The sequence below is a fragment of the Acinetobacter sp. ANC_7503 genome, from assembly GCF_056780035.1.
Map to the genome: position 1 here is coordinate 346,029 of NZ_JBWYJA010000001.1, position 115,343 is coordinate 461,371.

The 115,343-nt window shown below is 38.7% G+C and carries 112 protein-coding genes, 3 tRNA genes and 1 pseudogene (2 of these 116 cut by a window edge); 52 read left to right on the top strand and 64 right to left on the bottom strand.

Annotation, left to right across the window (positions count from 1 at the left end):
* From AC1M9M_RS01810 to AC1M9M_RS01850, 9 genes are all read right to left on the bottom strand, one after another.
* Window positions 1-344 carry the beginning of a DNA polymerase III subunit delta' gene (locus tag AC1M9M_RS01810; protein ID WP_481591156.1) on the bottom strand. It extends 634 nt beyond the left edge of the window, so the window shows 344 of its 978 coding nt (coding positions 1-344); the start codon lies at window positions 342-344; its stop codon lies beyond the left edge, outside the window.
* Between the two features lie 13 nt (window positions 345-357).
* Window positions 358-1,119 carry a 3-deoxy-manno-octulosonate cytidylyltransferase gene (gene kdsB, locus AC1M9M_RS01815; protein ID WP_481591157.1) on the bottom strand — a complete coding sequence of 254 codons (762 nt, stop codon included), beginning with the start codon at window positions 1,117-1,119 and terminating at the stop codon, window positions 358-360.
* 9 nt (window positions 1,120-1,128) lie between these two features.
* A complete protein-coding gene (gene lpxK / locus AC1M9M_RS01820; RefSeq protein WP_481595446.1) occupies window positions 1,129-2,139 on the bottom strand; it encodes a tetraacyldisaccharide 4'-kinase in 1,011 nt (336 codons plus the stop codon).
* Between the two features lie 3 nt (window positions 2,140-2,142).
* Window positions 2,143-3,867: a lipid A export permease/ATP-binding protein MsbA gene (msbA, locus tag AC1M9M_RS01825; protein ID WP_035264595.1), complete on the bottom strand. Its 1,725-nt coding sequence runs from the start codon at window positions 3,865-3,867 to the stop codon at window positions 2,143-2,145.
* A 233-nt stretch (window positions 3,868-4,100) separates the two neighbouring features.
* Window positions 4,101-4,991: a ParB/RepB/Spo0J family partition protein gene (locus tag AC1M9M_RS01830; protein ID WP_035264597.1), complete on the bottom strand. Its 891-nt coding sequence runs from the start codon at window positions 4,989-4,991 to the stop codon at window positions 4,101-4,103.
* Complete coding sequence (locus AC1M9M_RS01835) at window positions 4,988-5,770, bottom strand: ParA family protein (protein ID WP_035264598.1); 783 nt, start codon at window positions 5,768-5,770, stop codon at window positions 4,988-4,990. Before AC1M9M_RS01835 ends, AC1M9M_RS01830 begins: the two co-directional genes overlap by 4 nt.
* Before the next feature lie 23 nt (window positions 5,771-5,793).
* Window positions 5,794-6,426 carry a 16S rRNA (guanine(527)-N(7))-methyltransferase RsmG gene (rsmG, locus tag AC1M9M_RS01840; RefSeq protein ID WP_481595447.1) on the bottom strand — a complete coding sequence of 211 codons (633 nt, stop codon included), beginning with the start codon at window positions 6,424-6,426 and terminating at the stop codon, window positions 5,794-5,796.
* A gap of 85 nt (window positions 6,427-6,511) precedes the next feature.
* A complete protein-coding gene (gene murU, locus AC1M9M_RS01845) occupies window positions 6,512-7,201 on the bottom strand; it encodes an N-acetylmuramate alpha-1-phosphate uridylyltransferase MurU (RefSeq protein ID WP_092766212.1) in 690 nt (229 codons plus the stop codon).
* The gene (locus tag AC1M9M_RS01850; protein WP_481595448.1) at window positions 7,198-8,214 is read right to left on the bottom strand and encodes an aminoglycoside phosphotransferase family protein; all 1,017 of its coding nucleotides are present in this window, start codon (window positions 8,212-8,214) and stop codon (window positions 7,198-7,200) included. Before AC1M9M_RS01850 ends, murU begins: the two co-directional genes overlap by 4 nt.
* Before the next feature lie 119 nt (window positions 8,215-8,333).
* Between AC1M9M_RS01850 and AC1M9M_RS01855 the strand changes: the two genes are divergently transcribed.
* Together AC1M9M_RS01855 and AC1M9M_RS01860 are read left to right on the top strand one after the other, a co-directional pair.
* Window positions 8,334-10,808 carry an LPS-assembly protein LptD gene (locus tag AC1M9M_RS01855; protein ID WP_481595449.1) on the top strand — a complete coding sequence of 825 codons (2,475 nt, stop codon included), beginning with the start codon at window positions 8,334-8,336 and terminating at the stop codon, window positions 10,806-10,808.
* The gene (locus AC1M9M_RS01860; RefSeq protein ID WP_481588360.1) at window positions 10,808-12,106 is read left to right on the top strand and encodes a peptidylprolyl isomerase; all 1,299 of its coding nucleotides are present in this window, start codon (window positions 10,808-10,810) and stop codon (window positions 12,104-12,106) included. The genes AC1M9M_RS01855 and AC1M9M_RS01860 overlap by 1 nt, the downstream gene beginning before the upstream one ends.
* Before the next feature lie 99 nt (window positions 12,107-12,205).
* On the opposite strand, the gene hfq is transcribed toward AC1M9M_RS01860, so the two are convergent.
* The 4 genes from hfq to tsaE form a co-directional block, all read right to left on the bottom strand.
* The gene (gene hfq / locus AC1M9M_RS01865; RefSeq protein WP_481588361.1) at window positions 12,206-12,718 is read right to left on the bottom strand and encodes an RNA chaperone Hfq; all 513 of its coding nucleotides are present in this window, start codon (window positions 12,716-12,718) and stop codon (window positions 12,206-12,208) included.
* Window positions 12,719-12,807: 89 nt separating this feature from the next.
* Window positions 12,808-13,752, bottom strand: a complete 945-nt coding sequence (gene miaA, locus AC1M9M_RS01870; RefSeq protein ID WP_481588362.1) for a tRNA (adenosine(37)-N6)-dimethylallyltransferase MiaA — start codon at window positions 13,750-13,752, stop codon at window positions 12,808-12,810.
* A 6-nt stretch (window positions 13,753-13,758) separates the two neighbouring features.
* Complete coding sequence (mutL, locus tag AC1M9M_RS01875; RefSeq protein WP_481595450.1) at window positions 13,759-15,711, bottom strand: DNA mismatch repair endonuclease MutL; 1,953 nt, start codon at window positions 15,709-15,711, stop codon at window positions 13,759-13,761.
* A gap of 8 nt (window positions 15,712-15,719) precedes the next feature.
* On the bottom strand, window positions 15,720-16,187 hold the full coding sequence (gene tsaE / locus AC1M9M_RS01880) for a tRNA (adenosine(37)-N6)-threonylcarbamoyltransferase complex ATPase subunit type 1 TsaE (RefSeq protein ID WP_481595451.1): 468 nt from the start codon (window positions 16,185-16,187) through the stop codon (window positions 15,720-15,722).
* A 116-nt stretch (window positions 16,188-16,303) separates the two neighbouring features.
* Here tsaE and AC1M9M_RS01885 point away from each other — a divergent pair, with 116 nt between their 5' ends.
* The 3 genes from AC1M9M_RS01885 (at window position 16,304) to AC1M9M_RS01895 (ending at window position 18,201) form a co-directional block, all read left to right on the top strand.
* Window positions 16,304-17,227, top strand: coding sequence for an RluA family pseudouridine synthase (locus tag AC1M9M_RS01885; protein WP_481595452.1), 924 nt, complete (start codon window positions 16,304-16,306; stop codon window positions 17,225-17,227).
* Between the two features lie 106 nt (window positions 17,228-17,333).
* Window positions 17,334-17,636, top strand: coding sequence for a type II toxin-antitoxin system RelB/DinJ family antitoxin (locus AC1M9M_RS01890; RefSeq protein ID WP_092766206.1), 303 nt, complete (start codon window positions 17,334-17,336; stop codon window positions 17,634-17,636).
* A gap of 121 nt (window positions 17,637-17,757) precedes the next feature.
* Window positions 17,758-18,201, top strand: a complete 444-nt coding sequence (locus AC1M9M_RS01895; protein WP_481595453.1) for a GNAT family N-acetyltransferase — start codon at window positions 17,758-17,760, stop codon at window positions 18,199-18,201.
* Between the two features lie 50 nt (window positions 18,202-18,251).
* On the opposite strand, the gene AC1M9M_RS01900 is transcribed toward AC1M9M_RS01895, so the two are convergent.
* Window positions 18,252-18,980 (bottom strand): pseudouridine synthase, encoded by a 729-nt coding sequence (locus AC1M9M_RS01900; RefSeq protein ID WP_481595454.1) that lies wholly within the window; start codon window positions 18,978-18,980, stop codon window positions 18,252-18,254.
* A 123-nt stretch (window positions 18,981-19,103) separates the two neighbouring features.
* Between AC1M9M_RS01900 and AC1M9M_RS01905 the strand changes: the two genes are divergently transcribed.
* Together AC1M9M_RS01905 and AC1M9M_RS01910 are read left to right on the top strand one after the other, a co-directional pair.
* Window positions 19,104-19,556 carry a DUF441 domain-containing protein gene (locus tag AC1M9M_RS01905; protein ID WP_092766204.1) on the top strand — a complete coding sequence of 151 codons (453 nt, stop codon included), beginning with the start codon at window positions 19,104-19,106 and terminating at the stop codon, window positions 19,554-19,556.
* A 120-nt stretch (window positions 19,557-19,676) separates the two neighbouring features.
* Window positions 19,677-20,528, top strand: a complete 852-nt coding sequence (locus AC1M9M_RS01910; protein WP_481595455.1) for an alpha/beta hydrolase family protein — start codon at window positions 19,677-19,679, stop codon at window positions 20,526-20,528.
* A gap of 49 nt (window positions 20,529-20,577) precedes the next feature.
* Here the strand turns inward: AC1M9M_RS01910 and gltS are convergent, their stop codons facing one another.
* The 10 genes from gltS to AC1M9M_RS01960 all read right to left on the bottom strand — a co-directional run bounded on the left by gltS (window position 20,578) and on the right by AC1M9M_RS01960 (window position 35,342).
* A complete protein-coding gene (gene gltS / locus AC1M9M_RS01915) occupies window positions 20,578-21,801 on the bottom strand; it encodes a sodium/glutamate symporter (protein WP_481587009.1) in 1,224 nt (407 codons plus the stop codon).
* 51 nt (window positions 21,802-21,852) lie between these two features.
* On the bottom strand, window positions 21,853-22,164 hold the full coding sequence (locus AC1M9M_RS01920) for a hypothetical protein (protein ID WP_481595456.1): 312 nt from the start codon (window positions 22,162-22,164) through the stop codon (window positions 21,853-21,855).
* Between the two features lie 220 nt (window positions 22,165-22,384).
* Complete coding sequence (locus AC1M9M_RS01925) at window positions 22,385-22,651, bottom strand: hypothetical protein (RefSeq protein ID WP_481595457.1); 267 nt, start codon at window positions 22,649-22,651, stop codon at window positions 22,385-22,387.
* Window positions 22,652-22,724: 73 nt separating this feature from the next.
* Window positions 22,725-23,513 (bottom strand): hypothetical protein, encoded by a 789-nt coding sequence (locus AC1M9M_RS01930; protein ID WP_481595458.1) that lies wholly within the window; start codon window positions 23,511-23,513, stop codon window positions 22,725-22,727.
* A 158-nt stretch (window positions 23,514-23,671) separates the two neighbouring features.
* Window positions 23,672-26,311 carry a bifunctional aconitate hydratase 2/2-methylisocitrate dehydratase gene (locus AC1M9M_RS01935; protein ID WP_481595459.1) on the bottom strand — a complete coding sequence of 880 codons (2,640 nt, stop codon included), beginning with the start codon at window positions 26,309-26,311 and terminating at the stop codon, window positions 23,672-23,674.
* A gap of 290 nt (window positions 26,312-26,601) precedes the next feature.
* The gene (locus AC1M9M_RS01940; protein WP_481595460.1) at window positions 26,602-26,871 is read right to left on the bottom strand and encodes a hypothetical protein; all 270 of its coding nucleotides are present in this window, start codon (window positions 26,869-26,871) and stop codon (window positions 26,602-26,604) included.
* 143 nt (window positions 26,872-27,014) lie between these two features.
* Window positions 27,015-27,392 carry a hypothetical protein gene (locus AC1M9M_RS01945; RefSeq protein ID WP_035267099.1) on the bottom strand — a complete coding sequence of 126 codons (378 nt, stop codon included), beginning with the start codon at window positions 27,390-27,392 and terminating at the stop codon, window positions 27,015-27,017.
* Between the two features lie 73 nt (window positions 27,393-27,465).
* Window positions 27,466-27,900: an I78 family peptidase inhibitor gene (locus AC1M9M_RS01950; protein WP_481595461.1), complete on the bottom strand. Its 435-nt coding sequence runs from the start codon at window positions 27,898-27,900 to the stop codon at window positions 27,466-27,468.
* Between the two features lie 118 nt (window positions 27,901-28,018).
* Window positions 28,019-32,542 carry a translocation/assembly module TamB domain-containing protein gene (locus tag AC1M9M_RS01955; protein ID WP_481595462.1) on the bottom strand — a complete coding sequence of 1,508 codons (4,524 nt, stop codon included), beginning with the start codon at window positions 32,540-32,542 and terminating at the stop codon, window positions 28,019-28,021.
* Between the two features lie 43 nt (window positions 32,543-32,585).
* A complete protein-coding gene (locus tag AC1M9M_RS01960; protein WP_481595463.1) occupies window positions 32,586-35,342 on the bottom strand; it encodes an autotransporter assembly complex protein TamA in 2,757 nt (918 codons plus the stop codon).
* A gap of 176 nt (window positions 35,343-35,518) precedes the next feature.
* On the opposite strand from AC1M9M_RS01960, the gene AC1M9M_RS01965 reads away from it, so the two are divergent.
* A complete protein-coding gene (locus AC1M9M_RS01965) occupies window positions 35,519-36,838 on the top strand; it encodes an MFS transporter (protein WP_481595464.1) in 1,320 nt (439 codons plus the stop codon).
* Between the two features lie 4 nt (window positions 36,839-36,842).
* Window positions 36,843-37,478, top strand: a complete 636-nt coding sequence (gene coq7, locus AC1M9M_RS01970; RefSeq protein ID WP_481591178.1) for a 2-polyprenyl-3-methyl-6-methoxy-1,4-benzoquinone monooxygenase — start codon at window positions 36,843-36,845, stop codon at window positions 37,476-37,478.
* A gap of 28 nt (window positions 37,479-37,506) precedes the next feature.
* Here the strand turns inward: coq7 and AC1M9M_RS01975 are convergent, their stop codons facing one another.
* The 5 genes from AC1M9M_RS01975 to AC1M9M_RS01995 all read right to left on the bottom strand — a co-directional run bounded on the left by AC1M9M_RS01975 (window position 37,507) and on the right by AC1M9M_RS01995 (window position 41,231).
* On the bottom strand, window positions 37,507-38,055 hold the full coding sequence (locus tag AC1M9M_RS01975; protein ID WP_481595465.1) for a DUF2799 domain-containing protein: 549 nt from the start codon (window positions 38,053-38,055) through the stop codon (window positions 37,507-37,509).
* 146 nt (window positions 38,056-38,201) lie between these two features.
* On the bottom strand, window positions 38,202-38,657 hold the full coding sequence (locus tag AC1M9M_RS01980; RefSeq protein WP_373683270.1) for a 2-amino-4-hydroxy-6-hydroxymethyldihydropteridine diphosphokinase: 456 nt from the start codon (window positions 38,655-38,657) through the stop codon (window positions 38,202-38,204).
* Window positions 38,614-38,994 carry a dihydroneopterin aldolase gene (gene folB, locus AC1M9M_RS01985; RefSeq protein ID WP_180027650.1) on the bottom strand — a complete coding sequence of 127 codons (381 nt, stop codon included), beginning with the start codon at window positions 38,992-38,994 and terminating at the stop codon, window positions 38,614-38,616. Before folB ends, AC1M9M_RS01980 begins: the two co-directional genes overlap by 44 nt.
* A gap of 119 nt (window positions 38,995-39,113) precedes the next feature.
* Complete coding sequence (locus AC1M9M_RS01990) at window positions 39,114-40,412, bottom strand: ABC1 kinase family protein (RefSeq protein ID WP_481586997.1); 1,299 nt, start codon at window positions 40,410-40,412, stop codon at window positions 39,114-39,116.
* Between the two features lie 39 nt (window positions 40,413-40,451).
* Complete coding sequence (locus AC1M9M_RS01995; RefSeq protein ID WP_481588381.1) at window positions 40,452-41,231, bottom strand: HesA/MoeB/ThiF family protein; 780 nt, start codon at window positions 41,229-41,231, stop codon at window positions 40,452-40,454.
* A 240-nt stretch (window positions 41,232-41,471) separates the two neighbouring features.
* Here AC1M9M_RS01995 and AC1M9M_RS02000 point away from each other — a divergent pair, with 240 nt between their 5' ends.
* Window positions 41,472-42,398, top strand: a complete 927-nt coding sequence (locus tag AC1M9M_RS02000; RefSeq protein WP_481595466.1) for an N-acetylmuramoyl-L-alanine amidase — start codon at window positions 41,472-41,474, stop codon at window positions 42,396-42,398.
* A gap of 58 nt (window positions 42,399-42,456) precedes the next feature.
* On the opposite strand, the gene AC1M9M_RS02005 is transcribed toward AC1M9M_RS02000, so the two are convergent.
* Window positions 42,457-43,221 (bottom strand): 3-hydroxyacyl-CoA dehydrogenase, encoded by a 765-nt coding sequence (locus AC1M9M_RS02005; RefSeq protein ID WP_481595467.1) that lies wholly within the window; start codon window positions 43,219-43,221, stop codon window positions 42,457-42,459.
* Window positions 43,222-43,503: 282 nt separating this feature from the next.
* Between AC1M9M_RS02005 and AC1M9M_RS02010 the strand changes: the two genes are divergently transcribed.
* The 3 genes and pseudogenes from AC1M9M_RS02010 to AC1M9M_RS02020 all read left to right on the top strand — a co-directional run.
* Complete coding sequence (locus AC1M9M_RS02010) at window positions 43,504-43,857, top strand: hypothetical protein (protein ID WP_481595468.1); 354 nt, start codon at window positions 43,504-43,506, stop codon at window positions 43,855-43,857.
* A gap of 314 nt (window positions 43,858-44,171) precedes the next feature.
* Window positions 44,172-45,122, top strand: a complete 951-nt coding sequence (locus tag AC1M9M_RS02015) for an aliphatic sulfonate ABC transporter substrate-binding protein (protein ID WP_481595667.1) — start codon at window positions 44,172-44,174, stop codon at window positions 45,120-45,122.
* A 116-nt stretch (window positions 45,123-45,238) separates the two neighbouring features.
* Window positions 45,239-45,940: pseudogene (locus AC1M9M_RS02020) on the top strand (ABC transporter permease); the annotation flags it as partial.
* Between the two features lie 37 nt (window positions 45,941-45,977).
* Here the strand turns inward: AC1M9M_RS02020 and prmC are convergent.
* On the bottom strand, window positions 45,978-46,796 hold the full coding sequence (prmC, locus tag AC1M9M_RS02025) for a peptide chain release factor N(5)-glutamine methyltransferase (RefSeq protein ID WP_481595469.1): 819 nt from the start codon (window positions 46,794-46,796) through the stop codon (window positions 45,978-45,980).
* Window positions 46,796-47,884, bottom strand: coding sequence for a peptide chain release factor 1 (gene prfA, locus AC1M9M_RS02030; protein WP_481595470.1), 1,089 nt, complete (start codon window positions 47,882-47,884; stop codon window positions 46,796-46,798). Before prfA ends, prmC begins: the two co-directional genes overlap by 1 nt.
* Window positions 47,885-48,286: 402 nt before the next feature.
* Between prfA and AC1M9M_RS02035 the strand changes: the two genes are divergently transcribed.
* The 5 genes from AC1M9M_RS02035 to AC1M9M_RS02055 all read left to right on the top strand — a co-directional run bounded on the left by AC1M9M_RS02035 (window position 48,287) and on the right by AC1M9M_RS02055 (window position 52,357).
* Complete coding sequence (locus tag AC1M9M_RS02035; protein WP_092766183.1) at window positions 48,287-48,715, top strand: glycine zipper domain-containing protein; 429 nt, start codon at window positions 48,287-48,289, stop codon at window positions 48,713-48,715.
* Window positions 48,716-48,917: 202 nt separating this feature from the next.
* Entirely contained in the window at window positions 48,918-49,424 is a 507-nt protein-coding gene (locus tag AC1M9M_RS02040; RefSeq protein ID WP_481595471.1) for a hypothetical protein, read from the top strand.
* Window positions 49,425-49,555: 131 nt separating this feature from the next.
* Window positions 49,556-50,560: an LLM class flavin-dependent oxidoreductase gene (locus AC1M9M_RS02045; protein WP_481595472.1), complete on the top strand. Its 1,005-nt coding sequence runs from the start codon at window positions 49,556-49,558 to the stop codon at window positions 50,558-50,560.
* A 289-nt stretch (window positions 50,561-50,849) separates the two neighbouring features.
* The gene (locus AC1M9M_RS02050) at window positions 50,850-51,779 is read left to right on the top strand and encodes a hypothetical protein (protein WP_035267073.1); all 930 of its coding nucleotides are present in this window, start codon (window positions 50,850-50,852) and stop codon (window positions 51,777-51,779) included.
* Between the two features lie 20 nt (window positions 51,780-51,799).
* Entirely contained in the window at window positions 51,800-52,357 is a 558-nt protein-coding gene (locus AC1M9M_RS02055) for an NAD(P)/FAD-dependent oxidoreductase (protein WP_481595473.1), read from the top strand.
* Window positions 52,358-52,523: 166 nt separating this feature from the next.
* On the opposite strand, the gene ppsR is transcribed toward AC1M9M_RS02055, so the two are convergent.
* On the bottom strand, window positions 52,524-53,360 hold the full coding sequence (gene ppsR / locus AC1M9M_RS02060; protein WP_035267069.1) for a posphoenolpyruvate synthetase regulatory kinase/phosphorylase PpsR: 837 nt from the start codon (window positions 53,358-53,360) through the stop codon (window positions 52,524-52,526).
* Between the two features lie 155 nt (window positions 53,361-53,515).
* Between ppsR and ppsA the strand changes: the two genes are divergently transcribed.
* From ppsA to cyoE, 7 genes are all read left to right on the top strand, one after another.
* Window positions 53,516-55,894 (top strand): phosphoenolpyruvate synthase, encoded by a 2,379-nt coding sequence (gene ppsA, locus AC1M9M_RS02065; protein WP_035267067.1) that lies wholly within the window; start codon window positions 53,516-53,518, stop codon window positions 55,892-55,894.
* An 81-nt stretch (window positions 55,895-55,975) separates the two neighbouring features.
* Window positions 55,976-56,737, top strand: a complete 762-nt coding sequence (locus tag AC1M9M_RS02070) for an RDD family protein (RefSeq protein WP_481595474.1) — start codon at window positions 55,976-55,978, stop codon at window positions 56,735-56,737.
* A gap of 289 nt (window positions 56,738-57,026) precedes the next feature.
* Window positions 57,027-58,091, top strand: coding sequence for a ubiquinol oxidase subunit II (gene cyoA / locus AC1M9M_RS02075; protein WP_481595475.1), 1,065 nt, complete (start codon window positions 57,027-57,029; stop codon window positions 58,089-58,091).
* Window positions 58,092-58,094: 3 nt separating this feature from the next.
* A complete protein-coding gene (cyoB, locus tag AC1M9M_RS02080; protein WP_035267062.1) occupies window positions 58,095-60,083 on the top strand; it encodes a cytochrome o ubiquinol oxidase subunit I in 1,989 nt (662 codons plus the stop codon).
* Between the two features lie 4 nt (window positions 60,084-60,087).
* Complete coding sequence (cyoC, locus tag AC1M9M_RS02085) at window positions 60,088-60,705, top strand: cytochrome o ubiquinol oxidase subunit III (protein WP_035267060.1); 618 nt, start codon at window positions 60,088-60,090, stop codon at window positions 60,703-60,705.
* Window positions 60,702-61,034: a cytochrome o ubiquinol oxidase subunit IV gene (gene cyoD / locus AC1M9M_RS02090; RefSeq protein ID WP_171076771.1), complete on the top strand. Its 333-nt coding sequence runs from the start codon at window positions 60,702-60,704 to the stop codon at window positions 61,032-61,034. Before cyoC ends, cyoD begins: the two co-directional genes overlap by 4 nt.
* A 10-nt stretch (window positions 61,035-61,044) precedes the next feature.
* Window positions 61,045-61,923: a heme o synthase gene (gene cyoE, locus AC1M9M_RS02095; RefSeq protein WP_035267056.1), complete on the top strand. Its 879-nt coding sequence runs from the start codon at window positions 61,045-61,047 to the stop codon at window positions 61,921-61,923.
* Window positions 61,924-62,061: 138 nt separating this feature from the next.
* Here cyoE and AC1M9M_RS02100 read toward each other — a convergent pair whose 3' ends face one another.
* Together AC1M9M_RS02100 and AC1M9M_RS02105 are read right to left on the bottom strand one after the other, a co-directional pair.
* A complete protein-coding gene (locus AC1M9M_RS02100) occupies window positions 62,062-63,441 on the bottom strand; it encodes a prolyl oligopeptidase family serine peptidase (RefSeq protein ID WP_481595476.1) in 1,380 nt (459 codons plus the stop codon).
* Window positions 63,442-63,479: 38 nt separating this feature from the next.
* Window positions 63,480-64,079 (bottom strand): hypothetical protein, encoded by a 600-nt coding sequence (locus AC1M9M_RS02105; protein WP_481595477.1) that lies wholly within the window; start codon window positions 64,077-64,079, stop codon window positions 63,480-63,482.
* A 253-nt stretch (window positions 64,080-64,332) separates the two neighbouring features.
* Between AC1M9M_RS02105 and rpsF the strand changes: the two genes are divergently transcribed.
* The 5 genes from rpsF (at window position 64,333) to alr (ending at window position 68,245) form a co-directional block, all read left to right on the top strand.
* A complete protein-coding gene (gene rpsF / locus AC1M9M_RS02110; RefSeq protein ID WP_035267614.1) occupies window positions 64,333-64,719 on the top strand; it encodes a 30S ribosomal protein S6 in 387 nt (128 codons plus the stop codon).
* An 11-nt stretch (window positions 64,720-64,730) separates the two neighbouring features.
* On the top strand, window positions 64,731-64,958 hold the full coding sequence (rpsR, locus tag AC1M9M_RS02115) for a 30S ribosomal protein S18 (protein ID WP_004719336.1): 228 nt from the start codon (window positions 64,731-64,733) through the stop codon (window positions 64,956-64,958).
* A 9-nt stretch (window positions 64,959-64,967) separates the two neighbouring features.
* Window positions 64,968-65,414 (top strand): 50S ribosomal protein L9, encoded by a 447-nt coding sequence (rplI, locus tag AC1M9M_RS02120; protein ID WP_035267617.1) that lies wholly within the window; start codon window positions 64,968-64,970, stop codon window positions 65,412-65,414.
* A 203-nt stretch (window positions 65,415-65,617) separates the two neighbouring features.
* Complete coding sequence (gene dnaB, locus AC1M9M_RS02125; RefSeq protein WP_035267619.1) at window positions 65,618-67,063, top strand: replicative DNA helicase; 1,446 nt, start codon at window positions 65,618-65,620, stop codon at window positions 67,061-67,063.
* A 111-nt stretch (window positions 67,064-67,174) separates the two neighbouring features.
* Complete coding sequence (alr, locus tag AC1M9M_RS02130) at window positions 67,175-68,245, top strand: alanine racemase (protein ID WP_481595478.1); 1,071 nt, start codon at window positions 67,175-67,177, stop codon at window positions 68,243-68,245.
* Window positions 68,246-68,269: 24 nt separating this feature from the next.
* Here the strand turns inward: alr and AC1M9M_RS02135 are convergent, their stop codons facing one another.
* The 5 genes from AC1M9M_RS02135 to AC1M9M_RS02155 all read right to left on the bottom strand — a co-directional run bounded on the left by AC1M9M_RS02135 (window position 68,270) and on the right by AC1M9M_RS02155 (window position 72,502).
* Window positions 68,270-68,713, bottom strand: coding sequence for a BLUF domain-containing protein (locus AC1M9M_RS02135; protein WP_180027635.1), 444 nt, complete (start codon window positions 68,711-68,713; stop codon window positions 68,270-68,272).
* A 78-nt stretch (window positions 68,714-68,791) separates the two neighbouring features.
* Complete coding sequence (locus AC1M9M_RS02140) at window positions 68,792-69,526, bottom strand: proteasome-type protease (RefSeq protein WP_035267625.1); 735 nt, start codon at window positions 69,524-69,526, stop codon at window positions 68,792-68,794.
* A 25-nt stretch (window positions 69,527-69,551) separates the two neighbouring features.
* On the bottom strand, window positions 69,552-70,331 hold the full coding sequence (locus AC1M9M_RS02145; RefSeq protein WP_180027633.1) for a transglutaminase family protein: 780 nt from the start codon (window positions 70,329-70,331) through the stop codon (window positions 69,552-69,554).
* The gene (locus AC1M9M_RS02150; protein ID WP_481588393.1) at window positions 70,328-70,930 is read right to left on the bottom strand and encodes a hypothetical protein; all 603 of its coding nucleotides are present in this window, start codon (window positions 70,928-70,930) and stop codon (window positions 70,328-70,330) included. Before AC1M9M_RS02150 ends, AC1M9M_RS02145 begins: the two co-directional genes overlap by 4 nt.
* A gap of 21 nt (window positions 70,931-70,951) precedes the next feature.
* Window positions 70,952-72,502: a circularly permuted type 2 ATP-grasp protein gene (locus AC1M9M_RS02155; protein ID WP_481595479.1), complete on the bottom strand. Its 1,551-nt coding sequence runs from the start codon at window positions 72,500-72,502 to the stop codon at window positions 70,952-70,954.
* Window positions 72,503-72,728: 226 nt separating this feature from the next.
* On the opposite strand from AC1M9M_RS02155, the gene AC1M9M_RS02160 reads away from it, so the two are divergent.
* Window positions 72,729-73,727, top strand: coding sequence for a helix-turn-helix transcriptional regulator (locus AC1M9M_RS02160; protein WP_179998271.1), 999 nt, complete (start codon window positions 72,729-72,731; stop codon window positions 73,725-73,727).
* A 391-nt stretch (window positions 73,728-74,118) separates the two neighbouring features.
* Here AC1M9M_RS02160 and mnmG read toward each other — a convergent pair whose 3' ends face one another.
* Complete coding sequence (gene mnmG, locus AC1M9M_RS02165) at window positions 74,119-75,999, bottom strand: tRNA uridine-5-carboxymethylaminomethyl(34) synthesis enzyme MnmG (RefSeq protein WP_481595480.1); 1,881 nt, start codon at window positions 75,997-75,999, stop codon at window positions 74,119-74,121.
* 258 nt (window positions 76,000-76,257) lie between these two features.
* On the opposite strand from mnmG, the gene AC1M9M_RS02170 reads away from it, so the two are divergent.
* The 8 genes from AC1M9M_RS02170 to AC1M9M_RS02205 all read left to right on the top strand — a co-directional run bounded on the left by AC1M9M_RS02170 (window position 76,258) and on the right by AC1M9M_RS02205 (window position 84,017).
* Entirely contained in the window at window positions 76,258-76,614 is a 357-nt protein-coding gene (locus AC1M9M_RS02170) for a hypothetical protein (protein WP_035267631.1), read from the top strand.
* A gap of 131 nt (window positions 76,615-76,745) precedes the next feature.
* Window positions 76,746-77,645 carry a bile acid:sodium symporter family protein gene (locus AC1M9M_RS02175; RefSeq protein ID WP_481588396.1) on the top strand — a complete coding sequence of 300 codons (900 nt, stop codon included), beginning with the start codon at window positions 76,746-76,748 and terminating at the stop codon, window positions 77,643-77,645.
* 135 nt (window positions 77,646-77,780) lie between these two features.
* Window positions 77,781-78,680, top strand: coding sequence for a 50S ribosomal protein L11 methyltransferase (gene prmA / locus AC1M9M_RS02180; protein ID WP_481595668.1), 900 nt, complete (start codon window positions 77,781-77,783; stop codon window positions 78,678-78,680).
* Window positions 78,681-78,708: 28 nt separating this feature from the next.
* Window positions 78,709-79,563, top strand: a complete 855-nt coding sequence (locus AC1M9M_RS02185) for a DUF3426 domain-containing protein (RefSeq protein WP_481594298.1) — start codon at window positions 78,709-78,711, stop codon at window positions 79,561-79,563.
* A 373-nt stretch (window positions 79,564-79,936) separates the two neighbouring features.
* Window positions 79,937-80,206 (top strand): DNA-binding transcriptional regulator Fis, encoded by a 270-nt coding sequence (fis, locus tag AC1M9M_RS02190; RefSeq protein WP_001086304.1) that lies wholly within the window; start codon window positions 79,937-79,939, stop codon window positions 80,204-80,206.
* Window positions 80,207-80,294: 88 nt separating this feature from the next.
* A complete protein-coding gene (gene purH / locus AC1M9M_RS02195) occupies window positions 80,295-81,869 on the top strand; it encodes a bifunctional phosphoribosylaminoimidazolecarboxamide formyltransferase/IMP cyclohydrolase (RefSeq protein WP_481595481.1) in 1,575 nt (524 codons plus the stop codon).
* A 129-nt stretch (window positions 81,870-81,998) separates the two neighbouring features.
* Complete coding sequence (gene purD / locus AC1M9M_RS02200) at window positions 81,999-83,282, top strand: phosphoribosylamine--glycine ligase (RefSeq protein ID WP_481595482.1); 1,284 nt, start codon at window positions 81,999-82,001, stop codon at window positions 83,280-83,282.
* Between the two features lie 87 nt (window positions 83,283-83,369).
* Window positions 83,370-84,017 carry a hypothetical protein gene (locus tag AC1M9M_RS02205; protein WP_481595483.1) on the top strand — a complete coding sequence of 216 codons (648 nt, stop codon included), beginning with the start codon at window positions 83,370-83,372 and terminating at the stop codon, window positions 84,015-84,017.
* Between the two features lie 377 nt (window positions 84,018-84,394).
* Here AC1M9M_RS02205 and AC1M9M_RS02210 read toward each other — a convergent pair whose 3' ends face one another.
* Window positions 84,395-85,810, bottom strand: a complete 1,416-nt coding sequence (locus AC1M9M_RS02210; protein WP_481595484.1) for a cytochrome P450 — start codon at window positions 85,808-85,810, stop codon at window positions 84,395-84,397.
* 216 nt (window positions 85,811-86,026) lie between these two features.
* Between AC1M9M_RS02210 and AC1M9M_RS02215 the strand changes: the two genes are divergently transcribed.
* The 4 genes from AC1M9M_RS02215 to AC1M9M_RS02230 all read left to right on the top strand — a co-directional run bounded on the left by AC1M9M_RS02215 (window position 86,027) and on the right by AC1M9M_RS02230 (window position 90,134).
* Window positions 86,027-87,112: an AraC family transcriptional regulator gene (locus tag AC1M9M_RS02215; RefSeq protein WP_481595485.1), complete on the top strand. Its 1,086-nt coding sequence runs from the start codon at window positions 86,027-86,029 to the stop codon at window positions 87,110-87,112.
* A 363-nt stretch (window positions 87,113-87,475) separates the two neighbouring features.
* Complete coding sequence (locus AC1M9M_RS02220) at window positions 87,476-88,345, top strand: MetQ/NlpA family ABC transporter substrate-binding protein (protein ID WP_035267639.1); 870 nt, start codon at window positions 87,476-87,478, stop codon at window positions 88,343-88,345.
* A 71-nt stretch (window positions 88,346-88,416) separates the two neighbouring features.
* Window positions 88,417-89,442, top strand: a complete 1,026-nt coding sequence (locus tag AC1M9M_RS02225; RefSeq protein WP_179998301.1) for a methionine ABC transporter ATP-binding protein — start codon at window positions 88,417-88,419, stop codon at window positions 89,440-89,442.
* Entirely contained in the window at window positions 89,439-90,134 is a 696-nt protein-coding gene (locus AC1M9M_RS02230; protein WP_035267644.1) for a methionine ABC transporter permease, read from the top strand. The genes AC1M9M_RS02225 and AC1M9M_RS02230 overlap by 4 nt, the downstream gene beginning before the upstream one ends.
* 39 nt (window positions 90,135-90,173) lie before the next feature.
* Here AC1M9M_RS02230 and AC1M9M_RS02235 read toward each other — a convergent pair whose 3' ends face one another.
* Window positions 90,174-90,560, bottom strand: a complete 387-nt coding sequence (locus AC1M9M_RS02235) for a DUF4951 domain-containing protein (protein ID WP_481595486.1) — start codon at window positions 90,558-90,560, stop codon at window positions 90,174-90,176.
* Window positions 90,561-90,785: 225 nt separating this feature from the next.
* On the opposite strand from AC1M9M_RS02235, the gene gloB reads away from it, so the two are divergent.
* Both gloB and AC1M9M_RS02245 read left to right on the top strand, forming a co-directional pair.
* The gene (gloB, locus tag AC1M9M_RS02240; protein ID WP_481591199.1) at window positions 90,786-91,517 is read left to right on the top strand and encodes a hydroxyacylglutathione hydrolase; all 732 of its coding nucleotides are present in this window, start codon (window positions 90,786-90,788) and stop codon (window positions 91,515-91,517) included.
* A gap of 252 nt (window positions 91,518-91,769) precedes the next feature.
* Window positions 91,770-91,973: a hypothetical protein gene (locus AC1M9M_RS02245; protein ID WP_035267651.1), complete on the top strand. Its 204-nt coding sequence runs from the start codon at window positions 91,770-91,772 to the stop codon at window positions 91,971-91,973.
* 154 nt (window positions 91,974-92,127) lie between these two features.
* Here the strand turns inward: AC1M9M_RS02245 and AC1M9M_RS02250 are convergent.
* The 5 genes from AC1M9M_RS02250 to AC1M9M_RS02270 all read right to left on the bottom strand — a co-directional run bounded on the left by AC1M9M_RS02250 (window position 92,128) and on the right by AC1M9M_RS02270 (window position 94,893).
* Window positions 92,128-92,212, bottom strand: a tRNA-Leu gene (locus AC1M9M_RS02250).
* A gap of 38 nt (window positions 92,213-92,250) precedes the next feature.
* A tRNA-Trp gene (locus AC1M9M_RS02255) sits at window positions 92,251-92,324 on the bottom strand.
* A 38-nt stretch (window positions 92,325-92,362) separates the two neighbouring features.
* Window positions 92,363-92,447: transfer RNA gene (locus AC1M9M_RS02260), tRNA-Leu, on the bottom strand.
* Window positions 92,448-92,555: 108 nt separating this feature from the next.
* Window positions 92,556-93,413 (bottom strand): protein kinase domain-containing protein, encoded by an 858-nt coding sequence (locus tag AC1M9M_RS02265; protein WP_481595487.1) that lies wholly within the window; start codon window positions 93,411-93,413, stop codon window positions 92,556-92,558.
* Window positions 93,349-94,893, bottom strand: a complete 1,545-nt coding sequence (locus tag AC1M9M_RS02270) for a DUF3336 domain-containing protein (protein ID WP_481595488.1) — start codon at window positions 94,891-94,893, stop codon at window positions 93,349-93,351. Before AC1M9M_RS02270 ends, AC1M9M_RS02265 begins: the two co-directional genes overlap by 65 nt.
* Window positions 94,894-95,098: 205 nt before the next feature.
* Here AC1M9M_RS02270 and AC1M9M_RS02275 point away from each other — a divergent pair, with 205 nt between their 5' ends.
* Both AC1M9M_RS02275 and AC1M9M_RS02280 read left to right on the top strand, forming a co-directional pair.
* Window positions 95,099-95,971: an ATP-binding protein gene (locus AC1M9M_RS02275; protein WP_481591202.1), complete on the top strand. Its 873-nt coding sequence runs from the start codon at window positions 95,099-95,101 to the stop codon at window positions 95,969-95,971.
* 391 nt (window positions 95,972-96,362) lie between these two features.
* Window positions 96,363-97,127, top strand: coding sequence for a hypothetical protein (locus AC1M9M_RS02280; protein WP_481595489.1), 765 nt, complete (start codon window positions 96,363-96,365; stop codon window positions 97,125-97,127).
* Here AC1M9M_RS02280 and AC1M9M_RS02285 read toward each other — a convergent pair.
* Window positions 97,056-97,934, bottom strand: a complete 879-nt coding sequence (locus AC1M9M_RS02285; RefSeq protein WP_481595490.1) for a LysO family transporter — start codon at window positions 97,932-97,934, stop codon at window positions 97,056-97,058. The genes AC1M9M_RS02280 and AC1M9M_RS02285 overlap by 72 nt on opposite strands.
* A gap of 330 nt (window positions 97,935-98,264) precedes the next feature.
* Here AC1M9M_RS02285 and AC1M9M_RS02290 point away from each other — a divergent pair, with 330 nt between their 5' ends.
* The 3 genes from AC1M9M_RS02290 (at window position 98,265) to AC1M9M_RS02300 (ending at window position 100,600) form a co-directional block, all read left to right on the top strand.
* Entirely contained in the window at window positions 98,265-98,819 is a 555-nt protein-coding gene (locus AC1M9M_RS02290; RefSeq protein WP_481595491.1) for a DUF4385 domain-containing protein, read from the top strand.
* A 152-nt stretch (window positions 98,820-98,971) separates the two neighbouring features.
* Complete coding sequence (locus AC1M9M_RS02295; protein WP_092766154.1) at window positions 98,972-99,499, top strand: Ail/Lom family outer membrane beta-barrel protein; 528 nt, start codon at window positions 98,972-98,974, stop codon at window positions 99,497-99,499.
* Between the two features lie 153 nt (window positions 99,500-99,652).
* Complete coding sequence (locus tag AC1M9M_RS02300) at window positions 99,653-100,600, top strand: aldo/keto reductase (RefSeq protein ID WP_481595492.1); 948 nt, start codon at window positions 99,653-99,655, stop codon at window positions 100,598-100,600.
* Between the two features lie 47 nt (window positions 100,601-100,647).
* On the opposite strand, the gene tsaD is transcribed toward AC1M9M_RS02300, so the two are convergent.
* On the bottom strand, window positions 100,648-101,664 hold the full coding sequence (gene tsaD, locus AC1M9M_RS02305; RefSeq protein ID WP_481595493.1) for a tRNA (adenosine(37)-N6)-threonylcarbamoyltransferase complex transferase subunit TsaD: 1,017 nt from the start codon (window positions 101,662-101,664) through the stop codon (window positions 100,648-100,650).
* Between the two features lie 144 nt (window positions 101,665-101,808).
* On the opposite strand from tsaD, the gene rpsU reads away from it, so the two are divergent.
* Window positions 101,809-102,024, top strand: coding sequence for a 30S ribosomal protein S21 (rpsU, locus tag AC1M9M_RS02310; RefSeq protein ID WP_001136722.1), 216 nt, complete (start codon window positions 101,809-101,811; stop codon window positions 102,022-102,024).
* Between the two features lie 33 nt (window positions 102,025-102,057).
* Window positions 102,058-102,504, top strand: coding sequence for a GatB/YqeY domain-containing protein (locus tag AC1M9M_RS02315; protein ID WP_481595494.1), 447 nt, complete (start codon window positions 102,058-102,060; stop codon window positions 102,502-102,504).
* 112 nt (window positions 102,505-102,616) lie between these two features.
* Here the strand turns inward: AC1M9M_RS02315 and AC1M9M_RS02320 are convergent, their stop codons facing one another.
* From AC1M9M_RS02320 to AC1M9M_RS02385, 14 genes are all read right to left on the bottom strand, one after another.
* On the bottom strand, window positions 102,617-102,979 hold the full coding sequence (locus tag AC1M9M_RS02320; protein WP_481591206.1) for a hypothetical protein: 363 nt from the start codon (window positions 102,977-102,979) through the stop codon (window positions 102,617-102,619).
* 63 nt (window positions 102,980-103,042) lie between these two features.
* Window positions 103,043-103,414: a GFA family protein gene (locus AC1M9M_RS02325; RefSeq protein WP_180027612.1), complete on the bottom strand. Its 372-nt coding sequence runs from the start codon at window positions 103,412-103,414 to the stop codon at window positions 103,043-103,045.
* 9 nt (window positions 103,415-103,423) lie between these two features.
* Window positions 103,424-104,863 carry a M48 family metalloprotease gene (locus AC1M9M_RS02330; protein ID WP_481595495.1) on the bottom strand — a complete coding sequence of 480 codons (1,440 nt, stop codon included), beginning with the start codon at window positions 104,861-104,863 and terminating at the stop codon, window positions 103,424-103,426.
* 96 nt (window positions 104,864-104,959) lie between these two features.
* Window positions 104,960-105,919: a 2-hydroxyacid dehydrogenase gene (locus AC1M9M_RS02335; RefSeq protein ID WP_481595496.1), complete on the bottom strand. Its 960-nt coding sequence runs from the start codon at window positions 105,917-105,919 to the stop codon at window positions 104,960-104,962.
* A gap of 29 nt (window positions 105,920-105,948) precedes the next feature.
* Entirely contained in the window at window positions 105,949-106,677 is a 729-nt protein-coding gene (locus tag AC1M9M_RS02340; protein ID WP_481595497.1) for a hypothetical protein, read from the bottom strand.
* A 106-nt stretch (window positions 106,678-106,783) separates the two neighbouring features.
* Window positions 106,784-108,673, bottom strand: a complete 1,890-nt coding sequence (locus tag AC1M9M_RS02345; RefSeq protein WP_481595498.1) for a M48 family metalloprotease — start codon at window positions 108,671-108,673, stop codon at window positions 106,784-106,786.
* Window positions 108,674-108,757: 84 nt separating this feature from the next.
* Window positions 108,758-110,296, bottom strand: coding sequence for an amidophosphoribosyltransferase (gene purF / locus AC1M9M_RS02350; protein WP_035268762.1), 1,539 nt, complete (start codon window positions 110,294-110,296; stop codon window positions 108,758-108,760).
* 24 nt (window positions 110,297-110,320) lie between these two features.
* Complete coding sequence (locus AC1M9M_RS02355) at window positions 110,321-110,905, bottom strand: CvpA family protein (RefSeq protein ID WP_179998321.1); 585 nt, start codon at window positions 110,903-110,905, stop codon at window positions 110,321-110,323.
* 3 nt (window positions 110,906-110,908) lie between these two features.
* Window positions 110,909-111,913 carry a quinone-dependent dihydroorotate dehydrogenase gene (locus AC1M9M_RS02360; protein ID WP_035268767.1) on the bottom strand — a complete coding sequence of 335 codons (1,005 nt, stop codon included), beginning with the start codon at window positions 111,911-111,913 and terminating at the stop codon, window positions 110,909-110,911.
* A gap of 88 nt (window positions 111,914-112,001) precedes the next feature.
* Entirely contained in the window at window positions 112,002-112,481 is a 480-nt protein-coding gene (gene gspM / locus AC1M9M_RS02365) for a type II secretion system protein GspM (protein ID WP_035268769.1), read from the bottom strand.
* Window positions 112,481-113,623, bottom strand: coding sequence for a type II secretion system protein GspL (gspL, locus tag AC1M9M_RS02370; RefSeq protein ID WP_481595499.1), 1,143 nt, complete (start codon window positions 113,621-113,623; stop codon window positions 112,481-112,483). The genes gspM and gspL overlap by 1 nt, the downstream gene beginning before the upstream one ends.
* A gap of 42 nt (window positions 113,624-113,665) precedes the next feature.
* Window positions 113,666-114,121 (bottom strand): SixA phosphatase family protein, encoded by a 456-nt coding sequence (locus AC1M9M_RS02375; RefSeq protein ID WP_092766142.1) that lies wholly within the window; start codon window positions 114,119-114,121, stop codon window positions 113,666-113,668.
* A 73-nt stretch (window positions 114,122-114,194) separates the two neighbouring features.
* Window positions 114,195-115,268 (bottom strand): NAD(P)H-dependent glycerol-3-phosphate dehydrogenase, encoded by a 1,074-nt coding sequence (locus AC1M9M_RS02380; protein WP_092766141.1) that lies wholly within the window; start codon window positions 115,266-115,268, stop codon window positions 114,195-114,197.
* A 53-nt stretch (window positions 115,269-115,321) separates the two neighbouring features.
* On the bottom strand, window positions 115,322-115,343 hold the final stretch of the coding sequence (locus AC1M9M_RS02385; protein ID WP_481586680.1) for a nitroreductase family protein. The gene runs 554 nt beyond the window's last position; 22 of the gene's 576 nt are visible here — the last part of the coding sequence; its start codon lies off the right edge, out of view — the gene reads right to left on this strand; it ends in the stop codon at window positions 115,322-115,324.

A 115,343-nucleotide genomic window follows, 5' to 3' on the forward strand; every position in this document is an offset into this window, starting at 1 on the left:
ACCCGCCAACCATCGACGGTTTGTTGCACGAATGGCTGTAATTCACGAATTTTCTCAATTTTAATTTTAGCGTTTTGTTTCTTATTGTCCTCATCCGTCGTGACGTAAACATAATTTGGATGAGTATCTGATTTTAGCCACAAACAACTTGAACACTGACCACAAGGTTGATTTGGCTGCTTATCTAAACATAGCAGCCAAGTAACAAATTGCTGGGTAAAAGCTTCTTTACCACAGCCTTTTTTGCCATAAAAAAGTAATCCATGACCTACTTGAGGAAACCGCTGAGTCAGTGTGCTCCATACGTTAAGTTGCCAAGGATAAACATGCTGAGTCTGAGTCATTGACTAATCTGTACTATTGGAAATGAGAAATAGGCATTGCATTAAGACGGTCTAAATCTTGTTGCGTATCCACACCTGGTGGTAAGCTCACCTCTGCCACATCAATTGCGATTCGATGACCATTTTCTAAAACACGCAGTTGCTCAAGGCTTTCTAAAACCTCGAGATCTCCCTGATCCCATGTCACGTACTCTTGTAGCAACTTCACTCGATAGGCATATAAACCAAGATGTCGGTAGGCTTTTCGATGTAGTATCTGAGGTTGTTGCTTTGATCCATCACGATCATATGGAATGGTTGCACGACTGAAATAAAGCGCTTCATTGAACTTACTCATGACGACTTTGACAATACTATCGCGTTTAAACTCTTCTAATTCTTGGATCACTTCACACAAAGTGGACATTGAACATTCAGGCTTTTGCTCTAACAAAGAAGCAACCTGTTGGACTAAAGATGCAGGCAATAATGGTTCATCACCTTGCACATTTACAATAATATCTTCACTCGCCCAACCTTTGATTCGTGCAACTTCACTCAATCGGTCGGTTCCAGAAGGGTGTTCTGCACTGGTCAACACAACATCAATTTGTTCTGCCTTACAAAGATCAACAATTCTTTGATCGTCAGTAGCAACACATAAATCATCAAACCCAGTCACTTTTCGCGCCTGATCTACCACACGTAAAATCATTTCACGCCCGTGTATTTTAAGGAGTGGTTTTCCAGGTAACCGCGAACTTGCAAAGCGAGCAGGTATTACAATATGTTTCATGGATATTCCTTATGTGTTTACGATACCAAGTTTTGCAAGCTGTTGATCCAGCAAATCATAACAAGCTGATGATAAAGCTGCTTCAACAGGAACCACCCAAATTTCACGACTAAATTCTGGATGTTGTTTTAACAAAGGGAGGAGTTTCACAGCATCTTTTTCAGTGGTGATGATTGGGTTTGAATCTTCAAATTGTAAATCATCAATCTGATAATCATAATGATCAGGAAATTCATGACACTGAAAATGCTTTAAGCCCATACTTTCAAGGGTTTTATAAAACCGTTGCGGGAACCCAATACCTACGACCGCATAATAATTCAAATCAGTGGCAAAATATTCAACTTGATCTTCGACTGGATTTAACAAGTACGGCGCTGCGACTTGTAATTGCATATACAGATCTGAACTTGGTTGTTCAGCATGCTCAATTACTGTACCACTGCATAACCGTGCTACTGGCTCACGCAAAAAGCCTTCTGGCAACAGTTTCTGATTGCCCAAACCACGATTGTTATCCAGCACAATCCATTCTAATTGACGATCAAGTGCCCAATGTTGCAAACCATCATCACTTATGATCAAATCAAGTTGATGCTGAGAGAGAAGTAACTCTATACTTTTCTGTCGTTGCCCACCTACGACCATCGGCACGCCAGTAGATTGCACAATTAAACAGGGCTCATCACCCACTTCATTTGGCTCAGAATCGAGATTCACGCTTGCAGGAAAAGGACCTTTACCACCATAGCCTCGACTAATTACTCCAACTCGAATATTTTTTTGTTGAAGATATTTAACCAATTGAATTAATAACGGTGTTTTACCACTGCCACCTACCGTTATATTGCCAATGACCATGACAGGAACTGGTGCAGTATAAATAGGTTTTATACCACATTGATACAAGGCTTTGTTTAGGAAAAATCCTAATCGATAAAGCAATGACAGGGGTCGCAATACAATCAACCACTTGGATTGCTTATTCCAAGCGTTTTGAATGACCTGCGCAATAGACATAACTTATTCCTCAAAATTACGTTGATGCAGTTGGAAATATGCACCACGCAAATCGAGTAATTCCTGATGGGTTCCCTGCTCTAATATCCGACCTTTATCCATTACCACAATAAGATCTGCATTCTCAATCGTTGATAATCGATGTGCAATGACAATCGTTGTCCGATCCTGCATAGCTGCATCAAAAGCACGCTGAATAAAGTATTCAGACTCATTGTCTAATGCGCTTGTCGCTTCATCAAGAATTAAAATTGGAGCATTTTTTAAGATTGCGCGAGCAATTGCAATACGCTGTCTTTGTCCGCCAGATAAATTTAAACCTTGAGCACCTAATGGTGTGTCATAGCCTTGAGGCAGTGCCATAATAAAGTCATGGGCATAAGCAGCTTTCGCAGCAGCAATAATCTGCTCTTCCGAAGCATCTTGTAACTGACCATAAGCAATATTCTCACGAACAGTTCGGTTAAACAGCACGACTTGCTGATTGACCATAGCCACTTGTGAGCGTAACGCTGTTACTTCGATATCTTGAATATCATGGCCATCGAATTTGATTGACCCTGAACTTAATTCTTGAAAACGAACCAATAAGTTAACTAAAGAAGACTTACCAGCCCCCGAACGCCCCACCAACGCTACAGTCTGCCCAGCTTTAACATTTAAATTGAAATCATGAATGGCATGAAAACCATCGCTATATGTTAAATTTGCCTGATTAAATTCAATATTGCCTTTGAGTTGTGGTTTTAACTGCCCTTCATTTTTTTCTTCAGGCATATCCAATAATTCAAATACTGAATGTGCTGCAGCCATTCCTCGCTGTAATTTTTCATTGATATCGGTTAAAGCTTTAATCGGCTTACTCAACATACCGGCTGCAGTAATATACGCAACAAACTGACCCGCTGAAGTATCCTGTAATATCTCAGGTCTTAAAGCAATCCAAATCACAATACTTAAAGCGATCGCCATAATAAGTTGTACAACAGGACTATTTAATTGTTGTACTGCAACCATTTTTAAACCACGACGCAAGTTTTCGAGTGAGGTTTCTTTAAAACGAGTTTGCTCGTATGCCTGTCCACCAAACCCTTTAACAACCAGATTACCATTCACGGTTTCTTGCACTACATGGTTTACATCACCCATCGTATCTTGCACTTGAGTAGACAGCTTACGCATACGTTTAGCAGCTTTTCTAATCAACAAACCGATTAATGGCGCAAAAATCAAAATACATAAAGTCAAGCGCCAGTTGGAATAGAACAAATATCCTAACAGCGCAATGGTGATCAAACCTTGTTGTAATAAGGTTCTTAATGACTCCGTTGAGGCAGCAGTCAGCTGTTCAACGTTGTACATAATTTTGGCAGTAATATGACCACTAGTGTTATCTAAATAATATTGCGACGGCAATCGCATTAATTTAGCAAAAACTTCTTGGCGAATATTAAAAATTAGATTTCGAGAAATCACCGAAGTGTAGTATCCACCTAGAAATAGCCCCACTCCTCGTACAAACATCAAAACCACAACCAAAAATGGGAATAAGTTCGTGAAACTTCGATCCTGTTCTTGAATGGCATTGATAATATGCTCTAATAATTTCGCAACAGAAACTTCAGTCGCGGCATTCAGCACAAAACCAAATACAACAATCAATGCAATCGTCCAGTACTGTTTTAAGTAACTCAACAAACGCATATAAACTTTAAAATCTTGCTTCACTCACAACCTCTAATTGGTACGGTATCCTTAAACACCTAAACAGATTCAGCACGTATGCAATTTAATCATACATAATTCGAACATCGAATGCTAAAGTCTGCCCCACTCTAAAATCAATGACCTGATTGTATGGAATGATCAAAGTAAACCTTAGCTCAATTGGAGTATTGAGACCTAAATGACTTAAATCTCAAACTCATCTAAATAAATCACATTTACTGCTTTTAAATTAATTATTTTTCATCTAAACAGATATTTAGAATACCATCTAACTCATCAAGTGAATGGTAATGAATCACAAGCTTACCTTTACCTTGCTTATTGTGATCAATTTTAACATCTGCACTGAAACGTTCAGAAAGACGCTGAGTCAGTTGCTCTAAATCAGCTGAAATTGATGGTTTTGGCTTATCCTGTTTTGGTGCATTAAAATCACGCACTAACTGTTCTGTTTGACGAACAGAAAGGTTTTTTTCAATGACAATTTTTGCAATTTCAATTTGGTCTTTTGCACGCAAAGTCAATATTGCACGCGCATGCCCCATATCTAATTGACCTTGTTGGATATGGTCTTTAATCGGATCCGCTAAGCTTAATAAGCGCAATAAATTACTTACTGTAGTACGTGCCTTGCCCACCGTTTCAGCAATTTCTTGGTGACTTAATCCAAACTCTTCATGAAAACGCTGCAATGCCATAGCTTGATCAATTGGATTTAAATCTTGGCGTTGAATGTTTTCAATTAATGCCAACGCAATTGCAACTTGATCTGACAAATCACGAACAATTGCAGGAACTTCATTTAGTCCAGCGATTTGAGCTGCTCGCCAACGGCGCTCCCCTGCAATAATTTCATATTGATGTACATCATCCTCAATTGGACGAATGACAATCGGCTGCATGATGCCATGCTTTTTGATAGAAGATGCTAATTCCTGAAGGTCTTCTTCATGAATAAAGCGTCGCGGCTGATAATTACCACGTTTAAGAAGTTTGACATCTACCTGTTTGAGCTGACCATGATCTAATGACTGTGCTTCTAATTGTAATTTTTCTTTTTGAATAGAGCCCAATAACGCATCTAAGCCACGACCCTTTGCTAAGCCTCTTTTCTTCACGGTCATGCTTTACTTCCTTTTTTCACTTTGGTTTTTTTTAACATTTCAGCAGCAAGATTCAAATAAGCCACTGCACCCTTAGAACTTTTTTCAAAATAAATAATCGGCAACCCATGTGCTGGCGCTTCCGCTAAACGCACATTTCGAGGAATAACCGTTTCGTATAATTTTTTACCAAAATACTGCTCCAACTCATCCGACACATCACGTGTCAGCGCATTTCGAGCATCGTACATGGTACGCAATACACCAATGATTTCTAAATCAGGATTTAACGCTTGTTGAATACGATCAATCGTTTGTGTTAAATCCGCCAAACCTTCCAAGGCATAATATTCACACTGCATTGGAATGATCACGCTTTTAACAGCAGCCAATGCATTTACCGTGATCAAACTTAAGCTTGGTGCACAATCCACAATGATGTAATCAAACTTATCTTCAATTTGTTGGATCGCATCACGCAGAATAAATTCACGACCGTCTTGCTCAGCAATGGCTAATTCAACACCTGCTAAATCACGATTGGAGCCAAGTACGCGATATCCAACTTCAGCTTTAGTGATGGCTGTTTCAATTGGCACTTCACCCAGTAAAACATCAGTTACTGAGTATAAGAGATCATTCTTTTGAATACCTGAACCCATAGTGGCATTGCCTTGAGAGTCCATATCAATCAACAATACTCGCTTTTTAAGCACTGCTAATGATGCAGCCAAATTTACAGCAGTCGTGGTTTTACCTACGCCACCTTTTTGGTTCGCAATAGCAATAATTTGAGCCATGGTAACCCCAATCCCTAGAATTTTTAAATTTGTTTAAGTAGCAATAAATGACGTTGTTCATCTAAACGAGGAACGTGAAGCTCAATAATTTCGCAACTCAACTCATCTTTATGGTTTTCAATTTCCTCAGCAGGAATTAAACCTTTCATAGAAGCAATAACACTGTTTTTATGCATAAAAGGACGAGAAGCAGTAATAAAATCTGTCAGTGAGGCGAAAGCACGACTGGTAATTACATCGAATTTACCCAGTTCATTAATACTCTCTTCTTTCTCTACTCGAGTTTGAACTGCCACAACATTTTTTAGTTTTAGATCAGCAATAAACTGCTTGAGAAAACGAATTTTTTTTCCATTCGAATCCAGAAGCACACAGCTTCGCGCAGGTTGACATAGCGCGATGATCATCCCCGGCATACCACCACCGGTACCGATATCAAGCAATCGCCCTTCAGGCAAGTCTTTCAAGATACTGAGGCTATCCAACAAATGTTTAACTAACATTTCTTTAGGATCACGAATTGCGGTCAAGTTGTACGCCTTATTCCACAATACAAGCGCATCTTGATATTTTAATAATAAATTCAACGCTTCATCACTGAGTGATAAACCTAGTTTTTGACTACCTTGTTGTAACTCATGAAAAAAAGGATGCATAAACAGTAAACATCTCAATAAAATTAATCAAAGTATACCGTTTTATGCATCGTGGAACACTATTTAACGCTTAGTGAATACTCAGTTAGTTAAATTGTCCTTCTCGAATTTGCTGATCCAACTGCATCAACCTTTCTGGAGTACCCACATCCACCCACGTTTCTGCCATTTTTGCAGCAGAAATTCTGTGGTTGTGCATAGCATCTTTAAGCAAAGGTGCTAAAGGACGCTTGCCCCATTCTAGACCTTCAAATAAACGAGGATGAATCACCGCAATACCACTATAAGTCAGATTTTCGCCCTCTTTTTCTTGCTCAAAAGTATAAGCACGACCATCTAATAGTGTGAAATCACCTTGAGGATGTTGTAGTGGATTTGGTACAAGTACCAAGTGCGCTAGATCTTCTTGTAAATCAAGCTCAAGCAACTGAGCAAAATCAAACTGAGTCCACACATCCCCATTGACGAGGATAAATGGTTCTTCACCCAACAAGGGCAAAGCATTGATGATTCCACCAGCTGTTTCCAAACCCTCATCTTCACGCGTCCAGCGAATGTTCACACCAAACTGAGAACCATCGCCTAAAGCACCGATCAATTTGTCTGCTAGCCATGCCGAATTAATAATAATTTCACTAACACCAATCGACTTTAGTTTTTCAATATGCCATACAATTAAAGGCTTCCCACCCACTTCCAACAGTGGCTTTGGTTTATAAAGCGTCAAGGGACGCATACGGTTACCCAGACCGGCTGCTAAAATCATGGCTTTCATGCAGCTACTACCTCATAGTGACCATACTTGGCTTCAAATGCATGAAGCACTTTATCTTCAACCCATTGAATAAATGGAGTGAGTTCAGCGTAAGGCTTCGACTCTTCGAGTAAATACCACATGACACGAGGCAGGTCTTTTAAATAGCCCGACTTTCCATCACGTTCAAACAATCGCACAAAAATACCTAAAATCTTTAAATGGCGTTGAATCGCCATGAAGTCAGCATCTTTAATAAAGCGCTCTAAATCACGATCAATTTTTGAATCATCTGGTAATAATTCATAAAAGGTTTTAAACCATTGTTTTACACGTGCTGGAGGCCATTGCACGTATGCATCACGTGTAATTGAAATCAAGTCGTAGGTATCCGCACCGATTACCGCATCTTGAAAATCAATTACGCCTTGTTCTTGTTCATTATTCAACAACATGAGATTACGACTGTGAAAGTCTCGATGAACAATCACTTGTGGTTGAGCTAAAGCCGCATTTGCCAATATCGCAAAAGTACGCTTAATCAAACCTTGTTCATCAGCATTTAATCGAATATTTAGTGATGGAAGCAACCAATCTGTGAATAACTCCATTTCACTGATTAATTTTTCGTAACTATATTCTGGAAACTGATCCACACCATGAATAGACTGTAATTGAATGAGTTGTTTAAAACTCTGTAAATAATGCTGATCTACCGTGTCATTGTTTAAATGGTTCGCTAAAAGCTCATCCCCAAAATCTTCAAGAAGCAACAACCCTTGCTCTAAATCCTTTGCAACAATATGTGGAACACGAACACCATGACGATCAAAGAATTCATCAATCGTCACAAAAGGTACACAATCTTCTTTTTCTGGAGGTGCATCCATTAACATAAATGATTTATTATTCAAGGTGATTCGCGCATAGCGACGGAAACTGGCATCGCCTGCTAAATATTTTATTTCGAACTGCTCTGATTGAAGTACAGATTGCACCCACGTATGTATCAATTGTTCACGTTGTGTATTCATTTGCTATAAATTCTAGTACAGGCTGAATATTTAAAGTGCTAAGTGTAGCCACTAATCCGTTTTTTCTCTATGATGCGACAATAATTAATTGCAATTTGCATACTTGGTTAATGATATAAATGAAGCATCAGTTTACTTTCAGCCCTTTGGCGACTGCTATTTTAACCTTATTGTGTGGTAGCACAGTCTCAAGTTATGCCGACTCTAAAGACAGTACAACTGAGGTGGACAATCAAGCACTTCAAACTGCAATTAAAGAAAGCTACCCTGGTCAGCGCTTCTTTGATCAATATTATGTCAATAAAAATTCAGCCGAAGCGCAACAACGTAGCACGTTGTCCCCAAGCTCGAAATTTTGTGCTCAAACTTGGTTGACACCTATCAGCCCTGATACTAAAGCAGTTGATCCTGAGCAAGCAACATCGATCATCACCGCTGATCGTGCATATTACAATCCAAATGGTGATTCAGAATTAGAAGGCAATGTCATCATCGATCAGCAAGGTCGTATGGTTCGTGCAGATAAGATTAAAATTGACAATACTCAAACCCATGCCAAAGCTTCTGGCAATGTACAGTTAGCACAAGCGGGTTTATTGGCTCAAAGTGATCAAATTGACTACAATTTAAAAACCCAAACGGGACGCCTCAATAACAACTTTTATATTTCAGAAGCGACACATGGGCATGGTCGTGCAGAAAATATTGAGCGCACCTCACCCAATATTTTACTCCTTCAGAATGCAACTTATAGCACGTGTCCACCTGAGCAAAGCCCAACATGGAAGATTCAAGCCAATTCGATTGAGTTAAATCAAGACACTGGGCGTGGCGTGACCAAAGGCACTAAACTATATATTAAAAACACACCAGTGCTGGCTGTGCCATATTTCAATTTCCCTATTGATGATCGTCGTACCACTGGCTTATTAAACCCAGGTTTTGGTTATACAAACGATGGTGGTTTAGAACTTGAAGCGCCAATTTATCTCAATTTAGCACCCAATTATGATGCGACTATCACTCCACGCTTCATTGGCGGTCGTGGATTGATGGCTGAGGGTGAGTTCAGATATCTGACTGAACAATATGGTGGCGGTCGTATTTGGGGTGGTTATTTAGCACAAGATCGTAAATATGATGATGAAGATCGTAAAGATTTACACCTCTTGCACAATTGGAAAATCAATGACCAATGGACGACCAACCTAGAATATAACTATGTTTCTGATAAAGACTTCTTTGCAGATCTAGACAGCAATCCGAATACAAGAACAGAGTTAAACCAACGCCGCGCTTGGGATCTTAATTACGCGAATGGAATTCCAGGGTTACGCGCGCAACTCAAAGTTGAAGACTTCCAGACGCTAGACCCTGATGTTGATGATGTTGATCGCCCCTATGCACGACTACCGCAATTGCTCGTCAATTATATCACTGGTAATCCGCAAGGACTGGAATATGAATTTAATAACGATACAGCATATTTCCAAAAAGATATTAATGACTTAAATGCTTCAGACAACTCAAATATGGACACCATTTATCAACCAAGTGGTACACGTCTTTATAATGAGTTTTCTGCTCGATATAATTTCCGCAATCAATGGTCATTCTTTATACCTCAAGCATCAGTTCGCTCTATAAATACCTTCTTTGATCAAAATACGATTGATCGTATCACCGAAGAACAAAGAAAAAATACCAAAGACAATGCAGTTATAGTTCCAGAGTTTACTTTAGATGCTGGTCTTATCTTTGAAAAAGATGGAAAATTCTTACAAACCATCACACCACGTGCATTCTATGCTTATGCACCACATAGAAATCAAAACAGTTCACCAAACTTTGACTCAACCGCAGCGTCCCTGAATTACGATCAACTCTTTAATCCACGTCGCTTTTACGGTCATGACCGCCTAGAAGATAATAACTTCTTATCACTCGGGGTAAGTTACAGCCTCTTTGATACTATCGGATTAGAACGTTTACGTGCCAGCATCGGACAAAGTTACTATTTTGAAGACCGTAAGGTGACTTTGAATAATAGTCAAAATGACCCATTTAATACTGAGCGTCAAACTGGTCCTGTGATCAGCATTGCCAGCCAGCTTTCACAGAACTTTACTGTGAATGCAAACTCAATGTGGATGTCTAACGGAGATAATGCTCAACGTGATCTACAAGTGTATTACACAGGTGATCAAGGTAACCTATACAACTTTGGTTATTTTAATCGTAAGCGACTTGAAGATCGTCAAGACCACTATGACCAAGTTACAGCATCCTTTATACAACCTGTGAAAGGTAATTGGAATTTGATGGGTCATATGCAATATGATCTAGACAACAGTGTTGCACGCGAGTACCTTTTAGGTATTAATTATGAGTCGTGCTGCTGGGGTGTTTCGGTCTATGGTCGCTCTTATTACAATGACTTAGATGATGTTAATGCACCAGACACCAAACAAAAACGTGCTGTAATGGCAGAGTTTACACTTAAAGGACTTGGTGGCTTAAACAGTAAGTTAAGCTCTTTACTGGAAAATCGAATCTTGGGTTTCGATAAAGTTAAACAAAATTGGACAAATTAATGAAGATGCAAAATTTAAAACAACTCTTTAAAGCTTCAGCGTTAGCACTTGTTATTTCTGCATCAGTGTCAAGTTATGCAAACCCATCAGATCAAATCGTTGCTATTGTTGGCAAAAGTGCCATTTTAAAAAGTGACATTGCACAAGGTGTCGCTGAGCTACAACATCAGCTTAAAGCTCAAAAACAGGATGTACCACCACTTCAGGTACTTGAAAATCAAGCTCTGAATAAACTCATCATCCAAAATGCACAACTTGAACAAGTAAAACGCTATGGCATTCAAGTTGATGAAAAAACTTTAAATGATGCTGTGCTTAATGTTGCTCGCCAGTCGAACAGTAATAGCCTTGAAGACTTCCAGCAAAAGCTTGACCGTATGGCTCCGGGCACTTATGAAAACCTACGTGCTAAAGTCGCTGATGATCTTGCTATTCAGCGCTTACGTCAACAACAAGTGATGTCACGCATCAAAATCAGCGACCAAGATGTTGAAAACTTCCTCAAATCACCGGAAGGTCAAGCTGCTGTGGGTACTCAAGCTCACGTGATTCACTTCAGAATTTCTGGTGAAGCCTCTCAACAAGAACTCACTCAAGTCGCGCAACAAGTTCAAGATGCACTTCAAGCTTCGAATGATGTAGATGCGATACAGAAACAATTTTCTACATCTACAATTAAAGTTGAAGGTGCAGATATGGGCTCGCGCTCAATCGCAGATATTCCAGAAGAACTTGCATCGAGTATCGCTTTAGTTTCACCAGGCAATACTACTGATTTAATTCAGGCTCGAGATGGCATCCACTTGTTGAAACTCTTAGAGCGCAAGTCAAATGAGAAAAAGACAATTGTGCCACAATACCAAACTCGCCATATTCTGATTAAGACTTCTGAAGTGGTGAGCCCTGAAAATGCCAAACACACTATTGACAGTATCTATAGCCGTGTAAAGGCAGGTGATGATTTTGCAGTTCTTGCTGCAACTTATTCTAATGATCCAGGCTCTGCACGTGATGGTGGTAGCTTAGGTTGGGTGTCACCAGGTATGATGGTGCCAGAGTTTGATCAAAAAATGCAGACTGCGAGAATTGGCGAAGTCAGTGAACCTTTTGAAACACAGTTTGGTTGGCATATTTTGCAAGTTACTGATGCACGTCAGCAAGACATGACTCAGGAACAGCAAAAACGCATAGCGCGCCAAATTCTTGGTGACCGTCAATTTGATGCAGAGTTAGATGGCTGGTTAAGAGAGCTTCGCGCAAGTACATACGTTGAAATTAAACAACCCAACCAAAACTAATTTTTGTTAATTAAGAGCCTCCACTATGGGGGCTTTAATTTTTTGGCTGTTCACATAAAAAAGGCACCTTCATCAGGTGCCTTTTTGATTACTCAAAAATTAACGATTGTTTTCGTCTTCTTGAGCATCATCAAATTTTGTTTCGCCATCAAAGTTTGGTGTAGAAGTCGCACCAAAGCCACCTTGACCACCGAAGCCACCTTGACCACCGAAGCCACCTTGACTGCCAAAACCTTGACCGCCACCGAAGCCACCTTGACCGCCAAAGCCACCTTGACCGCCAAAGCCACCTTGACCACCGAAGCCGCCTTGACCACCGAAGCCACCTTGACCACCGAAGCCACCTTGTTGACCACCGAAGCCGCCTTGAGCACCAGCAGGAGCGCCTGCAGGAGCACCAGCAGGACGTGGATTACGTGCAGGTACAACTGTTGAAATAGCGTGTTTGTAAACCATTTGGCTTACCGTGTTTTTTAATAATACAACGTATTGGTCAAATGATTCGATATGACCTTGTAATTTAATACCGTTGACTAAAAAGATTGAAACTGGAATACGTTCCTTACGGAGAGAGTTTAAGAACGGATCTTGTAAAGTTTGACCTTTAGACATGTTATACTCCAAAAAATAAAATCAGCGCAAAAAAACTATCTTTATTTTTCAATTAAAATTTATAAAAAAGATAGTGAGTAAATTTTGCTTTATCCATATAAGTTTCGCAAGTCTTCTTGAGCTTGCTTTATCGTCAAAAAAGTTTGAAAACTGTGCGCTTCTTGCAAAGAACGTAACCAAGTGTATTGACGTTTAGCAAGTTGTCGTGTTGCAAACAAACACTTGTCTTCCATATCTTGCTTAGATTTGAGACTTCTATCACTATTTTTAAGAAAATCTAAAGCTTGGCGATATCCAACAGATCTCGCCGATGGCAAATTATCGTTTAAATCGTATTTTTCAATCAGATACTCCACCTCATTTAAAAAACCGATATCCCACATTATTTTTAGGCGCAGTTCAATTCTTTTGTGCAATTCTACACGATCAGGTAATAGCGCATAATTATGAAAATTGTAACGATATGGCTGTTTTTTAGGCTGTTCAGCTTGAAGCTCAGTGATAGGTCGACCTGTCAGACGATAGACCTCTAGCGCGCGTATAATGCGCTGACGATCACTCATTTTAAACTTCTCACCTGCCATAGGATCGACACGTTTTAACTCTTCGTAGACGCCCTCCCAACCCAATGCCATGGCTTCATTTTCAATTTGTTGACGTACCTTTTCATCAGCATTAGGGAGATTCGTTGCCAAGCCTTCCAACAGTGCTTTGTAGTACAACATCGTCCCACCCACCAAAATTGGGGTCTTACCGCGTGAATGTATTTCATCAATCAGCAGCGATGCATCTTCAACGAATTGAGCTGCCGAATAAACCTCGAGCGGTGTAATAATATCAATCAAGTGATGTGGATATCGTTCCTGCTCTTCTTTTGATGGCTTTGCCGAACCGATATCCATGTCCTTATAGATTAACGCAGAATCCACTGAAACAATTTCAAAATTACCGCGCTCATATAGCTCGCATGCCAAAGCAGTTTTCCCACTCGCAGTCGGCCCCATTAAGTTGATGACTGGCATTTGATTTGACATGTACAATTACTCTCCTCGAGCAAATAATTTATCTAATTGACTAAGTGGAAAAGCTCTCCAAGTCGGTCGTCCATGATTACATTGACTTGCAAACTCAGTTTGTTCCATCTGCCTCAACAGTGCATTCATTTCAGAAATACTTAACATTCGATGCGCACGCACTGCGCCATGACATGCCATCCCTGCCAAGATATGGTCTCTTTTTTGTTGTAAAGCACTGGCCTCATTATTGGGATCAAGATCATTCAAAAGTTCTGGGATTAATGCATTAAAATCAGCTTTGTGCAAAATAGCAGGCACACCTCGCACTATCACTTGCTCATCGCCATATTGATCAATTTCTAAACCAAGCCGCGCCAACTGAGGCTTAAGGTCTTCGATACGCGTGGCTTGCATACGTGTAATTGAAATCACTTTTGGAATAAGCAACTGCTGTGATGTCCAAAATTCAGGTTTATCCCAAGCAGATTTCATTTGCTGCAACAAGATTCGCTCATGCGCAGCATGCATATCCACAATGATCAAACCTTCAGAATTTTGCGCCAGAATATAAATTCCATGAAGTTGTGCAATTGCAATCCCCAAGGGGAACTCATCAACTCTAGACGATGTTGATTCCATCTCAGCATCATGAGGAACTTCAAAATTAGATGACGTATCTTTCAAAGGTGCCAAATAAGATTTGAGTGCATTACTGATATTAGAATTTGAATAAGGCTGGCTCGGCGCACTATATTGAACTGATTGAGGCTGTTTAACACTAAAATCTGTTAAATACCCCTCATGACTCGATTCCTGCAACGTCTGGGACATAGGGGGCGATGCTTGAGCATTTTGATGCAAATTAAATTGCTCTTGATAACGTGGTAGCTGAACTGATGGTGCGATGACATCTTGATCAAGCTTTAAAGCTTGGGCTAAATCCGCAGTCGCAGTCTGAAATTGCGACAATGTTTCTTTGGCAAAATGACGTACAAATTCGTGTACTTCACGTTGATTCAAAAAACGAATTTCATGCTTAGTCGGATGCACATTCACATCAATAAATTCAGGATCAACTTCTAAGAACAACAAATAAGCTGCATGTTGATGCCCATGTAAGATGCCATCATAGGCCATTCGCAAAGCATGAGAGATTGTTTTATCTTTTACGATACGACCATTGACGTACACATACTGCAAATCACTTTGTGCTCGAGCATCAGAAGGATGACCTAACCATCCTGATAAGCGCATATTGACACTATCAGCATCGATCCAATACGCATTTTCCGTAAATTGTCGGCCTAAAAGCTGCTGTACACGTTGAAATCTGAGTTGACCACTGTCTGCGACAGGCAAATTTAAACGGATAGTACCATTATGTTCCAGCACAATCCGAATATCGAAATGCGTTAAGGCTAAGCGCCGTACGATTTCTTCAATGTGACCAAATTCCGTATTTGGCTTTTTTAAAAACTTTCGTCTTGCTGGCACATTAAAAAATAAATCTTGTACACGTATGTGTGTGCCTTGCTGAGTAGCAACAGCTTGAATCTCTTGATGATCAAAGGCCGTGCCGTTTACTTCGACCTGATAACCAATTCCTGAATCATCACGACTACTGGTCAAGGTCAAGCGCGAAACAGCAGCAATGGAAGCCAAGGCTTCTCCGCGAAAACCTAAGCTCATAATTGCATGTAAATCTTCAGCAGTTTGAATTTTACTGGTCGCATGACGCATGACCGCAAGCGGCAGATCCTCAGGATGAATTCCTTTGCCATTATCGATAATCTCAATCAGCGTACTACCGCCTTGTTCGACTCGAATGATTAATTCAGTCGCACCTGCATCAATGGAGTTTTCTAGAAGTTCCTTCACCACTGATGCAGGACGTTCAATTACCTCTCCCGCAGCAATTTGGTTTGCTAATGCAGGAGATAAGGTTTGAATTCGATTCAAGCTAAGATCATACGCCATAGAATTATTTAAAACTGTGTCTTTAATTTTGCGAGTAAAGCTTCATCATTTGAAGAAATCGTGACATGACGTACTGATTCATCATCAGATTTCTCAATATTCAAGATAACATCTGCATTTGGAATTTCGTCACCACCTTTAGAGGGCCATTCAAACAAGAATAGCGCATCAGCAATATCCAGATAATCACGAAGACCCATCAACTCAAGTTCATAAGGATCATTCAAACGATACAAATCAAAATGAAAGACATCCTGCTGATTGATTTTATAGGGTTCAACCAGTGTATAAGTCGGGCTTTTAACCGCACCACGATGACCTAAATTTTGTAGCCAATAACGCGTCAGGGTGGTTTTACCCGCACCCAAATCTCCAATGAGGTATATGACACCCTTTTCAATACACTGCCCTAAACATGCAGCTAATTTTTGAGTATCTGCTTCATCATTTAAGTTGAGTTGAAAAGAATATTGCATCTGGATCACATTAGACATCTGTTGAAGAGGTATAATAGCATGCTCCTGAACAGTGCCTATCTAGACTTGTTCAAAAACTCATTCATCTGATCATTTTTTTATGCTGTTGTCTTGTTATGCCAAAATCAAATTCAGAAAGTGCCCCAAGTTTTACGCCACCGATGATCAATGGCGTAACAGCCAGCAAAGTATTTCTTCCAAATCAACAAATCTCTCCGATCACGATTTATGATTTTCTCATTCAAGCCTTTTCTCATATAGACGCACTGGAATGGCAACAACGTTTTAAAGATGGGCTTATTTATAATGCAGATGGCAATCCACTTTCAATCAACTCGGCGTATCAACCCAATTCTCATATTTTTTATTATCGTTTTTTAGCAGACGAAATTCATGTTCCATTTAAGGAAAAAATTTTATACGAAAACGATGATCTGCTCGTGGTGGATAAACCTCATTTTTTAACCATGAGTCCGACAGGTCAATATGTTCAAGAAACCTTATTGGTGAGATTAAAGCAATTCACTGATAATCCTCATCTCACTCCCATTCATCGTTTAGACCGCGAAACAGCAGGTGTTGTTTTATTTTCAAAAAAAGTCGAAAGTCGCGGAGTCTATCAACAACTTTTTGCAGATCGAAAGGTATCCAAAACATATCAAGCCATCGCACCTTACTCAAAAGATTTAGTCTTTCCACAAACAGTAGAATTGCGCATGGAAAAGGGAAATCCATTTTATATAATGAAAGTATGTGAAGGCGTCACCAATTCTGTCACTGAAATTGACCTGATAGAACACAATTCACAGTGGGGACGATATATTTTGAAACCACTGACCGGTAAGCAACATCAACTCCGCGTTCACCTCAATGCGCTCAACATTCCAATCAAAAATGATCCTTTTTATCCGCTAATCGCGCATAAAGCTGAGGATGATTTCAGTGCTCCGTTGCAATTACTTGCTGATGAGCTTCAATTTATTGATCCGATATTAAATATTGAAATGCACTTTAAAAGCACGCAAACACTGACATTGTAGATTCATTGTAATGACAAATTTATATAATTTTCACGTTCAGACATTGAAATTACATTTACTTAGATTAAAATAAGCACTTAAATTTAGAGTCGTTTGGTTTTAATTCATGAGAAAAACAGAAGTTTATCAAGTCCGACTTGACTCACAAGAAAAAAAACAAGCCTTTGCAGTTTTTAAGCAATTGGGGATTACACCAGCGCAAGCAGTGCGTTTATTTTTCAAACAAGTTGTACTGACAAAGTCCATTCCTTTTGCAATCGAAAATCAAACGATCAACATGGATCAATTGTTGAAACTCAAAAAGCTTAAGCAAGAACAACAAGATTCCAATACTACAACTTCGAGTTTAGATGACGACGATTTTTTTGCAGAATTGAATGCACTTTTGGGTGAAAGCGATAAAGATTAATTTTTGACATAAGTTAACTTTGTCGTATTTCTAAACAATTTAATTTACAGCGCCCTGCGCAAATATGTTTAGCTCTTCATCATAACAAGATTAAAAATAATGATCTGAGGAGAGCTCAACAGTGATAGTACGGAAAGCCACAACAGAAGATCTCAATCAACTCGCTGTACTTTTTGATGAATACCGACAGTTTTATGGCGCATCATCCAATATTCAACAATCCTATGATTTTCTAAAACAGCGATTCGAAAACCAACAAAGTGTTATTTTTATTCTCATCAAAAATGATGTAATCACTGGCTTCGTGATTCTTTATTTAGGTTTTTCATCCCATGCTTGTTCAAGCTACTACATTCTAGATGATGTATATGTCACTCCAATTTATAGAAGACAAGGTTCAGCTCAACAACTCATTGACACTGCAATTTTGTTTGCACAATCCGAAAAAGCCAGTCGAATTTCATTAGAGACACAACGAAGTAACTTTCAATCTCACCAACTTTACGAAAAGATGGGCTTCGTCAAAGACAATGAATTCCAAACCTATCATTGCTTTCTATCTTAAGGCATTACATAACATATCGTCTTGAGAATAGAGTCTTTAGCATTGATGATTTAAATCTCAAGGAGTTGAGCATCAGGACTTTGATTTTTTGCGGCGAGTATTTGCTGTTCAGTGAGATAGCAATATTCACCTTCAGCAAGCTGATCTAATTTTAATTGTCCAATTTGCAGTCGATGCAATGATTCAACACGATTTCCCACAGCAGCAACCATACGTTTAACTTGATGATAAACGCCTTGATGCACTGTAAATTGTAGGTGTTGTTCGCTTATGAGTTGAATGTCTGTTGCTTGAAACAATCCTGTTTCATTGCGAAGCTCTACACCTTGACCCAATTGAATGATTTGCTGCTCAGTGACTGGATCTGCTGTATGCATTTGATAAACTTTAGGAACATGTTTTTTAGGATGAGTCTGCGCTTGCAGAAATTGTCCATCATCTGTAATAAGCAATATACCAGTCGTGTCTTGATCTAAACGTCCGACTGTTTGCACTCCCCTTTGCAACAATATGTCATCGATTAATTCAAACACGCTGAAGTGATGCGTCGCTTGATGCGAGCATTCATAGCCTACAGGTTTATTGAGTGCTATATAAACTTTTTCACGATAAGTATATTCATCGTTATACACGTGGAAGCTAAGACCTTGAAGCTTCAGTTTATATTTCGGGTCCGTGATCACAGTACCATCAATGACCACTGCACCAGCTTTAATTAATTGTTGACAATATTTTCGTGATCCAAAGCCTTGAGACTGTAACATTTTTTCCAGAACCATGAATCACTTCCATTACTTACAATATTCGTTGAAATTTAAAGGATGCCATCTGAATGCAGACTTTAAATCAGTTAAACTATTATAACTTTCAAGTACTGTCCTGATAAGCACTGGATCTTCTTTATGTCTCAATTAGACCTCAATTTAATCGTTCTAATCATTTTATTGGCATGTGGAATATTCAGTCAAAATACAGCTGTCACAATTGCAGTCGCAGTACTTATTGTTTTTCGTATCACCCCTTTAAACGAGTATTTTCCATTGCTTCAACAGCATGGTTTAAATATCGGCATTATTATCCTCACCATTGGCGTACTCACGCCAATTGCCAGTGGCACCATTCCGGGTAAAGATATCCTCAAATCATTCTTGAGCTTAAACTCAATTTTAGCAATTGGAATCGGGTTACTGGTGGCATGGTTAGGTGGTCGTGGCGTAACGCTTATGGCGAATCAGCCAAATATTGTCGCTGGACTTCTGATTGGTACTGTAGCAGGTGTGGCTATTTTACGTGGCGTCCCTGTTGGACCTTTAATTGCAGCAGGAATACTTTCCATTATTATTGGCACTTCTTGAAACAGGTTGCTTTCACGACTGAACAGTCATTTCACAAACGCAACAGTCATTATTTGTTGGTTTGATCTTTTAGAACTGCAGTAAAGTATTTTGATTACGGATACGTGCACAGTTTAAATTATGCAAAAAATTAAAATTATTCGTCAGGATCAATACGAACTCGCTGCTACCTTTTTTCCTGCCGAGCATTCAAAGCGTCTTCCCGTCTTGGTGTGCCCTGCCACTGGAATTACTCAAAAGTTTTATCATCGATTTTGCGAATGGCTTAACCAACAAGGCTATGCCGTAATGGTGTTTGATTTTAGTGGTATTGGTGCTTCTCTTTATGGCCCATTGAAGCAATCCAAAGCAAGTATTGTGCAATGGGGACAGTTAGATATTCCCGCTGCGATTGATCAACTCTTACAACTTACCCATGCCAAGCAAGTTATTCTTGTTGGTCACAGCGCCGGCGGACAACTCATTGGGATTACCCCAAATCATAATAAAGTTGCAAAAGTCGTTGCAATTGCAGGTTCGACTGGGCATGTAAAACGGCTCAAAGGTCGTACGAAACTACTTGCCCCTGTGATGTTTAAAGGTATTTTTCCTCTCGCACGTATGATGCTCGGTTACGGCCCTACCCAAGCCATTGGTATGGGGGAAAATCTACCGAAAGATGTTGCACGTGACTGGGCTCAATTTTGCAGTCAACCAGGCTATGTTATTAATGCGATTGGCAAAACGGTTACCCTAGATCAAGATTATCACAAAGAGATACGAATTCCTGTCACGGCCATTTGGGCAAGTGATGATGAGATTGCAACCGAAGCAAATGTTCAGGATTTACTTCGTTTGTATCCTAATGCACCTACTGAAGCGATCGAACTCAAACCTAAAGAGCTTGGACATAAAGCGATCGGACACATGATGATGTTCAAACAGTCGCATCAAAATATTTGGCCGATGATCGAATCTCAACTGCATATTTAACTCTCCATAAGTAAAAAAACCGCCTTAAAGGCGGTTTTTTAAACTTGCTCTATCCCAATATACCAATGGAAAGCTGGATCACTATCGCATTTACAATATCAATGAAAAAAGCACCTGTCAGTGGAATGAGTAAGAATGCTTTATGTGAAGGACCATAGGTATTGGTTACTGCTTGAATATTGGCAATAGCCGTTGGCGTCGCACCCATACCAAAACCACAATGACCTGCTGATAAAACCGCAGCATCGTAGTTGCTCCCCATCACCTTAAATGTCACAAAAGCAGTGTATAAAATCAATACCAGCATTTGCACAATCAGAATCGTGACTAACGGACCTGCCAAATCTGCTAATAACCACAGTTGTAGTGATAACAATGCCATAGATAAATAAAGTGATAAAGATGCATTTCCAAACACGTCAATCGCACGATCAAAGATATTTACTTTGAATACATGTTCAAGCAGATTTCTCAAAATCACACCTGAACCTAGCGCCCAAACAAAGGTTGGAAGCTCAAACCATTTACCCTGACTAAAATCTGTCATTAAGTTTGCCGTGAATATACAAAGTGCAAACATACCAAGGGTCGAAACCGCATTACTTGCAGTAATTAAGCGTGTCTTTTTTGGATATTCAAATGGTGCAGATTTTAACTGATCATCCAATTGTGATTCGTTTTGATCATTGTCAATTTTGTTAGCCAGTTGATGACGTTTAATTAAAAATTTAGCAACTGGACCACCAACGATACCACCAATGATCAGACCAAAGGTCGCACTTGCCATACCCAATACAATAGCACCTTGAATGCCATGCTGGGTTTCAAGCACTTGGCCCCATGCACCTGCCGTGCCATGACCACCCGTTAAGGTGATTGAACCTACAATTAAACCGATGAGCGGATCTAAACCTAATACCGTCGCTAAACTCACCCCAACAATATTTTGAACGATCACAAATCCGATCACACAGAACAAAAATATAAATAGGGCTTTCCCGCCATCTTTTAATTTAACAAAATCTGCACCTAAGCCCACAGAGGTAAAGAACATCAGCATTAAAATGCTTTGAATTTGCGCATCAAATGTGGCACTGATATTAAAGAATTTAAATAAGATGAATGCTGTAATTGCTGCGACCAAACCGCCAATCACAGGTTCAGGTAAATTGTAGTTTTTAAAGAATTGGACGCGGTTGACTAGATAGCGCCCAATAAATAGAAAAAATACGGCAATCACGATGGTGCCAAAGGCATCAACTTCAAAATTCATTGTATTTCCCTAATGTTTTAATTTTAATCAATTTTCACAAAGAATTTTGCTTTATTCAGCTACTGAAATGTAATTTTTCAATGATTTATAGGCAGTACATTTATTTGTACTGCACTGTTGGTTTATTGCGATTGTTTTCTTCTTTGTTCTCGAATATTCGCGAACTCGATCTGGCTCGACTACACCTAGGTGGTGCTGATTGTAATAGCGCTGTTTATCGTATTCAGACATGTTTACTGTTTCATCTTTATATCTCTGATAACGTGCGTCTTCTTCTGAATCAGAATTTTTAATCTCCACGCTTGAACATGCAATGAGCGATAGACTGATTAAACTTAATGTAAGTAGGCTTTTCATATTCATGCTGTGTTCATTTTTTGCTTATTCTATTTATTTCACCTTTCTAGATTGTTGCTGTCTGTTTTATTTATGGTTACGTGCTTGTAAGATTTTCGCAGTAGTCGATTTGAATTTATATTCGATTCAGCATGACGAATCTATTTGAATGTGTTTTAATGCAGGCAGTATGAGATGAGCCTTATATGAGTATCACGTGAGTGGTACGACTAGCCCCGTTAATTTTTTAATTACGTGGCTTTTTCATGGGCTTTCTTTTTCGGTAGATGACGGTTTCTCCATATTTTTGAAACACCCACTCTTTGGCTTGTTGATCAGTGATGTTTTCAAACACATAGTAGTCATGATCCCATGCTTCTTGATGGAAAATGACCTTCTTCGTATAAGTTTCATTCTTTCCATTGGTCATACAAACAAAGCTGTCGCCTTGGTCTTTAACTTGGGTTCCGTGGAGGAATCCACCGATACAGAGGAAACGGGATGGTTTTGCCATTTTTACATCAATTAATAAATCATTTTCAAGGTAGGATTAAACGATTTATTGAAATCGGTGTAAAGTAAATTATTTACACACCTATAGAATTAACTACGTTTTTACCTTTAGCTGTCAATTCATAAACCACCCCTTCATTATTAAGATCCTTTAATAAACCATATTGAACTAGTACATTTATAGCTTCTAAATACCTTAAATACAATTGCTTATCTGAAATATCTGAGATTACATTCTTTGATACCTTAACAAATTGACTCCCACCTATTTCTCTCCTTTCAATACAACCATCGTCACTTTGAAAAATCTCTATTAATACTTCCTTTTGAAAATTAGATAATCCTTTTGAATCAAAAATTTCTAGATTATTTTTATAATGAACTAAATCATTTCTTTTTTTTCTTAATTCATCAATTTCACGCTTTAAGCTTTCTTTAACACTATCATCTTCTATTTTTTCAATATCTACATCACGCTTTGCTTGTGCAATTAATTCATTTTCTTTATTCGCTAATGCTCTTGTTCGTTCTTGTTCTAATAAATTTTTTTCAGCCAAATACTTATGTTCCCTTACAAGTTTTTGGGAATTTAATTTTTCATAAGCTAATCGAGACACCGATCCAAATAGAACTTTTAGCCATGGTGTTATTAATAAAATAATTAATGATGTAGCTATAGGAAAAAAGATCAAGCTCCAAAATGTTGTAACAGCATCAAATAAATCTATTTTTTCTTGTGCCGTTCCTGTTGCAAAACAAAGTAAAAACAAACCACGCCAATTGAAAGCTAGAAATGACAATACAAAGAACCCCCAATAAGGTTCTTTAACACGTGTATTGATAGCTTCAAATAATTCTTTCATTGAACACCATAATTATAATTTTCAAGTGAACTTTATTCCCTTATAAAAATAAGGGCTGATTTCTCAGCCCTTATTTTAAACTACTTTTTGCTCAAGAAAATCATAGATTTTCTCTTGCGCTAGGGAAAAGCCTTTCGGCTTTTCTTTATCCTAGCTCATTAAGACAATTGAGCAGCAGCAATTTTCTTCGTATCAACGTCTTTAGCAGCATCTGTATAGTCGTTCATTTGATCGAAGTTCAAGTACTTGTAGATATCCGCAGACATGCTGTCGATTTGAGCAGCATACTGTTGGTATTCTTCAGGAGTTGGCAACTTACCAAGTACCGCAGCAACAGATGCAAGCTCAGCAGAAGCCAAGTAAACGTTCGCACCTTGACCTAAACGGTTCGGGAAGTTACGAGTAGAAGTAGATACAACAGTTGTATTTGGAGCTACACGTGCTTGGTTACCCATACATAATGAACAACCTGGCATTTCTGTACGCGCGCCAGCTTTACCATAAGTATTGTAGAAACCTTCTTCCATCAATTGGCGTTCGTCCATACGAGTTGGAGGGGCTAACCAAAGACGAGTAGATAAAGAACCACCAGGTACTTTGTCTAAAAGTTTACCAGCTGCACGGAAATGACCGATGTTCGTCATACAAGAACCGATGAATACTTCATCAATTTTGTCGCCTTGAACGTCAGAAAGAAGTTTTGCATCATCTGGATCGTTCGGGCAGCAAAGGATAGGTTCTTTGATGTCAGCAAGGTCGATTTCATACACTTTCGTGTATTCAGCGTCAGCATCAGCTTTAAGAAGTGATGGATTAGCTAACCATTTTTCCATGTTCTCAACACGGCGCGCCATAGTACGAGCATCGCCATAACCTTCAGAAATCATCCACTTCAACATTGTGATGTTTGAACGAAGGTATTCAGCAACTTTCTCTTCAGAAAGTGTGATCGCACAACCAGCAGCAGAACGTTCAGCAGAAGCATCAGATAGTTCGAACGCTTGCTCAACAGTTAAGTCAGTTTCCATTTCTGATAAGTCGATCTCTAAGATACGACCAGAGAAGATGTTTTTCTTACCTTTCTTCTCTACAGTTAAGTCACCTTCTTTAATTGCGTAGTAAGGAATCGCATGTACTAGGTCACGTAAAGTGATACCAGGTTGCATTTTACCTTTGAACTTCACAAGAACTGATTCAGGCATATCAAGTGGCATAACACCAGTTGCTGCAGCGAACGCTACAAGACCAGAACCCGCTGGGAAAGAAATACCGATTGGGAAACGTGTATGTGAGTCACCACCAGTACCAACTGTATCTGGAAGAAGCATACGGTTTAACCAAGAGTGGATAATACCGTCACCTGGACGTAAAGAAACACCACCACGGTTCATGATGAAATCAGGAAGCGTGTGTTGCATTTGAACGTCAACTGGTTTTGGATACGCAGCAGTATGACAGAAAGATTGCATTACGAGGTCAGCAGAGAAACCTAAGCAAGCTAAGTCTTTCAATTCGTCACGCGTCATTGGACCTGTTGTATCTTGAGAACCAACAGTTGTCATCTTAGGTTCGCAGTAAGTACCTGGAAGTACACCTTGACCTTCTGGAAGACCACAAGCACGACCAACCATCTTCTGAGCAAGCGTGAAGCCTTTGCCAGTTGCAGCTGGTTGAACTGGAGTACGGAACAAGTCAGAAGCAGGAAGACCCAATTCTTCACGTGCTTTAGTAGTCAAGCCACGACCAATGATCAAGTTAATACGACCACCCGCACGTACTTCGTCTAGAAGTACTGGAGTTTTTAACTCAGCTTCAGCAATTTGAGCGCCATCTTTGAACGCTGTAACTTTTGCAGTCGCTTTGTCAATCTTTAACGTGATTTCGTCGCCCATGTTCATGTTTGCAACGTCGATCTCAACAGGTAACGCACCTGCGTCTTCCATAGTGTTGAAGAAAATCGGAGCAATCTTAGAACCTAAGCAGTAACCGCCTTCTTTCTTGTTTGGAATGTGAGCGATTTCGTCACCAAAGAACCAAAGTACAGAGTTAGTTGCAGATTTACGAGAAGAACCTGTACCAACAACGTCACCCACGTAAGCAACTTGGTTACCTTTCGCGATTAATTCTTTGATTTGGCTTAATGGACCAACTTCACCAGGAACTTCTGGGTTAATACCATCACGTACGTTTTTAAGCATCGCATTCGCGTGTAACGGAATGTCTGGACGGCTCCAAGCGTCTTGTGCAGGTGACAAGTCGTCAGTGTTAGTTTCACCAGTAACTTTGAAAACTGTAAGTTTGATTTCTTCTGGAACGTCTTTACGGCTAGTGAACCATTCAGCGTCAGCCCAAGATTGAAGAACAGCTTTCGCGTTTTCGTTACCTGCTTTTGCTTTATCAGCAACGTCATGGAACGCATCGAAAACAAGAAGTGTTTTCTTAAGCGCTTCAGCAGCTAAAGCACCAAGCGCTGCGTCTTCTAATAATTCAACTAAAGGAGCAACGTTGTAACCACCAAGCATAGTACCTAGTAAGTAAACCGCACGCTCTTTAGAAACTAATGGAGAAGTCGCTTCACCTTTCGCCAAAGCAGCCAAGAAAGCAGCTTTTACGTAAGCAGCTTGGTCAACACCTGCTGGAACACGGTTTTCAAGCAAATCAACTAAGAATGCTTCTTCGCCAGCTGGTGGATTTTTTAATAATTCAACTAATGCAGCTGTTTGAGCGTCATCAAGTGGCTTCGGTGGGACTCCGAGTGCGGCACGTTCTTCAACGTGTTGGCGGTAAGCTTCTAGCACGGTGTTATTCCTCTTCTTTAAAAAATTACTTGCAATATCCTGCTTATAAAGCCTGCAAATAATATGGACTGCTAAATTTTACTAAAATTCCGGTTAAAAGTTAATGCAAGAAGAGTGTTTCTTTGTGATGACCATTATTTTCTTACTAAATGATCTCTCTTCTGATTACTCATTGCTCAATATGTTGTTTTATCGAACAATTCTGACATTAACATGAAGCTTTTACGGATCTGAAATAAATAAAAGGCAACAAGATGTTGCCTTTTAAATCCTTTTTTGACTATTCAACCTTAGTGGACAGTCGTGCGATCTAAATATTGTTGCAGACTTTCTCGTGTTCCTTCGAATCTGACCAGAATTTCATCATCATGTAACATGCGGTGTTCGGCACAGGCAAAACTAATGTGTACCTGATAAATTTTGGCATGTTCATTGATCATATTTTTAAGATAGACTCGATCCCCTACACTTAGGACGTAATGGCTGCCATTAATTACAGCAACACCATTGGCATCTTCAAGCAGAAGATCGGCATTATTCAGGTATGCGACCACTTCCATTGTTTCGCTCCTTTTGTTTTATTTATCTTATTTTTATATAAGCTTTTCTATTTTAATGCTAATCAAAATTTGTAATTAATTTCGACAAAAAAAAGGGAAACTTACGCTTCCCTCTTTTTTATGATCGATCTTATTGTGGCGCCTTAAAACTGTTTGTAGTCAGGCAGATTATCTTTATCGTAAGGAGTGGCTAAACACTCATCCGTTGCTTCTTTTTTGAATTTAGCCATTAGTGCATCACGATCCACTTCTAATTGATTCGCAGGATAAGCATAGACCTTCTCAATTTGAGCATCTACAAATTTCTTCGTCGTCGGATCGGTCAGTTTAGAAGCATGTTCGACCGCCGCAGTTTTCTCGATACCATTTTGACGGTCTAGCAAAATAGATCGTGCAGCATTACCAATACTGGTACAGTAACCATGCCAGACTTCTTCAGGGGTTAGTGGTTTTTTTTCTTCACAAGCACTGAGCAAAACGGCTGAACCAAGTACAGCACCCAGAATCACGAATTTGTTCATACATCTCTCCTGTTGCGGCTATGATAATCGAGTTAAACCGAATAGGAAATCGTGTAATGACATTTCTCGTTCATTAGCCACAGCTTGAGCGAATAATTTTATTCTGATCATCCACGGTTACTGTAATACGATCATTTCGATAATCCATAGTAACCAGATCATTTGGTCCGACACGGCGAATAATTTTGGCTTTGGTTTTATTCAAAATCTGTTGATCATCAAGATTATGCATACCGACTAATTTTTTCGCTTCTTCAGGCTTGCAAATATTTTGATGATGTCTAAATAGTTCCCATTCCTCTACCACAACACCATCTGGCAACTGGCAATAACCCACTTGACCATTTGCCTCATCACGTATTTCTAATTTTCCACCTTGTTGAACACAAAATTTGCTTGCAGGATTAGCCATTCCAATTTTTGGAGTAAGTTGCTCAGTTTGAGTGGTTTGACAGCCCGCCATGAGTGTTGCTGCTATCATCGCGATGAATATTGCAATTGTTTTCATTTTTTAAATCTTTCTTGTCCGATAAATTTTAAGTCTAGCATTTTAACAATAGGGCTTAAATTTAATTTCGGTTTATACAGTGAATTAAAAAGGGCTTCGATTGAAGCCCTTTTACCTTTTAGAATCTCCAATTGTAGAAAATATCAATGGCTTTTTCTAAAGACTGACTTGCTTCCAGATAGAGTCTTTGGTTCATCTGATATCGTAGCGTCAATTTATTGACTGGCGTAAAGACACCAACACCATAACGGATATATAAATCAGGGGTCAGATAACCTGTCACACTCACTTGAGTGTCATCGCCTGTTCCTTGCGCATCAAGAGCAAGACCACTTAACCCAAATGTCTGTCCAATTTGATTGGTTAAAGCACGTGTACCACCAAGCCCTAAGCTAATCCCCGCTGCAGCAATGGTATTGTTCACATCTGACTTAAAGCCTTCTGCTTGACTCAAGCTACTTGAACCTTCATTGATTCGACCTGTAATTAAGGCATTCATTGCTTCTTGTTCAGACAACCCGGCATCATTAAAGACTTGGATATTTGGACTGCTTGCAGTTCCAGTAACACGCACACCAACTGTACTGCCTGAAATGAGTTTACTTGCTTCAACCTCAAGGGTTGGGTTGGACAATGCGCCATTGAAACGTGCAATTGCACGACTTAATTCTAAAGACTGCCCATAAGCTTCAATGGTAACGCGTTTACTTACACCAATCGCACCATTGGCACGCATGGCAGTTTCTAATCCGCGTTGCGTTAAATAAATTCGCCCAAGTAATGGAATACGACTATTAAAGCCTTGGAAAATTACTTGGTTTCCTAAATTTAATTCTAAGTCAGCGCGGATATCCCATGGCTTTGCAGCCTTAAGTACCGCGAGTTGGTTATCACCTTCACGTACCACTCGAACATCGGCTGATAAAGGCACTACGGACGCGCTCGATTCTGGCATTGAAATCAGCGCACGCGGAACTTCAACTTTACCATTCAAAGTTAACTGCTTACTGATAGGACGTGCATCTAAATCCATTTCAGTGTTCAGAACAGCTGTGATTAATGGTGCTTGGCGAATAAATAAATTATCACCTTTGAGTTTTAAACGAATTCTAGGATCATTTTTCCAATCGATATCACCCGTTAACTTGCCCACACCTCGACCACTATTGAAAGCGCCATCGATCGTCGCTTGGTTTTGACGAATAGATGAATACAGCTGAATATTCGTGAGATTAACAGGTAACGAAATCATGCTGATTGAACCATTTTTAAGTCGCATTTCGCCGTTAAATAACGGTTGAGTCAATGTCCCACTGATTTTACCCGCAAGGGATAAATTACCATCGATTTTACGCACATCCGAAATGAATGGTTTTAAAATTTTCAGTTGTACTTGACTCAGAGCAACTTCACCACGCATTGGTTTCGAATCAACAAATGGATTCACCACAACATTTGCATATCCAGTCCCAATATTCGGAGCTTTCAAATCAGCACGAAGTAATAATCCTTCACGAATACTTCGTGCAATAAGACTTACTTCATCGTAGTTCATCGTGGTGCTGATATCATCTGGATCGGCAGCTGCTAGACCGACAACACCATTACGCGTAACAAGTTTGGCATCGATTTTTGGTTGAATGCCTTGCCCCCAAGACGCTTTAGCATAACCATCCATTTTACCCGTAATTGCGAAACCTTCAGGCATAAATGCGGCAAAGTCACCAAGATCTAAATTCCGACTCACAAATGAGGCGCTACCTTTGGTCTTACTCACACGTAAGGGCTGATCGAAGCAAAGTTGGCTTTGATTACTGGTCCAGCAATGAGCACCCACAAATAATTCTGTTTTCGCAGTATTATAAATCACAGGTGCAGGTTGGGCCTGTTTTAAATGCGCGCGTGCTGAGTCAAAGTCACCTTTTTGAATTTGACCTAACCAATCATTCGCAGGATTAAATCCACCTGCCAGTTGTACATAAAATTTAGACAGCTTGTTCGCGGCTTGGACTTTCAATAAATGTGCTTTTCGCGTGCCAGCAATCGAGACTTCAGCGTTTTGAATCTCACGATTGCCACTTCTTAAACTGTCCATTCTTGCAGTTAATGCAGTAGGCACTGTATCTGAAGTTGGTAATTCCCCTTGGATGTTGAGTGATTTGATACTGACAAGATCATTGAAACCAAAGTTATTCACCTTCACATTCGCAGTTGCTGACAATCTCGGTTGAGACTGCACATTAACAAAACCTTGCGCACGACCACGTAAACCAGGATAAAGCTCAAATAATGCAGGCGCGTCAATCTTAACGCGAAGATTCTGAGCATTCCCTTCGGCTTGAATCTGATTCTGCGCATACACCAAATACAAATTATTGGCTTCAAACTGTTGTGGCAAGAAACCTGTCTGATTCGAATTAAGAATTACAGCAAGATTACCTTTTGCTCTCAGCGGTTTTTTATTGATCATGCCAGCGAGATTGAGTCGATCAATATTAATTTTTTTCAAACGATCTGACCAAACACCATCCGTTTTGACATTACCTGAAATTTCCCCTTTAACACTTGAAACAAAATAATGAGGCTTAAAGCGTATTAAAGAAGCATTAATGTCCCATCCGATTCCATTGGCTAAATTGACTAAACCATTGGCATTGATCTGACCCGCAGCACCATGATGTTTAAATTCGGAAATATTGATGCGCTGAGGTGTGCCTGCTACACGTATTTTAAGCTGACCATCCCCTTGTGGCAGTTGGCTTGCATGTAATGCACCATCATAATTGACTGCGAAGCCTTTAAAGCCACCACCCGACTTTTCATCATGTAGAAGAATGGCTGCTGTACTTGAGCCAGTCAGCTTAATTGTTTCCGGTGGATTTTGATTGGCAAGTTGACCTGAAAGATTGATCTGATTTAACTGAATAATTTGCTGGTTAGGTCGAGCAAAGCCACTCGCTTGAATTTGTCCATTTAATAAATTTACAGGAGCAGCAGAACTGATGGTTTGCGGATTAAAGTCTTTTGCATTAAGCACCGCATTCCACTTCAACTGTCTTTGATCAGATGGTAATTCAACCTTGGCATTTGCTTGTAAAGATCCTTTTCCATCTGCTTGATAGATAAATGAAGGAACATGAAGATCATTACCTTTAAGGTCTAATTGGGCATTGTATTTGCCAGCAGGTAAAGTTCCTTTTTCATTTGCACCAACTACGGTTGCCACATGAATATTTTGTTGACCTTCAACTAAAGCAAGTTTTACATCCCCAGATTCACTACTTAACCAACCAATGTACGGAACAGCACGATCAATATTTTTCCAAGCGACATCTAGCAACATTGGATTCGGTTTATTATTTTTTTGTTCAGCTTGATTAAGATTTAAATTCCATGTTTCATATTGGTCAAAATCAATAAGTGCTGTGAGAGCTAATCCCTCCTCTAACGACCCAGCTGAGGCAATTTTGGCATCCAAACGTTCTGGCAGAAAATCTTGCACCACCTGTGGAATCACTTTATCTTTAGGATTGATTTTATCTAAGCGACCTTGCACATCCCAAGTGACTTTATCCTTCCATCCTAAGACACCCGCAAGATTCAGCGCCCCATTCATCAATTGACCATTCAGGTTTGAAATATTCAATTCATTGACGAGATCTGTATGCGCCAGCGCAGTATATTGTCCTTGAGGAATATTTTTACCAGAAATATCGGTATTAATATCCAAATTCAAACGTTGGATATCTCCAGAAAACTTAGCAACTCCTTGTTTAGATAAGAGCTCCTGTTCTAGCATTAAAGGCCAGTGATAATCTTTAAAGTTTAAAGCACCTTGCATCGGTACATTTTTGCGAACTGGATGTACCACTGCCCAACCTGTTAATAAATCAGGGGTACGCGTGGCAATGCCCGCTTGAATGGTATCTAAAGAGCCTTTTGCATGGAGATAAATATCCTCAACGTTGATCGACTTTAAAGATGGGAGTCTTACAACTGCTTGCGCATCTAACGGATATTTACCTTTAAAATCCATCTGACCTGTTGCTTTTTTTACAGACAAATAACCCATATCAAACTGTGAATCTTCAAACTTAAGCTCAGTACCTGACCATAGTGCTTCGTTTAGGATAATGTCATTAAATTGTACTTTAGAACTTGAAGTCTGAATGACCAATTGATCGATATCGGCTTGATCAACACGTAAAACAAAAGGGAGTTTAATTTCACTAAACTTAAATGGCTCATCACTTGGCGGTGACTTGTTAATGACACGCAAATTTCGGACATCGGCACGATTCAAATGAATTTCTTTATCTAATATGGCACGCCAACCCAAAGTGACATCAGCTCTATCAATTTTCACATCAACTGATTTCAGCGTCACCAATACATTTTTTAGAATGATGCCTTGAAGTAAATTTCCACCTTCATATTCATACTGAATAATCTGTTGAGTGGACAAAGCACGGTCAAGTAAGAATTTACTGCCTTTGTCTGTTGAAAACATTACGGCAAGCGAAGCCACAAAAAAGATCAGAATAAATAAAATGATCAGCAATACACGGCGTAATAAACTTCGCTGTGGCGTCACGTTTTGATCAGGTTGTTGCTCTGGTTGCTGCTCGATGTCTTCAGCCATACTTATTCCAAAAAATGTTTGAGTACTTTTATTATCTTAAATATTAAAGTTGCGGCCCGATAAAGAAATGTAGACGAATAGGTTTACCAGGATCAGATATCCCCGATGCCACATCTAGACGAATTGGACCAATTGGAGAGTTCCAGCGGATTCCTGCTCCTATGCTATATTCAGTATCATTGGTAAATTTTTCATCATAAGCATTACCAAAATCACTAAATAACGCGGCGCGCCAGCCTTCTTTAAATTGGTAATTGTACTCTAAAGTCCCAATCGCACGCGCTTGACCTCCGACTTTATATCCAAATTCCACAGGGGACAAACTCTTATAGTCAAAGCCTCGTAGACTTTGGTCACCCCCTTCAAAGAATCTCAAGTTATAGGGCACTTTTTGAAAATCTTCTGTGATGATATAACCGAGGTTTGCCCCACCAATGAATTGATGATCATTGTTACTGCCTAATGAATATAAAAATTTCCAGTTCGCATTTACAATCGCCATATCAGCATCGGATAGCAGGCTCTCACTCCCCAATTGGATTTTGTAGTTTTGTTTAAATCCTTTAGTCGGATTCAATCGATTATCACTGGTGACTTTAGTGGCTTCATAACCAAGTAATAAAGATTGCTGCTCATCATTACCCGTTGCAACGACAAACTCTGGGATTTCATCCCAATTGGTATCTGGGTCAAGTGTCTCAGGAATATCACCTTCAATCGTCATACGATCTAGACGATAACGCACACCAAAAATATGCTGCCAATCACGACGCGCTCCTTTAATAATTCTGTCAGCTCCGGCAACAGCGGATTCCACGATGAGATTTAATCCATTCCCAATTTCATCACGATCTTCACGCTCGTAACCACCAACTAGACTGACATAATCATTTAATGGGTGTTTATATGGAATATTATAACGACCATCAATTGATTGTCTGACTTGTGACAACTCTAAGTTTGCATCAAACGAATGACCACGATCATTCACAATAGAACGGCGGTACTGACTTCGTAAGCGTACACCTGTATCAGTACCATAACCAATACCCGCTTCAACACTATTTAATTTATCCGCATTCAATGTCACGATGACAGGGATTTTTTTCTCTTCACGTGCTAAGGCTTGTAAACGCTCAGTTTCTTCCTGCTTGGCTTGCGCTTGATTATCAGCATCATTACGCTCTTGCAAAGTACGACGTTCATTTCCACCCGCAAATTGAGTTTCATCTGCCACATTCTGCGTGACTTCTTCTGATGAACTTGCCTGTTGTTCAGCCTTTTCTTGACCTGTTAATAAACTTCTATCAATTTTTTGCTCATCCACTAAAGCCTGCAAATCAGGTGCGAGTTCAAGCGGCTTAATAATTGGATCAGGTTTAACAGCGTCAACAAGGCTATAGTTAAAATAACGTGAATTGGTTAAGTTGTTGGCTAATACATTTACACGCCATGCGGTAAAGTCTGCACCTTCTTGCCAAGGAGCTAAGGTTCTTAAAATATCTTCACGAATCGGTAATTTTTTTGATGGATCACTCATTCTAAACTGCACATCATCCAGCTTATAACGTTCACCTGTTTCCATCTTCAAATTTATATCTGCTTGATTTTGAGGGCGGGCCAACATGACATCGTGCATTCGCCAATAATAATCAAAGAAACCATTGTTATTCGCCGCTTCAATGATTCGAGCTTTTGTCGCTTCATATTTACCATGATCGAAAATATCACCCACCTCCAAATCAGGAAGCACTCGAATCACTTGCAATTGAGCAAGATTCTGCCCAGGCCCAGTAAATTCAATATTTTGTTCTCGCACCACTACTGGATTATGAGGTGTGACATTGACACTTACTCGGTTATCACTGACTTTTTCAAACTTAAATTCAGCATCGTAATAACCTACGGCTTGTGCAGCTTGGACAGTCATATTACGGAGTTGCGGGACGGCAGCATTGAAATCTGAAAATGACTCAACAGTGAATGATGATAACTTTGCTTTGATATTGTCCGCGAGTGGTTTTGGTGCGCCCGTAACATCTGCGGTAATACGTGGCACAGCAGCGGGCTGATTAAGACGTGGAGGACGTATTTTGTAGAAAATGCGTTTAAACACATTTACTTTTTCTGGTTCTTTATTTTCAGGTTCTTGGGTTTGAACGGATAATGAACGTCCTTCCACATTTTCAGACACCTCAATCTGACGATCAGACTGAATATTTTGCATCAACTGATCAATGTTGACTGGCGCTTTTGTTAACTCAGCCTCTGAAATGTCAATCGCAGGTAGATCTTGTACTTGAATGGCTGGAGTCGTCAATCCCGATCTGAAATTTTGCGCTTCCTGCTTGGCTTCTTCAGCGACTGATAAAATTTCATTGGCAAGTCGAGGGTCCACACTCTCCTCAGGCAGCAACTCCAAATCATCAAATTCTATCGGCTTGAATTGCTCTTGTGGACTCAATTGCTCTTGCTGCTGAAGCATTTCATAACTATTAAAATCATCTTGCCCACTCAACTGATCTATTTTTTGATCAATACTTTCAATTTTCTCTTTTGACAATCCCTGTTGCTGCGCAACGTTTTCAATTTTTTGTTTATTATTTTCGATGGCTTGTACGGATGTCGCAGGCTCAAGCTCCTGACTTGATACCACTGTGTCAGCTGCAAATAACACAGGTGAAGAAAGCGCACCTAAAAAAACACTTGCATATAACCATTTATTGATATCATTTGATATCCATGTGTGCTGTACACATTGGGAAAGTAATGATTTTTTAAATTGTGTTTTCGATGGCATACTGCGCTCTGAATACTTTATATTTTAAATAGAAAATACGGATTTTTCACTCAAGCTAACTGAATCAAATTTCTAGTATTTTCGAAATTTTTAGGATGAAAATATGATACATGATTTTCCGATATTGTTACTAAATCATCACATTTCTTAATAATTTTTAAAAAAGCTGAATTGTCATGCAAAAACAAGAGCATCTACTGAGTTCGCGCCGTTTTTTACCTATGTTTTTGACTCAATTTTTTGGGGCCTTAAACGATAATGTCTTTAAACAATCCTTATTGCTCGTCATTACCTATGGTTGGATTCAACAACAGACCGCAAGCGTAAGCACACTGAATAATCTAGCAGCACTTCTCTTTATTCTACCTTACTTCATTTTTTCAGCGACTGCAGGACAAATTGCAGACAAATACGAACGCTCTTTCTTGATTCGTAATATCAAATTGCTTGAAATCTTGATTATGCTGATTGGTACTGCTGGATTTTTACTCGGCAATTTATGGCTATTGTTATTTGCATTGTTCCTCATGGGTACACACAGTACCTTCTTCGGACCGATTAAATACGCCATTCTCCCTGAAATATTAAAACCGAATGAATTGATGTCAGGTAATGCTTTATTCCAGTCAGGTACTTCCATTGCAATATTGATGGGGATGATCTTGGGTGGTGTAGTGATTTCAAACTCTGAAGGCAACTTAGTTTGGATCAGCCTGACGGTCGTGACCATCGCGATACTTGGTTATATTTGTAGTCGCTTCATTCTCAAACAAAAAGTCCGTGAAAATCATATCAATGTCGATTGGAATTTCTTTCGAACCAGTTTCCAAACCATACGTTATGCAAAAAGCTTACCCCTCATCTTTACCATTTTATTGGGTAATTCTTGGTATTGGTTTTATGGCGCTACTTATTTAACCCAAATTCCTCAAATGACTCAGCAAAATCTGCATGCCAATGAAAATGTGGTTAGCCTCCTCCTTACCTTTTTTTCTGTAGGTATTGGTGTAGGTTCATTGTTATGCCGAAAAATTGGTGGCTCAGAGGTCAATATTAAAATGGTGCCTATTGGTGCAGTAGGCTTAACCGTTTTCGCCTTCTATTTAGCAGCAAGTTTAGCCTTTGTTCCTGAAAGGACTGGCGATTTTATTGGCATATCAGACATGTTTAATTCTGGTATGATTTATTATCATGTGATGATTGCAGTTACTTTATTGGGGATCAGTGGTGGTTTTTATATTGTTCCGCTGTATGCCATGATGCAAGCCTATTCACCGTGTTCACATCGTGCTCGCGTAGTGGCTGCTAATAACATTATGAATGCAGTATTCATGGTGTCTTCTGCTATATTCTCCATTATTATTTTAAGTATCTTAAGTATTGATATTAAGATTCTATTCAGTATTACAGCGATATTGAGTGCTCTGTACACGATTTGGTTATTAACACGCTTAAAACCAATGTTAAAAAATGCTCAAATTGATTTAGAGGATTAAGGTTATGCGTCACTACACAGGTCTAGATAAATTTATCCATTCATTTGATCAAGCACTGCGTAGTTTGGTGCCAGGCACCACCACCTCACAACGTGAAAATCCAGCAAGTCAAGCAGAGACTCATCTCGCAGTGAGCGAAGCAAGGCATGTTGCTGGACTCATGCGTGTTAATCACAGTGGTGAAGTCTGTGCTCAAGCGCTTTATCACGGTCAAGCATTGACAGCTAAGTTGCCTAATGTTCGTCGTGAAATGGAGCATGCCGCGATTGAAGAACAAGATCATTTAGCATGGTGTGAAGATCGTTTAAAAGAGTTAGATAGTCATACAAGTCTACTTAATCCTGTATGGTATGGTCTTTCTTTTGGTATGGGTGCGATTGCAGGTATTGCTGGTGACAAATACAGTTTAGGCTTCGTTGCAGAAACTGAACGTCAAGTGAGTCTGCATCTGCAACACCATCTCGATCAACTCCCACCACATGATGCCCGCTCACGTCAAATTTTGACACAGATGAATCAGGATGAACTTCAGCATCGAGATACTGCACTAAATGCAGGTGGTGTGGAATTACCAGCTGCGGTCAAAATCGCAATGACGGGTATATCCAAACTCATGACCAAAACAAGTTATTATATTTAAAAAAAACGCGGCTCATGGGCCGCATTTTTTATAGATGATGGAATCGTCTAAACTTATTTAATTCACGCTCAGCATGATTGAAATTCAAATCTAACCACAATTTATCCTGCTTTAAGGACTTTATTTTCTTAAGATACTCTTCCCGCTTTTCTTTGGTGATTTTGTCATCCAGTAAGTAGTCTCGATAAGTTTCAATTTCTTTATCTTTAGCATCTTTGTCTTTCTTAGAACGATAGTACTGATCGGCCACATTATAAAAGGGTGCTAATTGGGCATGTAACTCTGATGGACAAACCCTATACCCACCTCTTCCATCCAAAGCTCCATCGAAAATAACTTCGGGTTGACAATATGAACGAAGCCCAAGTTGGTAACCTTTTTCATATAACTTGTGATCAGGTTCAATATTCACTTTTGAACAGGCTTTTTGATGTTTAACAATGCGATTCGAATAACCACTGCTTCCATCTTTTTCACTTATTTCCGACCATTGAGCAGTTCGACACTCTTGAGGGGAGAGCGTTGCACAACCTGAGAGGAACGCCAAAATTGCGCTTAACACAATAATTTTATACATCTTCTTGATATGGAGCTTATTTATTTTGAAGTGGCGTATTATAAAAATTAGTCCATTTAAAAGAAGCTGATTATTGTTACATGACAGCCTATTTCCGTATCAAAGACATATTTGATCAATGCTACCGATGGACTATTCGGCGAAACTCATCCTATTTTAGAAAATGAACCATCTAGTGACACTTGAGGAAAATGATGCGCTTCATGCTCAAATAATGGATTTTCCCAAATATCAAACATTGGAATTTTAACATCTAAGGCTAATGGCATTTTTTTTGGATTAAATTGCATATTTTGGAGCGTATTTCCCCATGCAATGAGATCTACATCCAAAGAAATATCATGTGACGGACGGACTCGACCAGAAGCTTTTTCCAGCGCTTTTAAAAGATTGGTAATTTCATTGACTTGCTGCTTTGATTCTAATAAACATGCAGCATTCCAATAATCTTGTCCAACACCATCTCGACAAGGTATGACATAGATGGGAGAACGCGTAATACAACCTAATGACGCAATTTGTTTTAATGCATTCACCAGATGATTATGCGGTTGGCTATTACTCGCCAATGCTAGCGCGTAAATCATTACGGTGTCTTTCAAGACGAATTCCTACTGAATTGGCTTGTGGAATAATGGCAGGCTTACGCACAGTAATTTGAATAGACTCAATTGCTGGATATTGGTCAAACAAAGCTTTGAGGACAATTTTTGCAGCAAATTCAATTAATTCAGGTTGAGCTTTTTGAATCGTCTGAGTCGCGATTTCACAAATTTCAGCATAATTTAAAGTATCAGCGAGAAGATCTGAATTTGATGCCTGCTCTAAATCAGTCGCAATATGAAGATCAAGCAATAATGGTTGAATGATTTGCCGTTCCCAGTCAAAACATCCGATGACTGTTTCAACTTTCAATCCTTCAATTAATATGGAATCCATCTTCAATCATGACCTTTTCGTAAACTATCAAACAGTGATAGCAGACTTGACGGGAGGCGATAAAAGCAAATCCTCTTCTATTGAGGATTTACTTTAATATTTTAACACTTGTTTAAGATTTAATGTTTCAACAAAAGATTAGGATCGATTGTTTGTACCATTTGTAGGCGCTGATCTGCATAAATATCAGTGTACGGCGCAAGAATTCTCATAAAACGATCAAAATAAAGCATTTGTTTAAACAGCAATGCGAAATCCCGTGGGAAACGGATGCCATGACGCTCACCTACAGCCACCATATCCATCATGATGTCATTTAAGTCGGCTGGATTAGATGACAGAATTTGCTGAGGATCAGCGGTGAGCACGCCACTGAATAATCGTTCTAAATCGTTTGCCAAAACTGTTGTATCAATTTGCGTATTGGTCATGCCCATTTTCAGCATATTTTCAGCCATTAATGGATAATTGGTATTTTGCAATGCATCCATAAAAGCAATACATGCAGTCCATACTTCAGGCTTTAATTGTCCCACAATACCAAAATCAATGAATCCAATGCGACCATCATCCAAAAGCATGAGGTTGCCAGCATGTAAATCTGCGTGGAAACTTTCACACATCATCAAACTACCAAACCATGTGTTCATGGCAGTAATCAAAACCTGTGATGGGTCTTTAGAAACTTGACGAACCACATCGAAATCCGTCAACGGCACGCCATAAAGACGCTGCATTGTCAGGACACGACGTGTTGAATATTGATGATATACCTTTGGTGCAGTCGCTTTAGTATTTTGAGTAATGTGCAGATAATTAACAAAATCATCAATATTTTTTGCTTCTTCAATAAAATCAACTTCACGAACCATACGTGTTTTGATTTCTTCAACAATATCCGCAAGTGAAGCAAATTTTACTTTAGGAACTGCCTTCTCTAGAATCTTGGTCGCCCAATGTAGGACATTTAAATCCGTATAAAGGATAGTTTCAACACCAGGTTTTTGGACTTTGATCACGACATCTTCGCCGCTCACCAATTTAGCAGCATGCACTTGTGCGATCGAAGCAGAAGCTAATGGCGTTTCATCAATAGATGCGAAAATTTCACCTAAATCGCGACCGTCAAACTCAGCATTCAAAACACTTTCAATATAGCTAAATGGGAGTTTAGGTGTCTGATCTAAACACCCTTGAAATTCCTCAACATATTCACGTGGAAATAATGAAGGCGTACTGGCAATAAACTGTCCCAACTTAATATACGTTGAACCAAGTGACTCGAAAGTTTCGCGCATTAATTTCGCATTACTCGGTTTTTCTGTCGCGTATTTAATCCCTGCTCGCGCAGCAATGACCGCAGTTTCACCTACACGGGCCACTGAGCGTAAACCATCTAACCAAATATTATTTTTCATAATGTCGATATTAAATTTCGATATGTTGAGTGTAGCAAATTAAATTGTCTTTGCGGATTGACTGATGTGACAGATTTGACATTCTTTATCCTTGTCAAAATTCAAAATTCGCTGTTGCATGTTCCTTCCATTCCATAGAAGGATCTTCTGTTTTAATGGTGTTAAATTTAACCCCAGATATAATAGCGCATGATGTGCTTGCATACTTGCCATCAGGTTAGGAGTTGTTGCTAAAACTCCTGAATCTGCACACCTTAAACTCTCATCTGCATGATCTTCTTTAGGAAAAAGACATTCATAACATGCTGATTCACCATCCACCATAAATAACTGCCCCTGCAAACCAATCGCAGATGCACTAATGAGTGGAACATTTGCATCCTTACAGATTTGATTGACCAAATAACGGGTTTCAAAATTATCACAACCATCTAACACAAGATCTTGATGTGTAATCAGTGCGGCAGCATTATTAAAATCAATTTTTGAAGTGATGTATTCGATCTTAATATAAGGATTAATTTGAGAAATTTTCTTTGCTAACACTTCAGCTTTGTAAAAACCCACATCATGATGATCAAAGGCAATTTGTCGCTGTAAATTACTGATTTCTACAGTATCAGCATCGATGAGTGTCAATTTACCTACGCCTGCTCTCGCCAATAACTCTGCAGTCAAACACCCTATTCCACCACAACCAATAATGAGCACATTGGACAGCTTTAATCTTTCTTGTGCATCAATATCCCAATCCTCTAGTAATATTTGTCTTGCGTACAACTGTAGCTCAACATCACTCAGTTCAATGCTATCACTCACCTAAACACCCTGATTACATGCTTGTATAAGCCCATGATACCGAATAAATAAGCAGTCTATTCATACAATTGTGAAGATAATTTTTACCCTAGAAGATCTGTACCTTATTGTTACAATTCGAATAGGTTTGTTTAATTTTTCTTATTTTATTTTTTACTACTAATAAACATAATCTCAATAATTGCTTCACTAGCAATTGATTTTAAAAACATCTAACTTCAATAAATGACAGTCATACTTATGAATAAAAAATTTTTTGCACTCGCTACATTATTAGTTTCGAGTTTATTCCTGACGGCATGTAAAGATGAAAAGATCACCAACATTACATACGTCAATCAAGGTTCGGATACCCAGCCAGAATATATAGAAAGCACGCTTTATGATCTGGACGAAGAGAATACTTCACCCAATCAAGACAATCGACAAATGTTCTTGATTCTGCACTACACAGCAGTATCTAAAGACGAAACATTGGCTTTGTTTAAAGATCCTAATTTCCCTGCCAGTAGTCACTATTTTGTACCCGAATTACCAACCAATGGTAAATTTACTGTGTACCGTCTTGTGCCTGATGATAAAAGAGCTTGGCATGCTGGCACGAGTTCTTGGCAGACCAACAGTAGTTTGAATGCCTCAAGTATCGGCATTGAAATTGAAAATCTCGGTTTCCCTGCTGACGATGAACAACTCCCTTTGATGCAACGTCGATGGTATCCATTTTCATCAAAACAACAAATCGAAGTCCTTGCAGATATTATTTTAAAAATGACTAAAAAATACGAGATCAGACCCGACCGAATTTTGGGGCACAGTGATATTTCTCCAGGTCGTAAATTTGATCCAGGTCCGCTATTTCCTTGGAAACGTTTATATGAAGACTATAACATCGGTGCTTGGTACGATAACGACACTGTAAATTATTATCGTACCTATCATCCTTGGAAGAATGATATTGCTTCGTTACAAAGCAAATTGGCATTATACGGATATAACATTCCTGTCACTGGTCAATATGATCAAGTCACTCAAAATGTTGTATCCGCATTCCAAATGCATTTTTATCCTGAAAAATATGATGGTATGACGGATATTGAAACCGTAGCCCGCCTTGATGCATTACTTGAGAAGTATCGTAATGTAGCTCGTCCGGCGATTACACCATAAAGCATCTGAGATCAGTTTAGTCGTCTATTTAAGTGAAGACTAAACTGATTTTCATATATTATTTTGGCGCCATACGAATTGCGCCATCCAATCGAATCACTTCACCATTTAAATACGAATTTTCAAAGATATGTCCAACCAGTTTCGCAAATTCTTCAGGTTTAGCTAAACGTGGTGGGAATGGAACCATCTGTCCCAATGCATCCTGCACATTTTGCGGAAGACCTTTAAGCATTGGGGTTTCCATGATTCCTGGCGCAATAGTCATAACACGGATCTTTTCACGTGCTAACTCACGCGCCAATGGTAAAGTCATACCAACAACAGCGCCCTTAGATGCAGAATATGCAGCCTGACCAATTTGACCATCAAAAGCAGCAACTGAAGCTGTGTTCACAATGACACCGCGTTCTTCCTCTTCCCCTGAAAGCGCATACTGTGACATTAATTGCGCAGCATAGCGCAACATATTAAAGGTTCCACTGACGTTGATATTCAGCACTGTTTGGAACATATCTAAGGCATGTATGCCATCACGACCAAGCACTTTAGCTGATGGTGCAATACCAGCACAGTTGATTAAACCATTTAATTGTCCATATTTTTCTTGTATGTGTGCAAAGAATGATTCAACTGCTTTTTCATCAGTTACATCTAGTTGAATAAATTCTGCACCAATTTCTTGACCCGTTTGCTCGCCCAAACATGCATTCATATCAACAATTACCACACGAGCACCCTGCTGTTGAAGATAAGCTGCTGTCGCCGCACCTAACCCAGAAGCGCCACCTGTAATAACAATCACTTTTCCTTGAATAATCATAAATCTCATTATCCTTTTTTTAGTTTTAAGTTGGCTTTAGGGTAATCCTCCTCTAATACGGATTCAATTTATTCAGTGACCAATTGGTATAAAAAATTCAAAATAGTTATAATTTAATATTTATTTTATATAAAAATTAATCACACATTACAGTTGAGTTTGCTTTATTGACATGATTTAAAAGTCATACAGTCATCGTTATTCTTTTGAATTCGGCTAATATTTAGACTATTTTAATCTTATTCATTTCGGCAGTTTGCCATATCTCCTAAAGGTTCAATCATGTTTAAAATGATCGATGTCTTAAAGCAAAATTTTGCTCAAACTTTCCCCCATTCACTTAACCAAGATGCAGATCGAATTTCAGAGCAGCTTCAAATGAGCATTCTGAATGCATCTGAAATAGATTTAAAAAATGCAATCAATCATTTCCTAGACACTCAAGATGCAAGTGAGACTGCACTTGCGTTAGATATTTCAACTGAACGTCTTAATGAACTGAAATCTGGCATTGCGTTAAAAGATGCTTCGAAAATTTCGGACACTTTAAAAGTAGTGGCCCTATGCTTGGCTTTGGAGTCAGACTCATTAGAGCTTCTTGAAGTGAGCGATATTTCAACTGAGTATTTCGTATAATCTGAGTGTTGAGATCAAACTCATAGGGTTTGGTCTCATTTTCTCTATTAGTCTTATTATATTAAATTATGTGACCTTCATCTCATTGCACTAATTCATATAAAGTTCTGATAAATCACTATATTTTCACAAAACCACAATATTTATAAAATATTGATTTGATTTCAATGTGTTAACTCATAATTTTAACTTTATCAAAATTTATTCTTTTAATATCTCATTTTCTTTTTTGTCACAAATCACCTGAAAGGCTATTTATATCGAAAATTTAGCGAATTAAATCAGGTACTTTAGTGAAAAAATCAATATCTCCATTGAAATTAGGTCTATTGGGTTTAGCAATTATTGTTGTTCATAGTGGAGCCAATGCCGCACTTCCTAAGGAAATTAAACTGGATTATGCCTATTATGCTCCTACGAGCTTAGTGGTTAAAAATCAAAAGCTATTAGAAAAGGCTTTACCCAATACCAAAATCAAATGGATATTTAGTCAAGGCAGTAATCGCTCCTTAGAATATCTCAATAGCGGCAGTGTTGATTTTGCTTCAACTGCTGGTCTTGCCGCTGTATTAAGTCGTGCCAATGGTAGCCCTGTTAAAACAGTTTATATCCAAAGCCAACCTGAATGGACAGCTTTAGTCGTGCCAAAAGACTCCCCGATTAAATCCTTAAAAGATCTAAAAGGTAAAAAAATTGCCGCAACAAAAGGAACTGACCCATTTTTATTCACGCTACAAGCTTTAGATACCGTTGGATTGAATAAAAAAGATGTACAGCTTGTTCATTTGCAACATCCAGATGGCAAAACGGCGTTAGAGCGTAAGCAAGTGGATGCTTGGGCTGGCTTAGACCCTTTGATGGCATCAGCTCAAGTTCAGTCGGGTGCAAAACTGCTTTATCGTAATGTAGGCTTTAATAGTTATAGCGTGTTAAGCGTCAAAGAGCCATTTACTCAATCTAGCCCAGAAGCAATTGAAGCCGTAATTAAAGCGTATGAGCAAGCACGTAAATGGGCAAAAGCCAATCCAGATAAACTGGCGCAGTTACTCGCCACTGAAGCTAAACTACCTTTAGAGGTTGCAAAACTTCAGCTTCAGCGTACTGACTTTAATCAAAACATTCCTACAGCCCAACACATTAATGCACTACAAAAATCCGGCAAAATCTTGACTGAAGAAGACTTAGTTCGTAAAGGAACAAATGTAAATCAAGTTGTTCAACAGTTATTTAATGCCTCATTCGCTCAAAAAGTGGTGACAAAATAATGGCGATCAGTGAAAAAGCGATTGAACATCGGAATATCGATGTCCATTCACAACTGTCGACAAAAGGGAATAAATGGTTGAAAGGTATTTTCCTCCCTGTATTACTGGTATTGCTGTGTGAAATTTTGGTTCGAGGTGGTGTAGTTGAACCTTATCTGCTACCTGCACCAAGTAGCTTATTAGTTTCCCTGCAAGAACTTGCTAAGAATGATTTAGGTCAACATATTTGGGCAAGTACATGGCGAGTGTTTTTAGGGTTTGCTATTGGTAGTGGCTTAGCACTATTTTTTGCAGTTTTGGTAGGACTCAATCACCATGCAGAAGAGTTTATTGAACCGACCTTTTCTGCAATTAAGTCAATTCCTAGTCTTGCGTGGATTCCTCTCCTTTTGTTATGGCTTGGTATTGATGAATCCTCAAAAATCACCCTTATTGCGATTGGTGCTTTTTTTCCAACCTATACCAATACTGTGGCTGGTATTCATGGTGTCGACCGAAAATTGATTGAGTTGGCTCAAGTGTATAGACTGAATCGCTGGCAACAAATCTATCAAATCGTTTTACCCGCAGCTTCTCCATCTATCCTTACAGGCTTGCGCAATAGTTTGAGTTTAGCTTGGATGTTCATGATTGCCGCTGAACTCATTGCAGCAACGCAAGGTATTGGATATTTATTAAGTGATGGACGTGAAACATCGCGTCCAGATATTGTGATCATTGCTATTATTTTATTGGCAATATTGGGAAAAATCACGGATACCATAATGAAAGTATTTGAATCAAAATTATTGTTATGGCGTGATGTCATCAAAAGATGAATCAATAAAAAAGCGACCTAAAGTCGCTTTTTTATTTCTAATGAGGCCATTGTGCTAAAGTCACGCGATCGTTACCACCATAATCTTTAACGGTTCTCACTTTCTTATACCCTGCTTGACGGAATAGATGCTGAACAGCGTCTGCTTGATTATATCCATGTTCAAGTACCACCCAACCTTCAACAGTCAGATGCTTCTTGGCTTGCAAAATAATTTGCTCAAGATCAGCTAAACCTTTTTTATCAGAGATTAATGCACGTTGAGGCTCGGTCGCCAAATTGTGCATATGTTCATCTGCTGGATCAATATAAGGCGGATTAGATACAATGACATCAAAAAATTGACGCCCAAACGGTTTTAACCAACTGCCTAGTACAAATTGAACCTGATCTAAGTCATGTTGCTCAGCATTAAATTTAGCGACTTCCAATGTAGGCTCATAAATATCAGTTGCTGTTAAAGACCAATTAGGACGTTCTGAAGCGAGTGACAATGCAATGGCGCCTGTCCCAGTTCCTAAATCTACAACGCGCGCATCCTCAGGCAACTCTAACTTTAAAACTGTCTCCACCAAAACTTCGGTGTCCGGTCTAGGCACCAAAGTATCGGACGTCACTTTTAAGTCCAATGTCCAAAAAGGTTGCGAACCTGTGACATAAGCTAAAGGCTCACCTGCTTCAATCCGAGCAATCGCCTCTCGATACGCCTGCTCTTGTTCTGCAGTGAGCTCTTTATCCTTCTTCATCACCAAATCGAATGAATCGATTTTAGTGATATGTTCGAGCAACCAAGCATTTTCTTGACGCTCATAACTTTCAGGCTCACCTCGCAGTGCAAGCGCTTGTTGAATGTTCATTAACCACCATTCTGCTGTGCAAGCATTGCCAATTGATCCGCTTGATATTCACGATGTAAGCTATCTAAAAGCTCAGTCAAATCTCCCTCCATCACTGCATCCAACTTATATAAAGTTAAGTTAATACGATGATCAGTCATACGACCCTGAGGATAATTATAGGTACGAATACGTTCTGAACGATCACCTGAACCCACCAAATCACGGCGCATTTCAGATGTCGCAGCATCAGCTGCTGCACGTTTAGCATTCTCAAGACGAGATGCCAATAATGCCATTGCCTTTGCTTTGTTCTTATGTTGTGAACGCTCTTCCTGACATTCAACAACAGTACCTGTCGGAATATGCGTGATTCGTACAGCAGAATCCGTTTTATTGACGTGCTGACCACCCGCCCCAGATGCACGATAAGTATCAATACGCAAGTCTGAAGGGTTAATATCTACAGTCGTATCAACATCAATTTCAGGAAGAATTGCAACGGTACAAGCTGAAGTATGAACTCGCCCCTGTGATTCAGTTGTAGGAACGCGCTGAACCCGATGAGCACCGCTTTCAAATTTTAAGCGTCCGTAAACACCTTCACCATTAATTAAACAAATAATTTCTTTGTAACCGCCATGTTCACCTTCATTTTCAGAAAGGATTTCGACACGCCAACCCTGTGATTCAGCATATTTACTGTACATACGGAATAAATCACCAGAGAAAATCGCAGCTTCATCGCCACCTGTCCCTGCACGTACTTCCAGATATGCAGAGTTCGCATCATTTGGATCTTTCGGAATCATCAGAATATTCAATTCTGCCTCTAAAGATTCAATTAAAGCTTTATTTTCTTTAATTTCTTCTTGAGCCATTTCCTTAAAGTCAGGATCTGACAACATTGCTTCAGCCGTTACAATATCTTCTTCCGCTTGGGTATATTTTTTCCAAACAGTGGTGATTTCAGTCAAATCATTGTGTTCACGTGACAAATTACGGAAACGCTTATTGTCGGAAATGACTTCAACATCAGCCAATAGTGCTTCTAATTCTTCATGACGATCACAAAGTTGGTCTAATCGTAAACGTAACGATTCTTTCATGTTAAATAAAATCTCTAATACTGGATTAACTTAAGGACTGCCTTAAATTAATATTTCTAAAATTGCGGGTAGTTTAACGACTCTGACATTCAATTAACATATTTATATAGAATGACATTGCAAAACCATTTTTTAAATCCTTGTCACACCCAATTAATGGATAATCAAAAATTAGCTCCATAACTGCCAAGTTTAAAAACTGTTTACTGAATCAACTCTCCATAGTTTCTTCTTAATCAGCGCAATAATGCATATTGAATGATTAGTTGTAATATAAAAACAACATTGTGCAACCAAAACGTAAAACTCTAGGTTAACTTCTACATATTTAGCGCTTCACTTCTTGTTACATTGTGCTCAACGAATTATTACTCGTCCACGAACAAGGACATGGAGTCACACATGAAATTAAATACCCTATTAATGTCAGCCACCTTAGCCACTGCATCAATGTTCACGGTATCTGCACATGCAGACAGTACAGCGCGTGTCGCTGCTGCGAGTGCTTTAGGTAGTGTAGCAGGTACAGCAATTGGTAAAAACATGGGTGGCACAACAGGTGCAACTTTAGGTGCAGCACTTGGTGGTGCGGGTGGTGCTGCTGTTGCTAGTAATAAACGTAACCGTACTGAATCTGCCATTGGAGGTGCATTAGGTGGCGGTGCGGGTTATACCGTAGGTAATAGTATGGGTGGAACCAATGGCGGTTATATCGGCTCTGCTTTAGGTGCTGCTGGTGGTGCTGCTCTTGGTAATAAAATTGCGAAAGACAAAGCATATGATTCACGTCAAGATCGTAAATGGAAAAAGAAAAAACATAGCCGTCGTTAATATAATCTGATTGATAGTTTCCCCTTTGAATACTCTGTATTCACCTCGATGCGCCTTAGGGCGCATTTTTTTTATTAACAAATTAATTATGGATAAATTAGGGAGAGAAAAATACAAACCAGCAACTTGCTCTCCCAAATGATTGCAGAAATTTGGATTAAATTAAAACCATCCAATATAAGACTTCGACAAGGAGTTCACCATGAAATTCAATTCAAAGTTATTTGCTGCTGCGATCGCAACTGCGGTCTTGAGTACAACAACTGTTTATGCTGATAGTTCGTCTAGAGTTGCCCTCACATCTGCTTTAGGTGGAGTCGTTGGTGCTGCGATTGGTCAACAAATGGGTGGCTCGACTGGAGCAATGATCGGATCAGCGATTGGTGGTGCTGGTGGCGCAGCTGCATCAGCGAACAAAAAAGATCGTAATGCTGCTGCAATTGGTGCTGCATTAGGTGGTGCTGGTGGTTACACCGTTGGTAATAATATGGGCGGAACAAATGCGGGTTATGCTGGGGCTGCATTAGGTTCAGCTGGTGGTTCAGTTTTAGGTAAAAAAGTGGCTGAAGATCGTCGCGAAGATGACTATAGAGATCGTTATGATCGCCGTGAAAGCGGTTATCGCAATTCAAACTATCGTTATAATGACCGTAATTACAGAAGTGACAATGGTCGTCATTTAGGCTGGTATAAAAACGGTAAACGCTAATTCCAAACTCTTAGAATTCAAGCGCTCAACTTAGAGCGCTTTTTTATTTACACTTATATCGTTTTTTTTCAATATACAAATACTCAAGTTCGTATTAACATCTTTATGAGTGTTCAAAAGAGTAGAAAGTTATGCGAAGCTTAAAAGATATCGAGTTTTCAGTACTGGAACTCGCTCCTGTACGTGATGATAAAACGATTGCTTTTTCACTACAGCATGCTTTGGAGTTAGCACAAAAAATCGAACAATTAGGTTTTAAACGACTGTGGCTTGCAGAACACCATAATATGGATGGTATCGCTAGCTCAGCTACAGCTGTGTTATTAGGCTATATCCTTGCTAACACCTCCTCTTTAAAAGTAGGTTCTGGCGGAATCATGCTGCCTAATCATGCACCACTTGTTGTAGCAGAACAATTTGGAACACTAGCAACGCTTTATCCTGATCGAGTTGAGCTCGGACTAGGACGCGCACCAGGTACAGATCAATTGACCATGCGTGCCTTACGCCGAGGTCGTCAAGAGACTGAAGATCAATTTCCACAAGACGTGCTCGAGATTTTGAGCTATTTGGGAGATCCATCGCCACATCAAAGAATCAAAGCGACACCAGGTCAAGGAACACATGTTCCAGTATGGCTGTTAGGTTCTAGCTTATTTAGCGCACAATTGTCAGCAAAACTTGGCTTACCTTATTCTTTTGCCTCTCACTTTGCCCCTCGCATGCTGGGTCAAGCGATTCAACTTTACAGAGAAAACTTCGAACCTTCTGAATATTTGGATCGTCCTTATGTATCAATGGGCGTTCCAACTGTTGTAGCTGACACTGATGAAGAAGCTGAATACTTGGCTACTAGCGCTTATCAACGTGTATTAGGCTTAATGCGTGGGCAAAGCTTAAAACTCAAACCTCCAGTTAAATCAATGGATGGAATTTGGTCTGCTCCAGAAAAGATGTCAGTTGACAATTTTTACGCAATGGCTCAAATCGGATCACCAGAAACAGTGAAACAAGGTCTTGAACAACTACTGGTGCCTTATGATGTAGATGAGTTTATTTTTACCTGTGATATCTACGATACAGACAAACGCATTCAAAACTTTGAGTATTTAATGCAAATTAAGCAAAATGCTTAGATCAAAAAAATCCTGAAATGATTGAGTAATGGTTTTGATTTCAAATCTATAATTAATTACTCTTTCATTTCTTGAGTTTGTCAAACAACTATTGGCAATGAATGACATCAAATGTCCCTAAAAGACTATTCCAATAAAAAAATTCTTGTAACCAACAATATTAATTATGCACAATCAAATACTTAAAATTTGGCATTTTATATCAAACTAAAATAAGCACTTCTGCAAAACACATCACATTTTTAAGCGATAAAATTTCATGATTAAAAAATAAATACGGATGTATAACATGGCCTCTATCGACTTAGAAAAAATGTTGGATAAAGTAAAACATACTCAATGGACACTCTCGGATATTGACTGGGATGCTCCTGGCAAAGAATTAGTCACCGCAGAACAGTGGCCCAAGCTTAAAGATTTTATGGCTGATCTAATGTGGATCGAACATGTAGGTGCTCGTGCATTTTCTGCGATGTCAAAAAAAGCACCGACAGATACACTTCGCGAAATGTATGCCATTTTCCACGCTGAGGAACAGCGTCACGCCAATGCCGAAATGGCACTGATGAAAAGATGGGGTATGCTTGAAGGCGATATTCCTAAACCCAATAAAAATTTAAGACTGATCATCGAATGGCTCGACACTTATGCTGATGAAATGCCCTTCTATATTCTAGGTGCTGTCATTCCGATGCTGGAAGTCGCTCTTGATGGCGCACTTTGTACATTCCTATTGGATACTGTAGAAGACCCAGTTTGTCATCAAGCTTTTGAACTGATTAATGGTGATGAAGCTCGTCATTTAGGTGTTGGATTTAGTGTCATGGAAGATCAAGGCTACAATAAAACCTTTATTGAGCTTTCTAAAATGGCAGCGCGAGTTGTAGATCCACGTTTATTACTTGGTATTCTTGCCTACTTACCACTCATTAATAAAATGCGTGATAATGTGATTAAACTCGGTCTGCCAGAAGAAAAGCTTTATGCAGCGATGCACAAATTTGCTCGAATAGGTGGACGTACTGCAGAAGGTCGTCGTAATCCTTGGTATCAAATTATTAACTTCCATGCACGAAGTGCCATGAACCGACGTAATAAATGGTTTCATATCCCTGTCGACACCATGGTAAAAATGACTGATAAGATTCCAGAAAAATCTTTACCTAAAATCCCATCTTGGATATATGAATTAACTGCAGAACCAAAAGCAACCCACTAAAACAATAATTAGGTACAGAAATGAAAAAAAGGAATAAAGCCCACACGGATTCGTTCTTTCATAATGAAGCTGAGTATTTTTCCAACTTTAAAGGAAAAATTATCTCAGCTGAGGACATCAAACAAACCGATTTTTCAGGATTAAAGGTCGCGATTATTGGTGCCAATCAAATGTCAGTTTCACATTTAGATGTGGTTTGTCAAAATGCGCTATTCGTCAAAGTATTTCAAATGACACCTCATTTCGTTTTGCCACACACTGAAAAAGGAATTCAAAAAATTATTGCTCATCCCCTCATCGCTAAAAATAAACGATTATTTAATCAGCGAATTAAGACGACTTTGGCAATACGATATTTAGATTCCCAGATTTCAGATACTTGGTTAAAAAGACAATTGATGCCAAATCCAGCTTCGTCGCAAAAAATATTTTTTAAATCCGATCATTATTACAACGCCTTACAGCGAGATAACTGTAAATTGATCACATGGCCAGTCGTGAAAATTACTGAAAATGCCGTTCAAAGTATGGAAGGAATCGAACACTTAGTAGATATTATTATTACAACCTACGAATAGCGATTATCATTTTGTAGATAAATGCGAATCTAAATTACATTTTATGATGAAATTATAGACACTTGAATTATATAATTTTTGAATTTTATGAGTATTTATGACGATTAATCTCTTAATAAAAAAGAAGCACAGCTAGTGCTTCTTTTTTTTAATTAGATTTACCGATTTAACCAATTCGACGTTTTAAGCCAGTCATTTGCAATACTCGTGTTGAAATTTCTTCGATCGACATTTCTGAAACATTTAGATATTTAATCCCTTCAGAAATATAAATACCTTCGATTGCACGCAATTCCATCTGGCATTGGCTAAAACTTGCATAACGACTGTTGGCTTTGCGTTCAGATCGAATTGCCACCAAACGATCAGCGTCAATCATTAATCCAAACAATTTATGCTTATGTGGACGTAAAACTGCTGGCAAACGGTTGTCATCCAAATCTTCTTCAGTTAACGGATAGTTCGCAACTCGAATACCAAATTGTAATGACAAATAAATTGAGGTCGGTGTTTTACCAGAACGCGAAACTCCAATCAAAATTAAATCCGCTTTATCATAGTGTCTTGTACGTGCGCCATCATCATTATCCAGCGCGAAATGTACAGCATCAATACGTGCCTTATAAGACTCAGAATCAGTCACAGCATGTGTTTGTCCGACTAAAGTTGTAGGGGCTGTTCCAAGCACCTCAGATAGCTTACTAATTAACCCTTCAAACACATCTAAATTAACCGCATTTGCCGTATTGATGATATCCCGAACATAGGGATCCACAAGAGTATCAAAGACAAGAGGTTGTTGGCCATCAGACTCTGCGCGCGCGTTAATCTCTGCAACGACGTTCATTGCAGCTTCTTCTGTAGTGATATACGGAATGATATGAATATCAAAATCGACATGAGGAAATTGAGCCAATAAAGAATGCCCGAGTGTTTCAGCCGTAATGGCAGTACCATCGGAAATAAAAAAAACACTTCGTTTAATATCTTTACTTTCTGCCATTAAATTAATCCTCAAATATTTGTCTAAGTACTATATAATCTTTATAGTAAACCGATCTTACATGACTGTCGCTTAGTAATGAAAGTTTGCTAAGTTTTCACAGAAAAATATCATGCCAAGATAGTGATTAATACTGCAAAAGTGGAGTAACAACTTTGGAAGCACGCGTAATCGGTCTGGAAAAATTAGGTAAACACGACGTAGAAATCGTGGGCGGTAAAAACTCATCTCTAGGCGAAATGATCAGCCATTTAGCAAATGCTGGTGTATCAGTTCCAGGTGGTTTTGCAACAACTGCTGCAGCTTACCGTGAATTCCTTGAGCAAAGTGGTCTAAATGCCAAAATTTCAGCCGAGCTCAAACAACTCAATGTTGACGACGTAAATGCACTTGCTGAAACTGGTGCTAAAATCCGTCAATGGATCGTTGATACTCCGCTTACTCCAGCACTTGAAAAAGAAGTTCGTGATGCATTCGCAACTCTTTCTAACGGCAACCCTGAGATCGCGGTTGCCGTTCGTTCATCTGCGACTGCAGAAGATTTACCAGACGCATCTTTTGCAGGACAACAAGAGACTTTCCTAAACATCCGCGGTATTGATAACGTCTTAATCGCGATTAAAGAAGTTTTTGCTTCACTTTATAACGACCGCGCAATCGCTTACCGTGTACACCAAAACTTCGATCATGACATCGTTGCTCTTTCTGCTGGTGTGCAACGTATGGTTCGTTCAGAGACTGGTGCTGCTGGTGTAATGTTTACACTGGACACTGAATCTGGTTTCCGTGACGTTGTATTTATTACTGCATCTTACGGTTTAGGTGAAATGGTCGTTCAAGGCGCTGTAAACCCTGATGAATTCTATTTATCTAAGCCACTTTTAAATGCGGGTAAACACGCAGTATTGCGTCGTAACCTTGGCTCTAAGCACCAAAAAATGATCTACGGTGAAGAAGGCTCTGCAGGTAAATCAGTTGTTGTTGTGGATGTTGAAAAAACTGAGCGCCAACAATTTGCTTTAAATGATCAAGAATTACAAGAACTTGCCAAGCAGGCGTTAATCATTGAGCAACACTATGGTGCGCCAATGGATATCGAATGGGCGAAAGACGGTGATGACGGTCAAATTTACATTGTTCAAGCACGTCCTGAAACTGTGAAAAGCCGTGAGAATGTCGGCACAATGGAACGCTACCTATTAAAACAAAAAGGTACAGTTCTTTGTGAAGGTCGCTCAATCGGTCAACGTATCGGTTCTGGTAAAGTACGTATTGTTAATTCAATCAAAGAGATGGACAAAGTCCAAGATGGCGACGTTCTTGTTTCTGACATGACCGATCCTGATTGGGAACCAGTTATGAAACGTGCTGCTGCGATCGTTACAAACCGTGGTGGTCGTACTTGTCATGCCGCGATTATTGCACGTGAACTCGGTGTTCCAGCGATTGTTGGATGTGGTAACGCAACAGAAGTTCTTGTTGATGGTCAAGAAGTAACTGTTTCATGTGCTGAAGGCGATACAGGTTTCATTTACGAAGGCGCTTTAGATTTCGAAGTTCAACGTAACTCGATTGAATCTATGCCAACACTTCCGTTCAAAATCATGATGAACGTTGGTAACCCTGATCGTGCATTTGACTTCGCTCAAATTCCAAACGAAGGTATTGGTCTTGCACGTCTAGAGTTCATCATCAACCGTATGATTGGTGTTCACCCTAAAGCATTACTCAATATTGACAGCTTACCTCGCGAAACACGTGCAGCTGTGATGACCCGTACTGCAGGTTACTCTTCACCGATCGAGTTCTACGTTGAAAAACTCGTTGAAGGTATTTCTACACTTGCTGCTGCATTTGCTGATAAACCTGTCATCGTACGTATGTCAGACTTCAAATCGAATGAATACGCGAACTTAATCGGTGGTAAGTTATACGAACCTGAAGAAGAAAACCCGATGTTGGGCTTCCGTGGTGCGAGCCGTTATGTTTCTGACAACTTCCGTGACTGCTTCGAATTAGAATGCCGTGCATTGAAGAAAGTTCGTGATGAAATGGGTCTAACTAACATTCAAATCATGATCCCATTCGTCCGCACAGTTGCTGAAGCAAAACGTGTTATTGAACTTCTTGCTGCAAATGGCTTAAAACGTGGTGAAAATGGTCTTAAAGTGATCATGATGTGTGAATTACCAACCAATGCCCTACTTGCTGAACAATTCTTAGAACATTTTGATGGTTTCTCAATCGGTTCAAATGACTTAACTCAGTTAACGCTTGGGCTTGACCGTGACTCAGGCATCGTTTCTCATTTATTTGATGAACGCGATCCAGCAGTAAAAGCTCTTCTTTCAATGGCGATTCACGCATGTCGTAAAGCAGGCAAATATGTGGGTATTTGTGGCCAAGGACCATCAGACCACCCAGATCTTGCTCGCTGGTTAATGGAACAAGGTATCGAATCTGTTTCACTCAACCCAGACTCTGTTTTAGATACATGGTTCTTCTTATCTGAAGAAAAGACTAAACAAGCTTAATAAACTATGTTAAAAAAAGACCCATTCGTGGGTCTTTTTTTTACCCCATTATTTTTTAGTAATTTTTGAGAAATTAGGTTTATGCAAATTTACTTGGCGAGAAATAATCAACAAGCTGGACCGTATACGGTAGAGCAGTTAAATCAAATGCTCTCGAGCCAACAAGTTTTACTCACAGACTTGGTCTGGCATCAAGGTATGACTGAATGGAAAGCTTTAGGTGAACTCACTCAAGGAAAATTATATTACCAACCTGAAGGCTATCAACCGACTCCACCAGTACAACAAAGCTATTCAAATCCTTCAATTGCGAATGTAAATATTCAAAAAAATACTGCTCAGCAAGAACTTGCCTCAATTGGATCTCGATTTTTAGCTAAACTCGTTGATCTGGCGCTTTGGTTGCCTGCCATGGTGATTCCTTCGTTCTTTATGCAGGAAGAACAAGTTGCTCAATTGACTGAACTTCAGCAAAAAATGCAGAATGCTAGCTCATCAGATCAAGCAATCAAATTACAGGAACAGTTATTTACACTGATTCCAATGGAAGCTTGGCAAGCAATGTTGGTTTACATTGTATTAATGCTAGCTGCTCAAGCATTTTTAATTGCGAAAAGTGGTCAGAGTTTAGGAAAAAAAGTAGCAAAAATTCAAATTGTTGATGCTGAAAATGGACAGCAAGTAAACTTAATGCGCGCATTCACATTGCGTAGTGTGATTTTTATTGTATTGAATTTACTCTTTATGCCATTCATTACCATCATTGATCATGCCTTCGGTCTAAGTCAAAAAAGACAAACTTTGCACGATAAATTAGCAAAGACTAAAGTCATAAAACGATAATTTTTATCTTAGGGGAGCAAATGCTCCCCTTTGTTTTGCCTCTGTTTTCATACCAAAAGTAATTAATTCTTCAACCAATTCCGACCAAACAAATTGGGTTTAATCCTTATATTTAAAGGCACTTTACATATAGCTTAGTTGGTCGTTATAGGGCATAATGCCCTACAACGTAGCGGTGTCATATGACTGAAATTCAGTAAATGTCATTTTCTGTTTTTCAATCATGTGACACTATAATCGCTATCCCATAATTTTATTAGGGAATGGGACTCTTCACCGAGGTTGTAAAATGAGACAAACAATTTTAGCTGTATTGTCTTTATCAACGCTTGCCGTGCTCTTAACAGGGTGTGGCGGTGATATAGTACTTCTAAACTCAAAAGGTCCAGTAGCACAAGGTCAGTCTGATCTTATGATGACTGCGATCTACCTCATGCTATTGGTAGTAATTCCATCAGCATTGATGGCTTTATGGTTTAGTTGGAAATATCGTGCGTCAAATAAAGATGCAGACTATAAACCTACATGGGCGCACTCTACTATTATTGAAATCGTAGTGTGGGGTATCCCGTGTATTATTATTGGTATTTTAGCGTATTTAACATGGTGGGGCTCACACAAGTATGACCCTTATCGTCCGCTAGAATCAGAGAAATCGCATTTAACTATTCAAGTTATTGCTGAACAGTTCAAATGGGTTTTTGTTTACCCTGAACAAGAAATTGCAACAGTTAACGAAGTTCGTTTCCCAGAAAAAACTCCGATTAATTTCAATATCACCTCTAACTTCACAATGAACTCTTTCTTCATTCCTCAGTTAGCTGGTCAGATTTATGCAATGGCGGGTATGCAAACTCAACTTCATGTCCTTGCGGATAATGAAGGTGTATACCGTGGTTTCTCTTCGAACTATTCAGGCTATGGTTTCACACAAATGCGCTTCCAAGCTCATTCTGTTTCAGAAGCTAAGTTCGCTGAATGGGTGTCTGCAGTAAAAGCTGGTAACGGTACTTCAATTAACCCTGAAGCTGTTCAAAAAACAGTTTTAGACCAAGCTGAATTTGCAACCTTGCGTGATGGTAACCGTTCAGAGAAACAAATCGCTGCGATGGTTCGTAACGCTAAAACCGATCTAGAGAAGCAACAAGCTGAAATTGCTCAAAAAGAAGGTCCATATAAGGCACATCCTCATCCTGTGACTTACTACTCTTCTGTTGAAAAAGGCTTGTTTGAATCAATTATCAACAAATACATGGCAAACTACCACGGTGCAGATCACTCAGCTAAAGCTGAAGGTCATGCTGTAGCTGCTGATGTAAATGCTGAACCTGCTTCTTCAGTTGTAGGGGAATAAGACATGAGCTTCTTAGGTAAGTTAAGTGTAGATGCTATCCCGTACGATCCAATCGTACAGGTAACAGTGTTAATGATGATTTTAGGTGGTATTGCAGTATTTGCTGGTATCACTTATTTCAAAAAATGGGGCTACTTGTGGAACGAATGGTTCACATCTGTAGACCATAAAAAAATTGGTATTATGTACCTTATCGTTTCTGTGATCATGTTATTACGTGGTTTCGCGGATGCGATTATGATGCGTCTTCAATTGTTCCTTGCAAAAGGCGGTGGCGAAGGCTATCTACACCCTGAACACTACGACCAGATTTTCACCGCACACGGTGTAATCATGATTTTCTTCGTAGCGATGGGTCTTGTAGTGGGTATGATGAACATTTCTGTTCCACTACAAATTGGTGCGCGTGACGTAGCATTCCCATTATTAAACTCTTTAAGCTTCTGGTTATTCGCTGGTGCTGCTGGTTTGATGATGGTTTCTCTTGCGCTTGGTGAGTTTGCGGCAACTGGTTGGATGGCGTACCCTCCTCTTTCAGGTATCGAATACTCTCCTGGTGTTGGTGTTGACTACTATATCTGGGCACTTCAGATCTCTGGTCTTGGTACACTTCTTACTGGTGTTAACTTCTTCGTTACCATCATTAAAATGCGTGCTCCTGGCATGGGTCTTATGGATATGCCGATCTTTACGTGGACATCTTTATGTACTGCAGTATTGATCATCGCATCATTCCCAGTGTTGACTGCAACAATTGCAATGTTAACGCTTGACCGTTACTTCGGTTTCCACTTCTTTACAAATGACATGGGTGGTAGCCCAATGTTGTATGTAAACTTGATTTGGACATGGGGTCACCCAGAAGTTTATATCTTGATCCTACCTGCATTCGGTCTATTCTCTGAGATTACTTCTGTATTCTCTCGTAAGACATTGTTTGGTTACAAATCAATGGTATATGCAACGATCGCGATTACAGTTCTTGCATTCGTAGTATGGTTACACCACTTCTTTACAATGGGTTCAGGTGCCAACGTTAACGCGTTCTTCGGTATCATGACCATGATTATTGCGATTCCTACAGGTGTGAAAATCTTCTCTTGGTTATTCACAATGTATAAGGGTCGTATTACCTTCACATCACCAATGTACTGGACAGTTGGCTTCTTAGTGACTTTCGGTATCGGTGGTTTGACTGGTGTACTTATGGCGGTTCCACCTGCGGACTTCCTTGTACACAACTCACTATTCTTAATCGCTCACTTCCATAACGTAATTATTGGTGGTGTTGTATTTGGTATGTTTGCTGGTATTACTTTCTACTGGCCGAAAATGTTCGGTTGGCAGTTAAGTGAATTCTGGGGCAAAGCATGCTTCTGGTTCTGGTTCTTCGGTTTCTACTTCGCGTTCATGCCATTGTATATCCTAGGTTTCATGGGTATGACTCGTCGTCTAAACTCGTATGACAATCCAGACTGGGATCCATATGTAGGTATCGCATTATTCGGTGCTGTATTAATCGCAATTGGTATTGCTTGTTTCATCATGCAAATCATTGTTGGTTTCTTACAACGCGAACAAACTCGTGACGTTACAGGCGATCCATGGGATGCACGTACACTTGAATGGGCGACTTCATCTCCAGCTCCATTCTATAACTTTGCAGTATTGCCTCAAGCGAACGGTATCGACCGCTTTTGGACTGACAAAGAAAATGGTGTAGCTTACGCACGTCCTGCTAAATATGAAGATGTTCATATGCCAACTAACCGTGCTGCGGGTGTACTTATTGCACTGATCATCACTGTTATGGGCTTTGCACTTATCTGGCACATTTGGTGGTTAGCGATTGTTTCTTTCGTTTCTGCAATCATCGGCTTTATCTGGAGCTCATTCACGAAGAAAGTGGATTACTATGTTCCAGCTGCTGAAGTAGAACGTATTGAAAACGAACGTTATGCGTTACTCGAAAAACACTTGAAGAAGGACTAAGGATATGGCTGAAGTACTTCATCACGAAAACCACGAGCATGATGAACATCATCACGATGATACAGACATCACGGTCTTTGGTTTTTGGACTTACTTGATGAGTGACTTGATTTTATTCGGTACACTCTTCATCGCGTTCGCTGTATTAAGCAGTCATATTCCACCTGGCACTCCAAGTGCAAAGGATCTTTTTGCAGATTCTTTAGGTTTCGTTTTAACTGAAACTTTCGCACTTTTGATTTCATCAGTGACATTTGGTTTTGCAGTACTTGCTTCTTACAAGAAAAATGTTGGTCAAGTTCTAGCTTGGTTAGCAGTTACATTTGTATTCGGTGCAATCTTCATCGGCATGGAACTTTATGAATTTAATCATTTAGTTCATGCTGGTCATGGACCAAGCGTTAGTGCGTTCTTATCTGCGTTCTTTACTTTAGTTGGTACGCACGGTATTCACGTTACTTCTGGTTTGGTATGGATGATCGTGTTGATGATTCAAATCAAAAAATATGGTTTGACTACAATCAATACTCGTCGTCTTGCTTGCCTAAGCTTGTTCTGGCACTTCCTTGACATCGTATGGATCTGCGTATTCAGCGTAGTGTACTTAATGGGAGTATTATAATGAGTCATGATCATAATGCTGCTGGTGCATCACACGGTAACGTAAAGCAATACACAATCGGTTTTGTACTTTCTGTTTTATTGACTGTAGTTCCATTCTACATGGCAATGAATACTGATAGCTTCAGCCGTGGTGCAATTATTGCTGTTATCGGTATTACAGCTGTTGCTCAGGTACTTGTACAATTAGTTTACTTCTTGCACATGAACTCATCTTCAGAGCAACGTTGGAACGTGATTGCATTTATCTATACAATTCTAACTATTGCTGTTCTTTTAGTTGGTTCTGTATGGATCATGAACTACTTACATTCAAACATGATGATCTAAACTGATTGTCATGTTTAAAAAGTACTTATTCCTGACTAAGCCAGGAATTCTCTTTGGTAACTTTGTTACCACTTTGGGTGGCTACTTTGTAGCTACCCAAGGTTCAGTAGATTTCCTTCTCCTGCTTCTTACCCTCATTGGCACTACCCTCGTAGTTGCATCTGGATGTGTGGTTAATAACGTTATTGATCAAGACATCGACCAAAAAATGCAGCGCACTCAAAATCGTGCGTTAGTTAAGAAAACCATTTCTGTTCAAATTGCATTAGCTTTTGCTTTGCTGTTAGGCATACTCGGTTTTGGTATTTTATGGTTTTGGGTAAATGCGTACGCTTTTTTATTCGCTGTTATTGGTTTTGTCGTATATGTTGGTTTTTACAGCTTATGGACAAAACGAACAACGATCCACCAAACTGTGGTCGGTAGTATTTCTGGTGCAGCCCCCCCTGTCATTGGATATACAGCGGTCGCGAATCAATTCGATTTAGGTGCGCTACTCATTTTCTTGGGTTATGCATTTTGGCAAATGCCTCACTCATGGGGAATTGCAATTTATCGTTTTGATGATTATAAAAATGCAGGTATTCCGATTCTTCCTGTTGCGCGCTCGATTGTTCGCACCAAGATCGAATCGCTGATTTACATTGTGCTATTTGCAATTTCAATGAACGCTTTATTTGTATTTGGCTATGCAAATTGGCTTTATTGTATAATTCTCAATGTATTGACAGTTTATTGGCTATATTTAAATATCATTGGATTTAAAGCTGAAAATGATCAATTATGGGCAAAGAAATATTTCTTATTCTCTGTTCTCCTAATTACGATTATCAGTATTTGCTTTAGTTTTACTGCTACTGCACCAATAAACAATCTTGTCATTTTTTAAAAGATAGAGAAGCCTCTATCTTTTTTTTATTTTGATACAGATTCATTTAAAATAAGAATAAACACAAAAAAAGGATTCTTTATTATTTAGTTTCCACTGAATACCCATAAATTAATTAAAATCGAAAATATTAATTCATCACCTAAAACCAACTTCAAATAAAAATGAACTGACTAAAGCTGAATGAAATGCGCTCAGTTTCTTATTTGCAAAAATGCTATGCCCACCATCAACTTGTTCATAAAAATATATATTTGGAATATTCATAGATTTCATTTTAGCCGCCATTTTTCTGGCATGCGCAGGCGTAACTCGATCATCGGTAGTTGTGGTATAAAATAGCACAGCGGGTAATTTAGCTGTACTTTCAAAATATTCGTCCAACAAATGATAAGGCGAGATGGTTTTTAAATATTTTGCATCTTGGCTATCTAAAGGATCTCCGTATTCGGCAATCCACGAATAACCTGCCCCTATTTGAGTAAATCTCAACATATCGAGTAGAGGAACCTCACAAACAATTGCACTGAATAAATCTGGGTATTGCATCAGCATATTCCCCATTAATAATCCACCATTACTACCACCAATAGCAGCTAGCTTTTCTTTTATAGTCACGCCTCGATCTATAAGGTGTTGTGCAACTGCAGAAAAATCCTCATATGACTTATGTCGATTATGTTTTAATGCTTGTTGATGCCAATCAGGGCCATACTCATTTCCCCCTCTAATATTGGCTATGACATATACAACACCTTTAGATATTAACGATTCAATTTCTTTTTCCAAAAACCTAGGTGTAAGTGAAACTTCAAAACCTCCATATCCCTCAATCAAAACTGGTAAGTGATTCAACTGAGATTGTTCTAAAGAAATTTGAAAATATGGAACTTTGGTACCATCTTTTGACAATGCAAAATGTTGCGCAACTCGATATTGTGATTGATCAATTGAATGAGCCTTAGACTTCAATTTTTGTTTTTTCATTGATTCAAGTTCAACCAAATATTGTGTCGGTGGATTTATAAAACTCTGAATCGATATCAATACATCGTTATTAAAATTTTCGACTGAATCTATGGTTATTTGCGAATATGCCTCATCTGGATAGATTGCGTCGACTAATTTTATCCCTGATTGAATATCATACACTTCCAGATAATTGGACACATCTTTCATGATGTCTAAAATCAGGAAATCCTGAGTGAACGTATAATTACTTAGAGTTTTACAAGTAGAAGACTTGAAAATCACATCAAACTCACGATCTCCATTTTTAAATGCATCAAAATCTATGCACATTAAACTACCCGCTAGATAATCAGCCGAAATATCCCAATGGGATTTCAACTCAATCAACATTAAGTTACGGTAGAAAGAAACACGCGCATCTTTGGGCACATTTAATTTAAATTGCTCTTCCCCGACAAAATACTCACTCTCGTAAAAGTTTATGATTCGAGTAAAGACATGTCTTTCATAATCCTTACAATGATCTAGAAATGCAAATGCCGACAAATCCTGATCAAAAACTTCAAATACAGTCTTTGCTTCATTTAACGGTGTATCTCTTTTCCATCTCTTAACGATTTTGGATAACCAGATAAAGTTAAACTGCCGTCTCCGAAGCCTGTCATCACATATATTTCATTTTGGCTAATCCAGCGAACTTGTGTTTTAGCAGATTCAATAAAAAATCCACCATCGACAAAGTTTCTTTCAGCAAGATTAAATTCTCGAATTTGAACTGAATCAGCTCCATTTTCTGATAGGTACACGAGACAATACTGATCATCAATCTCTAGCCTTTCAACGCCACCAAAAAACCACTTCACGCCCTCATCGGCACTTAACTGATCGAAATCAATCAACGTTTCCCATTGAATATCCTCTTTCTGATAGTTTTCCAATAATGCTCTACGCCAAACTCCTAGTACATTAATGTGGTCTTGCCAAAAGTTATAAACATAAGCACCTATTTTAGAAATGTATGGAAGTGCTAGTGCTTCGAATAAAACTTTCTCCAAACCAACATATGTCTCTTTAAAAAATTGATTTTGAGTTAATTTTTCTGATGTTAATGTGTTTTCTTTCTGTACCCAATCCAATGATTTTTTGCTGTTTATCTCTTCAAGATATAAAAATTGATCAGTCATTATGTTCTTATTTAAGCAAATTATTTAGACATCACTGTATTTAGAATCATTGTAATGATCTAGCAGACTGTCATTGAATATATGTAATGCAGAAAATTTTCGTATTTCAACTCATTGACTTGAAATTTAGGTTCAAAACACATAGAATCCAACCTTCGCAAATTTTGCGACACACTGTTTGTTTACATTCAGCTGTGACTCCTTGCTTCTAACAAATGCGTTAGAGGCTGCATAAAACCGTAAGGAGCTGACAATGCGTCACTACGAAATCGTAATTCTGGTACATCCAGACCAAAGCGATCAAGTGGTAGGTATGGTAGAACGCTATATCTCTCACATTAAAGATGCTGAAGGTCAAATTCACCGTCTTGAAGATTGGGGCCGTCGCCAATTGGCTTACCCAATTAACAAAATTCACAAAGCGCACTACATTTTAATGAACGTTGAATGTAACCAAACTACGCTTAATGAATTGGAAGAATTATTCCGTTACAACGATGCTATTCTTCGTAACGTTATTATTCGTCGTGAAAACGCAATCACTGAAGAGTCTTTATTGGCTAAGAGTGCTGAAGAAAAACGTGCGCGTAAAGCTCAACGTGAAGAAGCACAACAAGCTCAAGACTCTGCTGAAGCATAAGGAGAACATCAATGGCACGTTTCTACCGTCGTCGTAAGTTCTGCCGCTTTACAGCTGAGAACGTTACATATATCGACTATAAAGATATCGATACTTTAAAACAGTACATCACTGAAAACGGCAAGATTGTTCCTAGCCGTATTACAGGTACTAAAGCTCGTTACCAACGTCAATTAGCTCTTGCTATCAAACAAGCTCGCTACTTAGCGTTGATTCCTTACACTGACAATCATAAGTGAGGTTGAGCTGTGGATATTATCTTATTACAACGCATTAAGAACCTTGGTAAATTAGGTGATAAAGTTTCAGTTAAAGCTGGTTACGGCCGCAACTACTTAATCCCTCAAGGTAAAGCAGTTGCTGCTACTGAAGCTAACACTGCTGCATTCGAAGCTCGTCGTGCTGAACTTGAGAAGCAAGAAGCTGAAGTATTAGCTGCTGCTCAAGCACGTGCTGACCAATTGAACGAAGTAAATATCGTAATCACTGCGAAAGCTGGTGACGAAGGTAAACTATTTGGTTCTATCGGTACTCGTGACATCGCTGACGCGTTGACAAATGCTGGTCTTGAAGTTGACCGTGCTGAAGTTCGTTTACCGAACGGTGCACTTCGTCACACTGGCGAATTCAACATCGCAATCCAATTGCACCACGATGTTGTTGCTGAAGTTCTCGTTACTATCGTATCTGAGTAATTTTATGCAAAGAAAAAGAGCATGCATCAGCATGCTCTTTTTTTATCCCTAATAATTATAAAATTTGATTTAGCAAGCTGAAATTTAGACTTAGTTTTTTATTTGTTATCGATATTATTTGTTGCACTGTCTTGCTTGTGCATTTTGCATTAAGATAAGTCTCCCCTATTCATTTTCGTAATTATTGTAAATCAAGGTTTTATATGTCTCAGGCGACTGCCAAAAAAAATACGAATAACACTGAGTTAGATTTGCTAAAGAGTGAATCTTCAGCACTCAAAGAGTTTCGTACGCCTCCGCACAATCTTGCTATTGAACAGGCTGTTCTTGCCGCACTCATGACAGTAGCTGAGTCATTCGAACAGGTCAGCGATATATTAACCGAGAATGATTTTTACGCGACTCGACATAAATATATTTTTAGAGCAATTGAAAAGCTTTCTAAAGAAAGTTCACCTTATGATGCCGTATTGGTCAATGATTGGTTAATCAAACAGAACCTGCTTGATGCGATTGGTGGTGAAGAATATTTAATGCAATTGATGGCGGATTCTCCATCAAGCTTTTATAACCTTGAAACTTATGCCAATAAAATACGTGAATTTGCAACTTTGAGAAATATGATCAAAGTTGGTAATGAAATTCTACAAAATGCGTATGACACGAAAGGTCGAGAAGTCAGTGAAATTTTAGATTTAGCTGAGACCAGTATCTTTTCTTTGGCTGAACAACACAATAACAATGCTAAAGCTCAAGGACCAAAAGCAATTAATACCGTTGTCGCAGATGTATTCGATAAACTCAACGAATTATCACAACTTGATGGGAATATTACAGGTTTGACCACAGGATTTGTGGAGCTTGATAATAAAACATCAGGTATGCAAGCTGGAGATATGATCGTCGTTGCTGCCCGTCCATCAATGGGTAAAACAACTTTCGCAATGAATTTAGTCGAAAGTGTGCTATTCAATTGCAACCTTCCTGCTCTCGTATTCTCCATGGAGATGCCTGCTGACTCTATTGCCATGCGTTTAATTTCCTCGTTTGGTAAAGTGCATCAAGGACATTTACGATCTGGCAAATTAGATGGCGAAGAATGGAACAAGGTCACAGGAACGATTCTTCAACTGCAAGAGAAGCATCTCTATATTGATGATTCTTCTGCCCTTCCACCGACTGAAATGCGCGCACGTGCAAGACGTATAGCCAAACAACACGGTGGTAAACTCGGTTGCATCATGGTCGATTACCTGCAGTTAATGAAAGTACCAGGTATGGGTGATAACCGTGTGGGTGAAATTGGTGAAATTTCTCGAAGCTTGAAAGCATTGGCGAAAGAGATGCATTGCCCTGTGATTGCACTTTCGCAGCTTAACCGCTCACTCGAAAACCGTCCAAATAAACGTCCTGTGATGTCAGACTTACGTGAATCTGGAGCAATTGAGCAGGATGCCGATTTGATCATGTTCATTTACCGTGATGAGGTATATAACAAAGAATCTAAAGAAGCAGGAACTGCTGAAATCATTATCGGTAAACAACGTAATGGTCCAATTGGTACCGTTCGACTCGCTTTTGAAGGTCAATATACGCGTTTTAGTAACTTGTCACCTGAATATTACGCGCAGAACCAAGAAGAAGAGTAATTTTGCTTTGATCAATTCTTAGTTAAGAACGCACGAATTGATCTGACCACAATTATCTTTTTTCAGTTTAAAAGATTTAACCTTTCCACATGCCTCTAGGAGTAAATTAGAGTGCGCCAAGCAACGGTTTGTATTGACACACACGCATTGCAATACAATTTAAATCGCGTGAAACAACTTGCACCAAACTCTAAAGTTGTAAGTATGGTAAAGGCAAATGCTTATGGTCATGGAGTCTCAGACTGTTTAGCCGCATTGAGCCAGTCTGATGCTTTTGGCGTTGCATGTTTAGAAGAAGCACTTGAAATACGTGAATTAGGTTTTAAACAACCTATCACCTTAATTGAAGGTGTTTTTTCTGAAGATGAAATGCAAATTGCGATTGAGCAACATATTGAAGTAATCGTTCATCATCATCAACAACTGCAGTGGTTGTTGCAAGTTAAAGATGCTTATATCGCCCGAAATCTAAAAGTATGGGTTAAATTAAATAGCGGAATGAACCGCTTAGGCTTCAAAATTGATGTAATCAAATCTATTATTCATCAATTAAAAAATGAAGGTTTTACCTGTGTACTTGCAATGCATTTTGCTAATGCAGATGTTGATCACCCTTTAAATGAACAACAAATATCTCAATTTCTTGAAGTAAAACAAGATTGTGCACCAATTTTAGCTTCGTGTTGTAATTCAGCAGCAATTTATAAATACCCTGAATTGCATTTTGACTATGTTCGTCCTGGTATTATGCTGTACGGCGCAACGCCATTTGCAGATCGTGACGTCCACGCTCTAGATTTAAAACCTGTCATGACATTCAGTGCTGAGATTATTGCACTTAACGCCATTCAATCAGGTGAAGCTGTAGGTTATGGCTCAACCTTTGTTGCACAGCGACCTATGCAATTAGCAATTGTCTCGATCGGATATGGTGATGGGTATCCAAGAGCTTTTATTCGTGAGAATTCAGTTTCATTTAAAGGTCAATTGACCCCAGTGATCGGTCGGGTTGCCATGGATATGATTGCCATAGATGTCACTGATCTCAACGCAAAAATTGGTGATCTAGTAGAATTATGGGGTAAACATCGTTTAGTGGATGATGTTGCTGAAGCGAATGGTACGATTGGTTATGAGTTGTTATGTCGATTAAGCCAACGTCCGAAGCGTCTCAAAATGTAATGAGCGAATTAAATCAACGTAATGCTAAACAGCATTACGTTGTAGTTCATTAAAATCCGTATCCTGAGCGCGTGTCAAAAATCGAATTAAATAATCAGCTTGATCTTGTGTAAACTGTGTAGGCGTAAATTGACTAAATCCCATATCTATTAAAGCCTGCTTCACTGGACTTTGTCGTCCCACAAACTTCATAGACCATTCTTGAAATTGTTTTTTTTCAATATTTTTTCGCTGGAATAGGCGAATTTGATGATGGCGTTTATCCTTGTGAAGCTTTTGCAACAATATATCTAGTGTGGCTTCATCACCCTCTAGACATTGAAAATAGTGCCCATCTGCATAATAAAGTGCTCCAGAAATTTGATGCTCAAAATTGAAATGACGGGCTTCATTCAAGATTTCACGAACATCAATCAATAAGCGACTTGCATCTGCAGTCGACACACTCGCATAACTGAACTGTTGCATTGCTTCCCCTAATTTTTATAGTAATGATTTAATATTCAATGCAACTCAATTTAATCTAAACTCAATCATAAAGCAAAATTATTGCCAATAGTCTTCTGTTGGCCGTGGCAAACCGTTCAATCCTTGACGCAAAGTATCTGACCAAAGTTTACTAATTGATGAGAAATATGGATCATCATCATGAATACGTTTAGACAATGGAATTGCAAAACTATCTTTTTTATAAATACATGCATCTAGTGGTAAGCCCACAGAAACATTAGATCTAAGGGTTGAATCAAATGAAATTAAACCGCATCTTAATGCTTCATCTAATTCAGTATTGTAATTTAATGCACGATCTAAAATTGGTTTACCGTATTTACTTTCCCCAATCTGAAAAAAGGGCGTATCTGACGTCGCATTGATAAAATTACCCTGAGGATAAATATTATATAACTGAATATCCTCCCCTTGAATTTGACCAGAAAGTAAAATCGTACAGTGATAATTACTTTGCTCTAGTTGATCAGTAGTCACATCCATAATGACACGCTTTAAAGTATGACCAACCAATTCAGCCATCTCGAACATGCTATTCACACTATACAAATTAGGTTCGTGTTTTAAATCTAGCTGATTCTGTAAATGTCCTATAACGGCTTGTGTCGTCGCCAAATTACCCGCAGTTTGTATACTGATAAAACGCTCACCCTCAACACCGAAAAGATAGAGTTTACGAAATACAGAGATATGATCTACACCTGCATTTGTTCGCGTGTCACTGATACAAATTAAGCCATCACGTAAACGCATAGCACAACAATAGGTCATTGAAATCTCTCTTCTAAATTTTGTTCTAACACGGTAATACCTGAACGATGGTCGTCATACTCTCCACGCCACCAGCTTCTCGCACACCTCTGATAGGTGCAACGTCCCAATAATCACGCCCTAATGCAATATAAATGTGTGAACTTGGCGTATAGAGCTGATTGCTAACATCAAATGTATACCAAACTCCATCTATATAAGCTTCAGCCCAAGCATGGCTCGCCAAATGACTCATTTCTGGAACGTAAAGATATCCAGAAACATAACGCGCAGGAATATTTAACTCTCTACACATACCTACAAATACATGAGTATGATCCTGACATACCCCTTGTTGATGATGGAATGCATCTATTGCCGTAGTATTCACTTGAGTAGAATCTGAAATATATGGCATATGCTCAAGCAATGCAGAACTTAAATGTTTTAATTCATCACGAGTCTTTTTACTCACATGCTGAGCTGCAAAAGCTTTCATTTCAGCATCACATTGAGTCGCTGGGGTAATTTGTAGAAAAATACCGACTGGCACTTCTGACTCGATAGCTTGTTCTGAAACTGTATCGATTTCAATAATGCCCTGCGCCATAATACTTAAATTTTGATATGCATAGCGTTGAGTCGAAGTGATCCAAATATTATTAAAGGCATCTTTTGCTTCGACCGTATGACCAGGAATACTCACTGACCAAGCATCTACTTTTTGGTGAGCATTACATTGAGGACACATTCGTATATATTGGATACTATTTTTTGCCGTTTCCGTATATTGATAATGGGTTTGATGATTAATCATCAATTTCATGCATCCACCTCAAATAAACATTGCACCTGATCATTCAATTGGTAAAAGCTATTAGCATTTGGATGCGCTAAAAGATGTTGCCAAGCCTCATCTAAGCTGTCCCATCCTTTAGACTTCAACAGTTCAATCACAACACTTAAAGAATTGATTGTAGAATTAACATCCTGATTCAATCTTATTTCACGATCAAGATTTTCGAAATATTGTCCTAGACTAAAAAACAGAAAAATGTCTTCATTTTCAGCTTCTAGAATATCGCTACACTCATCAACAACAGTACAAATTAAACCTGCATTTTGTGTCGCTGTATCCACCATCTGTTTTAATTCTGAATAAGCCTGAACTGACAATACACCACGTAAATCTTGAATATTATTTTTCACACATTCAAATTGTTGAAAAAAAGAAGCAGGCTGATCATTACTCAGAATCAGCTCATTGAGCGAACACGCATTAAAAGCAGGTAAGCAAAAAGCATGGGCATACTGCAATGCTTGAACATCATCTTGAAATGGAAACTGACCACATAAATGTTGAATACGAGATAAATAACGGCCAACCCAATAAATATTTTGCGCATTGCTGTTTAATATAATCATGACAAGCTCCTGGTTGTATATTTATGAATGTAGCGGATCTATAACCCACGTATCTTTAATGCCACCACCCTGTGATGAATTTACAACTAATGACCCTTCTTGCATCGCAACTCGGGTTAAACCTCCCGGCACGATTTCTGTACGATACGGTGAACTTAAAATAAACGGTCTTAAATCAATATGGCGTTCAGCGATGCCGAATTCAGTTAAAGTGGGAGCGACTGAAAGCGCTAAAGTTGGTTGTGCAATGTAAGCATGCGGCTGTGCAATTAACTTTAATCTAAATTGTTCAATTTCTTGTTCGGTCGCTTTAGGACCAATTAACATGCCATAACCGCCTGAACCTTGCGCCTCTTTAACCACTAACTTTTCTAAATTACAAAGTACATAATCGAGTTCTTCACGTTCACGACATTGGTAAGTCGGTACGTTATTTAAAATTGGCTTCTGGTTTAGATAGTAATTAATCATTTTATCGACATAAGGATAGATTGATTTGTCATCTGCTACCCCCGTGCCAGGCGCATTCGCAATCACGACATTGTGTTGTAAGTAAGCAGACATTAGGCCAGGTACACCTAATGTACTGTCTGGCATAAAACACAATGGATCAAGAAATCCATCATCTAGGCGTCGGTAAATTACATCGACTTGTTTTTTACCCCAAACGGTTTTGGCATAGACCTTAGCATTTTCAACAAATAAATCCTGACCTGTAACTAGAGGAACATCCATCTCACGTGCGAGGAAGCAATGCTCATAATATGCACTGTTATATCGACCCGGTGTAAGCACCACGATAAATGGATTATCTACTTCAGCATTTTCCTCGAGTATTTGTCTTAAAAGTTGTGGGTATTGCTCTACACCTTGTAAATTTGATGACTTACAAAGTTCGGGCATCATTTTTTCACTAATTTTTCGACTTTCCAACATATAAGACACGCCTGATGGTGTTCTTAAATTGTCTTCTAATACAAAGAAGTCACCTTGCTGATCACGAATAATATCGATTCCGCTAATTTGACTATAAACTTTACCTTTCAATGAATGTTTATACATCAATGGTTGGTATGCCTCATGAGTGAGCACTTGCAGCTCAGGCACTAAACCATCTTTTAAAATCGCCTGATTATGGTAAATATCACCTAAAAAAAAGTTCAATGCTTGCACTCTTTGTGCACAGCCTTGCTCTATTTTGTGCCATTGTTGTTTGGCAATTACACGTGGAATTAAGTCATAAGGAATAATACGATCTGTACCCTCAGCATCACCATAGACTGTAAATGTAATGCCCTGATAGAGGAAATGTTCCTTCGCTTGATGATTTAATGATTTCAGCTCATCCAAGCTTCTTTCACATAACCAATTTTCGATTTTGCTAGATGCCTCTAAGCCAATCGTTTTATCATCTAAAAGTTCATTATAAAATTCAGATTTAAGTTGATCGAACAAGTACGCAGTGCTGTTTTGTTTAACTTCGATCTGCATAGATTTTTCAAAAGCTTCGACGGTATGATCAGCCTTAAAATTTGCGAGAATTGAAGTGGTATCTTTTTCCTCTTTTAGCATACATACCTCTTAATTGTTATCAATTGTAAACAAAATTAAGCAATTTCAATGCCAAAAATTTACCTATTCATCTATTAATGCCCCATTTTTGAAGCATTCACAACGAAAAATGGCCTAAAGATGTATCGAAATATACTCAACAGCTTCACTTTCCATGCTTGCTTATCTCTTAAAGATTTTTTATTGTGTGTTTGAAAAATATTTTCTCTTTATTCATTAGTTGATTATGTCCTCTCAAGAAAAAGAAACATCGAATAGCTTATATCGACAGTGGCAAATTCTTTCACGTTTAACCACTGGCAAATGGATGGGTACACGAGAGTTGCAAGAGACCCTGCAAAGAGAAGGTATTGAAATCAGTTTAAGAACCATTCAACGTGATTTAAATCAAATTTCTCAAAGATTTCCTATTGAGAGTAATAAAACTGTACCACAAGGTTGGCGTTGGCGATCAGATGCCCCTATTCAAAGCTTGCCGCATATGACCAGCTCTCAAGCGGTCACCTTTATGATGGTTGAAGAACATTTGAAGCATTTGCTTCCACCAAGTTTAATTGAGGAGATGAACCCTTGGTTCGAGCTTGCAAAACGCAGCTTATCTACACAAAACAACGTACGTCAGTGGATTAACCGTGTCCGTATTGTCCCTGCAAGCCAGCCCTTGATCCCTCCTGTTGTAGAGAAACATGCGCAGCAAGCCATTTATGAAGGTCTATTACAAGATAAACAGATCGAATGCATATATCGTGCGCGTGGACCTGAAAGTGAAGAACGTGGTTATACCTTAAACCCGCTCGCATTGGTTCAAAAGGGTTCAATCATTTATTTGATTTGTACTCGACATGACAAATCAGAAGTTCAAACCTTTGCTTTACATCGCTTTAAATCTGCAAAAGTTCTAGAACAACGCGCCTTACACCCTGTTGACTTTGATATTGATGCTTACATTGAATCTGGTGCGCTCGGCTTTAGAGTTGATTTCAATAAACCCACTGAGCTCGTTCAACTCGAACTCTTTATGAATAAAGCTGATGCACTTTACTTTTCCGAAAGCCAACTCAGTAAAGATCAATCCATTACACAAGTATCCGATGATCTCTTTAAAGTGGTGGCTAATGTGCCATTTACTTCACAATTGGTTTGGTGGCTCAGAAGCTTCGGCAAAAAAATCATTCGTATTGAACCGCTCGATGTATTTAACGCCGTTCATGAAATTGAAAATTAAAAAAGAGCCAAATTGGCTCTGAAGATTTTTTATTATCATATTTTCAGTATTGCGCTGATTTCTTATTGTGTTGAGTTTAAATACGTGAACTAAACTCCCCTTTAGCCCACATACACTTTTCAATGTCGTTGGATTATGATTTACATCGTGCAGCATGCAATTTCATAACCATTATAACGAATACGCTTCATCGTCATGGCCTTTCCTCTTTGTTGTGAACGTAGAATCAATATAACGACATCAACTTGGATTGAGAAATAATCATAATTTCTTTATTAATCTCTATTCTTGTTAAACGTAAATCATAAATTATTTATCTTATTTATGGATAAATCGTTATATGAGGATCAAAAAAACCCGCATCAAGCGGGTTTTTTGGACTGCAACAGGCTTAAGCAGATTTTTTAGTTTGTGCATTCTTACGAATCGTAATCATCACCAATTGAACAGCAGCAGGTGTAACGCCCGGAATACGACTTGCTTGAGCGAGAGTTTCAGGGCGAACTTCTTTAAGCTTAAGCGTAATTTCACGAGATAAACCAGATACCACGTCATAATTAAAATCAGCTGGAATCTTAGTCTCTTCTAAGCGCTTCATTTGCGCTACATCCTGATGCTGACGGTTAATATAACCCTCATATTTAACTGCAATCTCAATTTGGTCACCCACTTGAGCAGAAACATCAGAACCAGTGAGTTCCGCAATGTGAGCAAAAGTAATGTTCGGACGTTTCAACAAATCAATCGCAGAACATTCTTTAGAAAGATCCGCACCTGTCATTTCAACGAATTTTTTACCCATTGGATTGTTAGGTGCAGCCCAAATGTGTTGTAAACGACCTGTTTCACGCTCAACCGCTTCCATTTTTTCGCAGTACGCTGCCCAACGCTCGTCATCCACAAGACCCATTTCACGCCCGATTGGTGTCAAACGTTGGTCTGCGTTATCTTCACGAAGCATCAAACGGTATTCCGCACGTGAGGTAAACATACGGTAAGGTTCTTTCGTACCTAAAGTGATTAAGTCATCAACCAATACACCCATGTACGCTTCATCACGCTTCGGTGTCCATTGCTCTTGATCCCACGCACGGCGTGCAGCATTCAAGCCTGCAAGTAAACCTTGTGCACCAGCTTCTTCATAACCTGTCGTACCGTTAATTTGACCCGCAAAGTACAAGTTATTAATCGCTTTAGTCTCTAAAGTGAATTTCAACGCTTGAGGGTTGAAGTAGTCGTATTCAATCGCATAACCCGGACGAAGAATATGCGCATTTTCCATACCACGGATTGAGCGTACTAACTCAAACTGCACATCAAACGGTAAAGATGTAGAAATACCATTTGGATAAAGCTCATGAGTATCTAAACCTTCAGGCTCAAGGAATACTTGATGAGAATCTTTATCGGCAAATTTATGAATTTTATCTTCGATTGACGGACAGTAACGTGGTCCTACACCTTCAATCACACCAGTATACATCGGTGAACGGTCTAGGCCGCCACGAATAATATCATGAGTTTTTTCGTTGGTATGTGTGATATAGCAGTTGACTTGCTCTGGGTGCATAGATGCATCACCCATAAATGACATCGTTGGTGATGGGAAATCACCCGGCTGTGGTGTCATCACAGAGAAATCTACAGAACGTGCATCAATACGTGGTGGCGTACCTGTTTTTAAACGACCTACTGGCAATTGAAGCTCACGTAAACGGTGCGCCAAAGAAATTGAAGGTGGATCACCTGCACGACCGCCGCTTGATTTCTCAAGACCAACATGAATCACGCCACCCAAGAATGTACCAGCGGTTAACACGACTGTTTTCGCATCAAAGCGAATCCCCATTTGTGTTACCACACCTTTAACGGTATCGCCGTCAACAATGAGATCATCTGCTGCTTGTTGGAAAATATCAAGATTGGCTTGGTTTTCTAATGTTTCGCGAATAGCCGCTTTATAACGTACACGGTCAGCCTGCGCACGCGTTGCACGAACTGCAGCACCTTTACGTGAGTTCAGAATACGGAACTGAATACCACCCTTGTCTGCAGCGAGTGCCATCGCACCACCTAAGGCATCAATTTCGCGAACAAGGTGTGATTTACCAATACCACCAATCGCTGGGTTACAGCTCATCTGCCCTAAAGTCTCAATATTATGAGTTAAGAGTAAAGTCTGTCGACCCATACGTGCCGCAGCAAGCGCTGCTTCTGTACCAGCGTGTCCGCCACCGATAACAATGACATCGTAAACTTTAGGATAATGCATAGTGGTATATGAGGAGATAAAAATAATGACAGAAAATTATAGCAAATTTTGTTTGCCTTGAGACAATCGAGAACAATTTAATTCTAATTTTTTTGAAGTCCAATAATATAAACCATTTTGATATAAAAATTTATAAATTTTGCAGATTTAAGTGATTTTTTAACAATTTAGAAAATTTATTTACAGCATTGCCCTTCCATTGATTTGACTATTTTTTCAACATATTCATGTCATATTTTTTAACAAGAGTATACGAACATGAAAGTCCAGTTATTTACGATGTCAATGTTATGTTGTTTGGGTCTAAGCGTAAGTAGTATGAGTATTGCGAATGACAAAGTTGATAATGCCTATAATGCCAAACAATTCCAAAGCGTATGTAAGGGTAAAAGCGAAGGCGATGCTGTCAGTTTCCCGTATAAAGGAATCATTTGGAATGGTACTTGCCAAACTCAATTTTTCCCAACCCAAAGTAAAGATTTAAAAGGAAATGAAGAGCAGCTTAATTCAGCTTGTAAGTCTGATGCAGCGAGTGTTTCCGTGAATATTGAAGGTCAAGAATATAAAGGCAAATGTGCACTCGGATATGCGCCACCGATGCCAAAAGCGTCTTAACCCAATTTTTAATTTTAAACATTTATGCAACCAATTGAAAAATTGGTTGCTTTTATTTATTGATAACGATAAAACCAAATTAAAAATAACGATCTATTTACAAATAACACAACAAAATTCAGGATGAATTTATGGACACAGGGATCCTTACGATTTTTTTACCTTTAGCACTTGCAATTGTGATGGCGGGTTTAGGACTTGAACTCACTGTTCAAGATTTTCTACGCGTTCGTAAACACCCTAAAGCAGTGCTCATCGCATTATTTTCCCAACTCGTCATTTTAGTTGGCGTTGCATTTATTATATGTAAAATACTCAATCTTTCGCCTTACTTGGCTGTCGGCTTAGTATTGCTTGCTGCCTCACCAGGGGGTGCGACAGCCAATCTGTTTAGCTATTTATACAAAGGTGATGTTGCCCTCAACATCACCTTGACTGCGATTAATGCCATTATTGCTGCAGTGACCTTGCCGCTGATCGTGAATTTTGCAATCGCACATTTCATTCAGGATTCAACCCAGATTGGTCTGCAATTTAGTAAAATTTTACAAGTGTTTGCCATTATTCTTATTCCAGTTGCCCTCGGTATGTTTGTGCGCTACAAATTTCCAAATGTTGCAACTAAACTAGAAAAACCAGTGCGTATTTTTGCCGTTGTATTCTTAGTGTTAATTATTGTCGGTGCAGTACTTTCTGAACGTGCCAACATTATGAATTATCTTGCTCAAATTGGTTTGGCGACAGCGTTATTTTGTATCGCAAGTCTTAGCGTCGGTTATTTTCTCCCTCGCTTCTTTGGTGTACCGAGTTTTCAAGCAAGAGCGTGTGCTTTTGAAATTGGTATCCATAACAGTACTTTGGCCATGGCGATTGCAATCACGATAATGAATAGCAGCGAAATTGCGATGCCAGCAGCTGTTTATTCAATCTTTATGTATATCTTCGCTGCTATTTTCGGCATGTTGCTGAATCGTTTTGCACCATTAGACCATCCGGCTGAGTTAACTCGAAACCACTCACAAATTAACTGATATTAATTGAGTTAACCCACTCATCTTAAAGGCACTGTAATCGTGCCTTTATTTATGCTTCAGGTTTTATCTGCATTCTTAAAGCGAATACAGTACAATGCTAACTCTCGTATTGCATATTTAGGTTTTTTTACTGTGAAGTGGTTACAAATCCAGATTACTGTCGATCAAGCACAAGTTGATTTTACTGAAACATTATTATTATCTCTTGGTGCAGTCAGTGTGACGCTAGATGATGCAGAAGATCAAGCGTTATTAGAACCACTTCCAGGTGAGACTCCGCTTTGGAACAAAGTCATCGTAACGGGTATTTACGCTCAAGAAGATGATGAAGAAATCGATGTCGTCGCACTAGAAACTTTCATTAAAGACCAGATGCCTGAAGCGCCTTTACGTTATGAGTTTATCGAAGATCAAGAGTGGGAACGCACTTGGATGGATGCATATGAGCCAATTCAAATTGGTGAAAAATATTGGATCGTGCCTGAGTGGATGGAAGCACCTGAAGCGGATGCGGTCAATATTAAATTAGATCCAGGCCTAGCTTTTGGTACAGGTAATCATGCTTCAACATTCCTCTGCCTACAATGGTTAGGTAAAACCGATGTAAAAGACAAAATCGTCATCGATTACGGCTGTGGTTCTGGCATTCTAGGTGTTGCTGCCCTATTGCTGGGTGCAAAAAAAGTATATGCAACAGATATTGATCCTCAAGCTGTACTCGCTACACAACAAAATGCTGAATTAAATGGCGTTCTCGAAAATTTATATGTCGGCTTACCTGAAGAATTTAATCAAGCACTCGGTGAGCAAAAGGCAGATGTATTTGTCGCAAATATTCTTGCTGGCCCACTGATGGCACTTGCTGAGGAGTTTTCAACACTCATTCAACCTGAGGGTGAATTCGCACTAGCCGGTATTATTGAAGAGCAAGTTGATGATGTTTCTCGTGTTTATGCTGAATTTTTTGATATATTAGACAAAGAAAAGCGTGATGAAAATTGGTACCGTCTTTCTGGGAAACGCCATAAATAAGTAGAGCTTAATTTAAGATATTTAAGATATGAGTGATAAACAAACCCGCTGCCCAAATTGCTCCACAATTTACAAGGTATCAGTCACCCAGTTAACTGTTGCCGAGGGTATGGTTTGTTGTCCTAAATGTTCTGCTGAGTTTAATGCGCTTCTACATCTATTCAATCCTCAACCGAAAGTGATTGAACCTTTAATCACAGAAGCCCAAGACAGTACAGCACCATCTGAAGATGTGATTGAACCTAAACAAGAACAACACCTATTGGATATTTTCGATCGTAAAGTTGCAAATTCAAACATAACCTTGCGTACGTATTTAAATAACTTAAATACGTTCAATCATGATCCGATTACCAACTACCCTTCTTTAAATCTTTCATCATCAATCCATGCCAATAGCCAATCGAAACCAAGAACTAGGCTTTATATTGCGACATGGGCGATCGTAAATACAATTTTAGCGTTATTACTGGTTTTTCAATTTTTATGGTTTAACCCAAATGTATTGCAACGCTCACCTGCGCTAAATCAGGCATTTATATCAGCATGTAACTTATTTAATTGTGACACGCTTGATGAACGCTATACCCATATAAAAGTACAAGACCTCAATATTGAGTCAACATCAGCGATCTCCACTGTTTTTTCAGGTCACTTGGTGAACGAATATAGCAAAGGGCTAAAACTGCCTCTGTTGAAAATAAGCATTTTTCAACAAGGTAAATTGATTTCATCCTCTATTAAAGCACCCAATGAATATTTAGTAGAAAGTTTGCATGGAATTACACGAATTCCTCAAGACAGTCCATTTGGTTTCAAATTTAGTATAAATTTTTCCCAATCTGAGTTTGACAATTATAAATTGGAAGTTATACGACCATAAGATCAAAAAAAACGATAAAAAAATTAAAAAAAATGTAGTTTTCTTGCTCACTTTTTCATAGACAATGGTATGATACGCGCCACGAAAGCTTTGTACCGCAAACTCCTCGCAATTTCTCAAAATAAATACAGTTCTGTTCATGTGCTTGATTTTTTATTCAGCGCATCAGGGATGTTTTTTGTTTTATGTGGAACCGTAACAAATATTAAACTATTGTTACGCTTATTTTTCACTCAATTGCTCTAGTTGTGGCAAGCTAATTGTTCTTGTTTTAGAGTCGACCGTTTTAGGACCTAAAACGGAGCTCGTTTTTTTATTTTGACCACAAAATCACTTTTACCCTAAGTGATTATTGATTCTCGGATTAACTCGCATGAATAGCAAATCTCCTATTTTTACTGCACAATCTGATGTCGCTCTTCGTATTCACGTAGATCGCGCAGTTCGCCATTATTTTGCACAATTGCAAGGCGAGCAACCATCTCAAGTTTATGACATGGTTTTAGCAGAAATGGAGAAACCTCTTTTATCTGTAGTGTTAGAATATACACGTGGCAACCAGACTCGCGCTGCTGAGATTCTAGGCCTTAACCGTGGTACTTTACGTAAAAAGTTGAAAGCTCACGGTTTAATGAGTGAATAAATGATAAAATGCTTGCGGCTTCCGCGGGCATTTTTTTTACCTGCTATTTAGCTTTTTTGTTTTAATTCTTGATAACTGTGACTAAATCATGACTATTAAACGCGCATTAATCTCTGTTTCTGATAAAACAGGCATTGTTGAATTTGCCCAAGACCTTGTTGCTCTAGGGGTAGAAATTTTATCTACTGGCGGTACTTATAAGTTGTTACGTGACAACAATATTGCTGTAGTCGAAGTTTCAGAGCACACTGGTTTCCCAGAGATGATGGACGGACGTGTAAAAACACTTCATCCGAAAATCCACGGTGGTATCTTGGCTCGTCGTGGTCTAGATGAAGCTGTGATGGCTGAACACAACATCGATGCGATCGATTTAGTTGTGGTAAACCTTTATCCATTTGCTGCAACTGTTGCAAAACCTAACTGCTCACTTGCTGATGCGATTGAAAATATCGACATCGGTGGTCCAACGATGGTTCGTGCTGCTGCGAAAAACCATGCGTCTGTAGGTATCGTTGTAAATGCATCTGACTATGCGACTGTAGTTGCTGAGCTTAAAGCTGAAGGCTCACTTTCATATGCAACTCGTTTTGACTTAGCAGTTAAAGCATTTGAACATACTGCTCAGTACGACGGTATGATCGCATCTTACTTAGGCGCTCGCGTTGGTAAAGAAGAAGGTCAAGCTGATCAATTTGCACGTACATTCAATACGCAATTAAATAAAGCTCAAGATTTACGTTACGGTGAAAACCCACATCAATCTGCTGCATTCTATGTTGACCCTGCTGCAACTGAAGCCTCTGTTTCTACTGCTAAACAGTTGCAAGGTAAAGAATTATCTTATAACAACATTGCAGATACTGATGCAGCACTTGAATGTGTTAAATCATTCGCTAAGCCTGCATGTGTGATTGTAAAACACGCAAACCCATGTGGCGTTGCAGTCTCTTTAGACGGTATTAAAGCAGCTTATGACCTTGCTTATGCAACTGACCCTGAATCTGCATTCGGCGGTATTATTGCATTTAACCGTGAATTAGACGTTGCAACTGCTCAAGCGATTGTTGACCGTCAATTCGTGGAAGTGATTATTGCGCCAAGCGTTGCTGAAGGTGTGTTAGAAGTTACTGGTGCTAAGAAAAACGTACGTGTACTCGTATGTGGCGAATTACCAGCAATTGACGAACGTGCTCCACAAATGGACTACAAACGTGTGAATGGCGGTTTACTCGTTCAAGATCAAGACTTAGGTATGATTACTAAAGATGATCTTAAAGTTGTGACTAAACGTGCTCCAACTGAACAAGAAATCGAAGACATGATCTTTGCTTGGAAAGTTGCGAAATACGTTAAATCAAACGCAATTGTTTATGCTAAAAACCGTCAAACAATTGGTGTAGGCGCTGGTCAAATGAGCCGTGTGAACTCTGCTCGTATTGCTGCAATTAAAGCTGAACATGCTGGTTTAGTTGTTGAAGGTGCAGTAATGGCATCTGACGCATTCTTCCCATTCCGTGATGGTATTGATAACGCTGCTAAAGCAGGTATCAAATGTATCATCCAACCGGGTGGTTCTATGCGTGATGAAGAAACAATTGCTGCTGCTGATGAAGCGGGTATTGCGATGGTCTTCACTGGTATGCGTCACTTCCGTCACTAATTGATGGTAAGACTTGTAATGACAATGTCATTTACATTGAAAGACATAGATTTTTAATCTTGCATAAAGTCCTCTCCTATTTTTAGGTTGAGGACTTTATGTCATTTTCGATTCATGGAGTATGAACCGATGAATATTTTAGTTTTGGGTAGTGGTGGTCGTGAACATGCTTTAGCATGGAAAATCGCACAAGACGAAAAAGTTGCAAAAGTATTTGTTGCTCCAGGTAATGCTGGAACAGCAACTGAACCAAAATGCGAAAATGTTGCACTGAACATTTTAGACAATCCTGCGATTATCGATTTTGCAAAAAACAATGCAGTTGAATTGATTGTTGTAGGCCCTGAAGCACCACTTGTAAATGGTGTTGTAGATGCATGCCGTGAAGCTGGCGTAAAGATTTGGGGCCCTACCCAATTTGCAGCACAGTTAGAAGGCTCTAAAGCGTTCGCTAAACACTTCTTAAAACGCCATAACATCCCAACGGCTTTCTATGACGTGTTCACGCAAGTCGATGCTGCTAAGGCATTTGTTGAGAAAAATGGTGCACCGATCGTAATCAAGGCAGATGGTCTTGCTGCGGGTAAAGGCGTAATTGTTGCCATGACCAATCAAGAAGCATTTGATGCGATTGATGACATGCTTGCAGGCAACAAATTTGGTGATGCAGGTTCACGTGTTGTCATCGAAGAATTCTTGGCAGGTGAAGAAGCATCTTTCATTTGTATGATTGATGGTGACAACATTTTACCAATGGCGACTTCACAAGATCACAAACGTATCTTTGAAGGCGACCAAGGTCCAAATACTGGTGGTATGGGTGCTTACTCTCCCGCTCCTGTGGTAACCGCTGATGTGTTTGAAAAAACCATGAAAGAAATCATGCGCCCTACTGTTGAAGGCATGAAAAAAGATGGCCACGTTTACACAGGTTTCTTATACGCAGGTTTGATGATTGATGAACAAGGTCAACCTAAAGTGATCGAGTTTAACTGTCGTTTTGGTGACCCTGAAACTCAACCCATTATGATGCGTTTAAAATCATCTTTAGTTGATTTAGTTGAAGCAGGTATTGAAGGTAAACTTCCTGCAGAAGCTGAATGGGATGAGCGTAAAACAGTTGGTATCGTACTTGCATCCAAGGGCTACCCTGAAACCTCTAGCAATGGCGATGTGATTTCTGGTTTAGATACGGAAATGGCAGATGCTAAAGTGTTCCATGCTGGGACAAAAGCTCTTGAGAATGGTGACATCGTAACTGCGGGTGGTCGTGTACTTTGCGTGACTGCGCTTGGTAATACGATTGGTGAAGCGCAAGCGAAAGCGTTAGAGCTTTGCCAAAAAGTAACGTTTGACGGCGTTCAATACCGTAAAGATATTGGTTACCGCGCAATTGCTCGTGAAAATGCTTAATCTTGTAAACTAGATTGAACAAAAACCCCGCTAAGCGCGGGGTTTTTTGATATATTCAATTAAATATCAAACAAATACTTTATAAAAATGCGCTTTAATTTATTTAATCAACCATCTGAAGAAATACAATATTTAGGGACACCTCATACGCAAGATTGCATTGAAGCAATTGCCTTAGTTCTACAATTTGAAGAACAAGTTGAACGAGCACTTGTTTTAACTAATGATCACAATCATTGTTTTTTAATTAAAGGTTATCGAACTGTTTATCTCATTAGATATGGCTTTAGATCAGATTATATCTCAGAAGGTTATAAAGGTTTTGTTAAAGCTTTAAAACTATTGCAAAGGCATAAAATTGAAATCAAAAAGCTGCTTATATCAACTAAAGAATTTGAAATCATTAGGCAAAATGCGTTAAGTGATAGTGACATAGAGTCTTTCTTAAATAGTTCTTATAGACGGACTAACACAATTTATGATTACATTAGCAATTTAGATTTTATGCTTAATGAACCTTTAAAAATAAATGACTATTATCCTAGCGAATTGCCATTAAATTTAATTGACAAGAGAATTATAGATTTAGCTTTTAAGTTTAAATTAGATGCTGATGCATCAATAATGACTGCGTATACTCGATTAGAAAATATTATTCGAGAAAAAATAAATTCGCAAAAATTCTCTAGCTCACTAATGGAAGATGCATTCTGTTCAGACGTAAAAAAAAAATAAGTTATCTCCCTTCAAATGGGAGTCAGAAAATGAAGAGTCATCTACGGCTATTGGCAGATTATTTGTGAATACTTTTAAAGCCTATCGTAATCGAAGAGCACACAGTGAAGTAGAAAAATCACTAAATCAACTACAAAGAGAATTTTTACTCATCAATGAACTTTATTTACTAGAAAGTGAAGCGGTCCAAAGATAAAGATCAATCAATATGAAAAATTATATTGAAACCCTTGCCTGATCCTCCGCCAATGGCAAGATGCTGACACCGCCCCATTTATCCAAATTTATATAGCTGCTTGAGTTATAATTTATGATCAAATCCTATCTCTTTTCACGGCACATAAAAACATCCCTCATCTAATATGAGGGATTTTGGACTATTTAGATTCTGACTTTGGATGCAGCTTTACCATCATCTTAGAATACCCACGAACAAAATTAGACTGAACAATTTCGGGTTCTTCAAGCACTTCAATTCTGTCATAACGTTTGAGAATCTCCTCCCAAAGAATGGTCAATTGCATCTCAGCTAAACGACTACCCATACAGCGATGAATTCCATAACCAAATGATAGATGTTTTTTCACATTTTCACGGTCAATACGAAATTCATCCGCATTTTCAAACACAGTTTCATCACGGTTAGCAGACGCATACCACATAACAACTTTGTCACCTTTACGGATATACTGACCTTTATAAATTAGATCTTGAGTCGCTACACGGCGCATATACGCCAATGGTGTCTGCCAACGAATAATTTCACTAACCATATTAGGCAACAGATCAGGATTATTCTTCAGCTTGCCTAATTCCTGAGGGAACAAATGCATTGCGTAAACCCCGCCCGACATCGAGTTACGAGTCGTATCATTCCCGCCTACGATTAATAGTGCCAAATTCCCCAGAAACTCTAATGGTCGCTGAATCAGATCATTTGTCTCATCACTCCGAATAAGCATACTCATCAAGTCAAAACTTGAAGCCTCACCTGCTTTTATACGTGCAGCCTTATCATGCCAAAGTTGAGACAAATCTCTCACCATCTCTTTTAAACCATCAAAAGTATTTTCAATAGTCATCGTACCGCCTGTCGTACCTGGTGATGAGGATGCAATTTCAGACCAATAGACCAATTTACGGCGTTCTTCGTAAGGAAAATCTAACAATGTCGCCAACATTCTTGAGGTCAGTTCAATTGATACTCGATCTACAAAGTCGAAAGCTTCATTTAAAGGCAAGTGATCAAGTACGTCTTGGGTACGTGTCCGAATCAAGCTTTCCATGTCTTTCAAGTTTTTTGGTACGAAAACACCCTGCACAGCTTTACGCTGAATATCATGCTTCGGTGGATCCATCGCAATAAACATTTCAAGCTCTAAACCTTGCGGTTGCTCACCCAACATAATGATCGGTTCTGAAGAGAAAAGCTGATGATTTTTATCAACGTACATGACATCTTCGTACTGTGTCATCGACCAAAAAGGACCAAATAAACTGTTTAATTGATAATGTATCGGTGCATCTTTCCGTAATCGTTTAAAAGCATCCTTCCATACACCTTGCTTGTATAAAAAAGGGCTACTGACATCAAGCTCTTGTAAGGTGCAAACATTTGGATCTGGAAGTCGAGTTTCTTCAATTTGATCAAAATCAGGATTCTTAAATAAGCTACTTTTTAATTTATGGTACACATGGGCAGCTTTGATATGATTTTCTAAGGGAATATAGCGAGCGCTAAAATTCACCAAATCTACTCGAACAGCATTCATTTTTTTGACTAAATTATTCATGACAATGTGTCCTATGTGATCTCATCTTTAAATTTATATTCAGCCTTTATTCCATTAAGCTGATGATCTGTGTTTGAGCATAGAATTTTAAAAATACACAATCAGGTCATTTTTTGACATTAATAAGTCATTTTTTGACATTCTTTTTATTCAAATTAGCAGCTCTAATGAGGCTAGATTTAAGAATGATCAATATCACGCTATCTGGACTTGAGTATGATTTCTAAAGGAATAGAACATAGCAATCAGGACAATAATGCAATTCGGGCATTGATTCCCTGCGCCTATGTCAGAATTATTGCGCAACAATTGGGAGGTGGGCTGCGTGTATTCCCAATTTTATTGAATGGCACATCACTGACTGCTGAATTTATTCAACAAGAAGATTCTCGGATTTCAGCATCTGATTTTATTCGTATATTTGAAAATGCATTGAACATGACAGATGTTCCCGATTTCGGTTTAGAACTTGGACATCGCCTTAAACCCACGACTCATGGCGCAATGGGCTTTTTGATGCACAGTTGCCCAAACCTTTATGCTGCACTTGAAGCGATTCAACATTATCTACCTACTCGAATTGGATTTGCAGAAGTCATTCTCGAAATGCGTGATCAGCAGATGAATTGTAAAATTCACTTTAATATCGATTGCTCCACCCTTGTATATCAAAGCATGATCGAGTCTTGCATGGTGGTATTTAAAGAGTGTGCTGAATTTATTTTAGGTAAGCCATTAACTGAGGCGAAGTTGCTTTTTAGCTATCCTAAACCTGCTTACCATGCTGCTTATACAAAAATTTTTCAATGTGATTTCGCATTTTCACAATCTTTTGATGGCATTCAGATACCTTTATCTGTGTGTAAAATCCCGAATGCTTCAGCAAGTCAGGAGAACTATCTGATTGCAAAAAAACAATGTGAAAATGTACTTAAGGATCTTCTTACACCCCAAAATACTTATCAATTTCGTGTCAAAAAAATACTGATTGAGCATTTATCAGATCCCAAAAATGAATCCGAGATTGCCGCTTCATTATTCATGAGCAAACGAACCTTAGCTCGTCATTTAGAAAAAGAAGGTTTAACCTTTAAAGAGGTCAAAGATCAGGTACTTGCACAACAAAGTGCTTATTTTCTTGAGCATACGCAACTCACGATTGAAACAATTGGTATGCTTCTTAATTATCACGATGCCTCAAATTTCAGACGAGCATTCAAGCGTTGGTTTGGTATGACCCCTAGCCAATATCGGCAGAAATACAATAATGATCTTACCAAGCAAATTTCTAAATTTAATTAAATCCATATTTTTCATATTGATATATTAAATCATTATAAGGTGTTCGACTGGTAACAGATCTTGCTAATTTTAAACACTCAAATTATAAGTATGATATTTAAAGTTTATTTATACATTCTCATAAATTGTATATGACGCTTTATGCTAAGCTAGTTCATTAACATCACTATATTGAATAAAAAAAAATTGTTATCATCAACCAACTTTTTTGTTATCAATGCTTAAATAATTGATAGCTAAATACCGAATTATCTCTAACAGATGAATAGGTTGAAATGCTCTTTAAACAAGGACAGTTCATTTCACTATTCACCTCACTGCATATGTAAGTTGAAGATTGTTTCAACATACTCAGGAAATATCATGAAGAAAATTCTTGGTTTAGTTTTGGGCCTATCAGTGGGTATCGCTGGATGCTCAAAACAAGATGCTCCAGAAACCGCTGCAAACAACACGAATAAAGATTCAGTTCAAACCATTACAATCGCTTCTACAGGTTCAGATGCAGATATCTGGAAGTTCATTGCAAAATTGCCAGAAACTGAAGCTGCAGGTTTAAAGTTAGATGTTAAAAACTTTACTGATTATGTTTCAATGAACACTGCGGTAGCCAATAAAGAGATTGATATCAATGCCTTCCAATCATATGCATATATGGTTGCATACAATGATGCTAATACTCAAAAAATTGCGCCATTATCTACGACTTATCTTGAGCCAATGGGGATTTACTCAAGCAAAGTTAAAAATCTAAATGATTTCAAAACAGGTTCGACCATTGCAATTCCAAACGATGGTGCTAATGAATCACGTGCCCTTTTATTATTGCAATCTGCTGGTTTAGTAAAGTTAAAACCTCAATTTGACAATGTCAAAGGCACAACTTCTGATGTAACTGAGAATCCTAAACAGATCACCATCAAACCGATTCAAATGGCAACTGCGGTACGTGTGAAAGATGAAGTGGATGCCATTGTATTAGGCAACACCTTAGCAATGGAAGGTGGTTTGAACGTATTAAAAGATGCGATCTATTACGAGCCAATCGATCAAAGTACAAAAATGAATGTGAATGTACTGGCTGTAGCTGAAGGCCGTCAGAATGATCCTGTATTGCAAAAGGTAGGTCAGCTATATCATACAGATGCGGTTAAGCAATATGTGAAAGAGAACTTTGGTGGCACTAAAGTTAATGTTGATAAACCAACGACATATCTCACAGAAGCTCAATAATTCTAGACTTCTGTATTTTTAACAGGCAAATTTAATTTGCCTGTTTTTCATTTTTAATAGTTCTTGACGTTATGATTGAATTTAAAAATATTAGTAAACATTATCAGCTTAAAGGCCAAACTATTCACGCCTTAGACAATATTAATCTGACGATTCCAGATGGAAGTATCTTCGGAATTATAGGCTATAGTGGTGCAGGTAAAAGTACACTGATCCGTTTGATCAATTTACTAGAAAGACCCAATCAAGGTCAAATGATCATCCACGGTCAAGATTTCACTGCTTTGAGCGCTTCAAAATTACGTCAAGAACGCGCCAATATTGGTATGATTTTTCAGCATTTCAATTTACTACAAACCAAAACCGTTGCAGCCAATATTGAAATGCCAATGAAACTCCTTGGCTGGAGTAAAGCTGAGCGTCTAAAACGCTTAGATGAGCTACTTGAGTTTATCGATTTAAAACATAAACGCGATGCTTTTCCAGATGAGCTTTCTGGTGGTCAAAAACAGCGTGTAGGTATCGCTCGGGCACTTGCCAATCATCCAAAAATTCTACTCTGTGACGAAGCAACATCAGCGCTTGATCCTCAAACGACAAAGTCTGTACTTGCCCTTTTGAAAAAAATTAATCAAGAGCAAGGAATCACCATTGTTATGGTTACGCATGAAATGGATGTTATTGAGTCGATTTGCGACTTTGTTGCAGTTATGGAGCAAGGCAAAGTGATTGAACACGGCAGTACTCTCGATATCTTTAGTCAACCTCAACACCCGACGACCAAAACATTTATTCAAACTGTTTTACAGCAGCAATTACCTATCAATATTTTAAATAACTTAGAAAATCAAAATCACCACAGTATTTATAGCTTGCAGTTCTTAGGTACTTCGGCCCAAGAAACTGTTGTGCAAGCTGCCATTAAACGATTTGATATTAGTCTCAATATTTTATTTGCCAACATGACCGAAATTAATGGCGCTGTGATTGGGCAAATGTTTGTGCAATTACTGGGTGATCCAGACATTATTCAAGAAACCATCAGCTTTTTCCAACAACATGGCGTTAAAGTTGAGCAATCAGGAGTACGTGCATGAGAGATATGATTGTTCAATGGCTAACCGAAATTACTGAACCTTTTTGGAAAAGCTCGCTTTCAATTGATCAATTTGTGACAGCCCTACAAGAAACCTTTCATATGGTTTTTTTTGCAATGCTATTCGGTACGATTTGGGGTTTAATTCAAGGGATAACTCTACTTGTTACACGACCAAACGGGATTTTAGCCAATCGTGTGATTTACTATGGATTAAACCCTATTGTGAATGCATTACGTTCCCTCCCGTTTATTATCCTCCTGATCGCGGTTATTCCACTGACAAAAATGATTGTGGGTACTTCTATTGGGACATGGGCAGCTATTGTTCCTTTAACCATTTATGTAGGACCTTATATTGGTCGTCTGGTTGAAACTTCACTCCTTGAAGTCAACGAAGGTATCGTGGAGTCAGCGCAAGCTATGGGCGCAACACCCCTGCAAATTATTTTCAAGTTTATTCTGCCTGAGGCGCGTAGCTCCCTCATTCTCAATTTAACTACAGCTGCAATCAGCTTAATTGGTGCAACAGCCATGGCTGGTGCGGTCGGTGCAGGCGGCATTGGTGATCTTGCGATCTCCTATGGTTATCAACGCTTTGATACCAGTGTCGTTATACTCACCGTCATTGTGCTTTTAGTATTAGTTCAATTGGTGCAAATGACAGGTGAAAAACTCGCCAAAATGCGATAGTAAATTTAAAAAAGATCTCAAATGAGATCTTTTTTAATATCAATCCATCCAAAGTGAAGCGATTTTTTCCATTAATTGCGCACGTAACGGCGCAGTCCGATTGCATGGATTACGCTTTGCTTCATGCGTATAAAACGCTTGCCATTCGCGTATCATTTCCAAACTAACACCTTGTGCTTTAAACTGATGGATGTCTTGCTTAGATACACTTTCTAAACGTGCTTGAGCACCTTCTGGACCTGTTGCCCAACCGATAACCCCTTGCCCAAAACTCGGAAGGCTCATTTGGTTGGGTGTTTGAGGAACCGCTTTACGTTCGATTGTCTCATTGACCTTACAGCTGCTTGGACGCTCGTATAATTGAGACTTTTGCAGTTGACCAACTTGAGAGTTTTGCATACAACCAACAAGAACAATCGAACTCATCACTGCGCTGATGCAAGCACTCAATCTCACTTTTATCATCATTTACTTTTTACTCGAAATTAGTTCATCAGATCAGATAATCTTAAGCTAACAACAATGCACCTCATCAAATTCGAAATCAATATTTACAATACATCGCTGTTTAAAATTTGGGTGAATTTTACAATTTGATAAGCTTGATCTAGGATGAGATCAAATAAGTCACATGCTTTAGGATCGTTTAGGATGCGTTATCAAGTTCGCGTAATTGATGTTAACAATGCGCTACAAAACTATATATGGATTATTGAAGATACTGAAACCCAAGAAATTGCAGTGGTAGACCCTACAGAAGCCAATTTGGTGGTCAACTATTGTGACTCGAATGGTTTAACACTTAAGCAAATATGGCTTACCCACTGGCATAAAGACCATATTGGTGGTGTGCCAGAGTTAATCGCGGAAAAAAATATTGAAGTTTATGGTCCACGTGAAGAATTATCTAAAATTCCATTTATCAGTTGTCCACTCAATCATGATGATGAATTTTATTTTAATGACTTAAAACTTGACGTCATCGCTGTTCCTGGCCACACCTTAGGTCATATCGCAATATTTGCAGATGAAATTGACAGTTTATTCTGTGGAGATACCTTATTTGCAATGGGATGCGGACGCCTTTTTGAAGGAACGGCTGAACAAATGTATCAATCACTTAACCGACTGTCAGCGCTCCCTCCAAGAACTCAAGTCTACTGTACCCATGAATACACGCTCTCAAATGCACAATTCGCTTTGCAAGTAGAACCTGAGAATAAGGCACTGCAAGAACGATTTGAGCAAGTTCAGAAACTTCGAGATCAAAATCAAATAACCTTACCTTCCACCATTGAAATTGAACTTGAGACCAATCCTTTCTTGCGCGTCAACAGTGCTGAAGAATTTAAACGTATTCGGGAAATGAAAGATAATTTCTAAATTTAGCATTATCTGTTCAAATTACAGGTGTTCATTACTGAGCGATATTCGCTCAGTTTTTAAACCCTTCAGACAATACATTCTCTTCTTTATCTTAAAGCTTTAACAACATGATCAAATTCTTTCTTTTAATTGCATGAAATATATACATTTTTATAGAATTAAAATATATTTACATTAATTTAGGTTAAAGCCCTTTAAAAACAACATCATTAACCTTATTAATATTTCATTAGTCAAAGGAGTTGTCTCATGAAGAAAGTGGTCAAAGCAAAAAATTTAATTGCATTCAGAATTTGGTTAGAAAAATTAGGTTATTCCGTTCGAAATTTAAAGGATAACCAAGGCTTCACTTTCAGTTTTAAAAAAGAATATGGTTTAGTGACATGTGACTTATCTGGAAATACTCTAGCAATGCAATTAGGTGAAGAATTCGAGGATCACTTAAAGGCTTAATCTCACCTTAATTCAACGGAATGAATACTAAATAGATCATCTAAATATTAATATCGCCTCTTTGTAGGCGATTTTTTTTGATTATATATTTTGGTCTGTATTTATATAAAAATATAGGCAATAAAAAAGCAAGGTATCAAACCTTGCCTTAATATGGTGGGGACGGAGAGACTCGAACTCTCACACCTTGCGGCGCTGGAACCTAAATCCAGTGCGTCTACCAATTTCGCCACGTCCCCTTTGAATACTCAATCATATTACTGAGCTTCATAAAACTTGGCAGAGGATCAAGGATTCGAACCTTGACGAACGGTTTTGGAGACCGTCATGCTACCATTACACCAATCCTCTATTTCACTTACTTCGGTCGTTCCACCTAGCAAATTACTTGGTGGGGACGGAGAGACTCGAACTCTCACACCTTGCGGCGCTGGAACCTAAATCCAGTGCGTCTACCAATTTCGCCACGTCCCCGATGGCTGTGTATATTATAGAGATCATTATCTCATGACAAGCCCTTTTTTTGAAAAACCTTATTGTTTGACTAAATATAAAACAATTATCCATTTTACTGGTTTTTGTTTAAACAAATTCGCTTAATAACTGTTTTAATTGATAAATATTGTTCAATCTTTGTGATTTATTTTTCATCAACATCTGCTGGAGTACTGGTGTTAAGTCAGAAAAAGGCCTAATAATTTCAACTTTTAATTGCTGACAATGCCATTTTGCCCAATCTATATAGCTTTTTTTACGGATTGAGTACTGATTTAACCATTCTAACCAAATAATACCGAGTGCATATATATCTGATGCTTGTGATTTTGACTCACCATGAAACAACTCAGGCGCCATATACCTTGGTGTTCCATGTGTAGAAACTTGAGGATGGCACTCCAAGTGAAACATCTGTTCAAAATCAATTAATTTGGGTTGACCATTCAATATTCTAAAATGTTCTCTTTTGAGATCTGCATGGACCAATCCTTGCTCATGAATAGATAGTATTGCATCTAGACTATGTAATAATAAATTGACCACATTTGAAAACTCATTGTGTGAGAAGGTCTGCATTTGAGTATAGACGGAATTTTCTACTTCAAATAGCGGCGCCGCATTTTCAATCAGAATTAATGATGAAGAATCATGTGTTGATGTAGGTGTATTGAATCTACTGTTTTCGTTATACACGATCTCAAACGGCACTAAGATCTTTGAAGAGCGAGTACTGAGTGATTGGTAGTGTTTTATCTCATTGTCGAACCACTGCTCATGCTGTGAACTGATACCCTGCTGTTGTCGCTTAACCCAATACGTTTGGTCGTCTATTTCGATACAATAAATTAGACGACCATACTGCTGACTTTGTTCAGAATTAACTGGTTGCCTGAGCAGAGGCTGAATGGTTTGCCACTGTAGATTGTTTTTCGAGAGATTCATTTTGCTGTTTCAGTTGCGTCAGCATATCCAAACAATGTTCAATGGTTTTTCCTATGCGCGCATGTGTTTCAATACTGGACAGTTTAGACCAAGTTGCCCGCTCGCCTTCTCTTTGAAGGACTTTAAACAAATGAGGTCGCGGATTTTGTAGCATATAATGATAATGTCGTAGGCTGTAATTACCTACAATATTTAAATCACCATAATAACGCTGATCAACAATACCATAACCGTGATCCAATAGTCGTCTAATCGTCGGCACACTGCCCATTCGGTCACGAGTGAAATTCATGACATCCATCGCAATCGTTTTACCATGTTTACGCACTAAACGTTGCGGCCAGCTGAGTAGATCTGTTCTAAAACGCTCCGCATCACTTTGCATGAATGGCACAATATGTGGATTCACCTGACTGGCAATGGTGTAATTAATATTGTAGAGACGAGCCATTTTCTCTTGTGGGAAATCACTTCTTACACTGCCATCCACCCAACGAATACTTGCCAAGTATGGTGTATGCACCCCATCATAACGCTTACTGGTCAGTCGAACTGGAGGAAATAAGATAGGAACGGCGCATGAGGCCAATACTGCACTCCATACCAGTAAATCTGGCGCAGTATATTTATTCATGATACGAGCATCTTCCTGAGCGACATCATAAGGTGCGACACTGATATTAATATCAAGTCCAGACTTTTCATACGCTTCTTGAAATGTTAAGTCCCCTAAATTTTCCACTAGAAATTTCTTAAGATATCGCACATCAGCAATACCACCATTTCCTCTAAGCAACTCTTTTAAACTTCTGAAATGGAATGCCTCGCTATAAAAGCTCTCTCCTGTCAGCAGCTGATCAATATCTTTTTGATCAGAAACGCCTAACATCGCCGTCATTAACGCACCAGCACTCGAACCTGATAAAACTTTCGGCATCAAATCTTGTTCCATCAGCGCCTTACACACGCCTGTATGAAACAAACCTAATGAGGCCCCACCCGAAAACATCATTGCTGGTTGACCATAGGTCAGTTGACAATTTTTAAAAAAATCAAATTTTTCTTGATGTGTCAAACCTGAACATTCATCCGAAGCGATATAAATTAAACTCTGTGAAACCTCTTCGATATAGTCCTCAATAAGTTTTTTAGTGCCAATATATGTTTGTGTGAACAGCATAGGATGACCAATATTGGCGACATCATGACTCAAGCCTTCTCGCAAAATATAGATAAGATCAAACACACGATGATTCAGCTTGTAACGGCGTAAGAGATTTAAACGATGCGATATAATTTCAGCATCAAAATAGGGTGAAGTATTATCAAACTTCCATTCCTGAGCGCCCGTCTCCTCATCCAGCTTTAAGGCAATGTCTCTCCACTCTTCATAGCTCTCCACACGTTCAAGCTCATGTTGCATTTTTTTAATTCGATACGCTTGATGCGGATTAATTTGACTACGAGTGCCTAAAATCATTGAGCTAGTCCTTTGATTTTTATTAATTCAATTAGTTTTGTTCAGTTTTTAAACTATGCAAAAAAAGCAGAAAATAATCAACTTAATAAAATTTATTTCTTGTATCGACCAGTCACCATAGATTTATCCCTTAGATCAGTTCACATCGCTGTCGTCATCATGTAGATTAAACTTGATTTTATTGAATTGTATTTCACAAACAACTATGGCGACTCTAGAACTACCAGATCAACTGTTAACAAAAATTTCTCAACTTATTGACCAACTTAATCACACATTATCTGAACCGAGTCAGGAAATTGATTTCTCAGCACTAGGATACAAATGGCAAAATAAACGGCTGATCCCCATTCAAAAACCTAAAATAATTCATCTTGATGATTTAAAAGGTATCGAAAAACAAAAAGAAAAAATACTGCAAAACACTGAACAATTTTTACAAGGTTTACCTGCAAACGATATTTTATTGACTGGATCTCGTGGAACCGGAAAATCATCTATTGTAAGATCTTTACTGTCAAAATATGCTGACCGTGGTTTACGCATCATTGAAATTGAGCGTGATAATCTGTCAGACCTACCAGAAATACAAAAAATTATTGAAGGTCGTCCCGAAAAATTTATCGTGTATTGTGATGACTTAGCCTTTAATGCTGAAGACGAAAATTATCGTAGTTTAAAAAGTGTGTTAGATGGTTCACTAGAGTCAGGTTCTGGCAACTTTATTATTTATGCGACCAGTAACCGCCGCCATCTACTACCAGAATTTATGCATGAAAACACCCCGATCACTAAAGTGGACGTGCCTCAATATACTGAATTACATCCGCAAGAAGCGATCGAAGAAAAAATCTCATTGTCTGATCGTTTTGGTCTTTGGCTTTCATTCTACCCGATGGATCAAAATCTTTATTTAGAGATTGTAGAGCACTATTTAAAAAAATCTGGTATTGAAATGACACCTGAAGTACGTGCTGAAGCGCTACGTTGGTGCCAAGCCAGAGGTCAACGCTCAGGTCGTTCTGCATTCCAATTTTCAAAACATTGGATCGGTTCTACTCAATTAAAGCGTGATTAAGCATTTACATCAGCTTCTGCAATAAGAAACTAAGATGGAATAACGTCTTAGTTTCTCGACTTTCACTCTTTAAGCTAAGTTATTAGCTTTTATTACGATAAAAGTTAATAAATTATTCATTAATAATTATAAAGATAAAATTAATAATTTAACTCAGTGCTCTCTATCAACATCAAAAAATCTTAAATCAAAAAAATCCCACCATTTATTTTAAGTTATTGATTTAAATAAAATTTATTAACCAAATAAGAATTAAAAAAATAATTTAATTATAAAACAATATAACATAATTACCATTTTTTTGTTTTTCGAACAAAATCAATGTAACCCAAACTTAACAATTCAAAAATAGTATGAAGGACGCAAATAATTATAGAAAAAGGCTGCATCCATGCTCCAAATTAAAAAATATAGTAACCAACATACACAATCCCCAGATGTTCAAAATATATTAAAAACGCTTCATCAAGCGATCTTCATGACACCAGAGGGTTGTGATTTGAATGACATTGCGCAAGCCTATGCCCCCGATGATGCTGCAAGCAAACGGGTTTTGATCTATTTTGATGAAGAAAAACCTGTTGGATTTTTATGTATGCAACGTTATGAAGTCAAAAAGTTTGACAAGACAATAAATGTTTTTCGTGGTCAAGCAGGTCTTCTTAGCGCCTATCGAAAATCAAATCTGTTAAAATTCCAATACATTTATTTCATTATTTCTCAAATGCTCCGCCACCCAGCACCATCGTATTTTTTTGCTGTGTGTTTACATCCCTCAAGTTATCGTGCAATTACACGATATGCTTTCAAAAAAAATACATGGCCTACTCGCTTAAACCTCAATAACAATACAGAAATGCAAGACCTTTGCACCCTATTCTCTCAGCAATTCAATTATCAACTTTCAAAATCTGGCCATGTTTTTATTTATAACGATGGCCTTGGAGGAACACGCGGTTGTAAGCATGAACACGATAACATGAATGAGGATGCTGAATTTTTTTTGAATCACAATGCCGGATATATCAATGGTGATGGTATGTTAGTGATTGCCAAAATCACTGTCTTTGAGGTGTTTTACCGTTTAATTTGTCATACTTTGGGTAAAATGAATCGCAATAAATATATTCAATGGACAAAACAGCGACAACAATAGTCCCGCTTTAAACGCATCTAGCACATATTGCTCACCACAATGTTGCTTAATCATCGGTAAGAATGCATCACAGGACAGTACACCTGTGGTGCTAATTGCTGCTTGTGGTTGATGTCTTCCAAAAAGCTGTAGAAAAATGATGGAAAACATCCCTCGAATCATATCCACAATTAAAGCTTGAACTGCCAATAAGGGATTTAGTTTTTGTGAAATCATCGCAGCAGACAGACTTGCCCAACCGAATCCAGAAAGCAATACAGCACTTTCATTCCAAATTATCAGCATAAAGCAGGCAAATATTGTATTTGCCAAAACCATTATGATTGGGAGTTTTAAATCATGCCATTGCAATGTTTTGATATTAAAGGCTGATATAAAAACTCCGATCAAAAATAGAATAATGTAGATAAGAACGTTTTGAATACTTAAAGCTATTTGCTCATCTATTAAATCCATTCGATAAGTGAAGATTCCTCCCACAAAAACCAAACTAAGCAAAAGATACACTGTCAATATTTTAATGATATCCTTAATTTGGATTGTTTTACGTTTGCTGTTTTCCTGCTGTTTCTTCTTATAAAATAGTGAACTAAACCAGTAAGTAAATGCGCATACCCCGAGTGCGAGAATAACTAGCTTGCTCAAAACAGCTCTAGGATTTTCTAATGCAAGTAGGTTTGGCGCTGCGTAAACAGTGCAAAAAAATATAAATAAAATCAGGGCTAAAAAAAATACTTGTTCAATGTACTTGTTGGGATGAAATTTACGACCATATAGATAGCCAAAAATGATGATGATAAGATCCAATCAGACTTCCAAAATTATTTTTATACGTATCGCTTAGATTAATTCATAGATATAAAACTTATATGACAAAATGTTTCTTATTGAGCATAGTCATGTCTAATCATTTGTGTCTGCTAGATTTTAAGTTTAAAACTTAATTTCGCCCCGCTATCGTCAATAGTCTAATTCGTTGTTTTGATTTCTCGTACAGTTCAATTTCAATCTTTCGGCGTGTTTAGCGCATCTCTTTAAAACAACTAATCACAATTTTAAAATATCACTCACAATTCTATAATCGTTTTTCATTTCAGATCACCTAATATATTTTTTAAAAGTACAAAAGAGAACGTGATGACTCGCAATCATAACGACCTTGATACCATCCCACATAGAAGCACTCGTGTTTATTCTCAAAGTTTTGATTACTCATTGGACTTTGCAAAAATTAACTTCAGAGAAAGGCCAGAACTCTATCGAATTGGTCGTGGTGAACAGGGTGTATTACTCGTCGAACCCTACAAATCTGAAATTCTGCCCTTTTGGAAATTTGCAGATGAAGATAAAGCTAGAGAGAGTTCTAATAAGATTTATCAACTCTTTCTTGAATATTTAGCAGTCGATGATTTTGTCGGTGCAGATATGGCTCGTAAATTTTTACAAATGGGTTATACCCGAGCGAGACGTTATGCAAACCATAAAGGCGGAAAAAAATATAAAGGTCCTGTACCTAATGACAAAAAAGGTTTAAGTGGTGCTCACGGGCGTGAAGAACTACCACGCCAACAAGAAGACCCTATTAAAGCTGCAGCAGCACGAATTTTTAAAGTGAAATGGGATGAAGCTAAACAGCATTCCCACTATATTGCATTAAAAGAACGATTTAAAAACTCAATTGCGAGTCAATAAATACATTCTCACACCATTTATAATACAAACAAAACTATTTCTTTAATTTTTATTTACAATAGAAAAATAGAAAGTACAATAGCATTTACCAAAAAATGATCACCATTTTTTGCATTTAAAGATAAACAAATCACAAATAATGAGCATGCGCCATGATAACTAAATTTTTAAAATTGGGTTTAATCCTCTCGATGACCACTTTAACAACGACAACTTTTGCCCAACAACACACCGTTTCATTGGGTTATGCTCAGTCTGAAATTGAAAATGCGTTTGATATTCGCGGTGTTCACGCTCAATATCGCTATGAACTCGAGACTCCTTTAAGCGTTATGGCAACAATGTCGTATCAAACTGGTGATGAAACTTGGATTGAACCAGGTGAACGCCAAGATACAGATGTAAAGCATTTTTCTTTGCTAGCAGGCCCTGCATATCGTCTTAATGAGAATTTCAGTGTTTATGGTGTTGTCGGGATCGCACATTCAAAAGTTGAAAGTTCATATCGCGCCTTGAACATATACGAAAACATGGATCTAAGTGAAACAGCGTTTGCATATGGTGTTGGTATTAATATTAATCCTGCTCCGCAATATGCGATCAATATCGGTTATGAAGGTACTAAAGTTGATGGGGCTAAATTTGATGGGTTCAACATCAGCGCAGGTTATCGTTTCTGATTCTGCTTGAATACATAGAGAATTAAAAAAGAGGCTTTTTGCCTCTTTTTTTGTCAAAATCATTGGATAATGTTTATACATTATTTGGATAGCGAGAAATAGACGAATCCTATATAGCTAGAATAAGTCGTATTATTCTACCTAGGATGTTTCATGCAAAAAAGAAAACTTGGACAAACTGATTTATTCATCGCACCCATCGTATTCGGAGGAAATGTATTCGGTTGGACGGTTGATGAAAAACAAAGTTTCAAAATTTTAGATGCACTGTATGAGCGTGGATTTAACACCATTGATACAGCAGACTTCTATTCCATTTGGGCACCAGGCAATCATGGTGGCGAGTCAGAAACAATCATTGGTAATTGGTTAAAACAAAATCCAAGTAAACGTGAAGACATCGTGCTATTTACTAAAGTCGGTTTAGATATGGGGATTCCCGGCCATCAAGGTTTATCTGAACGATGGATTATGCAAGCAGTTGAAGACTCTCTAAGCCGTTTGAAAACAGATTATCTTGATCTTTATTTTGCACACTGGCCTGATGAAAACACACCTCATGAGGAAACATTATCAGCATTTTCAAAGCTCAAAGATCAAGGAAAAATTCGTGCCTATGGCACTTCTAATTTTTCAGCTAATCAATTAGACGCTTCTATTCAAGCTGCACAAAAGATTGGTGTGCAACATTATCAGGTTCTTCAACCTGAATATAATCTTTACGATCGCGATGTATTCGAACAAACACTGCAACCCATTTGTGAACGCCATCAAATTGGTGTAGTAAGTTTTTATAGTCTGGCTAGTGGATTTCTATCTGGGAAATATTCGTCATTAGACAATATTCAAGGGCGTCAACGTGCAGATACGCTTGTAAAATATTTTGATGAGCGAGGCTTAAACCTTTTAGATAAGCTCAGAGATGTGGCATCGCGCCACAATGCAGCACCTGCTGAGGTAGCTTTGGCTTGGTTACTTGCGCAAAAGCATATTTCAGCACCAATCGCCAGTGCAACAAACCTTGAACAAATTACCCAATTTTCAAATGCAGTGAATCTTCAACTCTCACCAGAAGACATGCAAATTCTTTCAATAGTGTAAATATAAAAAAAGAGGCTATAAGCCTCTTTTTTCTCGTGACCAAACATCTATGCTTCAGTAGGTTTTTTGAGTTCCGTCATCGGCCAACGTGGCGTCGTTGTCACGGCTAAGCCATCATGCTGTCCTGCTTTTAAGCGTTGATATCCAGCAAAAGCAATCATGGCGCCATTATCCGTACATAAAGCCGGTTCAGCATAATATACTTGAGCTTTTATTTTAGCTAAATCTGCTTCAAGACGTTCACGAAGACGCTTATTGGCACTCACACCACCAGCAATAACCAAACGCTTAAGACCACTTTGCTTTAATGCTTTAACTGATTTTTTGACCAATGTATCAACAATAGCCTCTTGAAAACTCGCAGCAATATCAGCGTCTCGGTTTTCATCACCTAATTTTTTCATTTGGACAGAAACCGCTGTTTTTAAGCCACTAAATGAAAATTCCAAACCTTGATGCAACATAGGGCGTGGAAATTCAAAAGCAGTGGCATCACCTTGCTCAGCAAGTTTAGAGATATTTGGACCACCTGGATAAGGCAGCCCCATCATCTTAGCAACTTTATCGAATGCTTCACCCGCTGCATCATCGATTGATTCACCTAAGATTTCATAATGTCCAATATCATATGCCGCCATTAATTGTGTATGCCCACCCGAGACTAACAAGGCGACAAACGGAAATTCCGGTGGAGTGGCTGATAAAAGAGGCGCCAACATATGCCCTTCCATATGATGCACACCAATCGCTGGTTTATTTAACGCAAATGCAAGCGTACGACCAAATAATGCTCCAGTCATGAGTGCACCCATTAGGCCTGGACCACGTGTATAAGCCACCGCATCAATCTCAGATTTTTTGATTTGACTTTCTTCAAGCAATTGATTGATTAAAGGAATTAATTTACGAACATGATCGCGTGATGCCAATTCGGGTACCACTCCACCATATTCAGCATGCAATTTAATCTGACTATATAACACCTGTCCTCTTAAGCCGACTTCGCTGTCATAGAGTGCGAGACCAGTTTCATCACACGACGTTTCTAAGCCTAAAACGATCATTAAATTGCCTTTAACCCATTTCAAAATATTGCTAAAGCTATTATAGACTTGTGATATGAGATGTAAATGAGTAAAATACTGACCTTCACTTGTGACTCAGCGCAATTCGGCGCTTAGTCTTATCCATAAACTAGAGGATTCTTCATGCCACAAGTTAAATTGAAAGAAGGCGAACCAGTAGACGTAGCTATCCGTCGTTTCAAACGTTCATGCGAAAAAGCGGGTGTTTTAGCTGACGTTCGTAAACGTGAATTCTACGAGAAACCAACTCAAGAACGTAAGCGCAAAAAAGCTGCTGCTGTTAAACGCTACCAAAAGAAATTGGCGCGTGAATCAGTACGTACTACTCGCCTTTACTAAGATTAATTTGTGATTGACTGCTCGGATATATAAATGACTACTTTAAAAAACCAAATTACTGACGTTTTGAAAGCAACAATGCGTGCTAAAGAAATGGATAAGTTAACGGTGATTCGTAGTCTCCAAGCAGCAATTAAGCAAATCGAAGTCGATGAACGCGTAGAGCTAGATGATAATCGAGTTCTCGCGGTCATTGAAAAACAAATCAAGCAACGTAAAGAATCGATTAAAGCTTTTGAAAGCGCTAATCGACAAGACTTAGCTAGTAAGGAACAAGCCGAGGTTGAGGTTTTATCTCAATTTCTACCAGCAGCTATGACTGAGGAAGAACTTGATTCAATTATTGCGCAAACGATTGCTGCGCAACAAGCTACTAGCATGAAAGATATGGGTAAGGTGATGAATTCTCTACGTCCGATCATAGCCGGACGTGCCGATCCTGCACAAGTTTCGAGTAAAATTAAAGCTCAACTTTCTTAACTTTTCGTATTATGTTTGATTTGGTCTATTTAATAATGGCATTAAATAGTCCATTCTAAATCACGTATCCCCGATTTTATTACAACAATACTTTTAGTTTTTCACTTTCTGATTATTTAAACTCACATTGAATATTATATCTTTGTAAAATCTGCATTTCTTTAGATCGCTTCACTTTCTCAACAACATCCTGTTTACTCATTCTAGAGTAGGAAAATGGTAAATCCTTTCGATATTTATCCACCACCTGATAAAAACCATCGACATAAGTTCCAACAATGACACAATATCTTTGAGTCTGATCAAGGCTAAAATGTGTTGTATTTGGTGCTAGCATTTTTAGAAAATGCCTCATATCGGCATTATATTTTTGTGATACAACTTCAATTTCTTGTGTAAATTTAACAGGAAGTGTTTCCGCATGAGTGAACACACCTGCCCCAAACAACATCATAAAAAATAGTGGCAATTTCATTATTAGATTCAATCACATAATTTAAAATATTTATTCATTCATCATTCTAAAAGAATCAAATCACTAAGAATGAATAGTTTCAATAAAGTTAGGTTTGTATTCCTGGAAAAACTCTTCATAAGGTGGCGGTATTTTCCCTTCAACCACAGAACCGAGCCTTAAACGTATAACTCCTGGTAAATCAAGTCGATGTGAATATAAAGGACTTCCACATTCACCACAAAATACTCTTGCCTTTAACTCGGTATGAAAATAAGACTTAAGCACATCTTCACCAGAAATTAACTCGAAGTTTTCAAGCGGGATCGGGCTATTCCATGCAGTAAAACCGCCTTGAGCCAACTGACAGTGCTTGCAATAGCACAAGATACTTTTCTCAAGATCACCATGATAAATATATTGCACCTTTCCACATAAGCATTGACCTTTTATCATTTAAACCTCTTATAATTTTTGTTGACGCTCATCCTGCATCATCCGCAGTCTTTGATTGATGACTGCACTCATAGAGTTATTTTCCTTGGCTAAACGCTGAGCATGAATGAGTGAGCGAATCGCATTCTCTTCCGCTCCCTTCCAATATTCAACTTCAGCCCGATATCGCAATACATTTACAGTACGTAAAGGATTTTTAATATCTAAATTTGCCGCTTGTTGTCGAATGAACCATGCTTGCGTATCACGATTATTGATTTGGATAAATTTATTCGCCAACCTTTCAGCAGCAACAAAATTTCCCTGTCGAATATAAATTTCAGCTAATTTATAACTTAAAGCACGATTTTCAGGTGTTATTCGTTGGCGCACCAATATCGTTTCCTGCGCAGAATCAAATTGATTGGTCGCCAAGTAGATATCTGCTTGAATAAGCGCGATAAGCTGATGATTTGGCTGGACTTTCTTAGCAAACTCAATTTCTTTTTGTGCTAGATCAAAATCACCACGCTTTAAATAAAAAGCAGACAGTGCAATTCTTCCAGCCAATGCATTTGCTCTCACCACTCCCTTTAACTGTTCCTCGTTAGTTTGATTGGTCACAACTGCGGTATACCACTTGATCTGATCAAACTCAGAGAGTGTGTTGCTATATGGAACTTTAGGAAGTTGATCTGCACGTAATCGAGCCTCACTCATACGCTGAGTAGTCAAAGGATGTGTTAACCAAAAATCAGGAAGATAACTAATTTTTGGAGTCGCACGATTCATGGTTTCAAAAAACTCAGACATACTGTACGGGTTATATCCAGCACGATACATCAATTGCATTCCAATACGGTCTGCTTCACGCTCTTGATTACGACTATAACTTAACTGTCGATCCACCAATGCAGCTTGAGTTCCCATCATCAGGGCAGCACCTGCATTACCATCAGCTTGTGATGCAATTGCAGCACCCACAATGATACCAGCGAGTGCAAGCAATCCCTGCCCTTTAAAAGCCTCTTGAGAACGGCTATAGTGTCTTTGCGAGACGTGTGCCACCTCATGAGCAACCACACCCGCAACTTCATCCATGTTCTTTGCCGACGTAATTAATCCGCTATTCAATGCAAATAAACCGCCAGGTACAGCAAAGGCATTAATTTGTGGATCGTTTACAATCACCAAAGCAATTGGTTGACCCAACTGTGTTTGCGCAATAATTTTTCGGAATACAGCCATAAATTGATCTTCCAACCAAACATTGTTTAACACTGGAAGTTGTTGCTGTACTTGACGATAGACTTTTTCACCGATCATTTTTTCTTTTTGTTGATCGATAAATCCAACACCACTATTAATATCAGGCACTTCAAATTGAATTTTATTGGCACTGTAGAGTTCATCAGCCACCGCTGAAAAACTCGAACTCGCTATCAATAAAGCCAAAATGATCTTCTTCAAACCTGTATTCCTAAACGTGTACTCCATCGACTATAACACTGAATGATGTGATGATTAATGATGAACTGTTACGTTTATTATTACGCTCAAAAGACTTTACTTATTCACAATATATAGAGGCTCATCCCCATCTAAGGCTTTTACCAGATTATCATAAGCAAGATTTGCCATTTTCATTCTGGTTTCTGCTGTCGCCGAACCTACGTGCGGCAATGTCACTACATTTTCCAATCGAAACAATGGTGATTCTTGGAGCGGCTCTTTCTGATAAACATCTAAACCAGCAGCAAAAATTTTGTGATTTTCAAGCGCCTCAATCAAGGCCGACTCATCCACAACTGATCCTCTGGCAATATTCACAAACACAGCATGTTTTTGCATTTTCTCAAATTGAGCTTGACCGATCAGCGCTTTCGATTGCTCATTTAAATCGACTGCAATGACGATAAAATCAGACGTTGAAAGTAAAGTATCAAGATCACAATATTTCGCCTTTAAAGGCTCAGCTCGCTCTATACATGGTTTTCGATTATGGTATTGAATATTCATATTAAATCCATAAAAACCACGTCGAGCTATCGCAGCACCGATATGACCCAAGCCAATGATACCTAGCGTTTTCCCATAAACATCTTGACCAAATTGTGCAACACCAGCGGTACGCGTCCAATGTCCATGCTTTGTCCAAGAATCTAAATGTGTCACTTTACGAGCCGCACTCATCAATAAGGTAAAAGCCAAATCAGCGGTCGTCTCTGTCAACACATGAGGCGTATTGGTCAACCAAATACCCTGTTGTTTTAGATATTCAACGTCGTAATTATCGTAACCCACACTGACCGACGAAATAATTTTAAGTTTTTTTGCAGTCTTCAAGTTGTCTTGATTTAAACGACGCCCAGCACCTATCATCCCATCTGCATCCGCAACTTCTCTTAAAAGTTGCTCATTAATGTCACCCTGTTTCGGATTAAGTTGAACGACCTGATATTTCGATTCTAATTGATTTAATATTTTCGGATCTATCTGACTAAATACCACAACCTTTTTTTTCATAAAACTCCCTCTTTAGATCCAGTATCGATTTAATTTTTAATTAAGTTCCACAAGCGACGTTTTAACAATGGCTGCTCAATCATGTCTTGTAAACTTGCAATCTGCATATGCTGCGTCGTCGATATATTCGGCAAATACCCTAAGCTCAATATTTTTTTATCAACAGATAATGCATCGATAAAACCCTGTATAAATACTTCAGCACCTCTTCCATCTTGGAATTGTGCGAAATTAAATGGCCATTTTAAATCGTAAAACTGTGAACTCACACTACGCTGGATATTCACCCATAAGTTTTCTTGTTCTGTGGTGAGCGCTGTAGCATCTAGCAGAATAGTATGTGTTTTAGTGATCATCGCTTGAATTTCAAAAGCATCGATTACAAGCGGTTGACGCTCAACAACTTCATCTTGAGACTGTTTGTCATTTTCCACAAACTCTCGAGGAAGCTGCACACCGTCTGGATTACTTTTTAACTGAAGCGAAGAATCATCTTTATTTAGCTGTTCAGCTTGTGAAGCTTGTTTTGTGATGAACTGTTCTAATTGAGCTTGCGCAAATTCAGGAAAAGATACATCTGTTGGATGATTTTCTTCAACTTGATCGCGATATAAGGAAGGTTTGTAATGACGTGTTTGTGCCGTATTTTGTGGAATCCATATATCGATTCCCATCACAGCTAAGAGGCTTCTTTGATGCTCTAACATATTCACATTCATTACAGATGGACTGGCATGAGGGCTGGGTATTCTACCCACTTTTTTAATCTTTTACTGAACTTTTAATCCGCAAACAATCATAACTTAATTTCATTTCTGACGCATTAATATCCTTGCACCTTTTAAATTCAGAATGCATTGATAGCTAAACAATAATGACGCTATTTTTCTTATGCATTTGATCCACAATTTCATCACTTTCAAATCCAAGTCGCCAATATAATAATTCAAGTACATCTAACTCATCTTGTGTAATGATTCGATCATTCCATAAACATAATTCAGCAACACCCAAAATACTCAACCGATCTCTCAGCAACAATCCAGCAATATCATTAAGAATTTCACCTAAGTCGATAGGTTCATCTGAAATTTCTTCATAAAACTCAATTTCATCACGAGTTAAAATTCGTTCTAAGATTTGGGTTCTAACTTCAAGCTGATTAGCAGTATTTAACTGCTGAACATGTAATAACGCATCTATTAGCCTAACAATTTGCGGCTTAGCATCCTCGATTGATGTTGGAAGATGTATTGGCAATAAATCCAGTTGAGACTTCACCTTTTCAATCAGCAAAGCATCCAAAAGTCCAATTTCACCATCTTCTTGAATAATTTTAGCCAATTTAGTAATAAACTGACGCGCACTTGTAGCAGGCATATTTCCCAACTGCTTACATGCCTCATGAAAAATTTGAATATGCACTCGACCATCTATATTTAACAGTGAGTCGACAATTGCACGACTCACAGGCGCATCAGAAGGAATAAATTCACGGTACTGCCGAATCATTAAAATCGCAACCATCACTTCACGCGCACCAGTCGAAGTTTGCAAAGCCCTTTGAATGAGTTCTGGACGTTTCATCTGCTGTCTAACTTCACTATTTAAGGGTTTGATGGCATCCTTAATTGCAAAGCTGATCGGTGACAATCTTAATAATGGAAGTGGCTGTGGTGACATCCATGGATTATATTCTTCAGCAATAGATTCCTCTAAAGAACGCATTAAACTAAATAGTGGTTGATTGCGTAATTTTTGTAAATTTTCTAATTGAATATCCTCAAGTAAATTCGGATTTAATTCATATATACGATCTTGAATACAAGGTTGGATATTCAACCAACTTTGAGGACTAAGTGAGTTAGCAAAGCACATATGAGAAATAGCTTCAGAATATTCACTATGAATCTGTGATCCTGCGTGATGAACATAGATTCTTAATAAGGTTTGAATATTTGCATTACTACTCAATAATTGTCTTGTCATTGCATCGTTATACAATGTTCGACTACCCAAAGTAATATATTTCATCAGACGCGTAATAAAGACGCCTAAACTACCAATTAACCATATGACTCCACCGATCGCCACAAAAGTTGTTTCCAAACTATCTCTCAATTGATCCCGATTACGTCGAAATCCCTGCTTCGCGATTTTACTGCCCCATTGACTAAAGGTAATTAACCCACTGTATAAAATTTTAAGACGAGTATTTTCTCGAGTTTCACCCGATAAAATTTTATGGAATTCATGACCCAACAATCCATAAAGCTCTAACTCATCGAGATTTTGTAGCGCCCCCCAAGTCAGAATAATCACAGTATCTTTGGGATGAAAACCCGCAGTCAGTGCATTAACCCCTATTTCATCGGGTAAGACATAGAGTGTAGGTGTATCAATTGAGAAACGATGTGCTAATTTTTCAGCAAGCCTAAGCGCTGTACTTTCTTCTGGAGTACTTTCAATAAAAGTGAGTTGTCGTGCTTTCAATTGTTTTGCGAGCGTATGACCACCAGAGCGGAAGACATAAAACTCATAAACGACAGAACCACCGATAATGCTAATCAATAGCACCATCATATATGGACTGAGAAAATGCCACCAAATGGACTCAGAAGGATCAATATAATGAACCAACAATCCGAGCGTCGTGTTTAAAATGATAATTGCGAGCACAATAACAATTAAACATACGCTTAATGACCACAGCATATTTTTGTTTTTAATAAAGTAACCACTCACATCTTTCAATGTAAAATTTCCTCATTACATTGTGTAGTGATCATAAATTAAAAAAGCGGGAAATACCCGCTTTTTCAAATAGAAAACTATAAATTAATTTTCTTTAATACCACTCAGATCAACTGAGGCTGCATCAATATTTAGATCGATATAACCATCTTTGGTTTTCTTGGCAGAGTCATTACGCTTGCGCTCTAAACCATCGAGATATGACTCATCAATGTTACCCGCAACGTAAATACCGTCAAATACTGAGCAGTCAAAGTCAGTTAACTCAGGTACTTTTTTCGTACGAACAGCTTGCTTTAAATCTTCCAAATCTTGGAAAATCAAACGATCAGCACCAATCATTTCACGAATTTCTTCAACATCACGATTTGAAGCAATTAATTCGTTTTTAACTGGCATATCAATACCGTAGACATTCGGGTATTTCACCATTGGTGCAGCCGATGCAAAGAAAACTTTTTTAGCACCGGCGTCACGCGCCATTTGAATAATCTCATTACACGTTGTGCCACGCACAATTGAGTCATCTACAAGCAATACGTTCTTATCTTTAAACTCTAATTCAACTGGATTGAGCTTTTGACGTACAGACTTTTTACGCAACTGCTGACCCGGCATAATGAAGGTACGACCGATATAACGGTTTTTCATGAAACCTTCACGGAATTTCACACCGAGTGTATTGGCAAGTTCTAAAGCGGATGTACGCGAAGTATCTGGAATAGGAATGACAACATCAATGTCATGGTCCTCACTCCATTCACGCAGGATTTTCTGCGCCAACTTCTCACCCATTTTCAAACGTGCTTTGTATACCGAAATTCCATCAATGATGGCATCTGGACGAGCAAAATAAACATACTCAAAAATACATGGGCTATGGTGTGGGTTAGCCGCACATTGCTTCGTGAATAGATTACCCGCATCATCAATAAAAATTGCTTCACCTGGCATCACATCACGTTCAACTTTAAAACCAAGCGCTGTTAAAGCAACTGATTCGGAAGCAAGAATATATTCAACACCATCATCGGTATCACGCGATCCCAAAATTAAAGGTCGAATACCATTTGGATCACGGAAGCCAACTAAACCATGACCTGTGATCATCGCAACAACAGCATAACCACCTTTACAACGCTCATGCACACGAGTGACTACATGGAAAATATCATCCGCAGTCGGTGTAAGTTTGCCGCGTTTTTGTAATTCATGTGCAAAAACGTTTAATAACACTTCTGAATCTGAATCAGTATTCATGTGACGTAAATCTGTTTTAAACAGATCATCATGAATCTCGTCAGCATTGGTTAAATTACCATTGTGCGCTAAAGTAATACCATAAGGAGAGTTTACGTAAAATGGTTGTGCTTCAGCGCTACTCGATGAGCCAGCTGTTGGATATCGGACATGACCAATTCCGTAATTACCTAACAATGCACGCATATGACGTGTATGAAATACATCACGCACCATGCCATTGTCTTTTCTCAAAAAGAGACGACCATTATGGCATGTCACAATCCCTGCAGCATCTTGTCCACGATGTTGTAACATCGTTAATGCATCAAACAACATTTGGTTAACAGGTGATTTACCAGCTATACCAACAACTCCACACATAGCAACCTCGCAGACAAGCTAGGATTAATAAAAAGGATTATTCGTTGAATGAGATGACGAATCATCTTGTTCAGAAGATGATTGACGAGAAGAATCTGATGATTGATTCGACTCTTCTGATTTCATATGACTTAAAGCTTTTGACGCTGTCTCTTTGGTGTACTCAGTCGCTAAAGGCGCGTAAGGCAATAAAGTTTGAATAAACTTAGATTGTTTCCAATGTGGAGAGCTCTCTACAAATGAACCAATCCCTTGCATAGTAATGAGGACGATTAAGAGACCTTTCAAGGTGCCAAATGCACCACCTGCCAATCGATTTAATGGACCAAGCTTTAAGCTTTTCAGCAACCGATTTAATATTGCAGTGACGATCCAAGTCAAAACAACAATAATCAGAACAATAAAAGCAAATGCCGCTATTTTTTGAACCACAGGATCTTGACTGAGTGCGGACATTGAAGGCGCAATTTGACCCGCAAATTTTGCACCCATAATGAGTGCAAAAATCCATCCTACCAAGTTCGCAAAGGCTTTAACGAATCCTTGACGCAAACCGTTAAGCCCTCCAATGAGCAGAATAATCAGTATAAAGATATCGATGGTATTCATAGATTAGGTCATAGCTTGTACGCAATCTTTAATCAGTTTTGGCCCTGTATAAATTAGACCACTGTAAATTTGAACCAATTGCGCACCCGTTTGCTGTTTAGTCGCGGCTTGATCACCACTAAGAATACCACCAACACCAATCAATGGGATTTGACCTTGAAGTAATTTTGAAAATGCAGATAGACATTGTGTACTTTTTTCAAATACAGGCGCACCAGATAAACCACCTGCTTCATCACCATGCGCTAAATTTTCTACACCCTCACGTGACAAAGTCGTATTGGTCACAATCAGACCATCAATTTTAAATTGAATTAATTGAGATGCAATAAATTCAATATCTGACTCAGTTAAATCTGGGGCAACCTTTAATACCAGTGGAACATAGTGTTGATATTGTTCAGCAAGTTCAAGTTGACGATTTTTTAAAGTTTCAAGAAGTTCTGTTAATGCATGTCCACTTTGTAAACTACGTAAGTTCTTGGTATTCGGAGATGAAATATTAACAGTAATATAAGATGCATAATTATAAACTTTTTCTAAACAAATTAGATAATCAGTTACAGCATCTTCAACTGCTGTATCGGCGTTCTTACCGATATTGATGCCTAATACACCTTTATAATTTGCTGCTTTAACATTCTCAATCAGCTGATCTACACCATCATTATTAAAACCCATACGATTAATAATCGCTTGAGCCTCTGGAAGGCGGAATAAACGCGGTTGAGGATTACCAGACTGAGGTCGAGGGGTAATGGTTCCAATTTCGATAAAACCAAAACCTAAACTCGCAAGTGCATCAATATATGCACCATTTTTATCTAAACCTGCAGCCAAACCAACTGGGTTTGGAAATTGAATACCCATACAAGTCACTGGCTTTGGGTCTATTTTTTGACGCATTATGCCAAACTTATATGTCGATTTAAGCATTGATAATGTCAAATCATGTGCACGCTCAGGCGCCAATGAAAATAGAAATGGACGAGCAAGCGAATATAACATATCTCAAAAACTGCGGTTTTTTAAGTTGCCACATTATAGGCTGAGTATGCCCAAAACGCTATGCCTGTCATAGGTTTATTTTCACCACTTACTGTACTGATGCTGTTAATTTAATCGCAGCTCCAGACTTAATAAGTTCCAATTTTTCAACACTTAAACCCATTTGAACCAATTGGGTAAGAAAATTTGCGAGGATCGCGTAGTTTTCATGCTCAGCACTGATCATTAATTTATTATCGCTTGGTTGTGTGACCACAGATAATCCTGCTTGTTGTGCCACACGCTGAATTTTATCAGAAGGTGTTAGGCTCAAATCTGTTGAAGATTTCATTGTCACCACATTGGATTGCATCCACACCAATGTGTCTTTCAGTTCATTCAATCTTTTTTGCTGATTATCTGCTGCTTCGTGCATTTTCCACAAAGCAGATCCAATTGATGCGACGACAACGATAATCGTTGCAGCGATGACAAGTACACGCTCACGCACACTCAATGACGATAAATAGTCATCAATCTTTTCAAATAATTGATCAAATTGATTTTGAAATTTTTCTAAAGTTTTCATTATTGTACTTTCACCAAACCAACGACCATTTTATCCTCAGTTTGCACATTCCCAAGTTCAGCTTTGAAGCCTTGCTGATTCATTTGTTGAATTAGATTTTGTAATTTTTCGGATGAGTCCGCCACCAAATCCATACTCAATCCAGATGCTTCATAGGAAACACGATTTGCGATGATTTGATGCTGCATTAAAATCGGACCTACACGACTGATTAACTGTAAGACCTCAGTATTTGCAGGCTTACTCATCCGCAAATTACTTTCAAATTGGCTTCGTAAATTTTGCTCATTGAGACGACTGTTGGGACCAAACCAAGATTGATATTGCCCTACCGCAACCAAAGCCGTTTGATCAGATACTTTTTTTAACTTTACCCAACGCACTAGATCATAACTGAATTGCACTACAAGCAAACCCACAAGCAGTGCTGCACATGCTTTCCAATAACCTGAGATTCCACCCTCTGTGTTTTTTGCTTTAGGCAAAACATTGAATGGATGATTCTTTAATTTTTTTTCAGCTTTAAATAAATAATTAAAGCTTTCCCGCTCGTTTTGTTCCGTTGCATGAATCAAACTCATCATCTGATCATCATTTAACCGGTCATGCAAAATATGTATAGGCTTTGGCAGTAGATCTAAAAACAATGCTAAATCATCAATCGCAAAACCTTGATTTGATCCTGTTCTCGCTAATAAATGCCCATGGATATTGGCTAAAATGGTTTGTCCCTTTTCTGGCACTGGTAAGACCAAAAAATCGGGTAATAGCGCAACCACTTTCACCGGAATCAAGTTCAGAGCATGTTGCATTGTTTGAACTTGGTATTGACTGATCCCCATTACTGACAATTGATCTGGTGCCTCAAATTGAGTAAGCACTTTCATCTGATCAATGGAGTGAATGGTATATTCTTCAAGTAAATATTTAGCGCCTTCGCTTCCAATTTGCTTGAATTGCGCTTTGGGCATATTCTGTTCAATAATTTGCACATCATGGCTTGAAAAGAATACAACAGCTTCTTGTCCATGATACGGTTGAGTATCTTGAATTAACTCTTCTAGCGTTGTTGATGAATTCCAATTTTCACCATTTGACCAGAGCCAAACCCCATTCGACACTGGCATCCATAAATACAACATTAATTTTATTCTGCCGTTTTATTCATTAAACACTTATGGTTATTAAGCTGACGGTACAAAATGTTTTAATTTTGTGGAAAGTCCCGCAGCAATGACTGTCTGATCATAAATCCGCGCTTCAGCAAGTGCAAAAGGATTAAAAAATTCAGACGTAATAATTTCTTCAATATATGCCACAACATTCATATGACATACAACCACAATATTCTCAAAAGGTAGTTGAGATAACCACTCAACTGCAACTTTAGCATCATCGTCAGGTTTAATTTTATCACATACTAAAACTTCAACATTTGGAAAAAATAGCTGTATATGTTTTAAAGTTTCCTGCGCCCTGAGCAAAGTACTCACTACAAATATATCAGGTGCAACCATGTCTTTTAAAAAGTGTGCAGTTTGTTCAGCTTGAATATGACCCCGCTCGGTCAGTGGTCGTTTCGAGTCATTACCATTAATTGGTGGAGCGGCTTCACCATGACGAACTAAAGTGAGTTGCATTTGTTATCCCTAAACCATGTGTCATCCATCATATCTAAACATTATGACAATGATGATAAACCATTCATTAATCTTAAACTTTATGATGCGGCAATACGAATTCAACATCACTTCGATGACCATTCTTCATCAAAGATAATGCAATATGTAATGGTGGTGCACCTTCATAAATCACTTCATAGAGTGCTGTGGTGATTGGCATATAGACATCAAGCTCTTTGGCTCTTGCATTCACTTGCACAATGGTATTAATCCCTTCAGCTGTTTGCCCCAGTTCCGTCGTTGCCTGCTCTAAGGTTTTACCTGAACCTAAAGCAAATCCAACTTGATAATTTCGACTTAAGGGACTATTACACGTTGCGAATAAATCGCCAACACCAGACAAACCTAAGAATGTCAGTGGATTTGCACCTAGCTGTACAGCGAAGCGACTCATTTCCGCCAACGCACGTGTCAAAATCATGCTTTTGGTATTTTCGCCAACGTTGTAGGCTGCAGCCATCCCCATTGCGACAGCATAGATATTTTTAAGTGCGCCTCCAAGCTCCACGCCATGTACATCATCGCTTCCAAATACACGAAATAGTGCACTGTGTAATGCTTGCTGCACTGCATATCTCACCAATTCAGAATGGCTGGCAATCACTGTTCCAGCAGGCATTCCTGACATAATTTCTTTCGCTAAATTTGGGCCCGAAAGGACGCCATAAGGTACTTCTGGAAGCTCTTCACGAATAATATCACTCATGAAACTAAAGGTTTTAGCTTCGATCCCTTTTGTGAGTGATACAACCGCCTGAGCAGTGATAAAGGGCTTGATCTGTTTGAGTACATCTCGGAATGAATGGCTCGGAATAGCGACCAAAATAATGTCTCGATCTCGAACAGCCTTTTCAAGATTGGATTCTGCTTTTAATGCTGGCTCAAGGTTGTAATCCGGCAAATATCTTGAATTAACATGTGTTCGATTGATTTCATTCGCAATTTCCTCATCACGAATCCAAATCATGGTGTCACAACCATTTCGCACTGCCGTATTCGCCATGGCTGTACCAAAACTACCACCACCAAGAATCGTAACACGCAAGGCTGTTTTATGATCAATTGCAACTGGCTCGACCAAATCTGAAAACTTTAATTCCGACATTCTTTTAAATCCTAAACATTCTTTTTCTAATCGTTAAATTTGCAATGTTGCAATTACGGCTGCCAAAAACTGACG

What these genes read in the sequence shown, in the direction of transcription:
- AC1M9M_RS02160 (WP_179998271.1), top strand. Translation starts at nt 72,729, where the DNA reads ATGTCCTCTCAAGAAAAAGAAACATCGAATAGCTTATATCGACAGTGG.
- AC1M9M_RS01855 (WP_481595449.1), top strand. Translation starts at nt 8,334, where the DNA reads ATGAAGCATCAGTTTACTTTCAGCCCTTTGGCGACTGCTATTTTAACC.
- cyoC (WP_035267060.1), top strand. Translation starts at nt 60,088, where the DNA reads ATGGCTGAAGTACTTCATCACGAAAACCACGAGCATGATGAACATCAT.
- AC1M9M_RS02360 (WP_035268767.1), bottom strand. Translation starts at nt 111,913, where the DNA reads ATGTTATATTCGCTTGCTCGTCCATTTCTATTTTCATTGGCGCCTGAG.
- AC1M9M_RS02315 (WP_481595494.1), top strand. Translation starts at nt 102,058, where the DNA reads ATGACTACTTTAAAAAACCAAATTACTGACGTTTTGAAAGCAACAATG.
- AC1M9M_RS01920 (WP_481595456.1), bottom strand. Translation starts at nt 22,164, where the DNA reads ATGAATATGAAAAGCCTACTTACATTAAGTTTAATCAGTCTATCGCTC.
- AC1M9M_RS01830 (WP_035264597.1), bottom strand. Translation starts at nt 4,991, where the DNA reads ATGACCGTGAAGAAAAGAGGCTTAGCAAAGGGTCGTGGCTTAGATGCG.
- gspL (WP_481595499.1), bottom strand. Translation starts at nt 113,623, where the DNA reads ATGTTGTATTTATGGATGCCAGTGTCGAATGGGGTTTGGCTCTGGTCA.
- AC1M9M_RS01885 (WP_481595452.1), top strand. Translation starts at nt 16,304, where the DNA reads ATGCCAAAATCAAATTCAGAAAGTGCCCCAAGTTTTACGCCACCGATG.
- AC1M9M_RS01945 (WP_035267099.1), bottom strand. Translation starts at nt 27,392, where the DNA reads ATGAACAAATTCGTGATTCTGGGTGCTGTACTTGGTTCAGCCGTTTTG.
- AC1M9M_RS02220 (WP_035267639.1), top strand. Translation starts at nt 87,476, where the DNA reads ATGAAGAAAATTCTTGGTTTAGTTTTGGGCCTATCAGTGGGTATCGCT.
- cyoA (WP_481595475.1), top strand. Translation starts at nt 57,027, where the DNA reads ATGAGACAAACAATTTTAGCTGTATTGTCTTTATCAACGCTTGCCGTG.
- AC1M9M_RS01955 (WP_481595462.1), bottom strand. Translation starts at nt 32,542, where the DNA reads ATGGCTGAAGACATCGAGCAGCAACCAGAGCAACAACCTGATCAAAAC.
- AC1M9M_RS02135 (WP_180027635.1), bottom strand. Translation starts at nt 68,713, where the DNA reads ATGCAACAGTTCAGTTATGCGAGTGTGTCGACTGCAGATGCAAGTCGC.
- AC1M9M_RS01890 (WP_092766206.1), top strand. Translation starts at nt 17,334, where the DNA reads ATGAGAAAAACAGAAGTTTATCAAGTCCGACTTGACTCACAAGAAAAA.
- AC1M9M_RS02005 (WP_481595467.1), bottom strand. Translation starts at nt 43,221, where the DNA reads ATGATTATTCAAGGAAAAGTGATTGTTATTACAGGTGGCGCTTCTGGG.
- AC1M9M_RS01910 (WP_481595455.1), top strand. Translation starts at nt 19,677, where the DNA reads ATGCAAAAAATTAAAATTATTCGTCAGGATCAATACGAACTCGCTGCT.
- AC1M9M_RS02000 (WP_481595466.1), top strand. Translation starts at nt 41,472, where the DNA reads ATGAATAAAAAATTTTTTGCACTCGCTACATTATTAGTTTCGAGTTTA.
- AC1M9M_RS02185 (WP_481594298.1), top strand. Translation starts at nt 78,709, where the DNA reads ATGAGTGATAAACAAACCCGCTGCCCAAATTGCTCCACAATTTACAAG.
- AC1M9M_RS02290 (WP_481595491.1), top strand. Translation starts at nt 98,265, where the DNA reads ATGACTCGCAATCATAACGACCTTGATACCATCCCACATAGAAGCACT.
- AC1M9M_RS02140 (WP_035267625.1), bottom strand. Translation starts at nt 69,526, where the DNA reads ATGACCTATTGTTGTGCTATGCGTTTACGTGATGGCTTAATTTGTATC.
- AC1M9M_RS02275 (WP_481591202.1), top strand. Translation starts at nt 95,099, where the DNA reads ATGGCGACTCTAGAACTACCAGATCAACTGTTAACAAAAATTTCTCAA.
- rpsR (WP_004719336.1), top strand. Translation starts at nt 64,731, where the DNA reads ATGGCACGTTTCTACCGTCGTCGTAAGTTCTGCCGCTTTACAGCTGAG.
- AC1M9M_RS02380 (WP_092766141.1), bottom strand. Translation starts at nt 115,268, where the DNA reads ATGTCGGAATTAAAGTTTTCAGATTTGGTCGAGCCAGTTGCAATTGAT.
- AC1M9M_RS02045 (WP_481595472.1), top strand. Translation starts at nt 49,556, where the DNA reads ATGCGAAGCTTAAAAGATATCGAGTTTTCAGTACTGGAACTCGCTCCT.
- AC1M9M_RS02070 (WP_481595474.1), top strand. Translation starts at nt 55,976, where the DNA reads ATGCAAATTTACTTGGCGAGAAATAATCAACAAGCTGGACCGTATACG.
- cyoB (WP_035267062.1), top strand. Translation starts at nt 58,095, where the DNA reads ATGAGCTTCTTAGGTAAGTTAAGTGTAGATGCTATCCCGTACGATCCA.
- AC1M9M_RS02215 (WP_481595485.1), top strand. Translation starts at nt 86,027, where the DNA reads ATGATTTCTAAAGGAATAGAACATAGCAATCAGGACAATAATGCAATT.
- AC1M9M_RS01930 (WP_481595458.1), bottom strand. Translation starts at nt 23,513, where the DNA reads ATGAAAGAATTATTTGAAGCTATCAATACACGTGTTAAAGAACCTTAT.
- dnaB (WP_035267619.1), top strand. Translation starts at nt 65,618, where the DNA reads ATGTCTCAGGCGACTGCCAAAAAAAATACGAATAACACTGAGTTAGAT.
- AC1M9M_RS02175 (WP_481588396.1), top strand. Translation starts at nt 76,746, where the DNA reads ATGGACACAGGGATCCTTACGATTTTTTTACCTTTAGCACTTGCAATT.
- AC1M9M_RS02280 (WP_481595489.1), top strand. Translation starts at nt 96,363, where the DNA reads ATGCTCCAAATTAAAAAATATAGTAACCAACATACACAATCCCCAGAT.
- prfA (WP_481595470.1), bottom strand. Translation starts at nt 47,884, where the DNA reads ATGAAAGAATCGTTACGTTTACGATTAGACCAACTTTGTGATCGTCAT.
- AC1M9M_RS02235 (WP_481595486.1), bottom strand. Translation starts at nt 90,560, where the DNA reads ATGAGTTCGATTGTTCTTGTTGGTTGTATGCAAAACTCTCAAGTTGGT.
- AC1M9M_RS02245 (WP_035267651.1), top strand. Translation starts at nt 91,770, where the DNA reads ATGAAGAAAGTGGTCAAAGCAAAAAATTTAATTGCATTCAGAATTTGG.
- gspM (WP_035268769.1), bottom strand. Translation starts at nt 112,481, where the DNA reads ATGAAAACTTTAGAAAAATTTCAAAATCAATTTGATCAATTATTTGAA.
- purF (WP_035268762.1), bottom strand. Translation starts at nt 110,296, where the DNA reads ATGTGTGGAGTTGTTGGTATAGCTGGTAAATCACCTGTTAACCAAATG.
- AC1M9M_RS02040 (WP_481595471.1), top strand. Translation starts at nt 48,918, where the DNA reads ATGAAATTCAATTCAAAGTTATTTGCTGCTGCGATCGCAACTGCGGTC.
- AC1M9M_RS02300 (WP_481595492.1), top strand. Translation starts at nt 99,653, where the DNA reads ATGCAAAAAAGAAAACTTGGACAAACTGATTTATTCATCGCACCCATC.
- AC1M9M_RS01940 (WP_481595460.1), bottom strand. Translation starts at nt 26,871, where the DNA reads ATGGAAGTGGTCGCATACCTGAATAATGCCGATCTTCTGCTTGAAGAT.
- AC1M9M_RS01965 (WP_481595464.1), top strand. Translation starts at nt 35,519, where the DNA reads ATGCAAAAACAAGAGCATCTACTGAGTTCGCGCCGTTTTTTACCTATG.
- AC1M9M_RS02145 (WP_180027633.1), bottom strand. Translation starts at nt 70,331, where the DNA reads ATGAAATTGATGATTAATCATCAAACCCATTATCAATATACGGAAACG.
- AC1M9M_RS02050 (WP_035267073.1), top strand. Translation starts at nt 50,850, where the DNA reads ATGGCCTCTATCGACTTAGAAAAAATGTTGGATAAAGTAAAACATACT.
- AC1M9M_RS02320 (WP_481591206.1), bottom strand. Translation starts at nt 102,979, where the DNA reads ATGAAATTGCCACTATTTTTTATGATGTTGTTTGGGGCAGGTGTGTTC.
- AC1M9M_RS01990 (WP_481586997.1), bottom strand. Translation starts at nt 40,412, where the DNA reads ATGAAAAATAATATTTGGTTAGATGGTTTACGCTCAGTGGCCCGTGTA.
- AC1M9M_RS01850 (WP_481595448.1), bottom strand. Translation starts at nt 8,214, where the DNA reads ATGAATACACAACGTGAACAATTGATACATACGTGGGTGCAATCTGTA.
- AC1M9M_RS02170 (WP_035267631.1), top strand. Translation starts at nt 76,258, where the DNA reads ATGAAAGTCCAGTTATTTACGATGTCAATGTTATGTTGTTTGGGTCTA.
- AC1M9M_RS02335 (WP_481595496.1), bottom strand. Translation starts at nt 105,919, where the DNA reads ATGAAAAAAAAGGTTGTGGTATTTAGTCAGATAGATCCGAAAATATTA.
- miaA (WP_481588362.1), bottom strand. Translation starts at nt 13,752, where the DNA reads ATGTCAAATCAAATGCCAGTCATCAACTTAATGGGGCCGACTGCGAGT.
- hfq (WP_481588361.1), bottom strand. Translation starts at nt 12,718, where the DNA reads ATGTCTAAAGGTCAAACTTTACAAGATCCGTTCTTAAACTCTCTCCGT.
- AC1M9M_RS01960 (WP_481595463.1), bottom strand. Translation starts at nt 35,342, where the DNA reads ATGCCATCGAAAACACAATTTAAAAAATCATTACTTTCCCAATGTGTA.
- AC1M9M_RS02375 (WP_092766142.1), bottom strand. Translation starts at nt 114,121, where the DNA reads ATGCAACTCACTTTAGTTCGTCATGGTGAAGCCGCTCCACCAATTAAT.
- kdsB (WP_481591157.1), bottom strand. Translation starts at nt 1,119, where the DNA reads ATGAAACATATTGTAATACCTGCTCGCTTTGCAAGTTCGCGGTTACCT.
- prmC (WP_481595469.1), bottom strand. Translation starts at nt 46,796, where the DNA reads ATGAACATTCAACAAGCGCTTGCACTGCGAGGTGAGCCTGAAAGTTAT.
- AC1M9M_RS02210 (WP_481595484.1), bottom strand. Translation starts at nt 85,810, where the DNA reads ATGAATAATTTAGTCAAAAAAATGAATGCTGTTCGAGTAGATTTGGTG.
- purH (WP_481595481.1), top strand. Translation starts at nt 80,295, where the DNA reads ATGACTATTAAACGCGCATTAATCTCTGTTTCTGATAAAACAGGCATT.
- AC1M9M_RS02270 (WP_481595488.1), bottom strand. Translation starts at nt 94,893, where the DNA reads ATGATTTTAGGCACTCGTAGTCAAATTAATCCGCATCAAGCGTATCGA.
- gloB (WP_481591199.1), top strand. Translation starts at nt 90,786, where the DNA reads ATGCGTTATCAAGTTCGCGTAATTGATGTTAACAATGCGCTACAAAAC.
- tsaE (WP_481595451.1), bottom strand. Translation starts at nt 16,187, where the DNA reads ATGCAATATTCTTTTCAACTCAACTTAAATGATGAAGCAGATACTCAA.
- mutL (WP_481595450.1), bottom strand. Translation starts at nt 15,711, where the DNA reads ATGGCGTATGATCTTAGCTTGAATCGAATTCAAACCTTATCTCCTGCA.
- AC1M9M_RS02150 (WP_481588393.1), bottom strand. Translation starts at nt 70,930, where the DNA reads ATGATTATATTAAACAGCAATGCGCAAAATATTTATTGGGTTGGCCGT.
- cyoE (WP_035267056.1), top strand. Translation starts at nt 61,045, where the DNA reads ATGTTTAAAAAGTACTTATTCCTGACTAAGCCAGGAATTCTCTTTGGT.
- AC1M9M_RS02205 (WP_481595483.1), top strand. Translation starts at nt 83,370, where the DNA reads ATGCGCTTTAATTTATTTAATCAACCATCTGAAGAAATACAATATTTA.
- AC1M9M_RS02230 (WP_035267644.1), top strand. Translation starts at nt 89,439, where the DNA reads ATGAGAGATATGATTGTTCAATGGCTAACCGAAATTACTGAACCTTTT.
- rpsF (WP_035267614.1), top strand. Translation starts at nt 64,333, where the DNA reads ATGCGTCACTACGAAATCGTAATTCTGGTACATCCAGACCAAAGCGAT.
- murU (WP_092766212.1), bottom strand. Translation starts at nt 7,201, where the DNA reads ATGAAAGCCATGATTTTAGCAGCCGGTCTGGGTAACCGTATGCGTCCC.
- AC1M9M_RS01975 (WP_481595465.1), bottom strand. Translation starts at nt 38,055, where the DNA reads ATGTATAAAATTATTGTGTTAAGCGCAATTTTGGCGTTCCTCTCAGGT.
- AC1M9M_RS02155 (WP_481595479.1), bottom strand. Translation starts at nt 72,502, where the DNA reads ATGCTAAAAGAGGAAAAAGATACCACTTCAATTCTCGCAAATTTTAAG.
- coq7 (WP_481591178.1), top strand. Translation starts at nt 36,843, where the DNA reads ATGCGTCACTACACAGGTCTAGATAAATTTATCCATTCATTTGATCAA.
- AC1M9M_RS01835 (WP_035264598.1), bottom strand. Translation starts at nt 5,770, where the DNA reads ATGGCTCAAATTATTGCTATTGCGAACCAAAAAGGTGGCGTAGGTAAA.
- fis (WP_001086304.1), top strand. Translation starts at nt 79,937, where the DNA reads ATGAATAGCAAATCTCCTATTTTTACTGCACAATCTGATGTCGCTCTT.
- rpsU (WP_001136722.1), top strand. Translation starts at nt 101,809, where the DNA reads ATGCCACAAGTTAAATTGAAAGAAGGCGAACCAGTAGACGTAGCTATC.
- mnmG (WP_481595480.1), bottom strand. Translation starts at nt 75,999, where the DNA reads ATGCATTATCCTAAAGTTTACGATGTCATTGTTATCGGTGGCGGACAC.
- AC1M9M_RS01860 (WP_481588360.1), top strand. Translation starts at nt 10,808, where the DNA reads ATGAAGATGCAAAATTTAAAACAACTCTTTAAAGCTTCAGCGTTAGCA.
- gltS (WP_481587009.1), bottom strand. Translation starts at nt 21,801, where the DNA reads ATGAATTTTGAAGTTGATGCCTTTGGCACCATCGTGATTGCCGTATTT.
- AC1M9M_RS02355 (WP_179998321.1), bottom strand. Translation starts at nt 110,905, where the DNA reads ATGAATACCATCGATATCTTTATACTGATTATTCTGCTCATTGGAGGG.
- AC1M9M_RS02105 (WP_481595477.1), bottom strand. Translation starts at nt 64,079, where the DNA reads ATGACTGATCAATTTTTATATCTTGAAGAGATAAACAGCAAAAAATCA.
- folB (WP_180027650.1), bottom strand. Translation starts at nt 38,994, where the DNA reads ATGGATTCCATATTAATTGAAGGATTGAAAGTTGAAACAGTCATCGGA.
- AC1M9M_RS02010 (WP_481595468.1), top strand. Translation starts at nt 43,504, where the DNA reads ATGTTTAAAATGATCGATGTCTTAAAGCAAAATTTTGCTCAAACTTTC.
- purD (WP_481595482.1), top strand. Translation starts at nt 81,999, where the DNA reads ATGAATATTTTAGTTTTGGGTAGTGGTGGTCGTGAACATGCTTTAGCA.
- tsaD (WP_481595493.1), bottom strand. Translation starts at nt 101,664, where the DNA reads ATGATCGTTTTAGGCTTAGAAACGTCGTGTGATGAAACTGGTCTCGCA.
- AC1M9M_RS02265 (WP_481595487.1), bottom strand. Translation starts at nt 93,413, where the DNA reads ATGAATCTCTCGAAAAACAATCTACAGTGGCAAACCATTCAGCCTCTG.
- AC1M9M_RS01950 (WP_481595461.1), bottom strand. Translation starts at nt 27,900, where the DNA reads ATGAAAACAATTGCAATATTCATCGCGATGATAGCAGCAACACTCATG.
- AC1M9M_RS01905 (WP_092766204.1), top strand. Translation starts at nt 19,104, where the DNA reads ATGTCTCAATTAGACCTCAATTTAATCGTTCTAATCATTTTATTGGCA.
- AC1M9M_RS02055 (WP_481595473.1), top strand. Translation starts at nt 51,800, where the DNA reads ATGAAAAAAAGGAATAAAGCCCACACGGATTCGTTCTTTCATAATGAA.
- AC1M9M_RS02295 (WP_092766154.1), top strand. Translation starts at nt 98,972, where the DNA reads ATGATAACTAAATTTTTAAAATTGGGTTTAATCCTCTCGATGACCACT.
- AC1M9M_RS02225 (WP_179998301.1), top strand. Translation starts at nt 88,417, where the DNA reads ATGATTGAATTTAAAAATATTAGTAAACATTATCAGCTTAAAGGCCAA.
- rsmG (WP_481595447.1), bottom strand. Translation starts at nt 6,426, where the DNA reads ATGCATCCTTTTTTTCATGAGTTACAACAAGGTAGTCAAAAACTAGGT.
- AC1M9M_RS02035 (WP_092766183.1), top strand. Translation starts at nt 48,287, where the DNA reads ATGAAATTAAATACCCTATTAATGTCAGCCACCTTAGCCACTGCATCA.
- lpxK (WP_481595446.1), bottom strand. Translation starts at nt 2,139, where the DNA reads ATGTCTATTGCGCAGGTCATTCAAAACGCTTGGAATAAGCAATCCAAG.
- AC1M9M_RS02325 (WP_180027612.1), bottom strand. Translation starts at nt 103,414, where the DNA reads ATGATAAAAGGTCAATGCTTATGTGGAAAGGTGCAATATATTTATCAT.
- AC1M9M_RS01925 (WP_481595457.1), bottom strand. Translation starts at nt 22,651, where the DNA reads ATGGCAAAACCATCCCGTTTCCTCTGTATCGGTGGATTCCTCCACGGA.
- AC1M9M_RS01900 (WP_481595454.1), bottom strand. Translation starts at nt 18,980, where the DNA reads ATGGTTCTGGAAAAAATGTTACAGTCTCAAGGCTTTGGATCACGAAAA.
- ppsR (WP_035267069.1), bottom strand. Translation starts at nt 53,360, where the DNA reads ATGGCAGAAAGTAAAGATATTAAACGAAGTGTTTTTTTTATTTCCGAT.